Source organism: Arthrobacter jiangjiafuii (assembly GCF_018622995.1).
Lineage (GTDB): Bacteria > Actinomycetota > Actinomycetes > Actinomycetales > Micrococcaceae > Arthrobacter_B > Arthrobacter_B jiangjiafuii.
Genome location: NZ_CP076022.1, coordinates 1,531,172 through 1,642,941, shown reverse-complemented (window position 1 = coordinate 1,642,941; position 111,770 = coordinate 1,531,172). Strand labels below are relative to the sequence as shown.

112 protein-coding genes, 8 tRNA genes, 1 pseudogene and 2 riboswitches (1 of these 123 cut by a window edge) are annotated in these 111,770 nt (G+C 65.6%); of the genes and pseudogenes, 59 read left to right on the top strand and 62 right to left on the bottom strand.

Annotated features, from left to right (window positions below):
* Positions 1 to 46 precede the first annotated feature (46 nt).
* Entirely contained in the window at positions 47 to 961 is a 915-nt protein-coding gene (locus tag KKR91_RS07730; protein WP_210228390.1) for an eCIS core domain-containing protein, read from the bottom strand.
* 203 nt (positions 962 to 1,164) lie between these two features.
* Entirely contained in the window at positions 1,165 to 2,064 is a 900-nt protein-coding gene (locus KKR91_RS07725; RefSeq protein WP_210228388.1) for a hypothetical protein, read from the bottom strand.
* 469 nt (positions 2,065 to 2,533) lie between these two features.
* On the opposite strand from KKR91_RS07725, the gene KKR91_RS07720 reads away from it, so the two are divergent.
* Complete coding sequence (locus tag KKR91_RS07720; protein WP_210228386.1) at positions 2,534 to 3,115, top strand: recombinase family protein; 582 nt, start codon at positions 2,534 to 2,536, stop codon at positions 3,113 to 3,115.
* A 168-nt stretch (positions 3,116 to 3,283) separates the two neighbouring features.
* On the opposite strand, the gene KKR91_RS07715 is transcribed toward KKR91_RS07720, so the two are convergent.
* Positions 3,284 to 5,056, bottom strand: coding sequence for a glycerol-3-phosphate dehydrogenase/oxidase (locus tag KKR91_RS07715; protein ID WP_210228384.1), 1,773 nt, complete (start codon positions 5,054 to 5,056; stop codon positions 3,284 to 3,286).
* A gap of 209 nt (positions 5,057 to 5,265) precedes the next feature.
* Between KKR91_RS07715 and KKR91_RS07710 the strand changes: the two genes are divergently transcribed.
* Positions 5,266 to 6,174: a sugar-binding transcriptional regulator gene (locus KKR91_RS07710; protein WP_210229682.1), complete on the top strand. Its 909-nt coding sequence runs from the start codon at positions 5,266 to 5,268 to the stop codon at positions 6,172 to 6,174.
* Between the two features lie 6 nt (positions 6,175 to 6,180).
* Here the strand turns inward: KKR91_RS07710 and KKR91_RS07705 are convergent, their stop codons facing one another.
* From KKR91_RS07705 to KKR91_RS07695, 3 genes are all read right to left on the bottom strand, one after another.
* Positions 6,181 to 7,017, bottom strand: coding sequence for an SDR family NAD(P)-dependent oxidoreductase (locus KKR91_RS07705; RefSeq protein ID WP_210228382.1), 837 nt, complete (start codon positions 7,015 to 7,017; stop codon positions 6,181 to 6,183).
* A 116-nt stretch (positions 7,018 to 7,133) separates the two neighbouring features.
* Positions 7,134 to 8,099 carry a bile acid:sodium symporter family protein gene (locus KKR91_RS07700; protein WP_210228380.1) on the bottom strand — a complete coding sequence of 322 codons (966 nt, stop codon included), beginning with the start codon at positions 8,097 to 8,099 and terminating at the stop codon, positions 7,134 to 7,136.
* Between the two features lie 299 nt (positions 8,100 to 8,398).
* Positions 8,399 to 10,663, bottom strand: coding sequence for an ABC transporter permease (locus tag KKR91_RS07695; protein WP_210228378.1), 2,265 nt, complete (start codon positions 10,661 to 10,663; stop codon positions 8,399 to 8,401).
* A 155-nt stretch (positions 10,664 to 10,818) separates the two neighbouring features.
* Here KKR91_RS07695 and KKR91_RS07690 point away from each other — a divergent pair, with 155 nt between their 5' ends.
* Positions 10,819 to 11,481 (top strand): TetR/AcrR family transcriptional regulator, encoded by a 663-nt coding sequence (locus tag KKR91_RS07690; RefSeq protein ID WP_210228376.1) that lies wholly within the window; start codon positions 10,819 to 10,821, stop codon positions 11,479 to 11,481.
* Between the two features lie 45 nt (positions 11,482 to 11,526).
* Here KKR91_RS07690 and KKR91_RS07685 read toward each other — a convergent pair whose 3' ends face one another.
* The gene (locus KKR91_RS07685; protein ID WP_210228374.1) at positions 11,527 to 12,978 is read right to left on the bottom strand and encodes an ABC transporter permease; all 1,452 of its coding nucleotides are present in this window, start codon (positions 12,976 to 12,978) and stop codon (positions 11,527 to 11,529) included.
* A 257-nt stretch (positions 12,979 to 13,235) separates the two neighbouring features.
* Here KKR91_RS07685 and KKR91_RS07680 point away from each other — a divergent pair, with 257 nt between their 5' ends.
* Positions 13,236 to 13,667, top strand: coding sequence for a TipAS antibiotic-recognition domain-containing protein (locus KKR91_RS07680; RefSeq protein WP_210228373.1), 432 nt, complete (start codon positions 13,236 to 13,238; stop codon positions 13,665 to 13,667).
* An 82-nt stretch (positions 13,668 to 13,749) separates the two neighbouring features.
* On the opposite strand, the gene KKR91_RS07675 is transcribed toward KKR91_RS07680, so the two are convergent.
* Positions 13,750 to 14,229, bottom strand: coding sequence for an NUDIX hydrolase (locus KKR91_RS07675; RefSeq protein ID WP_210228371.1), 480 nt, complete (start codon positions 14,227 to 14,229; stop codon positions 13,750 to 13,752).
* Between the two features lie 19 nt (positions 14,230 to 14,248).
* Positions 14,249 to 14,704, bottom strand: a complete 456-nt coding sequence (locus KKR91_RS07670; RefSeq protein ID WP_237687537.1) for an NUDIX hydrolase — start codon at positions 14,702 to 14,704, stop codon at positions 14,249 to 14,251.
* Between the two features lie 153 nt (positions 14,705 to 14,857).
* On the opposite strand from KKR91_RS07670, the gene KKR91_RS07665 reads away from it, so the two are divergent.
* The 3 genes from KKR91_RS07665 (at position 14,858) to KKR91_RS07655 (ending at position 18,391) form a co-directional block, all read left to right on the top strand.
* A complete protein-coding gene (locus tag KKR91_RS07665) occupies positions 14,858 to 15,793 on the top strand; it encodes a 5'-3' exonuclease (RefSeq protein ID WP_210228366.1) in 936 nt (311 codons plus the stop codon).
* 146 nt (positions 15,794 to 15,939) lie between these two features.
* The gene (locus tag KKR91_RS07660) at positions 15,940 to 16,758 is read left to right on the top strand and encodes a hypothetical protein (RefSeq protein ID WP_210228364.1); all 819 of its coding nucleotides are present in this window, start codon (positions 15,940 to 15,942) and stop codon (positions 16,756 to 16,758) included.
* Between the two features lie 424 nt (positions 16,759 to 17,182).
* Positions 17,183 to 18,391 carry an IS481 family transposase gene (locus KKR91_RS07655; RefSeq protein WP_420481427.1) on the top strand — a complete coding sequence of 403 codons (1,209 nt, stop codon included), beginning with the start codon at positions 17,183 to 17,185 and terminating at the stop codon, positions 18,389 to 18,391.
* A 25-nt stretch (positions 18,392 to 18,416) separates the two neighbouring features.
* Here the strand turns inward: KKR91_RS07655 and KKR91_RS07650 are convergent.
* A tRNA-Leu gene (locus tag KKR91_RS07650) sits at positions 18,417 to 18,498 on the bottom strand.
* Positions 18,499 to 18,625: 127 nt separating this feature from the next.
* Between KKR91_RS07650 and KKR91_RS07645 the strand changes: the two genes are divergently transcribed.
* Entirely contained in the window at positions 18,626 to 19,231 is a 606-nt protein-coding gene (locus KKR91_RS07645) for an ANTAR domain-containing response regulator (protein ID WP_210231090.1), read from the top strand.
* 247 nt (positions 19,232 to 19,478) lie between these two features.
* Positions 19,479 to 20,372 (top strand): helix-turn-helix transcriptional regulator, encoded by an 894-nt coding sequence (locus KKR91_RS07640; protein ID WP_210231089.1) that lies wholly within the window; start codon positions 19,479 to 19,481, stop codon positions 20,370 to 20,372.
* 35 nt (positions 20,373 to 20,407) lie between these two features.
* On the opposite strand, the gene KKR91_RS07635 is transcribed toward KKR91_RS07640, so the two are convergent.
* The 3 genes from KKR91_RS07635 to KKR91_RS07625 all read right to left on the bottom strand — a co-directional run bounded on the left by KKR91_RS07635 (position 20,408) and on the right by KKR91_RS07625 (position 24,025).
* The gene (locus tag KKR91_RS07635; RefSeq protein ID WP_210231088.1) at positions 20,408 to 20,797 is read right to left on the bottom strand and encodes an SHOCT domain-containing protein; all 390 of its coding nucleotides are present in this window, start codon (positions 20,795 to 20,797) and stop codon (positions 20,408 to 20,410) included.
* Positions 20,798 to 21,216: 419 nt separating this feature from the next.
* Positions 21,217 to 22,728, bottom strand: coding sequence for a pyruvate kinase (gene pyk / locus KKR91_RS07630; protein ID WP_210231087.1), 1,512 nt, complete (start codon positions 22,726 to 22,728; stop codon positions 21,217 to 21,219).
* 91 nt (positions 22,729 to 22,819) lie between these two features.
* On the bottom strand, positions 22,820 to 24,025 hold the full coding sequence (locus tag KKR91_RS07625) for an NADH:flavin oxidoreductase (RefSeq protein ID WP_210231086.1): 1,206 nt from the start codon (positions 24,023 to 24,025) through the stop codon (positions 22,820 to 22,822).
* Between the two features lie 116 nt (positions 24,026 to 24,141).
* On the opposite strand from KKR91_RS07625, the gene KKR91_RS07620 reads away from it, so the two are divergent.
* Positions 24,142 to 24,771: a TetR family transcriptional regulator gene (locus KKR91_RS07620; protein ID WP_210231085.1), complete on the top strand. Its 630-nt coding sequence runs from the start codon at positions 24,142 to 24,144 to the stop codon at positions 24,769 to 24,771.
* 42 nt (positions 24,772 to 24,813) lie between these two features.
* Here the strand turns inward: KKR91_RS07620 and KKR91_RS07615 are convergent, their stop codons facing one another.
* From KKR91_RS07615 to hisI, 10 genes are all read right to left on the bottom strand, one after another.
* Positions 24,814 to 26,271: a glutamate synthase subunit beta gene (locus KKR91_RS07615; protein WP_210231084.1), complete on the bottom strand. Its 1,458-nt coding sequence runs from the start codon at positions 26,269 to 26,271 to the stop codon at positions 24,814 to 24,816.
* The gene (gene gltB / locus KKR91_RS07610) at positions 26,264 to 30,853 is read right to left on the bottom strand and encodes a glutamate synthase large subunit (RefSeq protein WP_210231083.1); all 4,590 of its coding nucleotides are present in this window, start codon (positions 30,851 to 30,853) and stop codon (positions 26,264 to 26,266) included. Before gltB ends, KKR91_RS07615 begins: the two co-directional genes overlap by 8 nt.
* Before the next feature lie 188 nt (positions 30,854 to 31,041).
* Positions 31,042 to 32,082 carry a prolipoprotein diacylglyceryl transferase gene (gene lgt, locus KKR91_RS07605; protein ID WP_210231082.1) on the bottom strand — a complete coding sequence of 347 codons (1,041 nt, stop codon included), beginning with the start codon at positions 32,080 to 32,082 and terminating at the stop codon, positions 31,042 to 31,044.
* Entirely contained in the window at positions 32,082 to 32,891 is an 810-nt protein-coding gene (gene trpA / locus KKR91_RS07600) for a tryptophan synthase subunit alpha (RefSeq protein WP_237687536.1), read from the bottom strand. The genes lgt and trpA overlap by 1 nt, the downstream gene beginning before the upstream one ends.
* Positions 32,888 to 34,327 (bottom strand): tryptophan synthase subunit beta, encoded by a 1,440-nt coding sequence (trpB, locus tag KKR91_RS07595; RefSeq protein ID WP_237687535.1) that lies wholly within the window; start codon positions 34,325 to 34,327, stop codon positions 32,888 to 32,890. The genes trpA and trpB overlap by 4 nt, the downstream gene beginning before the upstream one ends.
* A gap of 66 nt (positions 34,328 to 34,393) precedes the next feature.
* Positions 34,394 to 35,227, bottom strand: a complete 834-nt coding sequence (trpC, locus tag KKR91_RS07590) for an indole-3-glycerol phosphate synthase TrpC (protein WP_210231081.1) — start codon at positions 35,225 to 35,227, stop codon at positions 34,394 to 34,396.
* Entirely contained in the window at positions 35,228 to 35,521 is a 294-nt protein-coding gene (locus tag KKR91_RS07585) for an HGxxPAAW family protein (protein WP_210231080.1), read from the bottom strand.
* A gap of 115 nt (positions 35,522 to 35,636) precedes the next feature.
* Positions 35,637 to 36,323 carry a Trp biosynthesis-associated membrane protein gene (locus KKR91_RS07580; RefSeq protein WP_237687534.1) on the bottom strand — a complete coding sequence of 229 codons (687 nt, stop codon included), beginning with the start codon at positions 36,321 to 36,323 and terminating at the stop codon, positions 35,637 to 35,639.
* Positions 36,320 to 37,912: an anthranilate synthase component I gene (locus KKR91_RS07575; RefSeq protein ID WP_210231079.1), complete on the bottom strand. Its 1,593-nt coding sequence runs from the start codon at positions 37,910 to 37,912 to the stop codon at positions 36,320 to 36,322. The genes KKR91_RS07580 and KKR91_RS07575 overlap by 4 nt, the downstream gene beginning before the upstream one ends.
* A gap of 72 nt (positions 37,913 to 37,984) precedes the next feature.
* Positions 37,985 to 38,380 carry a phosphoribosyl-AMP cyclohydrolase gene (gene hisI / locus KKR91_RS07570; RefSeq protein ID WP_210231078.1) on the bottom strand — a complete coding sequence of 132 codons (396 nt, stop codon included), beginning with the start codon at positions 38,378 to 38,380 and terminating at the stop codon, positions 37,985 to 37,987.
* An 89-nt stretch (positions 38,381 to 38,469) separates the two neighbouring features.
* Here hisI and KKR91_RS07565 point away from each other — a divergent pair, with 89 nt between their 5' ends.
* A complete protein-coding gene (locus KKR91_RS07565) occupies positions 38,470 to 39,114 on the top strand; it encodes a TIGR03085 family metal-binding protein (protein WP_210231077.1) in 645 nt (214 codons plus the stop codon).
* 134 nt (positions 39,115 to 39,248) lie between these two features.
* On the opposite strand, the gene KKR91_RS07560 is transcribed toward KKR91_RS07565, so the two are convergent.
* Positions 39,249 to 40,271: a DUF808 domain-containing protein gene (locus KKR91_RS07560; protein ID WP_210231076.1), complete on the bottom strand. Its 1,023-nt coding sequence runs from the start codon at positions 40,269 to 40,271 to the stop codon at positions 39,249 to 39,251.
* 289 nt (positions 40,272 to 40,560) lie between these two features.
* Between KKR91_RS07560 and KKR91_RS07555 the strand changes: the two genes are divergently transcribed.
* Entirely contained in the window at positions 40,561 to 40,833 is a 273-nt protein-coding gene (locus KKR91_RS07555) for a hypothetical protein (protein ID WP_210231075.1), read from the top strand.
* Between the two features lie 284 nt (positions 40,834 to 41,117).
* Here KKR91_RS07555 and KKR91_RS07550 read toward each other — a convergent pair whose 3' ends face one another.
* From KKR91_RS07550 to KKR91_RS17185, 3 genes are all read right to left on the bottom strand, one after another.
* A complete protein-coding gene (locus tag KKR91_RS07550; RefSeq protein WP_210231074.1) occupies positions 41,118 to 41,555 on the bottom strand; it encodes a hypothetical protein in 438 nt (145 codons plus the stop codon).
* Positions 41,556 to 41,729: 174 nt separating this feature from the next.
* Positions 41,730 to 42,167, bottom strand: coding sequence for a hypothetical protein (locus KKR91_RS07545; RefSeq protein ID WP_210231073.1), 438 nt, complete (start codon positions 42,165 to 42,167; stop codon positions 41,730 to 41,732).
* Entirely contained in the window at positions 42,155 to 42,895 is a 741-nt protein-coding gene (locus tag KKR91_RS17185; protein ID WP_420481426.1) for a hypothetical protein, read from the bottom strand. The genes KKR91_RS07545 and KKR91_RS17185 overlap by 13 nt, the downstream gene beginning before the upstream one ends.
* A gap of 585 nt (positions 42,896 to 43,480) precedes the next feature.
* Between KKR91_RS17185 and KKR91_RS07535 the strand changes: the two genes are divergently transcribed.
* The 3 genes from KKR91_RS07535 (at position 43,481) to KKR91_RS07525 (ending at position 46,878) form a co-directional block, all read left to right on the top strand.
* Positions 43,481 to 44,995, top strand: a complete 1,515-nt coding sequence (locus KKR91_RS07535) for an APC family permease (RefSeq protein ID WP_210231072.1) — start codon at positions 43,481 to 43,483, stop codon at positions 44,993 to 44,995.
* A gap of 43 nt (positions 44,996 to 45,038) precedes the next feature.
* Positions 45,039 to 46,262, top strand: coding sequence for a saccharopine dehydrogenase family protein (locus tag KKR91_RS07530; protein WP_210231071.1), 1,224 nt, complete (start codon positions 45,039 to 45,041; stop codon positions 46,260 to 46,262).
* A gap of 73 nt (positions 46,263 to 46,335) precedes the next feature.
* Positions 46,336 to 46,878, top strand: coding sequence for a TetR/AcrR family transcriptional regulator (locus KKR91_RS07525; RefSeq protein ID WP_210231070.1), 543 nt, complete (start codon positions 46,336 to 46,338; stop codon positions 46,876 to 46,878).
* A gap of 89 nt (positions 46,879 to 46,967) precedes the next feature.
* Here KKR91_RS07525 and KKR91_RS07520 read toward each other — a convergent pair whose 3' ends face one another.
* Positions 46,968 to 48,008 carry an NAD(P)-dependent alcohol dehydrogenase gene (locus KKR91_RS07520; protein WP_210231069.1) on the bottom strand — a complete coding sequence of 347 codons (1,041 nt, stop codon included), beginning with the start codon at positions 48,006 to 48,008 and terminating at the stop codon, positions 46,968 to 46,970.
* A gap of 163 nt (positions 48,009 to 48,171) precedes the next feature.
* Positions 48,172 to 48,711 carry a zinc-binding dehydrogenase gene (locus KKR91_RS07515; protein ID WP_237687602.1) on the bottom strand — a complete coding sequence of 180 codons (540 nt, stop codon included), beginning with the start codon at positions 48,709 to 48,711 and terminating at the stop codon, positions 48,172 to 48,174.
* A gap of 78 nt (positions 48,712 to 48,789) precedes the next feature.
* On the opposite strand from KKR91_RS07515, the gene KKR91_RS07510 reads away from it, so the two are divergent.
* From KKR91_RS07510 to KKR91_RS07500, 3 genes are all read left to right on the top strand, one after another.
* Positions 48,790 to 49,524, top strand: coding sequence for a GntR family transcriptional regulator (locus KKR91_RS07510; RefSeq protein ID WP_337925356.1), 735 nt, complete (start codon positions 48,790 to 48,792; stop codon positions 49,522 to 49,524).
* 115 nt (positions 49,525 to 49,639) lie between these two features.
* Complete coding sequence (locus KKR91_RS07505; protein ID WP_237687533.1) at positions 49,640 to 50,890, top strand: MFS transporter; 1,251 nt, start codon at positions 49,640 to 49,642, stop codon at positions 50,888 to 50,890.
* A 107-nt stretch (positions 50,891 to 50,997) separates the two neighbouring features.
* Entirely contained in the window at positions 50,998 to 52,767 is a 1,770-nt protein-coding gene (locus KKR91_RS07500; protein ID WP_210231066.1) for an FAD-dependent monooxygenase, read from the top strand.
* Positions 52,768 to 52,821: 54 nt separating this feature from the next.
* Here KKR91_RS07500 and hisF read toward each other — a convergent pair whose 3' ends face one another.
* The 5 genes from hisF to KKR91_RS07475 form a co-directional block, all read right to left on the bottom strand.
* Positions 52,822 to 53,592, bottom strand: coding sequence for an imidazole glycerol phosphate synthase subunit HisF (gene hisF, locus KKR91_RS07495; RefSeq protein ID WP_210231065.1), 771 nt, complete (start codon positions 53,590 to 53,592; stop codon positions 52,822 to 52,824).
* An 11-nt stretch (positions 53,593 to 53,603) separates the two neighbouring features.
* Entirely contained in the window at positions 53,604 to 54,446 is an 843-nt protein-coding gene (hisG, locus tag KKR91_RS07490) for an ATP phosphoribosyltransferase (protein ID WP_210231064.1), read from the bottom strand.
* A 78-nt stretch (positions 54,447 to 54,524) separates the two neighbouring features.
* Positions 54,525 to 54,788, bottom strand: coding sequence for a phosphoribosyl-ATP diphosphatase (locus KKR91_RS07485; RefSeq protein ID WP_210231063.1), 264 nt, complete (start codon positions 54,786 to 54,788; stop codon positions 54,525 to 54,527).
* A gap of 499 nt (positions 54,789 to 55,287) precedes the next feature.
* Positions 55,288 to 56,073 (bottom strand): Ltp family lipoprotein, encoded by a 786-nt coding sequence (locus tag KKR91_RS07480; RefSeq protein ID WP_210231062.1) that lies wholly within the window; start codon positions 56,071 to 56,073, stop codon positions 55,288 to 55,290.
* A gap of 277 nt (positions 56,074 to 56,350) precedes the next feature.
* Positions 56,351 to 57,076 carry a hemerythrin domain-containing protein gene (locus KKR91_RS07475; RefSeq protein WP_210231061.1) on the bottom strand — a complete coding sequence of 242 codons (726 nt, stop codon included), beginning with the start codon at positions 57,074 to 57,076 and terminating at the stop codon, positions 56,351 to 56,353.
* A 477-nt stretch (positions 57,077 to 57,553) separates the two neighbouring features.
* Here KKR91_RS07475 and KKR91_RS07470 point away from each other — a divergent pair, with 477 nt between their 5' ends.
* Positions 57,554 to 57,829: a hypothetical protein gene (locus KKR91_RS07470; protein ID WP_210231060.1), complete on the top strand. Its 276-nt coding sequence runs from the start codon at positions 57,554 to 57,556 to the stop codon at positions 57,827 to 57,829.
* A 113-nt stretch (positions 57,830 to 57,942) separates the two neighbouring features.
* Here KKR91_RS07470 and KKR91_RS07465 read toward each other — a convergent pair whose 3' ends face one another.
* Positions 57,943 to 58,350, bottom strand: coding sequence for a hypothetical protein (locus tag KKR91_RS07465; protein ID WP_210231059.1), 408 nt, complete (start codon positions 58,348 to 58,350; stop codon positions 57,943 to 57,945).
* A 214-nt stretch (positions 58,351 to 58,564) separates the two neighbouring features.
* Between KKR91_RS07465 and KKR91_RS17000 the strand changes: the two are divergent.
* Positions 58,565 to 58,642, top strand: a pseudogene (locus KKR91_RS17000) (VOC family protein); the annotation flags it as partial.
* A 136-nt stretch (positions 58,643 to 58,778) separates the two neighbouring features.
* Here the strand turns inward: KKR91_RS17000 and KKR91_RS07460 are convergent.
* Positions 58,779 to 59,084: an EthD domain-containing protein gene (locus KKR91_RS07460; protein WP_210231058.1), complete on the bottom strand. Its 306-nt coding sequence runs from the start codon at positions 59,082 to 59,084 to the stop codon at positions 58,779 to 58,781.
* Between the two features lie 217 nt (positions 59,085 to 59,301).
* On the opposite strand from KKR91_RS07460, the gene KKR91_RS07455 reads away from it, so the two are divergent.
* Positions 59,302 to 59,604, top strand: coding sequence for an antibiotic biosynthesis monooxygenase family protein (locus KKR91_RS07455; protein ID WP_210231057.1), 303 nt, complete (start codon positions 59,302 to 59,304; stop codon positions 59,602 to 59,604).
* Positions 59,605 to 59,643: 39 nt separating this feature from the next.
* On the opposite strand, the gene KKR91_RS07450 is transcribed toward KKR91_RS07455, so the two are convergent.
* The 3 genes from KKR91_RS07450 to KKR91_RS07440 form a co-directional block, all read right to left on the bottom strand.
* Positions 59,644 to 60,381 carry an SDR family NAD(P)-dependent oxidoreductase gene (locus tag KKR91_RS07450; protein ID WP_210231056.1) on the bottom strand — a complete coding sequence of 246 codons (738 nt, stop codon included), beginning with the start codon at positions 60,379 to 60,381 and terminating at the stop codon, positions 59,644 to 59,646.
* Positions 60,382 to 60,405: 24 nt separating this feature from the next.
* Complete coding sequence (locus KKR91_RS07445) at positions 60,406 to 61,158, bottom strand: SDR family oxidoreductase (protein WP_210231055.1); 753 nt, start codon at positions 61,156 to 61,158, stop codon at positions 60,406 to 60,408.
* Between the two features lie 92 nt (positions 61,159 to 61,250).
* Complete coding sequence (locus KKR91_RS07440) at positions 61,251 to 61,697, bottom strand: GNAT family N-acetyltransferase (RefSeq protein WP_237687532.1); 447 nt, start codon at positions 61,695 to 61,697, stop codon at positions 61,251 to 61,253.
* Positions 61,698 to 61,864: 167 nt separating this feature from the next.
* On the opposite strand from KKR91_RS07440, the gene KKR91_RS07435 reads away from it, so the two are divergent.
* Entirely contained in the window at positions 61,865 to 62,668 is an 804-nt protein-coding gene (locus KKR91_RS07435) for an alpha/beta fold hydrolase (RefSeq protein ID WP_210231053.1), read from the top strand.
* Positions 62,669 to 62,679: 11 nt separating this feature from the next.
* On the opposite strand, the gene KKR91_RS07430 is transcribed toward KKR91_RS07435, so the two are convergent.
* On the bottom strand, positions 62,680 to 63,480 hold the full coding sequence (locus KKR91_RS07430) for a CPBP family intramembrane glutamic endopeptidase (RefSeq protein ID WP_210231052.1): 801 nt from the start codon (positions 63,478 to 63,480) through the stop codon (positions 62,680 to 62,682).
* A gap of 180 nt (positions 63,481 to 63,660) precedes the next feature.
* Here KKR91_RS07430 and cpt point away from each other — a divergent pair, with 180 nt between their 5' ends.
* From cpt to KKR91_RS07400, 6 genes are all read left to right on the top strand, one after another.
* Entirely contained in the window at positions 63,661 to 64,215 is a 555-nt protein-coding gene (gene cpt, locus KKR91_RS07425) for a chloramphenicol phosphotransferase CPT (RefSeq protein ID WP_210231051.1), read from the top strand.
* 70 nt (positions 64,216 to 64,285) lie between these two features.
* The gene (locus KKR91_RS07420) at positions 64,286 to 65,662 is read left to right on the top strand and encodes an MFS transporter (protein ID WP_210231050.1); all 1,377 of its coding nucleotides are present in this window, start codon (positions 64,286 to 64,288) and stop codon (positions 65,660 to 65,662) included.
* A 117-nt stretch (positions 65,663 to 65,779) separates the two neighbouring features.
* Entirely contained in the window at positions 65,780 to 66,103 is a 324-nt protein-coding gene (locus KKR91_RS07415) for an ArsR/SmtB family transcription factor (protein ID WP_210231049.1), read from the top strand.
* Positions 66,100 to 66,690, top strand: coding sequence for an SRPBCC domain-containing protein (locus KKR91_RS07410; RefSeq protein WP_210231048.1), 591 nt, complete (start codon positions 66,100 to 66,102; stop codon positions 66,688 to 66,690). The genes KKR91_RS07415 and KKR91_RS07410 overlap by 4 nt, the downstream gene beginning before the upstream one ends.
* On the top strand, positions 66,677 to 68,143 hold the full coding sequence (locus KKR91_RS07405; RefSeq protein WP_210231047.1) for an MFS transporter: 1,467 nt from the start codon (positions 66,677 to 66,679) through the stop codon (positions 68,141 to 68,143). The genes KKR91_RS07410 and KKR91_RS07405 overlap by 14 nt, the downstream gene beginning before the upstream one ends.
* Entirely contained in the window at positions 68,140 to 68,679 is a 540-nt protein-coding gene (locus KKR91_RS07400; RefSeq protein WP_210231046.1) for a dihydrofolate reductase family protein, read from the top strand. Before KKR91_RS07405 ends, KKR91_RS07400 begins: the two co-directional genes overlap by 4 nt.
* Positions 68,680 to 68,704: 25 nt before the next feature.
* Here KKR91_RS07400 and KKR91_RS07395 read toward each other — a convergent pair whose 3' ends face one another.
* From KKR91_RS07395 to KKR91_RS07385, 3 genes are read right to left on the bottom strand one after another with little or no spacing between them, the layout of a single operon-like run.
* A complete protein-coding gene (locus KKR91_RS07395; protein WP_210231045.1) occupies positions 68,705 to 69,364 on the bottom strand; it encodes a methionine ABC transporter permease in 660 nt (219 codons plus the stop codon).
* A 1-nt stretch (position 69,365) separates the two neighbouring features.
* On the bottom strand, positions 69,366 to 70,394 hold the full coding sequence (locus KKR91_RS07390) for a methionine ABC transporter ATP-binding protein (protein WP_210231044.1): 1,029 nt from the start codon (positions 70,392 to 70,394) through the stop codon (positions 69,366 to 69,368).
* Positions 70,395 to 70,406: 12 nt separating this feature from the next.
* The gene (locus KKR91_RS07385; RefSeq protein WP_210231043.1) at positions 70,407 to 71,291 is read right to left on the bottom strand and encodes a MetQ/NlpA family ABC transporter substrate-binding protein; all 885 of its coding nucleotides are present in this window, start codon (positions 71,289 to 71,291) and stop codon (positions 70,407 to 70,409) included.
* 54 nt (positions 71,292 to 71,345) lie between these two features.
* A riboswitch (SAM riboswitch) is annotated at positions 71,346 to 71,461 on the bottom strand.
* Positions 71,462 to 71,663: 202 nt separating this feature from the next.
* Between KKR91_RS07385 and KKR91_RS07380 the strand changes: the two genes are divergently transcribed.
* Entirely contained in the window at positions 71,664 to 72,086 is a 423-nt protein-coding gene (locus KKR91_RS07380) for a RidA family protein (RefSeq protein ID WP_237687531.1), read from the top strand.
* A gap of 8 nt (positions 72,087 to 72,094) precedes the next feature.
* Here the strand turns inward: KKR91_RS07380 and KKR91_RS07375 are convergent, their stop codons facing one another.
* Positions 72,095 to 72,523, bottom strand: a complete 429-nt coding sequence (locus KKR91_RS07375) for a DUF1801 domain-containing protein (RefSeq protein ID WP_210231041.1) — start codon at positions 72,521 to 72,523, stop codon at positions 72,095 to 72,097.
* 23 nt (positions 72,524 to 72,546) lie between these two features.
* Positions 72,547 to 73,527 (bottom strand): LysR family transcriptional regulator, encoded by a 981-nt coding sequence (locus KKR91_RS07370; protein ID WP_210231040.1) that lies wholly within the window; start codon positions 73,525 to 73,527, stop codon positions 72,547 to 72,549.
* A gap of 145 nt (positions 73,528 to 73,672) precedes the next feature.
* Between KKR91_RS07370 and KKR91_RS07365 the strand changes: the two genes are divergently transcribed.
* The 8 genes from KKR91_RS07365 (at position 73,673) to KKR91_RS07330 (ending at position 82,881) form a co-directional block, all read left to right on the top strand.
* On the top strand, positions 73,673 to 74,548 hold the full coding sequence (locus KKR91_RS07365) for an FAD binding domain-containing protein (protein WP_210231039.1): 876 nt from the start codon (positions 73,673 to 73,675) through the stop codon (positions 74,546 to 74,548).
* 17 nt (positions 74,549 to 74,565) lie between these two features.
* A complete protein-coding gene (locus KKR91_RS07360; protein WP_210231038.1) occupies positions 74,566 to 75,159 on the top strand; it encodes a (2Fe-2S)-binding protein in 594 nt (197 codons plus the stop codon).
* The gene (locus tag KKR91_RS07355; RefSeq protein ID WP_210231037.1) at positions 75,156 to 77,549 is read left to right on the top strand and encodes an aerobic carbon-monoxide dehydrogenase large subunit; all 2,394 of its coding nucleotides are present in this window, start codon (positions 75,156 to 75,158) and stop codon (positions 77,547 to 77,549) included. Before KKR91_RS07360 ends, KKR91_RS07355 begins: the two co-directional genes overlap by 4 nt.
* 86 nt (positions 77,550 to 77,635) lie before the next feature.
* Positions 77,636 to 78,583: an XdhC family protein gene (locus KKR91_RS07350; protein ID WP_210231036.1), complete on the top strand. Its 948-nt coding sequence runs from the start codon at positions 77,636 to 77,638 to the stop codon at positions 78,581 to 78,583.
* Positions 78,567 to 79,502: an AAA family ATPase gene (locus tag KKR91_RS07345; protein ID WP_210231035.1), complete on the top strand. Its 936-nt coding sequence runs from the start codon at positions 78,567 to 78,569 to the stop codon at positions 79,500 to 79,502. The genes KKR91_RS07350 and KKR91_RS07345 overlap by 17 nt, the downstream gene beginning before the upstream one ends.
* 5 nt (positions 79,503 to 79,507) lie before the next feature.
* A complete protein-coding gene (locus tag KKR91_RS07340) occupies positions 79,508 to 80,821 on the top strand; it encodes a vWA domain-containing protein (protein WP_210231034.1) in 1,314 nt (437 codons plus the stop codon).
* Positions 80,821 to 81,687 carry an SRPBCC family protein gene (locus KKR91_RS07335; protein WP_210231033.1) on the top strand — a complete coding sequence of 289 codons (867 nt, stop codon included), beginning with the start codon at positions 80,821 to 80,823 and terminating at the stop codon, positions 81,685 to 81,687. Before KKR91_RS07340 ends, KKR91_RS07335 begins: the two co-directional genes overlap by 1 nt.
* A 15-nt stretch (positions 81,688 to 81,702) precedes the next feature.
* Positions 81,703 to 82,881 carry an XdhC family protein gene (locus KKR91_RS07330; protein WP_210231032.1) on the top strand — a complete coding sequence of 393 codons (1,179 nt, stop codon included), beginning with the start codon at positions 81,703 to 81,705 and terminating at the stop codon, positions 82,879 to 82,881.
* A gap of 35 nt (positions 82,882 to 82,916) precedes the next feature.
* Here KKR91_RS07330 and KKR91_RS07325 read toward each other — a convergent pair whose 3' ends face one another.
* From KKR91_RS07325 to KKR91_RS07260, 14 genes are all read right to left on the bottom strand, one after another.
* A complete protein-coding gene (locus KKR91_RS07325) occupies positions 82,917 to 83,315 on the bottom strand; it encodes a hypothetical protein (protein ID WP_210231031.1) in 399 nt (132 codons plus the stop codon).
* Positions 83,312 to 83,911 carry a DUF6434 domain-containing protein gene (locus KKR91_RS07320; RefSeq protein WP_210231030.1) on the bottom strand — a complete coding sequence of 200 codons (600 nt, stop codon included), beginning with the start codon at positions 83,909 to 83,911 and terminating at the stop codon, positions 83,312 to 83,314. The genes KKR91_RS07325 and KKR91_RS07320 overlap by 4 nt, the downstream gene beginning before the upstream one ends.
* Positions 83,912 to 84,581: 670 nt before the next feature.
* Positions 84,582 to 85,109 carry a hypothetical protein gene (locus tag KKR91_RS07315; RefSeq protein WP_210231028.1) on the bottom strand — a complete coding sequence of 176 codons (528 nt, stop codon included), beginning with the start codon at positions 85,107 to 85,109 and terminating at the stop codon, positions 84,582 to 84,584.
* Between the two features lie 495 nt (positions 85,110 to 85,604).
* Positions 85,605 to 86,087, bottom strand: a complete 483-nt coding sequence (ribH, locus tag KKR91_RS07310; protein ID WP_210231027.1) for a 6,7-dimethyl-8-ribityllumazine synthase — start codon at positions 86,085 to 86,087, stop codon at positions 85,605 to 85,607.
* A gap of 32 nt (positions 86,088 to 86,119) precedes the next feature.
* Entirely contained in the window at positions 86,120 to 87,451 is a 1,332-nt protein-coding gene (gene ribB, locus KKR91_RS07305) for a 3,4-dihydroxy-2-butanone-4-phosphate synthase (protein WP_210231026.1), read from the bottom strand.
* Positions 87,448 to 88,119, bottom strand: a complete 672-nt coding sequence (locus tag KKR91_RS07300; RefSeq protein WP_210231025.1) for a riboflavin synthase — start codon at positions 88,117 to 88,119, stop codon at positions 87,448 to 87,450. The genes ribB and KKR91_RS07300 overlap by 4 nt, the downstream gene beginning before the upstream one ends.
* A gap of 28 nt (positions 88,120 to 88,147) precedes the next feature.
* On the bottom strand, positions 88,148 to 89,317 hold the full coding sequence (gene ribD / locus KKR91_RS07295) for a bifunctional diaminohydroxyphosphoribosylaminopyrimidine deaminase/5-amino-6-(5-phosphoribosylamino)uracil reductase RibD (RefSeq protein ID WP_210231024.1): 1,170 nt from the start codon (positions 89,315 to 89,317) through the stop codon (positions 88,148 to 88,150).
* A gap of 2 nt (positions 89,318 to 89,319) precedes the next feature.
* Positions 89,320 to 90,003, bottom strand: a complete 684-nt coding sequence (gene pnuC / locus KKR91_RS07290) for a nicotinamide riboside transporter PnuC (RefSeq protein ID WP_210231023.1) — start codon at positions 90,001 to 90,003, stop codon at positions 89,320 to 89,322.
* A gap of 109 nt (positions 90,004 to 90,112) precedes the next feature.
* Positions 90,113 to 90,259, bottom strand: a riboswitch (FMN riboswitch).
* 65 nt (positions 90,260 to 90,324) lie between these two features.
* The gene (gene rpe / locus KKR91_RS07285; RefSeq protein ID WP_210231022.1) at positions 90,325 to 90,990 is read right to left on the bottom strand and encodes a ribulose-phosphate 3-epimerase; all 666 of its coding nucleotides are present in this window, start codon (positions 90,988 to 90,990) and stop codon (positions 90,325 to 90,327) included.
* Between the two features lie 26 nt (positions 90,991 to 91,016).
* Complete coding sequence (locus KKR91_RS07280; RefSeq protein WP_210231021.1) at positions 91,017 to 92,534, bottom strand: RsmB/NOP family class I SAM-dependent RNA methyltransferase; 1,518 nt, start codon at positions 92,532 to 92,534, stop codon at positions 91,017 to 91,019.
* Complete coding sequence (fmt, locus tag KKR91_RS07275; protein ID WP_210231020.1) at positions 92,531 to 93,460, bottom strand: methionyl-tRNA formyltransferase; 930 nt, start codon at positions 93,458 to 93,460, stop codon at positions 92,531 to 92,533. Before fmt ends, KKR91_RS07280 begins: the two co-directional genes overlap by 4 nt.
* Before the next feature lie 12 nt (positions 93,461 to 93,472).
* Positions 93,473 to 94,063, bottom strand: coding sequence for a peptide deformylase (gene def / locus KKR91_RS07270; protein ID WP_210231019.1), 591 nt, complete (start codon positions 94,061 to 94,063; stop codon positions 93,473 to 93,475).
* 269 nt (positions 94,064 to 94,332) lie between these two features.
* Positions 94,333 to 95,214, bottom strand: a complete 882-nt coding sequence (locus KKR91_RS07265; protein ID WP_210231018.1) for a PD-(D/E)XK nuclease family protein — start codon at positions 95,212 to 95,214, stop codon at positions 94,333 to 94,335.
* Between the two features lie 131 nt (positions 95,215 to 95,345).
* Positions 95,346 to 95,417, bottom strand: a tRNA-Val gene (locus KKR91_RS07260).
* A gap of 556 nt (positions 95,418 to 95,973) precedes the next feature.
* On the opposite strand from KKR91_RS07260, the gene KKR91_RS07255 reads away from it, so the two are divergent.
* From KKR91_RS07255 to KKR91_RS07220, 8 genes are all read left to right on the top strand, one after another.
* Positions 95,974 to 96,047: transfer RNA gene (locus tag KKR91_RS07255), tRNA-Gly, on the top strand.
* 61 nt (positions 96,048 to 96,108) lie between these two features.
* A tRNA-Cys gene (locus KKR91_RS07250) sits at positions 96,109 to 96,182 on the top strand.
* Between the two features lie 23 nt (positions 96,183 to 96,205).
* Positions 96,206 to 96,277: transfer RNA gene (locus KKR91_RS07245), tRNA-Val, on the top strand.
* A 37-nt stretch (positions 96,278 to 96,314) separates the two neighbouring features.
* Positions 96,315 to 96,388 (top strand) — tRNA-Gly (locus KKR91_RS07240).
* 46 nt (positions 96,389 to 96,434) lie between these two features.
* Positions 96,435 to 96,506 (top strand) — tRNA-Val (locus KKR91_RS07235).
* Between the two features lie 25 nt (positions 96,507 to 96,531).
* Positions 96,532 to 96,605 (top strand) — tRNA-Gly (locus KKR91_RS07230).
* Between the two features lie 462 nt (positions 96,606 to 97,067).
* Positions 97,068 to 98,570, top strand: coding sequence for an HNH endonuclease signature motif containing protein (locus KKR91_RS07225; protein ID WP_210231017.1), 1,503 nt, complete (start codon positions 97,068 to 97,070; stop codon positions 98,568 to 98,570).
* Between the two features lie 238 nt (positions 98,571 to 98,808).
* Positions 98,809 to 99,066, top strand: coding sequence for an antitoxin (locus KKR91_RS07220; RefSeq protein WP_210231016.1), 258 nt, complete (start codon positions 98,809 to 98,811; stop codon positions 99,064 to 99,066).
* A 102-nt stretch (positions 99,067 to 99,168) separates the two neighbouring features.
* On the opposite strand, the gene KKR91_RS07215 is transcribed toward KKR91_RS07220, so the two are convergent.
* Entirely contained in the window at positions 99,169 to 99,639 is a 471-nt protein-coding gene (locus KKR91_RS07215; RefSeq protein ID WP_210231015.1) for a hypothetical protein, read from the bottom strand.
* Between the two features lie 73 nt (positions 99,640 to 99,712).
* Positions 99,713 to 100,750, bottom strand: a complete 1,038-nt coding sequence (gene zapE / locus KKR91_RS07210; RefSeq protein ID WP_210231014.1) for a cell division protein ZapE — start codon at positions 100,748 to 100,750, stop codon at positions 99,713 to 99,715.
* A 307-nt stretch (positions 100,751 to 101,057) separates the two neighbouring features.
* Between zapE and KKR91_RS07205 the strand changes: the two genes are divergently transcribed.
* Genes KKR91_RS07205 through ybaK form a run of 3 tightly spaced genes read left to right on the top strand, consistent with a single transcriptional unit; the run spans position 101,058 to position 103,040 of the window.
* Complete coding sequence (locus tag KKR91_RS07205; protein ID WP_210231013.1) at positions 101,058 to 101,963, top strand: sulfurtransferase; 906 nt, start codon at positions 101,058 to 101,060, stop codon at positions 101,961 to 101,963.
* Between the two features lie 54 nt (positions 101,964 to 102,017).
* The gene (locus KKR91_RS07200) at positions 102,018 to 102,485 is read left to right on the top strand and encodes a SufE family protein (protein ID WP_210231012.1); all 468 of its coding nucleotides are present in this window, start codon (positions 102,018 to 102,020) and stop codon (positions 102,483 to 102,485) included.
* A 51-nt stretch (positions 102,486 to 102,536) separates the two neighbouring features.
* Positions 102,537 to 103,040, top strand: a complete 504-nt coding sequence (gene ybaK, locus KKR91_RS07195; RefSeq protein ID WP_210231011.1) for a Cys-tRNA(Pro) deacylase — start codon at positions 102,537 to 102,539, stop codon at positions 103,038 to 103,040.
* Between the two features lie 9 nt (positions 103,041 to 103,049).
* Here the strand turns inward: ybaK and KKR91_RS07190 are convergent, their stop codons facing one another.
* Positions 103,050 to 104,354, bottom strand: coding sequence for an alpha/beta hydrolase family protein (locus tag KKR91_RS07190; RefSeq protein WP_210231010.1), 1,305 nt, complete (start codon positions 104,352 to 104,354; stop codon positions 103,050 to 103,052).
* 124 nt (positions 104,355 to 104,478) lie between these two features.
* Between KKR91_RS07190 and KKR91_RS07185 the strand changes: the two genes are divergently transcribed.
* The 11 genes from KKR91_RS07185 to KKR91_RS07135 form a co-directional block, all read left to right on the top strand.
* A complete protein-coding gene (locus KKR91_RS07185; protein WP_210231009.1) occupies positions 104,479 to 104,970 on the top strand; it encodes a hypothetical protein in 492 nt (163 codons plus the stop codon).
* A 14-nt stretch (positions 104,971 to 104,984) separates the two neighbouring features.
* Positions 104,985 to 105,434, top strand: coding sequence for a peptide-methionine (R)-S-oxide reductase MsrB (msrB, locus tag KKR91_RS07180; RefSeq protein WP_210231008.1), 450 nt, complete (start codon positions 104,985 to 104,987; stop codon positions 105,432 to 105,434).
* 6 nt (positions 105,435 to 105,440) lie between these two features.
* A complete protein-coding gene (locus KKR91_RS07175; RefSeq protein WP_210231007.1) occupies positions 105,441 to 105,986 on the top strand; it encodes a flavin reductase family protein in 546 nt (181 codons plus the stop codon).
* A 300-nt stretch (positions 105,987 to 106,286) separates the two neighbouring features.
* Entirely contained in the window at positions 106,287 to 106,622 is a 336-nt protein-coding gene (locus KKR91_RS07170) for a ferritin family protein (protein ID WP_210231006.1), read from the top strand.
* Between the two features lie 88 nt (positions 106,623 to 106,710).
* Complete coding sequence (locus KKR91_RS07165; RefSeq protein ID WP_210231005.1) at positions 106,711 to 107,211, top strand: hypothetical protein; 501 nt, start codon at positions 106,711 to 106,713, stop codon at positions 107,209 to 107,211.
* Positions 107,208 to 108,188, top strand: coding sequence for a hypothetical protein (locus tag KKR91_RS07160; RefSeq protein WP_210231004.1), 981 nt, complete (start codon positions 107,208 to 107,210; stop codon positions 108,186 to 108,188). Before KKR91_RS07165 ends, KKR91_RS07160 begins: the two co-directional genes overlap by 4 nt.
* A 13-nt stretch (positions 108,189 to 108,201) precedes the next feature.
* Positions 108,202 to 109,527: a V-type ATPase 116kDa subunit family protein gene (locus KKR91_RS07155; protein ID WP_237687601.1), complete on the top strand. Its 1,326-nt coding sequence runs from the start codon at positions 108,202 to 108,204 to the stop codon at positions 109,525 to 109,527.
* Positions 109,524 to 109,985 (top strand): ATP synthase subunit C, encoded by a 462-nt coding sequence (locus KKR91_RS07150; protein ID WP_210231002.1) that lies wholly within the window; start codon positions 109,524 to 109,526, stop codon positions 109,983 to 109,985. The genes KKR91_RS07155 and KKR91_RS07150 overlap by 4 nt, the downstream gene beginning before the upstream one ends.
* Positions 109,982 to 110,299, top strand: a complete 318-nt coding sequence (locus KKR91_RS07145; protein WP_210231001.1) for a hypothetical protein — start codon at positions 109,982 to 109,984, stop codon at positions 110,297 to 110,299. Before KKR91_RS07150 ends, KKR91_RS07145 begins: the two co-directional genes overlap by 4 nt.
* Positions 110,296 to 110,820: a hypothetical protein gene (locus tag KKR91_RS07140; RefSeq protein WP_210231000.1), complete on the top strand. Its 525-nt coding sequence runs from the start codon at positions 110,296 to 110,298 to the stop codon at positions 110,818 to 110,820. The genes KKR91_RS07145 and KKR91_RS07140 overlap by 4 nt, the downstream gene beginning before the upstream one ends.
* Positions 110,808 to 111,770, top strand: the 5' portion of a protein-coding gene (locus KKR91_RS07135; protein WP_210230999.1) for a V-type ATP synthase subunit A. 858 nt of this gene lie beyond the right edge of the window; only the first 963 of its 1,821 coding nucleotides appear in the window; it begins with the start codon at positions 110,808 to 110,810; the stop codon falls past the right edge of the window. The genes KKR91_RS07140 and KKR91_RS07135 overlap by 13 nt, the downstream gene beginning before the upstream one ends.

Here is a 111,770-nt window from a genome sequence, read left to right as displayed (position 1 = left end):
CACTGGTGCAGTCGGACGGCTGAGGCATCATTGATTGAACTTGCTGTTACACCTCGGCGTCCTGAAGCTGAAGGCGGGCGATTCGATGCCGAAAAAGATCATCGCTGCCTGTGCGCATAAATGACTCTGGTTGATCTTGTCCGTTCCCGCTCAATGTCCAACCGAAGCTCTCGAGAAGTGCCTGCTCTAACGACCACGCCTCCTTAATCTTGGTTTCCCATGCGGAAGGTGCAACGGGCTCGGTGCAGACAGGAAGGCTCTCGTACAATTTGATGCGCTGAGCCCATGTCGGTGCAACAAAGTCATCCCAGTTCTGGCGGCCGTACTTTGGAAGCTCTTCGGCGTTGAATGGATTCGGACTATTTCGTAGCGCACCAATCGAGTACGCCAAGGTCGTCACCAGGAGGTCCGCACCTCCTATGATTTGGGCGGTCAAAGCGTCGACGGACTGATCCTTCAAGACTGACTCCGCCAACGTGGCATTCGTGTCGTAAAGAACGTCGTCCCAATAATCAAGGCCAGCCGCAGAAGCGGGGGCAAACCCGAGCTCCGTCAGCTTCCGCTCGATGCGGTATTCCTCCATCCCCTTCACAGCGAGCCCAATGACTTCCCACTGCCATTGCGTGCTTGCAAGGTAGTGGTAGTTCCTGCCGTTCTCTTCCCTGCTATTCATCACCACGTGCCCAGATTCATGCGCTACTAAGCGCTCAAGCCCGCCATGACCCTGTGCGTCTAACACGGATGCGTTGATGATCACGTGATCGCCAACGGTCTTCGCAGCGACTGCTCCACTTCCTCGGTCTGATGAGTATTTCTTCAGCCCAGTGCGAGTGCGAACAGCTTGGTCGAAGTCGGTAGTCGCAACTATCGTGCCTTCTGGATCTCCCATAGCGATTAATCCCGCTTCAATGTCTTTGCGCTGCTGGGGGGTCAGAGTCAGTCCGTCAGCCTGGATAATCATGGATCAATTGTATTCTCGGCGGAGGAGTCCTAGGCCTCTCGTTTCGACTCGAGCATGCTCCGGGGCGTAGCGCCATAACGGACACACTCGGACCATCGTCTGCACTGCCAGCACCACTTAGCAGAAGCTGCTCGTCGCCACGGCCATTCTGGTGAGGATACCGCTGCGATTGCGGGCAAGGCCAAAGCGGTTAGGGTAGTTGGCTAGATGCGCTGGACCAGGCCGGCATTGAATAGTTGTACGAGATTGACGGCTAAGGATACGGCCACCTGCGCCTCATCAAATGAAACATCACCAGGTGCGGAGGGTTGACCACCGTGTCGGTCATGCTGCCCATTCCATAGAAGTCGCATCATGCCGAGGATGACGTCACCCGACTTCGTTTCGTCATTCTCTCGAGCCATTGGTAGCGACCAGGTCCTTTGGTCACGCATTTGGCCAATCAACGTGCCAAGAGTTGCCCTTGAATTTGAAGGAGATACAAGAGGAATAGCAGCATCTTCCACGGACTTGATCGCAAGGGCGTAGGCCTTGCTTGCATCGGGGCTTACTCCATACAGCGCTTCCCACGCCTTTGCTAGCCGGACTCCGGCTTGGCCTGCTCGTATGAATAAGGCGTCAGCATTGTCCTTCACTCCAAGGGGAACGCGCCGAACGAGTCCCGAGCGCTCCCCGCGGGTGCCTACTTCGTAAAGAGACCTGCTCCGTTGCAACAGAGCATCCAGCTGACTCGCGTCTGCGTGCCCGTTGAACGCCAGGAGATAGTCAGCTATCTGCAGGGGCGCAGAATGCTTACGCAAGACTTGCATGGCTAAGAACAACTGGGTGGCGCCAGCATCGGAGCTCATGGAGGGCCGGCGGAGGTTTGGGGTCACGATCCCCAATGTCTGACACATCTCTTCGACAAGTTGTTCATCTAGTACCTGGAACCGACCGCTACCATCTCGGTAGGAGCCGTATACCGTTACGCTCTCCTGGACCCATAACCAGAACGGTGTTGTCATCCAAGCGGGTAAGCCGTCATGCAGCGCATCGTACTCAGCAACCTGCTCCTCAGTGTCCACGCCGAGAGGAAGCCATCGATTGTCAACGGATTCAGTCATAAGTTGATCTTAAACACTGTTTGGAGTTGACCCCTGCATTTAAGGGCACACTCGCCTCGAAATATGTGCCAATGAGACACCTTGGACTCGAACGATGCGTTCGCGCCAATGGAACACAACCAATAATGCTTGATTGAAGAAAAAGCTGTCCCGTAGCACGTCCGTAAGCCGGTCGTCCTATGGGACGGGAGCCGTACGCCTACTTTTCCGAAGCTTGGCCCTCGCATCGTCGGCCAGAATTAGCACTTTGAAGGTACCTAGCCCACGCCGGCACTACCTAGGAACAGCTCGGGCGTAGGCGGACCACCGCCCATCCCCCACGGGCGGGCTATGCAGACGACTTTGGACATTCCGTGCAGTCGACTTCGGAAACTAACAGTTTTGGCAGCGCTTCAAATTCCCGGAATTCGCGTATACCCGGTGCACAAAACCGCCCGGTGACGGTGACCCAAACGCTACAGTGAAGGCCATGAGCGCCTATATGGTCGGCTACGCCCGCGTCTCCACGAATCAGCAGGATCTCACTGCCCAGCGCAATCAGCTCAACACCTTGGGCGTACCCGAGGAGCGGATCTACACCGACCATGGGCTGACCGGCACGAACCGGGACCGGCCCGGCCTGAACCAGGCACTGGCCGCCGTCCGGGACGGAGATACCCTGGTGATCACCAAGCTCGACCGGCTAGCGCGTTCCCTGCCCGATGCCCGGGACATTATCGAAGAACTCACCAAGAAGAACGTGAAACTGAGTATCGGAGGATCCATCCATGACCCCTCCGACCCAGTGGGTCGGCTGTTATTCAACGTCCTGGCCATGGTCGCGGAATTCGAATCCGACCTCATCCGCGCCCGCACCAGGGAAGGCATGCAGGTTGCCAAGGCCAAAGGCAGACTCCGCGGCAAGCAACCAAAACTCTCCAAGAATCAGGAAGCCCATGTGGTCTCCCTCTATCGGGGAGGGCAACACACCACCGCTGAGATTGCTGAACTATTCGGCGTGGCCAGAAGCACGGTCTACAGGATTGTGCAACGAACCCCAACTCTCAACTAGACGCTGGTGCTCCTCCCCCGCCGGATCGTTCAGGTACTGCTGCCCCACCTCCAGATACTGCCCAACGTGGGCGCGTTCACCACGCGCCCGGCAGCGGACTAGGACGGGAACGGCAAAGGGGCCGGCCGGAGCAGATGCTCCGGCCGGCCCCTTTTGGGGTGCTGCCGCTTAGACCGAAGCGGCGATCTTCATGCCGTGCATGTTCACCAGCAGGTCGCGTGCGGACTCGACCTGGCGGCGCGTTTCGGCGTCGTCCCAGCCCAGCTGCGGAGCCAGCAGGCCGGCCATTTCGTTGAGCATGTCCTCGGTGACCAGGCCGCGGAATGCCAGCGAGGTGCGGCGGATCAGGACGTCGGCCAGACGCGTGATCTGCTCGTTTTCCACCATGTAGGTCAGTTCGCGGGTGCTCAGCTCAGCGGTGGAGGCCAGCGGCTGGTCCCCGCCCTGGGCCAGGAACGCCAGCACGTCGGTGGCCCGGGTGCCGTAGCGGGTCAGCAGCACGCGGACGCGGTCGCGGTCGGCAACCTCGTTGGCGGTGCGGTTCACCCAGAGGCGTTCCTCGGCCTCGGTGCGCGGGAAGTCCTTGCCGCCGCCGATGGCGAGGTCCGCCGTCGTCGTCTTGCGCGGCATGCCCAGCGCGGTCATCGCCTCGGAGGCGAGGGTCTCGGAGAGTGCACGGAAGGTGGTCCACTTGCCGCCGACCAGGGACAGCGTGGTGACGTTCTTGCCGCCGCGGTTGTCGGAGCGCTTTTCGATCCGGTAGTCACGGGACACGAAGCCGGGCTGCGTGTCATCGTGCTTGGGCAGCGGGCGGACGCCGGAGAACGTGTAGACGATGTGGTCGCGGCGCACGTCGATGCTCGGGAACACGTGGGCAACGAGTTCGAAGAAGTACTCGATCTCCTCGTCGGTGCAGACCGATGCCTCGCGGATGTCGGCGTCGATGTCAGTGGTGCCCACCAGGACGCGGTCACCCATCGGGTAGATCAGGACGATGCGGCCGTCGGTGTGCTCAAAGAACATTTCGCGGCCGGCGCAGGCCTCAAGCAGTTCCGGGTGGTCCAGGACGATGTGCGAGCCCTTGGTGCCACCCATGAAGGACGTGCGCTTGCCGAAGGAGTCGTTGGTCTCGTCGACCCAGGCGCCGGTGGCGTTGATGACGACGTCGGCCTCGAAGAGGAACTCTTCGCCGGTCAGTTCGTCGCGCAGCATCGTGCCGGCGTCAGTGGTGCCGACGGCGGAGACGTAGTTGCTGGCGCGGTTCTGCGGGTTGGCCTCGAGGCCGTCGCGCAGGACGTCCAGGGTGAGGCGCTCCGGGTTGTGCACGGATGCATCGAAGTACGTGGCGGTGTACTTGACGTCCGGACGCAGCTTCGGCAGTTCCTGCAGGGACTTCTTCTTGCCGACAAAGTTGTGCCTCGGGGCGACGCGGCCGCCGCGGGAGAAGAAGTCATACATCATCAGGCCGGCCTTGATCAGGACGGCGCCGCGCTCGGTGTGCTTGCCCTGCTTGTGCGTCAGGAAGCGCAGCGGTGCGGCAGTGATGCCCGAGAACGTGCTCGTGATGGGGATGGTGGTCTGCAGCGGCTTTACGTAGTGCGGGGCCAGGCGGAGCAGCGCATTGCGCTCGACGACGGACTCGTGCACGAGGCGGAACTCGCCGTTTTCCAGGTAGCGGATACCACCGTGGATCATGTGCGAGGAGGCGCCCGAGGCACCCTGGCAGTAATCCCCGCGCTCGACGAGGACAACGTCCACGCCCTGCAGCGACAGGTCACGGAAAGTACCTACACCGTTGATGCCGCCGCCAACGATCAGCACTGAGGCCCGGGGGCGGTCCTTCAGCTGCTGGACCACCGGGCGGGCGGCGGTTGTTCCCTCTGCGGGGTTCACGGAATTGTCCACGACTATCTCCAAACGCTTCTGTGGCGGCTTTGCCATATCACTCAATGTTCGGAGCCGCCGGCCCTGCGGATCGACCCGATGCACAAACGTGCACCCTGACATAATGGTTTCATGACCAACCCAGCCCTTTCGATGGACCTGTTGTGAACATTGGTGTCAGTTCCCGGACGGGGACGCAGGCCGGCGGGGCTCCGGCGGCAGCGGAACGGGAAGCCCGCAACCGGGATGCGCTGCGGGCGGCGCAGATGTACTACCTGCAGAACCTGACCATGGAGGCGATTGCCCGCGAGCTGCGGATTTCACGCTCCACCGTCTCCCGCCTGCTGTCCTACGCCCGCAGCACCGGACTCGTGGAGATCAGGATCAAGAGTGCTGCGGACCGGGCGCCGGCCCTGGAGAAGGAAATCAGTGCGCGGTTCGGCATCCATGCCAAGGTGGTTCCGGTTGCCGAGGGGGTCTCCCCCGCACAGACCCTGCAGCGGGTTGCCGTGCAGGCAGCCCACCTCATCGGCCCGCTGATCGACTCCGACGCGATAGTGGGGGTTGCCTGGGGTTCAACGCTGACCGCGGTCAGCCAGCACCTGTCGGTGAAGAACACCCACGACAGCACGATCGTGCAGATGAACGGGGCCGGGAACTTCCGGACCTCGGGCATCACCTATGCCAGTGAGATCCTCCAGCGCTTCGGAAATGCCTACGGCGCCCGCGTGGTGCAGTTCCCGGTGCCGGCCTTCTTCGACCACACCGAAACCAAGGAGGCGATGTGGCGCGAACGGCCGGTCAAGCGGGTGCTGGATCTGCAGGCCCGGATGAACACCGCCATCTTCGGCGTCGGCTCCATGGAGGCCGGCGTCCCCAGCCACGTCTACAACGGCGCCTACCTCGATGAAGAGGACCTCGAGGATCTGATGGCCGAGAAAGTGGTGGGCGACGTCGCCACCATGTTCTACCGGGCCGACGGGACCTGGGACGGCATCAGGCTTAACGACCGCAGCACCGGCCCGGACCTTGAGGTGCTGCGCCAGGTGCCCCGGCGGATCTGCGTGGCGTCCGGGGAGGCCAAGACCGCCAGCCTGCTTGGCGCGCTGCGGGCCGGCCTGGTGACGGACCTGATCCTGGATGAGAACTCGGCCCGGGGGCTGGCGGCGAAATAGTGCCCATCAGGCCGAGCCGGGGCTCCCCTCCAGCATCTTCACTGACCGGTTCCACAATCCCAGCGCCAGCGGCCCATCTGCTGCCTGGCGGTTGGTGCGGCCCACCCGGCGGCCCTGAAAGTACCTGCCGGTGGGATAGTCCGTTCCGGGCGTGCCCTCAGCCAGGTAGACCAGCGTCCGGGCCCCCTTTTCCGGAGTCCGGGCCAGGCGGCGCACCGGCGAGCGGTACAAGGCCCGAATGAAGGCACTCTGGGTGCTCAGGAAAGCCGACCCCACCAGCCCGGGATGGAACGCCGTCGCCGTTGCACCGTGCGAGCGGTAGCGCCGGTCAAACTCTCCGGTGAAGAGGATCTGCTCGAGTTTGCTGGTTGCGTAGGCCCGGAACGGCTTGTAGTCCCGGTACTGTTCCAGGTCCTCCAGGTCCACGTGGCCGAACCGGTTCGCTGAACTGGAGGTGCTGATGACAGTGCCTCGGGAGGCCAGGAGCCGGTCGGTGAGCAGACGGGTCAGCAGGAACGGCGCCAGATAGTTCACCTGGAACGTTTTTTCGTGCCCGTCACCGGTCATCTGCCGCTCCATTCCGAACATCGCGCCGGCATTGTTGGCTAGCACGTCGATGCGCGGATAACGCTGCAGGATTTCCGAGGCCAGGTTGCGGACGCTGTTAAGGTCGGCGAAATCGGCCAGGATGTACTCCCCGCCGGTGTCTTCCGCGACCGCTGCGGTTTTTTCCGGTGAACGGCCCACCACGACCACGCGGTGGCCGTCATCCGATAGCTGCCGCGCGGCGGCAGCGCCGATTCCGGCGGACGCTCCGGTGATCACGATGGTCTTCGAAGCCACGGTTTCCCCGCCTTTCGCTCACCCGTTGGCCCGCCTCCAGATGGACGCTTCCACTAGAGGAAGCACGGGCGCCTCAGGCTACCCGGGAAGCTGCGCCGGGGAACAGCCCCCGCCGGTTAGGCGGTGGGACGCCGCCGCCAGTAGGCCGCCATCAGGGCACCGGAGACGTTATGCCACACGGAGAAGACCGCCGCCGGAAGCGCGGCCTCGGGGGTGAAGTACTCCCGGGCCAGGCCTGCGGCCAGGCCGGAGTTCTGCATCCCCACCTCAACGGCCATGGTGCGCCGTGAGGGAATGGGCTGCCGGAAGGCCTTGGCGACGCCGTAGCCCAGCCCCAGGCCCAACCCGTTGTGCAGGACCACGGCCAGCAGGATCAGCCAGCCGGCGGTGAAGATGGCGGCCGAGCTGCCCGACACCACGGCAACGACCACAAAGGTGATGGCAATAACGGAGATCCACGGCAGCACCGGCAGTACCCGGTCCACCAGCTTGCGGATCAGGTACCGGATCACCAGGCCCAGCACCACGGGAATCAGCACAATCTGGACAATGGACATCGCCATGGAACCGGCGTCGACCTCCATGTACCTGCCGGCGAGCCACAGCGCCAGCAGCGGAGTGAAGATCGGTGCCAGCAGCGTGGACACCGAGGTCATGGCCACGGACAGGGCCACGTTGCCCTTGGCCAGGTAGGTCACGACGTTCGAAGCAGTGCCGCCCGGGGCGCAGCCCACCAGGATCACGCCGGCAGCGAGCTCCGGGCTGAGCTGCAGCGCCCAGGCCACAGCCACGCCCAGCAGCGGCATGATCACGTACTGCGCCACCACACCCAACAGCACCGGCAGCGGCTGGCGAACCACTAGGGCAAAGTCCGGCAGCGTCAGGGTCAGGCCCATGCCGAACATGATCACCATCAGCGCCGGATTGACGAAGGCGGACAGCCCGGTGAACGGCTGCGGGAAAAACAGCGCGACTGCTCCCCCGGCCAGGATGAGCAGTGGAAAAACGGTCACCGCAATGCGGGCACTGCGGTCTTCGGCGGTCAGGCTGCGCGGGGGCGAGCTGGGAAGTGAGTTCGACATGACCATATGCTGGCAGTCCAGACTGTGATTGGCGACTTATGACGCCGTGCGGCGGGGCGGGCACGGGAACCAGTCTTGGGGCAATCCTGCGCCCATGTTGCGGAAAAACAGCAGGTGACCCGGGCAAAATGTATGCATGCGGGGACAGCTGTGCCCGCATGCCTTTGGTCCGGTGCCGGGATTCCCGGAGCCGGCCCGAGGAGGGAGCCGATGGCCTGAGACCACCGAGGCTTCCTGTGACACCCCCCAACGAAGAAGGGCCCCGGCAATTGCCGCGGCCCTTCTCCGTTTGGGTCCTACTAGACGGAAGCTGCGTGCTTTCCGGCCGGCGCAGCGCTCTCGGTAGCGGCCTCGGTCCCGGCCTCGGCCGAAGCACCGGACGGCGCAGCAGTCTCGGTTGAAGCGTCATAGGCGCCGGAGATTTCTCCCGCCGGTTCCCCGGCCGGGTGCGGTTCGGTGCGCACCGGCTTGAACCGGTCGATGATCATCACCGTAACCAGGGACACGGCTCCCCAGATGCCCAGCGTCCGCATGTGGGTCCAGACGGTGTCGCCGTCGAAGTACAGAATCGACCGGATGGACTCCACGGCAGCCGGCATCGGCAGGATCTCATGCAGGAAGCGGAAAATCTCCGGTTCCATGTAGATCGACATGGCCGCGCCGGAGGCCGGCACGCCCAGGAACATCAGGATGCCGATGACCGGCAGGATGGCCAGCATGCCGATCAGCCGGTCGAAGACGGCGGTGAACATGGCCACGCAGAATACGGCCACGGTACCTGCTGCCAGGAGCGGCCAGAAGTGGCCGTCGATGGCGCCGACAAAGACATCGGCAATTACCCAGAGGAACGCGGAGATGCCCACGGCCCAGGCCAGGACAATCGGCACCAGCTTGCGCAGCGGCCGGCTGGCCGGGGCGGCTGTGGAGCCAACCACAATGATCATGAAGCCCGCCATGATCCAGCCCATGGCCAGGTACATGGTGGCCATGCCCATTGAATCGGAATCCTTCAGCGGAGCCAGGTTCTCGGTGGCCAGTTCCACCTGCTGGCCTGCCGCAACCTGGCCGAAGACGGACAGCACCACCTGCTGCGCGCTCATGCCTCCGGCTTCGTTAGTCAGCAGGGTGGAGGTGGGGTTCCCGGCGGACGGCAACACAAACGCTGCCACGACCGTGCGGTCCCGGACCTGCCCGCGTGCCTCGTCTGCCGAGTCCACGGCCCGCAGGTCAAAGAGCCCGGACATCTGTTCGTCCAGGCCGGACACTGCCTGCTCCGCCTGCTCTGCGGTGGCGCCGACGACGGCGACGGGCATGTCGCGCGGTTCGGGCTGGTGCATGGCACCGAGCATGAGCGAGAGCATCATGACCACCATGGTCAGCGGGAAGAAGGCCAGGGTCACGTAGCGCCAGGTACGGCTCTTCGGGCGCGGGCCGCCATGCAGCGAGGCCACGTTGATGGCAGGCGGGGCGGCGTTGGGCTTGCGGCGGCGCTTGCGGGCGTCGATGCCGAGTGTGAGAAGCAGCGCGGCGACGGCGCCGATGACCAGGACCAGCAGGTGGCTCCCGGCTCCGTTGCCATCAAAGTAGAGCACGGAACGCAGCGACTCGCCCGTGGCGGCCGCCGGCAGGAAGCCGTGCAGGTAGGGGTAGATCCACGGCATCGTATGCACCGACATGCTCATGTTGGATGCGGGAACACCCAGGACCATCAGGAACAGCATGCCCACCAGCACGGCCATGGGGCCCAGGATCCGGGTGAGGAACAGCTGGACGCTGCCGACGGCGAACACGGCGAGGGCGCAGATGCCCAGGACGGCGGCGGTGTGGCCCTCGACGATCCCCATGATGGGCCCGACGACGGTCCAGACCAGTGCGGCGATCAGCGCCGACCAGCCCGCCAGCAGCGGAACGAAGCGGCGGAACCTCAGCAGTTCCGGCGAGTTCGACAGGATCAGGCTCAGCGGCATGTAGCCGGCCAGCATCAGGGCCGTCGTCATGAACATGGCACCGAGGCCGGCCATGTCGCTGTCCGGCAGCGGCGCGAGGTCTTCGGTGGTCAGGGCCAGGCCCTGCGCGAGGACCTGCGGAGCCAACAGCGCGGTGACGCTGCTGGACTGGGAGGCACCTGCGGCACTGGCCGTGTAGACGGTGGCGCTGCCGGCGGACAGGGAAACGGCACCGGATGCTTCCCGGTCCAGAATCAGCTGCCGGGCTTCCTGCTCGGATTCCACGACCCGCACATCGACGGCATCCGGGTTTCCGGACTCCAGTCCGTCGGTGAACTGCTGCACCTGCGCGGTCGAGCCGGTGACGGCTATGGGCATGTCATGCGGGGTGGGGGCGTGCATGGCCGCAAGGTAGCCGCCGACCAGCATGGACACCATCATCAGCGGCATCAGGAACATCGCGACATAGCGCCCGATTTTTTCCGCCTTGGCCCGCTTCAGGGCTGCTGCTTCACGGTCAGGTGCGCCGGGGACGGCGGCGCTCGCCGCAGTTTCGCCTGGCGCTGTTGGAGCCTCGCCCGGCGGATAGTCGGTGGACGTGGGGGACGTGGGGCTCAAGGTCGTGCTCCTGTGCTGTGGATCGATGGGTGATGCGAGAGGCATGAACGCGACGGTCCAATGCGCGGCCGGTGAGACCAGCTCGTTAAAATTACGCCATGTGGCGTAAAATGGGTTAATCGACGCAACACAGCGGGGAAATGAGGGGAGGGTCCATGGGCCAGCACGGTGATCATGCGCGGGAAGTCCTACTGGATGCCGCCGAAGAGCTTTTTGCCACCAACGGCATCGACGCGGTCTCGAACCGGCGCATCGCGGAGCGGGCCGGCACAGCCAACCACTCCGCCGTCGCGTACCACTTCGGTGGACGCGACGAACTGCTCCATGCCCTCATTGGACGGCACGCTGCTGATACCGCCCTCCGCCGGGAGGCCTTGGTTTCCAACCTCGCCGACGACGCCGGGGTGCATGACCTGCTGGCCTGCCTGATTCTGCCGTGGGTCGAGCACCTGGCCTCCCTGCCGCTGCCCAGCTGGCGGGCACGGTTCGTCAACCAGATGCGGACGGTTCCCTCGATGCACGAGGTCCTCTCCCGCTCCGCCGTCGCCAATCCGCTCATCGAGACCCTGGTCGGGCGCATCGAAGCCGAGCTCGGCACCATCTCCCGGACGGCGCTCTACGGCCGGTCCTGGATCCTGGGCAGCATGGTCCTCGGAGTGTGCGCCGAGTATGAAGCGAGAGTCCAAGATGGCACCGAGCCGGCCAATTGGACCGGCGTCGGCTATTTCCTGATCGATTCCTGCGCCGGCATGCTCTCCGCCCCGGTCACCCATCCCGGCGATTTCATCTCCCGGCCCGCCCCGCTCTACCTGCCCTAGCTCACGCGGCGGCCGTTGCCATGGCGGCTCCACTGCTCCACCGGTTCAATGCCCAGCTCCGCCAGGTATTCCGCCCGCGTCCCGCCGCCCCAGCGCCCGGTCATAGATCACCGAGAAGATCATCGCCACGGCCACGGCGATCAGGATCAGGACCAGCATCCCGATGATGCCGCTCTGCACTCCGGCGCTGGCATCGGCATCGAAATAGAGGACCGCCCTGTTCGCCATGGTCATTTGGTAGAGCGGTTCGCCGGGGGCGATGAACCGGAAGAAGCCCGGCAGCGCCTCCAGCGGCACCACGCCGCTCGCGGCGGGCAGCCCCATGAACACCACATAGATCAGCGACAGGATCATTCCGGCGCTGCCCAGGACGGTGATCAGGGCAAAGGTCACGGCGGAAACCGTGACGATGGACAACCACGTGGTCAGGAAATACCAGCCGCCGTGCGGAATGGGCATGCCGACGGCGGCGGCCACCCACATCATGAGCCCGGCGGTGGGCAGGGCGGCCAGGACCACGATGCCCCATTTGATGAAATAGGTGCTCCACCGGGGCGGGTGCACCGGGCGGCCAAGGACAAACCGGGGGCCCAGTTCCACCGGCGCCACGCCTAGCCGTGAGTCCACCAGGAAGTGAATCGCCACCGAGCCGGCGACCCCGACGATCATCAACAGCACCGAATAGAAGAAGGCCCCCATGCCCAGGGCGCTGCCCTGCGGCGGTTCCTGATACGCGGTGGTGGTCACCTGGATCGGTTCCCGCAGCAGGTCCGCAGCGGTGCCGTCGATCTTCGGCTCCGCTTGTTGGGCCAGCTGGGGCGGCAGGGTGGTACCCAGACGGCGAAGCTCCGCCTGCAGCTGTGCCTGCGCCTGGGTCTGCGCTGTCTGCGCCGACTCGGTGAGCTGCTCCCCCAGGCTGGTGTTGGCCCGGTCCAGGGCGGTATCGACTGCGGAGGTCGCCAGGCTGCTGGCCAGCGGCCCGGCCAGCGGTGCGGTGTATGCAGTGATGGACGGCCGGGTGACGTCCTGCTGTGTGAGGGCGCCGCTCACCAGGCCCAGGGCGTCGGAGGAGAAGGATTCCGGGATGACGACGGCGGCGTGGATCTGCCCGTGGCGCATCTGGTCCTGCGCCTCGTCCCAGGACAGCACCCGCAGGTCGATCTCATCGTTCGCTGAGAATCCCTGCTGCATCTGGTCGCTGATGGTGGCGCCGAGGTTCTGCTGGCTGCCGTCGGGGGCCTGGGCGCCGCGGTCGGAGTTGACCACGGCGATCGGAAAATGGTTCAGGTTTCCGCCCGGATTGCCGAGTCCGCCAATGTACAGCGCGGATCCGGCTCCGCCGAGCAGCAGGAGCACCAGCAGCGGCAGCAGCCACATCCGGGGGGAACGGTAGGGGTGGGTTCTGCGGGTGTGGCGGGGTCCAGGATCGGCGGGGCCGGTGGGGCCGGTGGAGTTAGTGGAGTCAGTGGGATTGGTTTCAGCGGCATGGGCGGGCATTGGGCGTTACCTCCAGGGCCGGAATCGTCGCGCAGTGCGGTGTTTCGAGCCTAGTCGCGGGCCGGTCCGGCCGATACGGTCCGTCCCGGAATCTGGCGTTACGCACCCGGTGCCGGCAGGAGTTGACTTTGACGCAGCGTCAACTTCTAGGCTGGTGGTGTTGTGGAGCGCTCCTGCGGGAGGAACAGGACCGGTTACAGGCGCGGATCGGAGCGGTGCGCGCCACTCTGGAGGCTTTGGAAGGAGGGAAAGAAATCATGGCAGAACAAATGTTCAACGGTTTTGACCACACCCAATACCGGGAGGAGGTGGAACAGCGCTGGGGCCGGGAGGCCTACGCAGAATCGGACCAGTGGTGGCGCTCGCTGGATGAGGCGCAGAAGCGCGGATTCCAGGCCGAGCATGCCGCACTGCAGGATGCCTGGGATGCCGCGCAGCGGAGCGGGCTGCCCGCAGACAGTGCGGAGGCCCAGGAAATTGCCCGGCGTCATGCCGGCTGGATCACCGCCGGCTCGCGGCAGGCGCAGCCGGATCCGCAGATGCTGACCGGCCTGGCCGAGATGTACGTGGCCGATGACCGGTTTGCGGCCAACTACACCCGCGAGTTCGCGTCGGGGGCGCAGTACGTCCGGGATGCGTTGTGCACCTATGCGCGGTCCCTTGGCAGCTCGGACCAGCCGACAGGCTGATCCGGTGTGCCGGGCCCGGCCGGCCAGGGCCGGAACCCGCTGGAGGACGACGGCGGCAGGCGCCTTGCACGGCTTCAGGCAGCTAACTCTTGGGTTCCAGCACACGCAGCAGTGCGTCCAGGACCTGCACCTGGCCTTTGACCAGCTTGGTCCGGGCCACCGCCACGGGGAACCAGCCGGCGTCGTCGATCTCGGGGTACTCCCGTACCTTCCCGGAGCCCGGCGGCCATTCCAGGGAAAAGGTGTTGCTGTTGATCTGCTCCGGGGCGAAGCCGGACTCGGCTGCGAACACGATGATGGTCTTCTTTGATGACTGCCGGAAGCTGCCCAGCAGGAGGTAGTCCGCAGCCGGTGCCGGGGTACCCATCTCCTCGGCAAACTCGCGTTTGGCTGCGGCCAGCGGCTCCTCGCCGGAGAGGTACTCCCCTTTCGGCACGGACCAGGCATGCTCGTCCTTTCGGGCCCAGAACGGTCCGCCCATGTGCCCGATCCATACCTCGAGGCCGGCGGTCCCGGTAGCGGAGGTCTTCCGGTAGAGCAGGATTCCTGCACTGGAAATCATGCGTGCTCCTTCGTGCCGTCTAGGAAAAGCCGTGCGTGAGAATGGGCGGGACGCCGCCGGCCAGGAGTTCAAAGACCGACAGTTCGTGCGGCACCATCGGGGTGGGCAGGGAGTCCAGACGGAACCAGCGCAGCTCAGCGGCCTTTCCCGGTTCCATGATCCGCGGCTCGCCCTCCCACTCGGTGCAGGCAAAGAAGAAGTCGACCCGCTCATTGACCGGCAGGAACTCCCCCTGCCGGCGGTGCATGGCGGTCACCGGAACGACGGCGTCAGGGGCAACAGTGACGCCAAGTTCCTCCTTCGCTTCGCGCAGTGCCGCCTCGAGGGCGGACTCGCCCGCCTCCACATGGCCGGCAGCCGCCGTCGCCCAATGCTCGTCCATGTAGCCGGTCCCCCGCCGCAGCTGAAGCAGGACCTGTCCGCCGCGGCGGAAGATGAGGTAGCTGGCCGGGACTAGGGAAAATCGATCACTCAACGGGGCTCCAGCCTTCCACGGTTCACGGACGGTCCCCATCCTAGGGGACGCCCGCAGCCGGCTCCGGCCCGGTCCCGGGCCGGTACGCCTGCCCGGTCGCCACGCCAACGGGGCGTCCTCCCGCTGCCGGTTTATTCATGCAAGGATCGGCCTATGCCCCACCTGATGCTGCTCGACACCGCGTCCCTGTACTTCCGCGCCTTCTACGGCGTGCCCGACACCATCCGCCGCCCGGATGGCACTCCGGTCAACGCCGTCCGCGGCCTGCTGGACATGATTGCGCGGCTGACCGCCGATTATGAGGCGACGCATCTGGTGGCGTGCTGGGATGATGACTGGCGGCCGCAGTGGCGGGTGGACCTGCTGCCGACCTACAAGACGCACCGGGTGGCCGAGGTGGTGGTGGCCGGTCCCGACGTCGAAGTGGTGCCCGATCCGCTGGAAGCGCAGATCCCGATGATCCTCCGGACGCTGGAGCTGGCCGGCATCGCCGTCGTCGGCGCTCCGGAACACGAGGCCGACGACGTGATCGGCACCTACGCCAGCCACGCCGACCTGCCCGTGGACGTGGTGACGGGCGACCGGGACCTGTTCCAGCTGATCGACGACGACCGCGAGGTGCGCGTGATCTACACCGCGCGCGGGATGAAGAACCTCGATGTGCTGACCGAGGCGTCGATCGTCGAGAAGTACCGCGTGCTGCCCCAGCAGTATGCGGACTATGCGACCCTGCGCGGCGACGCGTCCGACGGCCTGCCCGGGGTCTCCGGCATTGGCGAGAAGACCGCGGCGTCGCTGCTCGGCGAATACGGCAGCCTCGAGTCCCTGCTCGCTGCGGCCTCGGATCCGGAGAGTCCGCTCTCGTCGCCGGTGCGGTCCAAGCTGGCCGCCGCAGCCGACTATCTGGAGGTGGCACCGACCGTGGTCCAGGTGGTCCGCGATCTGGACCTGCCCGGCCTCGGGCAGGTCGGGGCGGAGCTGCACCCGGTCACCGGTGATGCGCGTGCCGAATTGGAGGGGCTGGGCAAGGAGTGGAACCTGGGAGGCTCCGTGACGCGGCTGCTGGAGGCCTTTGACCGGCTGGGCTGAGGGGCCTGCTGTGATGCCTTGAGGACGAGTAATTTTCAAGCAGTCTTGTCGACTTGCTTCGCGCTACCATCGACCATGGATCGAAATGGTCACAGTCCTGTGTCGCCGCGTCCGGCCAGGCACCGATGCCTCAGCCGGAGCATGTGATGGCGTCGGCCGACCAATCGTCCGCCGGGCGGGGCACTACAGTCCTGTCACTCATTGCAACTGGGATCTCCATCGTTGCACTTGTGCTTTCAGGGCTCGACTGGGCCTATCCATTTTTTGGCCTGACGACGCCGGGGGATAAAAAGGCAAATGAATCTGCTGCTTCGAGCTACTTCCATGCAGCATATTCTGACTCTTCAGCACCTGAGGGAACCCCTGACTCGGGAGTGAGTAAGGCACTTACGCATGCGTCACCCGGATCTCCGGCGGAGCAATTCATACTCATCCTTCAAGGCATGTGGAGCGCGTACCCGGCAAGGGAAGTCGAATATTCCGACGACTCCTACAACATTGACGCTAATTCTGAACGTGTAAATCTTTGTGCAACAGACAATTCCTCAAACTGTCTCACCTATGCCAACTTCAACTTTGACGAATATCATAGGCTGATCGATTTTACGGTTAATGGCATCCCAGTCTCCCAGATTGTGACACCCGCTTCGAATGAGGATCAACTAGTGGGTCCCCTAAAAGTAAAATTTCTGGGAGGACATAAGTTGGCTTATGCAGACAGCTACAGATTTTCTGTAGAAGTCACCAACAACAGTGATGCAGATTTATCGATTAAGCCAGCGGCCACCTATGTGGGCAACCAGGATGATAAGCAAGATGTCAATATGGTCGGTCATACCCAACTACTCGTGGGACAGTCCACGCGTTTATACGTTGCCGCGAACGGCCAAAAGGGAGGCCAGCTGAAGATTAGTATTGAGAAGAGCGGCTCGGATCCCGCTATCCATACTATTCGAATCCCCTAGGCAATAGCCCACCTACCCGGGCGCAGAAGGCAGAAGAACCACTGTCAGCTTGAGCGGCCGCAGCGTTTGGAAGGTGGGGCTTCACCTCCCGCAAAACCGATCCGATTCTTCAGCCGTCCGCTGGGGTGTACATCTGCAGCCTGGGCGGGGCGGCAGCGGGTCCGAACCCAACTGCCTGGACCGCGCACGACTATCAACCAAAACACACAAGAATAGACCCCGGTCCGACGACTGGGTGTTACGTATGTCGCGGCTCAAGCGAACGTCATCCGCGGACACTGCCTCTGCTCGTCATACAAGGTGCCCGAAGTTGGTATCTGGGACTCGCGACATAGTTCACACATGAGTCGGGACATCGTTTACAGATGACACTTCACCGATGAGTTGCGACATGCTTCATACCGGCCCCGGTCCAGAATCGGCCGTGTCAAAGCAGAAGGTCATCGTCCTGTCCGTCACCGAGCAGGGCCTCAGCATCTCCGAGGCCGCCCGCCGCTACGGCGTGAGCCGCCGCTGGGTCCACGTCCTGATCCGCCGCTACCGGGACGGCGGCACAGCAGCCCTGGCACAGCGCTCCCGCCGCCCGCACAACAACGCACACCGCATCCCGCCCCCGACCGCTGACCGGATCAGGTCCCTGCGCCGGGACCTAACCGCAGCGGGCCTGGACGCCGGTCCCGTCACCATCGCCTGGCACCTCGCCAGGGAAGGCATCACCGCGCCCTCCACCTCAACGATCCGCCGGATCCTGCACGCCGCCGGTCTGATCACCCCAGCACCCAGAAAACGGCCCAAATCCTCACTTCACCGCTTCGAAGCCGCCCAACCGAACGAGACCTGGCAATCCGATTTCACCCACTGGCCGCTGGCCGACGGCACCGATACCGAGATCCTGAACTTCCTCGATGACCACTCCCGCTACCTGCTCGCCTGCACCGCATACCGGCCCGTCACCGGAACCGCCGTCAGCGAGACCTTCCTCAAAACCGCCAACCAGTACGGGCTGCCGGCCTCCACCCTGACCGACAACGGCCTGGTCTATACCTCCCGCTTCGCCGGCGGCAAAGGCGGCCGCAACAGCTTCGAGAACCTCCTGCACGCCCTGAAGATCACCCAGAAGAACGGATCCCCGGGCCACCCGCAAACCCAGGGAAAGATTGAACGCTTCCATCAAACCCTGAAGAAATGGCTCAGCGGCCAGCCGCGGGCAGAGACCCTGCAGGACCTCAACGCCCAGCTCGAAAAGTTCCGCCATATCTATAACCATGAACGTCCGCACCGCGCGCTGGACCGGAAAACACCCGTCCAGGCCTACAACGCCACCGTCAAAGCGGTACCGCTGACAGCCCGGCAGGGAGGTCATTGGCGGGTCCGCGTGGACCGCATCGACATGACCGGGAAGGTCTCACTGCGCTACGCAGGCAGACTGCGACATATCGGGCTGGGACGGGCCTACGCCGGCAAACACATCCTCATGCTCATCCACGAACAGGACATCGTCATCACCGAAACAGCCACCGGAGAGATCCTGCGCGAACTGACCCTGGACCCCTCACGCGATTACCAACCCAGACAAAAGAAAACACCCCGGTCCGAAGACCGGGGTGTTACCTATGTCGCGACTCATCCGTGAACGATGTCTCGACTCATCACAAAAGTGCCCGAAGTGGGACTCGAACCCACACACCTCTCGATACTGCATTTTGAGTGCAGCGCGTCTGCCAATTCCGCCATTCGGGCCTGCCCTGCGGTGTGAATCACAAGTTCACAATCCGTGTTGGGCGCGAATCTACTCTACATGCGGATAGGCTATTTCTGTGAACTGTCAGTTCGCACACGGCAGTCCAACCGCATCTGAGGAGCACCTGTGTCTGAGTCAACTGAGTCCGCCCCGTCCAACGCACCGGCGCGGCGCGTCATCGTCGCCGAGGATGAGACGCTCATCCGTCTCGACATCGTGGAAATCCTCACCGGAGAGGGATACGACGTCGTCGGCGAGGCGGACAACGGCGAGAAGGCCGTTGCCCTGGCCATCGAGCTGAAGCCCGACCTCGTCCTGATGGACGTCAAGATGCCCGTCATGGACGGCATCACCGCAGCCGAGCAGATCGTCAAGGCACGGATTGCGCCCGTGGTCCTGCTGACCGCCTTCAGCCAGAAGGAACTGGTGGAGCGCGCCCGCGAAGCCGGCGCCATGGCCTACGTGGTCAAGCCCTTCACACCCGCCGACCTGATCCCGGCCATCGAAATTGCACTGTCCCGCCACGAGGAAATCAAGGCCCTCGAAGAAGAGGTCAGCGACCTCAAGGAGCAGTTCGCCACCCGCAAGCTGGTGGAGCGCGCCAAATCCCTGCTGACCACGAAGATGGGCCTCACCGAGCCCGAGGCCTTCCGCTGGATCCAGAAGACCTCCATGGACCGCCGCCTGAGCATGCGCGAAGTCGCCGAGACCATCATCAACCAGGTCAACTAGGCTCTTCGCCCGGAGCGCTGCAGCTCCGGAAGCACAACGCAAGATACCGCAAAGGCCCTGCCCGACGACGTCGGCCGGGGCCTTTGCGCGTTATACGGAAGCGGCGCGGGGTTGGGTCCGAAACGTGACCGGGCCGGCCTGCCGCCTGCAGATTTCCCGGTTTTGAAAGCCCGGGACCCGCCCCGGCTTATGCGGCGCCGGACGCGACGCCTATATTTAGGGCACCTCTTGCAGGAGAAAATGAACTATGTGCGTCTCCCCCGCCGGCCTGCTTCATCCGCCGCCACTCATGGGCCGCGAACTATCCCGGCCACGGCTGGTACCTGCCACCGGCACCGGAACCACCGAGGTATGGTCCGCTGCAGGCACGGGCAAAACAACGCTCCTGGCCATGTGGGCATCCGAGCTGGCGTCCGCTGGCGAAACCACTGCTTGGATCAGCCTTCCCGCGGTCGGCGGACCCGCCCCCTTGCTCGCCGCACTAACCCGGATCCTGCCGGGTCCTGACGGCCGGCGGCTGACGGTACTCATCGACGACATCCACTGCCTGGACACCGCCGCAGACGGCGGCCGGTGGCTGGCCGCCCTGATTGCTTCCCGGCCGTGGAATGTCCGTTTTGTCCTCGCCGGACGCCATCCGCCCCAACTCCCCTACAACGACGGCGCCCGGTCCCGGCCCGCTCCCCCGGCAGCGGATTCACCGTCCGGCGGCGCGACGCTCACGTACGGCACGCAGGAACTGGCCTTCACGACGGCGGAAACAGCCGCTTTTCTGGGCGCCCGCGGCATTCATCTCATCCAGCAGGACCTGGACATCGTCCAGGCTCTCACCGGAGGCTGGGCTGCTGCCCTCACGCTGCTGCCGGGGATGTATCTGGGGTACGATTCCCACCGGCCAACCCCTGCCAACCGGGACCGGGACTACGGTTCGCCACCCGGCAGCCTGTTCGAGCTGCTCACGCCCAAAGAGCAGGAAATCCTGCATGAGCTGCCGCAGTACCAAACCGTGCAGAGCATCGCCGCGAGGCAACAGCTCAGCCCCAATACCGTGAAGACCCATATCAGGTCGCTCTACCAGAAACTCGGCGTTACCAGCCGAGCTGCGGCTGTCTCCAAGGCCATCGATAATGGCCTTTTGTAGGGACGCACGGTGCCCCGCCGTCCTGCGGTGAACCTTTAGGCGGGAACCACCCTGCGCTTGATCGTTTCGAATTCGTCCGGAGTGATGGCTCCCTGGTCCAGGAGATTCTTGGCCTTGGAAATTTCGTCGCTGGGGCTTCCCCCGGCAACCCGGCGAATGTATGCCTCGGTGGATTCCCTGCTCGCCTCGGCGCTTTCCTGCGCCCGCTCATTCATTCCCTTGCCGCGGGCAATGAGATACACGAGGACGGTAAGGACGGGAAAGAACAGCAGGAAGATCAGCCAGACAGCCTTCCCCCAGCCGCTCATCCCGCGGTCCCGGAAGAGGTCGCTGATCACCGCGAACAATGCCATCAGGTAGGCAAAGAAAACCGTGGCGGCAAATACCCACCAGATAATGCTCCAAAAGTCGTCCCAGAATTCCATGGAGGCCTCCTGCTTTCATCGGTTGGCGCGGCGCTCAAACGAGCATCTCCTGCCAGGCCACAGCCTCCCCCAGCGCCGGCACATGACAGACGGAATTCCACGCAGCTACCACTCAATTATGAATTCCGGCTGGTCCCGGGCACCTCACCCTCAAAGGGTGAGATGGGACGCCGGCGGCGCCGGCCGCCTCCCAGACCCCTCCGGTCCAGGCGGTTTTGGGGTGGGAAGTTAGGTTCCTTAAGATCGGGGCCCGAGTCTCCCCTGGGTTTGAAATCAGGGTTATATCCAGAAAGTTTGATATGAGTGGATGGAAACGGATAACAAAAAGGGAAAAAGCTGCCCGGCCGGATGATCCGGCCGGGCAGCTTCATGTCGCGAGGACTGTGGTGCGCAGGTTCAGCGCACCGGAAAAACCCGGTTTAGATGGGTTTGGCCTTGCCCTTGTTGGCGCTCTTGATCGGCCACGGGCCAACCTTCTCCTTGACCCGCATCTGCCCCTCAAGGCGCTGGCCGGCGTCGGCGATATCCCCCACCTTGTGGACCTTGATGGAGTTGGTGGATCCGGCCTGTCCGGGAGGCGAACCGGCGGCGATGACCACCAGGTCGTCCAGCTCCACGAGGTCGTTCTCGAACAGGGTGCGGTCCACCTGGGCGGTCATCTGGTCGGTGTTCTCCGCGAACTCGACCAGCATCGGCTGGATTCCCCAGAAGAGGCTCATGTAGCGGTAGGTCTGCTCCACCGGGGTGAAGGCCAGGACCGGCTTCTTCGGGCGCAGGCGGGAAAGCCGGCGGGCGGAGTCGCCGGACTGGGTGAAGGTACAGACGAACTTCGCATCCAGCTGGTCGGCAATTTCCACGGCTGCACGGGTAATGGCGCCGCCGCGGGTGCGCGGCTTGGAGCCCAGGGCCGGCACGCGGTTCAGGCCGTGCTCTTCGGTGGACTCGATGATCCGGGCCATGGTGGTCACGGTTTCGATCGGGTACTTACCCACTGAGGTTTCGCCCGAGAGCATCACGGCGTCGGCACCATCAAGGACGGCGTTGGCGCAGTCGGAAGCCTCGGCGCGGGTGGGGCGCGGGCTTTCGATCATGGATTCCAGGACCTGGGTGGCCACGATGACCGGCTTCGCCCAGCGGCGGGCCAGCTCAATGGCGTTCTTCTGGACCAGGGGGACGTCTTCCAGCGGCAGTTCGACGCCGAGATCGCCGCGGGCAACCATGATCGCGTCAAACGCGTCGATGATTTCCTCGATGGCTGCAACGGCCTGCGGCTTCTCGATCTTGGCGATGACCGGCACGCGGCGGCCTTCCTCGTCCATGATCTCGTGGACGCGGCGGACGTCGACGGCATTGCGGACGAAGGACAGGGCAACCATGTCCACGCCGGTGCGGATCGCCCAGCGGAGGTCGGCCTCGTCTTTGTCGCTCATGGCGGGAACGCTCACGGCAACGCCCGGGAGGTTCAGGCCCTTGTTGTTGGACACGGCGCCGGGAACCGTTACTTCCGTGACAACCTTGACGTCGTCCACGGCGGTGCAGCGAACGGCAACCTTTCCGTCGTCAATGAGCAGGGTGTCCCCCACGTTGACGTCGTTCGGCAGGCCGGTGTGCGTGGTGGAGACAATGTCCTTGGTGCCGGGCACGTCCTCAATGGTGATCGTGAAGACGTCACCCTTGTTCAGGAAATGCGGACCGTCCATGAAACGGCCCAGGCGGATCTTGGGGCCCTGCAGGTCGGCGAAGATGCCGACGGGCTTGCCAAGTTCCTCGGAAGCACGGCGCACGTTGTCGTAGACCGACTTGTGCACATCGTGATCGCCGTGGCTCATGTTCATGCGGGCCACGTCCACGCCTGCGCGCAGAACCGCGAGGGTGTTTTCATAGCTGTTGATTGCGGGGCCAAAAGTGGCCACAATTTTTGCGCGTCTCATATACTCCAGCCTAGTCGCCCTGCCTCGATTGCGCATGGAGACGGGCCGCAGCATCCGACTATGAAGGAGACTACGGCCCGTGTTTTTTCTCTCACACGGCTTCTGCCAGCACACAGTGGGTCTGGCCGTAGACGGTGAACATGCACTTGTTGCAGTGGATACAGAGCCCGGGCTTGGTCGAGTCTTCAGCCAGCCGGTTGATCAGGTCCGGCTCGCGCAGCAGCGCCCGGCCCATGGCGGCGAACTCGAATCCCTCTGCCATGGCGGTCTCCAAATGGGCCATGTTGTTGATCCCGCCCAGCAGGATCAACTTGGCATTGCGCACGACAGGCCGGAATTGCCGGGCGGCCTCAAGCATGTACAGGTCGTAGTACGGGTACTCCCCCAGGATCTTTTTGCCGAGGACCTTCACTCCGGTCTTGAATGGTTCCTTCATGACCGCTGCCATTCCGTCCACCGGAACGTCACCGCGGAAGAGGAACATCTGCTTCTTCACGGAAGAACCCATGGTCAGCTCTATGGCGTCCAGCACGTTGTCCGAGTCCAGCAACTGCGCCGACTGCAGCGATTCGTCGAGCCAGATACTGCCCTTGATGCCGTCATCCATGCTCATCTTCGCCATCACGGCGACCCTGTCCCCGACAGCATTCTTCACCGCCCCGGCGATCTCCCGGGCAAACCGGGTGCGGTTCTCAATACTGCCTCCATACTCGTCCCTGCGCTTGTTCATCCAAGGGCTCATGAATGAGCTGGGCAGGTACAGATGCCCGAAGTGGAGCTCGACGGCATCGAACCCGGCGTCGGCGGCGATGATCGCTGCGTCACGGAACTGGTCGACGACGTCGCGCATCTGACTCCGGCTGATCTCCTTGCAGAGCTGGAACGAGGTGGGGTTGACGAAGGTACTCGGCGAGAGTGCGGCGACGCCGGTGACGGCACGGCTGGCTACGACGCCGGCGTGGCCCAGCTGGGCCGAAATGGCTGCACCCTCAGCATGCACCGCATCCGTGAGGCGCAGCAGTCCCGGAACGGCCTCGGCGGACATGATGATCTGCCCCGGCGCGCTTCGGCCTTCCTGGCCGACGGCGCAGTACGCGACGGTGGTCATACCCACCCCGCCCCGGGCAAAGCCAACATGGAAATCGATCAGGTCCTGGGTAACAAGCCCGTCGGGCGACCGGCCTTCGGACGTTGCTGCCTTGATGATGCGGTTGCGCAGCTGGACGGGTCCGATGCTTGCCGGCGACAGCGGCGAGGGAACGGGCGGACGGGTACCAAGAGTGATATCAACAGGCATGCGAAGACTCCTTGTAGGCTGGGAAGCCGGATCCCGCAGACAGCCTCATTGCCACTGCGGGGTAAAAGTGACACCCAGTTTCAGAAACTCTAGCTCTCCGATCGTCAGGATCAACCGTGCCCAAGACCGTGTCGTGCCCTAGCCGTCCGCCCGCGGGGCTGCGGGAACGCAAGAAGGCACAGGTTCAGGCGCTTCTGGTGGACACGGCCCAACGGCTATTCGCGGAACAGGGCTTTGCCGCAGTGACCGTGGATCAGATCGTGGACGCGGCCGGTGTTTCGCGCAGCACCTTCTTCCGCTACTTCGACACCAAGGATGCCGCCCTCTTCCACAACTCGCGGCTGGCGTTGGACGGGATGCTGGACGATTTCCACGCCCGCTGCACAGACGGCGGGCCCTGGGACGCACTGCGCCGGGCGCTGCTGCAGGCCGCGGCGGATTTCGAGTCCCGGCGGACATATTTCCGGATGCTGCACCACCTCATGTCCGAGGACCGCGGCCTGCGGGCCAGCTCCGCCGAACACGCCGATTCCATGCTGGCCGAAGTCACCGCCCACTATCTCTCGCACACGGGAGACACAGACCCGCTGACGGCACGGGTGCAGGTGGCGGTCACCTGGGCGGCCTCAGCCGTCGCCATGGATCTTTGGATGGGCGATGACACGGCCGGTCTGCAGGCGCTGACAGCCCGGGCCCTCGAAGCCCTCGATGAGGGGAACCGGGGCCGGGAAACCGGGCACTGCTGACCGGGGCGGGGGCGCCTGGTCACAACACCTGCAGGCCTGCCCCTACAGCGGCGTAATCGCCCGGTCGCTCGGCGCCACCGGAGCGGGCAGGCGGGTGGAGCCCATCAGCCACTGGTCCACGGCCGCCGCGCAGGCCCGCCCCTCGGCGATCGCCCACACGATCAGGGACTGCCCGCGGCCGGCATCCCCGGCGGCAAAGACACCGGGGGTTTTTGTCATGTAGTAGCCGTCACGGACCACGTTGGTGCGCTCGTCGAACTCGGCCTGTACCTGCTCGGCCAGCCCGGCCGGTTCCGGGCCGGTGAAGCCCAGGGCCAGGAAGACCAGGTCCGCCGGCAGCACGCGTTCGGTGCCTGCCTTGGGCACGCGCCGGCCGTCCACGAACTCGGTCTCGGCGATCTTCACCCCGGTCAGCTTCCCGTTCTCCCCCACGAACTCCACGGTGGACGCGAGGTAGGTCCGCTCCCCGCCTTCCTCGTGTGCGCTGGCGGTTTCGAACAGCGTCGGGTACATCGGCCACGGCTGGTGCGCGGCGCGCTCGGCCGGCGGCTGCTTGCCGATCGCCAGCGTGGTCACCGACGCGGCCTGCTGGCGGTGGGCGGTGCCCAGGCAGTCGGCGCCGGTGTCGCCGCCGCCGAGGATGATCACGTGCTTGCCCTCGGCGTTGATCTGCCGCTTGACCTGCTCGCCGGCCACGACGCGGTTGGCCTGCACCAGGTATTCCATGGCGAAATGCACGCCATCCAGCTCGCGGCCGGGGATCGGCAGGTCGCGCGGAACGGTGGAGCCGGTGGCGACGACGACGGCGTCATACCGGCGCCGCAGCTGCTCCCAGCTGATGTCCCGGCCCACTTCGACACCGGTGCGGAACCGGGTGCCCTCGGCGCGCATCTGGTCCAGCCGGCGGTCCACCTGCAGCTTTTCCATCTTGAAGTCGGGGATGCCGTAGCGGAGCAGCCCGCCGATCTTGTCGTCACGCTCATAGACCGCCACGGTGTGTCCGGCGCGGGTGAGCTGCTGGGCGACGGCCAGGCCGGCCGGTCCGGAGCCGACGACGGCGATCGTCTTGTCCGTGAGCCGCTCGGGGGCGTGCGGGGTCACCCAGTTCTCGTCGAAGGCCTGGTCGATGATCGAAACCTCAACCTGCTTGATGGTCACCGCGGGCTGGTTGATGCCCAGCACGCAGGAGGCTTCGCAGGGAGCCGGGCACAGCCGTCCGGTGAACTCCGGGAAGTTGTTGGTGGCGTGCAGCCGTTCAATGGCCTCGCGGCCCTTGTGCCGGTACATCAGGTCATTCCATTCCGGAATCAGGTTCCCCAGCGGGCAGCCCTGGTGGCAGAACGGAATGCCGCAGTCCATGCAGCGTCCGGCCTGTTCCTTCAGGACACCCTTTTCCTGGGCCTCGTAGACCTCTTTCCAGTCCATGATGCGCACGGGTACGGGCCGGCGCGGCTGGGTCTGGCGTTCGCGTACTTTCAAGAATCCGCGTGGGTCAGCCACCGGTTACCTCCAAGATTCGGGTCCAGGCTTCGGCGCCGTCGGGGTCAAGACCCGCTTCGGCGGCGGAAGCGCGGGCATCCAGCACCGCTGCGTAGTCACGCGGCAGCACTTTGGTCATGCGGCGGGCAGTTGCGTCGAAATCCTCCAGCAGGGCGGCGGCCAGCGCGGATTCGGTCTCTTCGACGTGCTGCACCAGCAGGCCGCGGACAATGTCGGCGTCCTCGGCGTCCAGCGGTTCCAGGCGCAGTTCGCCCTTCTCCAGCGCGTCCTTGTTCATCCGCTCTGGCTTGAGGTCCAGCAGGTAGGCGGTGCCGCCGGACATGCCGGCGCCGAAGTTGCGGCCGGTGGGGCCCAGGATCAGTGCCTGTCCCCCGGTCATGTACTCGCAGCCGTGGTCGCCGATGCCTTCGACGACGGCGGTGGCCCCGGAGTTGCGGACCAGGAAGCGTTCGCCCACCTGGCCGCGCAGGAACATCTCGCCGCTGGTGGCGCCGTAACCGATCACGTTGCCGGCAATGACGTTCCGCGCGGCGTCGAACACGTTGGCGCGGTCCGGGCGGACCGTGATCCGGCCGCCGGACAGGCCCTTGCCCACGTAGTCGTTGGAGTCCCCGAGCAGGCGCAGCGTGATGCCGGCCGGCAGGAACGCGCCGAGGGACTGTCCGGCCTGGCCGGTGAGGGTCACGTCGATGGTGTCGGTGGCCAGGGTGTCGACGCCGAACGTCTTGGTCACGGTGTGCCCCAGCATGGTGCCCACCGAGCGGTCGGTGTTCACCACGTCCAGGGTGATGCGCACCGGGTTCCGGTTGGACAGCGCGTCGGCGCTCATTTCGATCAGCTTGTTATCGAAGTGCGAGTCCAGGTCGTGGTTCTGCGGCACCATGTTGCGCATTGGTGCGCCTGCCTCGACGACGTCGGGCCCGCGCAGGATCGGTTCCAGGTCCAGGCCGTCGGCCTTCCAATGCTCGATCGCCGCCTTGGTGTCCAGCAGTTCGGTGTGGCCGATGGCCTCTTCCAGGCTCCGGAACCCGAGTTCGGCCAGGATTTCGCGGATCTCCTCGGCAATGAACTCGAAGAAGTTCACCACGAACTCGGGCTTGCCGGAGAACCGGGCCCGCAGTTCGGGGTTCTGCGTCGCCACGCCGACCGGACAGGTGTCCAGGTGGCAGACGCGCATCATGATGCAGCCCGAAACCACCAGCGGAGCGGTGGCGAAACCGAACTCCTCGCCGCCAAGCAGCGCGGCGATCACGACGTCGCGCCCGGTCTTGAGCTGCCCGTCCACCTGCACCACCACGCGGTCGCGCAGGCCGTTGAGCATCAGTGTCTGCTGGGTTTCGGCCAGGCCGAGTTCCCACGGGGCGCCGGCGTGCTTGAGCGAGTTCAGCGGCGAGGCGCCGGTGCCGCCGTCGTGCCCGGAAACGAGCACGACGTCGGCCTTGGCCTTGGTCACGCCGGCGGCCACGGTGCCGATTCCGGCCTCGGAGACCAGCTTGACGTGGACCCGGGCGCTGGGATTCGAGCGCTTCAGGTCGTAGATCAGCTGGGCGAGGTCCTCGATGGAGTAGATGTCGTGGTGCGGCGGCGGGGAAATGAGTCCGACGCCGGGCGTGGAGTGCCGGGTGCGGGCCACCCACGGGTAAACCTTCTGCGCCATCAGCTGGCCGCCCTCGCCGGGCTTGGCGCCCTGGGCCATCTTGATCTGGATGTCGTCGGCGTTGGTCAGGTACAGACTGGTGACACCGAAGCGCCCGGAGGCGACCTGCTTGATCGCCGAACGGCGTTCGGGATCGAGCAGCCGCTCCACATCCTCGCCGCCCTCGCCGGTATTGGACTTGGCGCCCAGCCGGTTCATGGCGATGGCCAGGGTCTCGTGCGCCTCCTGCGAGATGGAGCCGTAGCTCATCGCGCCGGTGGAGAAGCGCTTGACGATGCTGGAGACCGGCTCCACCTCGTCGATCGGCACCGGGGTGCGGCCGGCGGTGTTGAATTCGAGCAGGCCGCGCAGGGTCATCAGCGACTTGGACTGGTCATCCACGCCGTTGGTGTAGGCCTTGAACACGTCGTAGCGGCGTTCGCGGGTGGCGTGCTGCAGCCGGAACACGGTTTCGGGGTTGAACAGGTGCGGCGGGCCTTCGCGGCGCCACTGGTATTCGCCGCCGTTTTCCAGCGGCCGGTGCGGATCCTCGATTTCGTCGTCGGGGTAGGCACTGGCGTGCCGGGCGGCGGCTTCGGCGGCAATGACATCCAGGCCGACGCCGCCGAGCTGGGACTGGGTGCCGTGGAAGAACTCGTCCACCAGCTCCTGGCCCAGGCCCAGGGCTTCGAAGGTCTGGGCGCCGCAGTAGGAGGCCACGGTGGAGATGCCCATCTTGGACATGATCTTCAGGACGCCCTTGCCCAGGCCCTTGATCAGGTTGGCCACGGCCTCTTCACGGCTGACGCCGGTGATGTCGCCGTTGCGGACCAGTTCCTCGCAGCTCTCCATCGCCAGGTACGGGTTCACGGCGGAGGCGCCGTAACCCATCAGCACGGCGACGTGGTGCACCTCGCGGACGTCGCCGGCTTCGACCAGCAGCGAGATCTTGGTGCGGTTGGCGCTCTTGAGCAGGTGGTGGTGCACGGCGGAGAGCAGCAGCAGCGACGGGATCGGCGCCCACTGCGCAGTGGAGTCGCGGTCCGAGAGCACGATGTACTCGACCCCGCGGTTCACGGCGCCGGAGACCTTCTCGCAGATTTCCGCGATCCGGGCGCGCAGTTCCGCCTCGCCGCCCTGCGGCCGGTACAGGCCGCGGACCTTCAGCGAGACCTTCTCGCCGTCGGCGTTGGTCAGCTTGCTGATCTTGGCGAGCTGGTCGTTGTTGATCACCGGGAAGTTCAGGGCGATCTGGTGGTTGCGCACCTGGCCGGTGGCCAGCAGGTTCCCCACCGGACCGATGGAGGCGCGCATGGAGGTGACCAGTTCCTCGCGGATGGAATCCAGCGGCGGGTTGGTGACCTGCGCGAAGGACTGCACAAAGTAGTCAAAGAGCAGCCGCGGGCGCTGGGACAGCACGGCAATCGGGGTGTCCGAGCCCATGGCGCCCAGGGGTTCGGCGCCGGTGCGGGCCATCGGGCCGAGCAGGATGCGCAGTTCCTCCTGCGTGTAGCCGAAGGTCCGCTGGCGCCGGTTGATGGAGGCCTTGGTGTGCAGCACGTGTTCGCGCTCGGGCAGTTCCTCCAGGGAGACCTGGTTTTCCTTCACCCAGTCCGCCCACGGATTCGCGGCGGCCATTTCGGCCTTGATTTCGGCGTCTTCGATGAGGCGGCCGGCCTCGGTGTCGACCAGGAACATCTTGCCCGGGGAGACGCGGCCCTTGCGGACCACCTTCGCGGGGTCGATGTCCACCACGCCCACCTCGGAGGCGAGCACCACCAGGCCGTCTTCCATCACCCAGTAGCGGGCCGGGCGCAGGCCGTTGCGGTCCAGGACCGCTCCGACCTGGGTGCCGTCGGTGAAGGACACCGCGGCGGGTCCGTCCCACGGCTCCATCAGCATGGAGTGGTACTGGTAGAAGGCGCGGCGGGCCGGATCCATGGTGGCGTGGTTTTCCCAGGCCTCGGGGATCATCATCATGATGGCGTGGGTGATCGGCCGGCCCGAGAGCATCAGCAGCTCGGCGACCTCGTCGAAGGATGCCGAGTCGGACGCGCCAGGGGTGCAGATCGGGTACAGCTCTTCCGGGGTCTCCCCCAGCAGCGGGTTCTTCAGCTGGGACTGCCGTGCGCGCATCCAGTTGCGGTTGCCCTTGACCGTGTTGATCTCGCCGTTGTGGGCGATGGCGCGGAACGGCTGGGCCAGCGGCCAGGACGGGAAGGTGTTGGTGGAGAAGCGGGAGTGCACAATGCCCAGCCGGGTCTTGAACCGCGGGTCGGACAGGTCCGGATAGAACGGCTCCAGCTGCGCGGTGGTGAGCATGCCCTTGTAGACCATGGTCTTGGAGGACAGCGAGGGGAAGTACACGCCGAACTTGTTCTGGGAGCGCTTCCGCACGCGGAAGGCGCGGGCGTCCAGGTCGGAGGCGTCGCCGTCGGCCGGTGCCAGGAAGACCTGGACGAAGTACGGCATGCAGGCCCGGGACATGGCGCCGACCAGGTCGGCGACGATCGGCACCTCGCGCCAGCCCAGGACGGTCAGGCCCTCGGATTCGGCGATGGCCTCCACGCCGGCGCGGGCGGTGTCCTGTTCCCGGCCCTCGGTGGGCAGGAAGGCGGTGCCGACGGCGTATGTGCCGGGGGCGGGCAGTTCGAAGCCGGTGACGGCCCGGAAGAATTCGTCGGGGACCTGGGTGAGCAGGCCGGCGCCGTCGCCGGTGCCTTCATCGGCGCCCACGGCCCCGCGGTGTTCAAGGTTGCGCAGTGCGGTCAGGGCAGCGTCGACAATGTCGTGGCCCGGTTCTCCGCGCAGTGTGGCGATGACGGCAAGGCCGCAGGCGTCTTTTTCGTTCTCGGCACGGTACAGCCCGGAGTCCGGCGGAAACGCGGCAAAGCGGGTGAACGGCGAAACGGCGGAATCTCCGCCGGGCGGAAACAGTTCAGTCATGAGAGAGTCCTTCCCCCTGATCGAGCGGTGGGAGGGGACGGCGCTGGCCCCACGGCGGACGAGAGGAACGTTCCGCGGTGTACTTCAGTACTTCACGAAGAGGGGCGCCGGGTTGTCCCCGTGCCGGCTCTTCGGGCTGCCACATCTACGTGGCATGAGCACCCGCCGGGAGGGTAACCCGGCCGGTGCTACTTGGCAGTACCCGGAGTACCGGGCTTGCGAGGATTGACGTCCTCGTTTTTTGTCTCTGCGAGATTAGCACGCGGCTGTGACGCAGATGATACCGGAGCCGAATTCTGCTCATCTGTTTCGTTCCTGTGATCTTCGGGCGTCGGTCCGGTTTCAGCCTCAGGTTCCCGGCCGGGCAGGTAAAGGGACGTGTTTGTATCCTTCTTGGCCCGGATTGTCAGGAATATGAACATGCCGATGGAGATGACAAAGAGCAGGACACTGGTCCAGACATTGAGCCGTTGTGTGACGCCGAAGAGCGTAACCATTTCGGCGTCGTCGATGCGCAGGATTTCGATCCAGAGCCGGCCAAGGGTGTAGAAAGCGGCGTAGATCCAGAACAGCCGCCCACCGCGCAGCTTGAACCGCTTGTCCAGGGCCAGCAGCAGGACTACCCCGGCCAGGCACCACAGCGACTCGTAGAGGAAGGTGGGGTGGAAGAGCGTGCCCGGTGCGGTTCCGTCCGGGAAGTTGGCGTTGTTGGCGTCGATTTCCAGGCCCCACGGCACGTCGGTGGGGGCGCCAAAGAGCTCCTGGTTGAACCAGTTGCCCCAGCGGCCCACAGCCTGCGCCAGCAGCAGCCCCGGGACTCCGACGTCGGCGTAGGTGGAAAGCTTGATGCCCGCGCGCCGGCAGCCGATCCAGGCGCCCACGGCACCGAGGGCCACCGCACCCCAGATACCCAGCCCGCCGCGCCAGATCTGGGGAATGAGCGACAGGTCGCCGTTGGCGCCGAAGTATGCGTCCGGTGAGGAGATCACGTGGTAGAGCCGGCCGCCGATGATGCCGAACGGAATGGCCCAGATGGAGATGTCCCAGACCGCCTCTTCGGGCAGTCCGCGGCGCTTCCAGCGCACGGAGGTCATCCACAGGGCCAGGATGATGCCGGCCAGGATGCACAGCGCGTAGGCGTGGATGGTGAGCGGTCCCAGCGAGATGCTGCTGAAGTCCGCGGGCGGGCTGGGGATGCTGGCCGGGGCCGTCACGGACATCAGGTTCATTAGTTGCTCTTCCGGGTTCCGGTGCTGAGTTCTCGGGTTAGGTCGGCCACTGCGCGAACGCCGCCGTCGCGCAGTGCGGCCACCAGTGCGGTGCCCACGATCACGCCGTCGGCGTACGCGCCGATCTCCTGGACATGCCCGGAGTTGGAGACACCCAGGCCGACGCAGACGCGCTGGGCACCGGCGGCGCGGGCGGCGGAGACCACGTCCTTGGCGGCGGTGCTCACGGAACTGCGCGCCCCGGTGACGCCCATGATGGACACCGCGTAGACGAAGCCGCGGCTGGCCGCGACGGTGCTCTTCATGCGCTCCTCGGTGGAGGACGGTGCCACCAGGAAGACCCGGTCCAGGCCGTACTTGTCCGAGGCAGCCATCCATTCGGAGGCCTCGTCGGGGATGAGGTCCGGAGTGATCAGGCCCGCTCCCCCGGCTTCGGCCAGGCGGCGGGAGAATTCATCGACGCCCATGCGCACCACGGGGTTCCAATAGGTCATCACCAGCACTGCGGCGTCGGTGGCGGCGGTAATGCCGGCGACGACGTCGAACACCTCGGCCACGCGGAAGCCGTTGGCCAGGGCCTCGGTGGTGGCGGCCTGGATGACGTGGCCGTCCATCACCGGGTCCGAGTAGGGGATACCGATTTCAATGAGGTCGGCGCCGTTCTCTGCCAGGGCGATGCCGGCGTCGATGGTTTCCTGGACCGAGGGGAATCCCGCGGGCAGGTAACCGATCAGCGCGGCGCGGCCGTCTGCGGCGGCCCGGTCAATGGCTGCGGCGGACTTGCTGGCGCTCTGGATAGCCGTGCTCACAGCTGCTCCCCTTCTTTGGCGATTTCTGCTTCTGCGGACTTTTCATCCAGCAGGTTGAACCATTCCGCGGCGGTGGCTACGTCCTTGTCGCCGCGGCCGGAGAGGTTCACCAGCACGATCTTCTGCGAGGCGTCCTGGTTCCCGTCGGTGCCGGCCTCGGCGGCAAGCCGCTGGCCCACCTTGATGGCGCCGGCCAGCGCGTGCGCCGACTCGATCGCCGGGATGATGCCCTCGGTGCGGCAAAGCAGGCGGAAGGCGTCCATGGCTTCGGTGTCGGTGATGGGTTCGTAGGAGACCCGGCCGATGTCGGAGAGGTAGGAGTGCTCCGGGCCAACGCCCGGGTAGTCCAGGCCGGCGGAAATCGAGTGCGATTCGACCGTCTGGCCGTCTTCGTCCTGCATCAGGTAGGACCGGGCGCCGTGCAGCACGCCGGGCCGCCCGAGGGTGATGGTGGCGGCGTGGCGGCCGGTTTCGACGCCGTCGCCCCCGGCCTCGAAGCCGTAGATCTTCACCTCGGGGTCGTCGAGGAAGCCGTGGAAGATGCCGATGGCGTTGGAGCCGCCGCCAATGCAGGCGCAGACGGCGTCGGGCAGCCGTCCTGCCTGTTCCAGCATCTGGGCGCGGGCCTCTTCGCCGATGACTTCGTGGAAGAAGCGGACCATGGCCGGGAACGGGTGCGCGCCGGCGGCGGTGCCGAGCAGGTAGTGGGTGTTGTCCACGTTGGCGACCCAGTCCCGCAGCGCCTCGTTGATCGCGTCCTTGAGGGTCTGCGAGCCGTGCGTCACGGGAATCACCGTGGCGCCGAGCAGTTCCATCCGGGCGACGTTGAGGGCCTGCCGGCGGCAGTCTTCGGCGCCCATGTAGACCACGCATTCCAGGCCGAGCAGGGCGGCGGCGGTGGCACTGGCCACGCCGTGCTGGCCGGCACCGGTTTCAGCGATGATCCGGGTCTTGCCCATCCGCTTGGCCAGCAGGGCCTGGCCCAGGACGTTATTGATCTTGTGCGAACCGGTGTGGTTCAGGTCTTCGCGCTTGAGGAAGATCCGCACCCCGCCGGCATGCTCGGAGAAGCGTTTGGCCTCGGTGAGCAGGGACGGACGGCCGGAGTAGTTCTTGTTCAGCTCAGCGATCTGGGCGCGGAACTTGGGGTCGGCCTTGGCCTTCTCGAAGGTGTCTTCCAGCTCGTCGAGGGCAGCAATCAGGGATTCGGGCATCCATCGGCCGCCGTATTCACCGAAATAGGGACCGGGGGCGTGGCGCAGCGAGCCGTGGGTGTTCAGGAACGCGTCTGCCACCTCCTCGGTAACCGTGCCGGCGGCGGCACGCCGGGCGGCCTCCGCGGGAGCGGTATCGGTGGGGCTGGCTGCGGCGTGGCGGTCGGCAGTGGTCTTGCCTGCGGACTGTGCTGCGCCTGTCTGTTCCGGATTCCCGGTCATGGAGCTGGTTCCTGTCCTGCTGTGGTCCGGGCGGCGGGGCCCGGACAAGGAATTGTTGCGGTTCTCTCAGCCTTTGCCGTGGACGCGCCGGGCGGCCAGCGCCTGGGCACCGGTGCGGGTGAACTCGGCGATGGTGGCAGCGGGATCGTTGTGCCGCACCAGTGCCTCGCCGACGAGGACGGCATTGGCACCCTCGGAGGCGTAGTGCCCGACGTCGGCCGCGTCGCGGACACCTGATTCGGCCACGACAACCGCGCTGGCGGGGATGCTGGATGCCAGCGACGCGAAGACCGAACGGTCAACGTCGAGGGTTTTCAGGTTCCGCACGTTGACGCCGATGATTTTGGCGCCCACGGCCACGGCACGGTCGATTTCCTCGGCCGTGTGTGTTTCCACGAGGGCGTTCATGCCCAGTTCGTGGGTGAGGTCTAGGAAATCCTGCAGCCGGGTGTCGTCCAGGGCTGCCACGATCAGCAGCACCAGGTCGGCTCCGTGTGCGCGGGCTTCCCAGATCTGGTATTCGTCCACGGTGAAGTCCTTGCGCAGCAAGGGGATGTCCACTGCGGCACGGACGGCGTCGAAGTCTGCCAGCGAGCCGCCGAAGCGGCGCTCTTCGGTGAGCACGCTGATCACAGCTGCTCCGCCGTTTTCGTAGCTGGACGCCAGCGACGCCGGATCCGTGATCTCGGCAAGGGCACCCTTGGAGGGGCTGCTGCGCTTGACCTCGGCGATGACGCGCAGAGTGTCCTCCCGGGCGTCACCGCCGCCGAGCGCGGCAAAGGCATCCAGGGCAGGAGCGGCCGCGCGGGCACGCTGGCGCATCTGCTCCAGCGGTACCGTGCGCCGGCGTGCCTCGAGATCCTCTGCCACGCCGGCGACGATGTCGTCCAGAACGCTCATTTAGTGACCGTTGTTGGAGAGCTTCGAGCCGCCTACGCCGTAGCCGGCCTTCCGCAGGATGAAGCCGACCAGCAGGCCAGCGGCCATGACGCCCAGGCCGATGCAGAACCAGAGCACGCTGGCTACGATGTAGCCCCAGCTGGAGATGCCGGCGCCCACGATCATGATCAGGACGCAGGTCCAGGCGGCGGGGGTGTTGCCGTGGCCGATGGTTTCATCGTGGATGCTGGCGTGGACCTCGGCCTGGTTCTCCGGCTTGGTGTCAACGTTGGTTTCAGTGGCGTTTGAGCCCATGGTAATTCTCCTCTAAACGAATCTGTTTCCATTCTGCCATTGACTGGCGGAAACTCTTTCACATGTTGCACTTCAGTGCGCCGGGCATCGGGGCTTCGGACGCTTGAAGCAGGTGTCAGCGGTACGTGGTGGGGTCATCCCCGCGCGTGAGCCGGTCCCAGCTGTCAATGTCGTCAACCGGAGCCTCACCCTCGTCAGCGGCTGATGAACCCGGCGCCGGCGCCGTCGTCGCGCCCTCCCCCGCCGGCGGACCGGCGGGGGCACTCCCGTCGGCAGTGGTTCCGGCGTCCGCCGGCGCGGGAGCCGGGGCGTAGCGGCGGGAGGACGTCCAGCTGCGGCTGGCCAGCGCCATCCAGATCCCGCCCAGGGCGATCAGGATGCCGGCAGCCAGGGCGAGCCACGGCATGACGGTCAGGGTCACCACGGTGTCGGTGGAGCCGCTGACCCCGATGGCCTGGCCGATGGCGCCGGCAGCGCCCTGCAGCGGATCACTGATGACGGTGTAGCTGGCCGCGACAACGCCTACGCCGGCCACCAGCAGGATGACGCTGACGATCCAGCGGGCAATCGGGCCGGCAATGGACGCTGCCAGTGCGGCGGTGATGGCGACAACGGCAAAGGCGGTGACCGCGGTGGCGGCATCGGAACCGGAGACGGCCAGGTCCGGGGTCTGGACGGCCGTGGCGGGCAGCTGGACGTTCAGCCAGGTGCGCGTGGTGGAGGCAAAGGCCGCGATGCCGAAGAGCACCGCTGCCATGATGACGATTCCCTTGCGCTGCCACCTCTTGGTGGGTGTGCTCACTGCAGTACTTCCTGCTCTGGGTTTGGGTTGTGGAGTGTGGGGTTCTCGCCGGAGACGGCTTCCAGGCTCTTGGCGATCAGTGCCGCGCGCAGCGGGGCCGCCGCCTTGTTGACCGTTTCCTGCGCTTCGGCTTCCAGATCGGAGTCGGCGACGATTCCGCCGCCTGCCTGCACAAAGGCCTTGCCGTCGCGCAGCAGCGCGGAGCGGATGGCGATGGCCATGTCCATGTCCCCGGCGAAGTCGAGGTAGCCGATCACGCCGCCGTAGATGCCGCGCCGGTGCGGTTCCAGTTCGTCCAGCAGGCGCAGGGCGCGGGGCTTGGGCGCACCGGAGAGGGTGCCGGCCGGGAAGGTGGCGGCGAGGACGTCGTAGGCGCTGTGCTGCGGGGAGAGTTCGCCGACGACGGTGGAGACCAGGTGCATGATGTGGCTGAAGCGCTCCACTTCCATGAACTGGGTGACGTCCACGCTGCCGGGCACGCAGACCTTGGACAGGTCGTTGCGGGCCAGGTCCACCAGCATCAGGTGTTCGGCGCGTTCCTTCTCATCCGCCAGCAGTTCCTCGGCCAGGGCGCGGTCCGCCTCCTGCGTCTTTCCGCGGGGCCGGGAGCCGGCGATCGGATGGGTGATGGCTTCGCTGCCGGTGACCGTGACCAGGGCTTCGGGTGAGGAGCCCACGACGGCGAACGGGTTCCCGCGTGAGTCCTCGAAATTGAACAGGTACATGTACGGGCTCGGGTTGGTGTTGCGCAGCACCCGGTAGACGTCCAGCGGCGAGGCTTCGCATTCCATTTCGAAGCGCCGGGAAATGACCACCTGGAACACTTCCCCGTCCACGATGGCCTCCTTGCCGCGCTGCACGGCCTTCGTGTATTCGGGCTTGGGCCAGGATTCCTTGACCCCGTCGGTCAGCGTGGTGAGGTCCACGGTCCCGCCGGCGAGTACCGACACCGGCTGCGGGGTGGGCTCGGCCAGCCGCTGCAGCATGGATTCAACGCGGGCGACGGCGTCGTGCCAGGCCTCATCGACCCGTTCATTGGAGCCGTCGAAGTTGATGGCGTTGGCCACCAGCATCACGGTGCCGTTGGAGTTGTCATGGATAGCCATGTCCGAGACCAGGTTCATGGCCAGTTCCGGCAGGTCCAGGTCATCGGCGGGCGGGTTGGGCAGTTTCTCCCAGCGGCGCACGGTGTCCCAGCCGACAAAGCCGACCAGGCCGGAGGTGAACGGCGGCATTCCCTCGAGGCGTTCGGTCTGCAGCAGCTCAATGGTGCGGGCCATGGCCTGCACCGGATTCCCCTCCAGCGGCACCCCGGCCGGCGGCTCGCCGAGCCAGTGGGTTTCGCCGTCGTGCGTGGTGAGGGTGGCGCGGGAGGACGCGCCGATGAAGGAGTAGCGCGACCAGACACCGCCCGCGGCTGCGGATTCCATCAGGAACGTACCGGGGGCGCCGGCTGTGAGCTTGCGGTAGATCCCGATCGGGGTGTGGGCGTCGGCGAGCACGCTCAGCTGCACCGGCACCACGCGGTGCTCGGCGGCCAGGGCCCGGAATTCCTCCAGGCCGGGGCGGATTACTCCAAGATCCTGCATGTCTATGGGCTTCTTTCCGGGTCGGCGCTGGGGTCGGGCAGGGGTTTTACGAAAGGCTCACGGCGCCTTGGGTCAGGACGCCTGCTGCGTCAGGACCGGCAGGTCACGGCCGTCAAAGCAGGTGTGGGTTCCGGTGTGGCAGGCAGCGCCCACCTGGTCCACGCGGACCAGCAGGGCATCGCCGTCGCAGTCCAGGGCCACAGACTTGACCCACTGGACATGGCCGGAGGTATCCCCCTTGCGCCAGTATTCCTGCCGGGAGCGGGACCAGAAGGTCACCCGGCCGGTGGTCAGCGTGCGGTGCAGTGCTTCGTCGTCCATCCAGCCGAGCATCAGCACCTCGCCGGTGTCATGCTGCTGTACGACGGCGGCCACCAAGCCGGCGTCGTCGCGTTTCAGGGCGGCGCTGATCGCCGGGTCCAGGCCCGGTGCCTGCGGGAATTCGGAGGGTGAGTTTAGGGAAGACATCGTATCGATTCTAGTGGCTCGGACTGCGGCGCACCCCATGGGCCTGTCACCCGCGCAGATCGGCGCTTAACGTGCTAGTTTCAGCAGTGATGCGATTTGTACAACCCTCCCGTGAAGTCCTGGCCGAAACGTTGCTTGCGGCCGGTCCTCAAGCGCCTACTTTGTGCGAAGGCTGGCAGACCAAAGACCTGGCCGCCCACCTGTATCTCCGGGAGCACAAGCCCGCCGCTGCCCTGGGCTTTTTCCTGAAGCCCTTCGCGGCCAAGACGGACAAGGCCATGGAGGAGACGGCGCAGAAGGCGTCCACCACCGAGGGCTACGCCAAGCTGGTCAGCGCTTTCCGCTCCGGGCCGCCGCGTCTGTCCCCCATGAGCATCAAGGCCGTGGACAACAGCGCCAATCTCACCGAGTACTTCATCCACACCGAAGACGTGCGCCGCGCCGGAGACCGCTGGGCTCCCCGCGCCCTGGATGCGGATTATTCCGACGCACTGTGGGCAGACTTGATCAAGCGTGCCGCCCTGCTGTACCGAGGCGTGGATCTGGGCATTGTCCTGGTCCGGCCGGACGGTCCCCGCCATGTCGCCAAGCGCGCTCCGGTTTCTGTGGCCATCATCGGCGAGCCGGGTGAGCTGCTGATGCACGCCCACGGCCGTACCAAGCAGGCCCTGGTCATGTTCGAGGGCCAGCCCGACGCCGTCGCGCTTCTGGAAAGCGCCGATATCGGGCTCTAGCCAGCCACCGCGAAGGGCGCCCCCACTGGACAGTGGAGCGCCACATCCCCCGTCACCGTTGGATGAGAAGACCCCGCTTCCCTTGAAAACGAAGGGAAGCGGGGTCTTTTGGTTCATAGGGAGGGGGCCCGGCGTTAGCCGGCGGGATCGGTGTCCGGTTTCTGCGGACGCTCTCCGGCGGACGCCGCCCCGGCGTCACCGGTTTCGTGCCGGTCCTTCTTCTTACCGAACGGCAGGACCTTCATCAGCGGGTGCAGGATCGCCATGACCACCAGGCCCCAGGCAAGTCCGACGACGGCCGAGCAGAGCGTGTTGACGAGCCAGCCGAGGAAACCGCCCACAACCGCAATACCGGCTACCGGATGTTCAAGGGCGTGGACCAGGTCGTACGGTGCGTGCCAGCCGAGGTCGGAGGCACCGACGAGCATGATGTGCCCGCCCACCCACAGCATGGCGACGGTTCCGACCAAGGTGATGGCTGCCAGCACGGCGGGCATGCCCTTCACCAGGAGTCCGCCGAGGCGCTGAGAACCTGCCGATTCTTTCTTGGCCAGATGCAGGCCGATGTCGTCCATTTTGACGATCAGCCCCACCGCCCCGTACACGAGGATGGTGATCGCAATGGCCACGACCACGAGGATGACCGCCCGGACCCAGATGGACGCATCGCCCACTTCGTTCATGGAGATGACCATGATCTCGCAGGACAGGATGAAGTCGGTGGTGATGGCTCCCTTGACCACCTTGGACTCGGCGTCGGGCCCCCGCTCTACCGCCGGTGCCTCCTTGTCCTCGTGGTGGCCGAAGAACTTGTGCCAGACCTTCTCCGCACCCTCGTAGCAGAGGTACGTGCCGCCGAGCATAAGAATGAAGGGGATTACGACGGGGATGAAGGCGCTGATCAGCAGCAGTGCCGGCAGGATGATCAGCAGCTTGTTCCGGAGCGAGCCCCAGAAGATGCGCTTGATCATGGGCAATTCGCGCGACGGGTCAGCTCCTGACACGTACTGCGGGGTCACCGCGGCATCATCAATGACGACGCCGGCGGCCTTCGCTCCTGCTTTCGCGGCTCCGGCAGCGATGTCGTCAACGGAGGCTGCGGCTATGCGTGCCAGGGCAGCGACGTCGTCCAGCAGGGCAACAAGCCCGCCGCTCACAGAACGCCTCCGCGCTGGGGTGGGACGGGGAGGTGTTCATAGTGGACGCCCTCGAGGCGTGAAACTGGCATGTCGAAATTATATAGGCCTGCTGTGCCCCCTCGCCGCAGTTCATCCATGGCCGGCAGGCCTCGTCACAGGCCTGCATCCTTAGCCACGCCTGGGTGAGCTCGCGCATCTGCCGTCCCCCGGCGTGGTTCATCCACTCAGTAATGGACGCCGCGGGACTCGGACGTACCGCCAATCTCCACACTATGGCTCATCTTGTTAGTCACTGCCGATCTTCAATGTGAAGGGAACACTTGCGAATCCCTACAGCATTGGCGAAGAAATGGTCGACGGCGACTGGGCCATGACCATCGACAGCATCGATCTGGACGCCAACGCAGAGATAGCAGCTACGGACAGCATTATTTCGAAGGTTGCCCCGGATCCCGGCAATACCTGGGTGATCCTTACGGTGACGTGGACATACAACGGCGATGAACCGGCAGAGGGTGGAACCAGTTTCAAGGTCGTAAACAAAAACTGGAACGACGCCTTCGATACCGACAACAGGTAACTCACGACATTCAACGACGTTTCGACGCTTAAGCCGGATGAGTCCAAGGCAGGACCCGCCGAGCCCGGTTTCTCGGTCACCGCTGAGGCGATCCTGCAGATGCCGGTTGAACATGCGAACAACTCGAGCATGATCGTTGCGCAGTTCAACCAGGAAGATCCCAATGAGTTCCTGGTGAAGATCGGCTAACTGGACTGCAGACTTCGCGCTTCGAGATCCTCTATGCCCCGGAGCGGTGAAGACGGGGACACGGACTGCAGCGACAAAGCCACTCATGCGGACCGTCAGCTGGGGAGGGCTCCGCCTTCCGCCAGGATCGCTTCCGCAAAAATGCACTGCCCGTAAATACAACCCAGAATAATTATCGGCCCGACGATGAACAGACCGGTTCGCTCCCATCTACGCATGTGATTCGCCGTAGGGCGCCGCGTTCCCTTCCAGGACAGGAAGAGAACTATTACCATTACCGCCATGGCAACAGGCATCGGAATACCCCGCCCGCTGTGACTGTACCTTCCCTGATAAGGCATCCGGGTGTCGAGAGGAACACTCTGGAATACGTAAACCGCAATCACCAGGCATATCAAGAAACCGACCAGATAAAGGGTGCCCATAATTTTCGCCGCTCGCTTGCCCAGCAGCAGATCCTGCTCGGTTAGTCGAGCCGGCGCGCCTTTAACATCGGTACCGGCTTTTCCGCCGTCATCATTTACTTTGCCCACAGCAAGAATCCGTTCTGCTCGGCTATTTGTTCGCCATTCTCAAGAATAGCCTCCCCAAGATGGTCGATGAGTAAGAGCAACGCCCCGGCCTATTGTCCGGGGCGTTGCTCTTACTCATGGCTCCGGTGAAGACGGGGACACGGACTGCAGCGACAAAGCCACTCATGCGGACCGTCAGCTGGGGCGGGCTCCGCCTTCCACCAGGATCGCTTCCGCAAAAAGACACTGCCCGTAAATACAACCCAGAATAATTATCGGCCCGACGATGAACAGGCCGATTCGCTCCCATCTACGCATGTGATTCGCCGTAGGCCCTCGCGTTCCCTTCCAAGACAGGAAGAGAACTATTACCATTACCGCCATGGCAGCAGGCATCGGAATACCCCGCCCGCTGTGACTGTACCTTCCCTGATAAGGCATCCGGGTGTCGAGCGGAACACTCTGGAATACGTAAACCGCAATCACCAAGCATATCAAGAAACCGACCAGATAAAGGGCGCCCATAATTTTCGCCGCTCGCTTGCCCAGCAGCAGATCCTGCTCGGTTAGTCGAGCCGGCGCGCCTTTAACATCGGTACCGGCTTCTCCGCCGTCATCATTTACTTCGCCCACGGCAACAGTCCGTTCTGCTCGGCTATTTGTTCGCCATTCTCAAGAATAGCCTCCCCATGATGGTCCATGAACGCAGACCCGCCCGGGGCAGAGAAGTGCGACCCAACGGCACTGGTGCCGCCAGTGAAGAGGAGTTCCAACGCATCCTGCTTTTCACCGGATGCCTCATTTCCAACATAGGAACCAACCATGGACGTCCCAGCAGCCACGATATGTTCCGTGCCCTGAGCGAAAGCGCCGGAGGACGGCAGCATCTGACGCGCCGGTACGCTTAGGCCCGCGCTGGTCCCACCTTCAACAAACGCGCCAAGGTAGCCCCGAAGATTGTGCTCGTCGGTGGTCAGGCCGTGCGTCGCCGTATTGGCCAAGGCGTCAACCGTACTGTCCGAGACGATATCCGTCACGATCTGGCGCCCTGGTAGTTGTGTCACGTAGTTCCCGACTGCAGGGTGGATGTGGGATGCTGCCTGGCTCAGTCTGGCGCCGGCTTGTGCAGCCACATTGGACACGGCAGCGCGCGACCCGACATTTCCCACTGCCTTGGAGACCAGGACACTTGCCTTGCCAGCCACCGGTCCCGCGATCAGCGCGCTGACCGTGTTGATGATCAGGTCGAAGGTGCTGGCCGGCTTCGTGAATGTCTCGGCGTCGCTGGAGGCGTAGTAATGCTCGGCACCAAAGCGCAGGCCGCCGTCCTGCTTGTTCAGCGATTGGGACAGCACGGACACTTCGGCGCCAGCTTCCCGCAGTCCGCGGTCTGGATGATCACCCGGTCGCGCTGAGAAGAACCACGAGCACTTCCGGATGATCTTTCCGCTACCGCTACCGCATCCGTCACAGTGCAGTCGAGTCTCATTTGGTGGCTCTTGTCGTAGGTCCCAACGATCGACGGGCCGACCAACATCATCGACAACGGCAGGAGGAAGGCGGGAATCCTGGTCCACAGTCACACCCGGTCTTTCCGCAATTGCTCCGGCGACTTCCGAAATGGATTCGCCGTTGTCTTTTCCGGTGGTGAAACGCCTGCCCCCTTCGCTTGGCCTTTTCTGCCGCTTGTTTTCTCCCCGTCGCTCAACTGATGGCTGCTATTCGGCTTCCACCGTGCCTGACGGGACTTTGGAACGGGGCGTCGGCTGGCACCTGCGCTGCAGGGGGCCGCATCTGTGTTGACACTCCCTTCTCCTCCCCCGCGCCCCGTCACATTCGCCCGCCAATCGGTGTGATTTGACTCACCTTCCCTGCCTTGTCATGATGAGTCCCGACCAACCAGTTGGTCGGTGCACCACCACAATGGATTTAGACATGGGGGATCAATGGGAAGTTCCACGCAAAGCCGGCCAGCCACTTCGCTGGAACACAGCGGCAAAGGGCTGGCCTCGGGGAAGCTGGGGTTGTTCCCCTCGACCGTGATCGGTCTGGCCTCCACCGCGCCGCTCTATTCACTGGCTGCCACGCTGGGGTTCATCGTGATGGCCGCCGGCGCCCAAGCGCCGGCAGCACTGATTGCCGCGTTCATCCCGATGTGCCTGACGGCCTTCGCCTACCGCGAGCTGAACACGGCGATCCCGGACAGCGGCACCGCGTTCACCTGGGCTGCAAAGGCCTTCGGCCCGCGTACCGGCTGGATGGCCGGCTGGGGTGTCATGGTGGCCGGGGTGATCGTGATGGCCAGCCAGACAGAGGTGGCTTCCAAATACCTCCTGCTCCTCATCGGAGACGGCTCGATTGCCGAGAACAAGTTTCTGGTTACGGCTTTTGGCGCCGTCATTATTGTGGCAATGACCTGGGTCTCTTACCGCAACGTCGAAACCGGCGCCTGGGCACAGTACCTGCTGATGGCCCTGCAGTATGCGGCGATCATCGCCTTTTGCATTGGTCTGTACTTCGCCATCGGGGCGGCTCCGGTCCTGGGCCTGCAGTTCTCCTGGGACTGGTTCAATCCCTTCGCATCGGATAATCCAGCCGGATTCATGCAGGCCGTACTGATTGCCATCTTCATCTACTGGGGATGGGACACCTGCCTTGCCCTGGCCGAAGAAACAAAGAACCCGCGCACCACACCGGGATTCGCTGCGCTGCTGTCCACCGTCATGCTGCTGGTGACCTACATCGGCATCACCGTGCTGGCCATGATGTTTGCCGGAGTGGGGACCGAAGGCAAGGGGCTGGCCAACCCGGACGGCGCCGAGGACGTGTTCTTCGCACTGCGCATTGACGCCCTCGGGTCCTGGGGCTGGCTGCTGGTCTTCGCCGTCGCGGTTTCGGCCCTGGCCACATGCCAGACGACGATTCTGCCCACGGCCCGCGGCACCTTGGCCATGGGTGTCTACGGGGCATTGCCCAAACGCTTTTCCACCATCAGCGCCCTCTACAAAACGCCCAGCTATTCCACGTTGTTCACCGGAGCCGCGTCCCTGGTGTTCTACGTGGGAATGACGATCATCTCCGGAGACATCCTGGCCGACACCATCGAAAGCACCTCGCTGGCGGTGGCCATGTACTACGCGATCACGTCCTTCGCCTGCATCTGGTACTTCCGCTCCAGCCTGTTCTCCTCGGCACGGAACATCCTGATGCGCTTCGCGCTGCCGCTGATCGGCGGACTCATGATGACCGGAGTGTTCCTGTACTCCGCAGTCAGCATGCTCGATCCGGAATACGGCACCACCACCGTCCTGGGAACCAGCGGCACCTTCGTGATGGGCGTCGGCTCCCTCGCAGCAGGCTTCCTCGTCATGGCCCTGTGGTCACGTCGGCCCGCTGCCCGCGACTACTTCGAGGGCCGCTCACTCAATGAGGCCACCCCAGTGCTGGTCCCCGAACACTAGACAGACCCCCCTCAGCACCACCATCTATTGAAAGCGAATCATCATGCATATCCTCATTCTCGGCGCCGGCGGCGTCGGTTCCGCTGCCGCCCGCATCGCCTCCCGCCGTCCGTTCTTCGACCGGATGACCATCGCGGATTACGATCCGGCCCGCCCGGAAACACTGATCCGGGCCATCGGGGACGCCCGCTACACTGCAGCGCAGGTTGACGCCTCCAACGAGGACAGCGTGGTTGAACTCATCCGCGCCAGCGGAGCAACCCACGTGCTCAACGCCGTGGATCCGCGCTTCGTCATGCCGATCTTCAACGCCTGCAAGACTGCCGGCGTCACCTACCTGGACATGGCCATGAGCCTCTCCGTCCGCCACGCCGAAGAGCCCTTCACCAAGACCAACATCAAGCTCGGCGACGATCAGTTCGCCGTGGCCGATCAGTGGGAGCAGGACGGGCAGCTGGCCCTGGTGGGCATGGGCGTTGAGCCGGGTCTTTCCGATGTTCTGGCCCGCTACGCCGCCGACGAGCTGTTCAGCGAAATCGAGGAGCTCAGCGTCCGCGACGGGGCCAACCTGACGGTGGAGGGCTACGAGTTTGCCCCTTCCTTCTCGATCTGGACCACCATCGAGGAATGCCTGAATCCCCCGGTGCTCTTCGATAAGGACAAGGGCGGCTGGTTTGCCGCCGAGCCGTTCTCGGACCCGATTACCTTCGAGTTCCCCGAAGGCATTGGCGAAGTCGAGTGCGTGAACGTGGAGCATGAGGAAGTCACCCTGATGCCCCGCTGGATCGACGCCAAGCGGGTGGACTTCAAGTACGGCCTGGGCAACGAGTTCATCGAGGTGCTCCGGACCCTGCACAAGCTGGGACTGGACTCGACCGAGCCCGTGACGGTGCGCGGCCAGCAGGTTTCCCCGCGCGACGTCGTCGCCGCCTGCCTGCCTGATCCCGCCACCCTGGGGCCGCTCATGAAGGGCAAGACGTGTGCCGGCGTCCTGGTGACCGGTACCCGCAAGGACGGGACGAAGGGATCGTTGTACCTGTACCACGTCGTCGACAATGAGGAGACGATGAAGCGCGACGATTCGCAGGCCGTGGTGTGGCAGACCGCCATCAACCCGGTTGTCGCTCTGGAACTGCTGGCCAACGGCACCTGGAAGGGTGCCGGCGTACTGGGTCCGGAGGCCTTCGATGCCAAGCCTTTCCTTGAACTCCTGGCCGCCGAGGAGCCCGCCGGATACGGTTCCGCGTGGGGTATCGTCGAGAAGTAAACCCTGAGCGCGCGGCGCACGTCATCCGATACGGATGGGTGCGCCGCCGCTTTCTTTCCCGGAGAACCAGTTAATGACCACAGGTACCAAGCAGGACAAGATCATCGACGCCTATGTGGAGTTGCTTTCCGAGCACGGAACCGCTGAAGCCACCATCGACGCAACCGCCCGGCTCAGCGGACTGTCGAAGGCAGGGCTGCTGCACCATTTTCCGTCGCGGCAAGCCTTGGACGATGGACTGGTCAGCCGCCTGCGCACCCTCATCGCTGAGGATGTGGCTGCCATGGCACACGACCCCAAACAGGCAGTGCACTACTACCTGGCGTCGTCACTGGACGACTCATCGTCCCTGGAACGCATGGTTGTGGCTGCCACCCGCCTGGCCCAGCGCGGGCATGAAGAAGCCGCCCAGGCGCTGAGGTCCGGCCGGGACCAGTGGTACGCCGTCCTGCTGGAGGCCCTGGGCGATCCGGCGCTGGCAAAACTCGCCCTGCTCGCCGGTGACGGCCTGAGCTACCACCAGGACATCACCCGTGGTGAACGCGACGGATTCGTCACGGCCAACACCCTGGACGAATTGGTCCCCCTATTGCAGAACCGTCAAACCGCCAGCTGAACGGCCACGGGAAAAGGGCGCCCCACCGGATCGGTGGGGCGCCCTTTGTCTGTTATAGCCAGACCAACAGAGCCGGAGCCGGAGCCGGACTAGATCGTCGCGGCGTCGATGACGAAGCGGTAGCGGACGTCGGACTTCAGCACCCGTTCGTAGGCGGTGTTGATTTCCGCGGCATCGATCAGCTCGACCTCGGGGGCGATGTTGTGCTCGGCGCAGAAGTCCAGCATCTCCTGGGTCTCGGCGATGCTGCCGATCCCCGACGACGCGAACGAGCGGCGGTTGCCCATGAGCGCGAAGACCGAGACCGGCAGCGGCTTGGGCGGGGCGCCGACGTTGACGATCGTTCCGTCCAGGCGGAGCAGGGACAGGTACTGCTGCATGTCCACCGGCGCGCTGACTGTGTTGATGATCAGGTCGAAGGTGTTCGCGAGCTTCTTGAACGTTTCGGCGTCGCTGGTGGCGTAGTAGTGCTCGGCACCAAAGCGCAGGCCGTCGTCCTGCTTGTTCAGCGACTGGGACAGCACGGTAACTTCGGCGCCCATCGCGGCGGCGATCTTGACGCCCATGTGGCCGAGTCCGCCCATGCCGACGACGGCGACCTTCTTGCCCGGTCCCGCGTTCCAGTGGGCCAGGGGCGAGTAGGTGGTGATGCCGGCGCAGAGCAGCGGGGCTGCGGCTTCATACGGGATGCTCTCGGGCACGCTCAGCACGAAGTCCTCGACGACGACGATGGCCGTCGAGTAACCGCCCTGCGTGATGGAGCCGTCGCGGTCCACGGCGGTGTAGGTGCCGGTATTGCCGTTGAGGCAGTAGTTCTCCATGCCGGCGAGGCAGTTCTCGCACTCGCGGCAGGAGTTGACCATGCACCCCACGCCCACCCGGTCGCCGACCTTGTGGCGGGTCACCTCGGCGCCGACCTCGGCTACGGTGCCGACGATTTCGTGGCCGACCACCTGCGGATAGGCGATGGGTCCCCACTCGCCGCGGACGGTGTGGATGTCCGAGTGGCAGACCCCGGCGTAGGCAATGTCGATGAGGACATCGTGCGGGCCGACGTCGCGGCGTTCGATCGTGGTGGGAACCAGCGGGTCGGTGGCTGAGGTGGCGGCGTAAGCGCGAGCGGTGGTCATACTTCTCCAAGCTGTGGGGGAACAGTGCCGAAAAAGGGCACTTAAAGCACAAGCCCGCTCCGGGGTGATTTATTTCCCTCCACCCTGACAACCCTCGGAGGGTGTACAGATAAAGGGCTTGTCCCGGCGTCACAGCAGCGTTAGTACGTGAGCGGGACAGCGGTCAGGCTCGGATGCGGATGACGTGTTTGCCCCGGACACCACCTGCCTCAAGGGCTCGGTGCGCATCGGCGATCTTCTCAATCGGATGGACTTCCTGGATGACGGGCATCATTGCGCCGGCCTCGACGGCATTCGTAAGGTCCGCAATCAACCCTCGCGGCGGCTTGCCCCCGAAGCTTCTGATCCGTTTCCGTCCGTAGATAGCTGAAAAGGCGATCGCCGCAATGCTCCTCACGGAAGAGAAAGCGATTGTGACCATTCGCCCGTGCTCTGATAGGTGCTGACGGTACTGCAGCAGGTCGGAGCCGACGGTGTCGATGATCGCGTCGAAACTTCCGAGGTCCTCAACGCGCGTCAGCCTTCGGTCGAGCACGGTATCTGCCCCAAGATCACGCACCGGCTGCATGTTCGACTTACTGGCAAGAGCGGTGACGTGCGCACCCAGTGAGTGAGCGTACTGGACGGCAGCACTTCCGACTCCGCCGGCTGCACCCCTGACCAGGACGCGGCTCCCCGCCGTGACCCTGCCTTGGCCTCTCACCGCAGTGATAGCGGTGACGCCCACCGCCGGCAGGGCCGCCGCCTCTCAGGGCTCCCCGGCGAAGGCAAATGATTATCGATGAACTTTCGATTCACGTGGCAGCGGTACTGTTTTCCCATGGTCACCCAACCTCGCTCCGCAACATTGACTGCCCATGTTCACGAACAACTCCGCGCCGAGATCCTTGGCAATGTGTTTGCGCCAGGCAGTCCCCTGCGCCTTGCGGTGTTGTCCAAGCGGTATGGAACCAGCATGTCAGTCATCAGGGAAGCCCTGGTCCGCCTCACTGAACAGCATTTGGTAGTACTTCTGCCCAATCAGGGGTTCCGGGTAACGGAAATCTCACGGGAAGACCTGATTGACGTCACCGAGCTGCGCATCATGCTGGAGGGTCTGGCCCTGCGTCGGTCCATCGAAAACGGCGACATGGATTGGGAGGCCAGGGTCGTCTCCTCGCACCACGTGCTGGAGCGGGCCGAGCTCCACCGCGAGGGCGAGCCCGGCACCACGGCTGAATGGAGTGCAGCCCATGCAGCCTTCCATGACGCGTTGGGCACAGCCAGCGGCAGTCAGCGACTGATCGGCATGGTGCGGGGACTTCGGGACAGCTCTGAACTCTACCGCCAGCTTTCGGGGGTAGGTGTGGCAGAAGCCAAGCGTGACGTTCCCGCCGAGCACCGGGAACTGATGGAGCTGGCCTGCGACAGACGCGCCGACGAGGCAGTTGCGGCCTTAGGGCGCCACCTCCAATGCACCACAGACTTGCTGCTCCAGGCGGCCTTGGCAGAAGACGGCGGTGGCCGCTACAACTGATTCGAGGATAATCCGGATATTTTCGATAATTGCTTGCATTGACGACAAAAGTGGTTGATGCTGGCTGGACCACGGACGCGCTAGAGACGTGCGTCACAGTCCAAAGGGGATATTCATGACCGGCTCTTCTTCCTCGGGAGCACATGCTGCTTCGGCAACTGACCCCGGCGTCTCCACATCCGGTGCCCTGCGGGGCCTCGGCACCACTATGCAGGGGATACTCCTGCTGTTGGGCAGCTGTATGCCGGTCCTGGGCGCGGTTCTCCTGTCACCCGTGCTGCCAACCATGGCCGCACACTTCGCGGACACACCCGGTGTCGCCATCCTGGTTCCGATGGTCCTGACCGTTCCGGCCCTGTTCGTCGCGTTGGTTTCGCCGGTCGCCGGCGCTGTCGCAGACAAGGTGGGGCGCAAAAACCTGCTGCTCTGGGCAATGGTCGCCTACGCTGTCTTCGGCATGGCACCCTTCTTCATGGATTCGCTGGTCCAGATTGTCGTCACACGGGCCTTCGTAGGCGTCTGCGAGGCCTTCATCATGACCTGCTGCACCACACTGATCGGTGACTACTTCCACGAAACCCGCCGCAACAAGTACCTGTCCCTTCAGACCGTCTTCACCACCGTCAGCGCGGTGGCGTTCTTGACGATCGGCGGCCTTCTCGGTGCCGGCGGCTGGCGCAACACCTTCTGGATGTACGGCGTCGCCGTAGTGCTGGCTGCCATCATGCTGCCTGTCCTCTGGGAACCGGTCAAAAACCCTACGCGCAATCTGCGCCAGGCCGTCCCGTGGCGTCAGCTCAGCAAACCGGCCGTGGTCACGTTGTTCGGCGGGATCGCCTTCTACACTCTGGTCGTCCACCTCTCCTACATCCTGACTGATCTCGGCCTCTCTGATGTAGCCAGAATCGGGATGATGTCAGCTTTGGCCTCGCTGGCTACTGCAGTTGGGGCCTTCTCCTTCCGCCTGGTCGGTGGCTTCGGTCCGTACCGGCTTCTGCCTATTGCCTTCGGTTTGACGTCCGTCGGGTTTGTGGTGATTTGGGGTGCCTCCTCGATTCCGGTAGCAATGGCAGGAGCCGTTTTCGCCAGCGCGGGCACCGGTCTGCTGTTGCCATCGCTGATCACTTGGGCTCTTGGTGTTCTGCCGCAGGAGGTGCGCGGGACGGGCACAGGGATCTGGACCAGTTCTTTGTGGATCGGCCAGTTCATCTGCCCCTTCGTCGTGGCGGCCCTCGGCGCAGCAGCGGGTGGCCTCGCAGCCGGCATCGGCATTCTGGGACTTCTGGCGGCCGTAATGGCGGCGGTCAGCTTCTTTACAGCGGGCAGGCCGGTCAAGGCGAACAGCGTCACCCAAGCCACGGCCTGAGATCGAATCAGCCACAGTCAACCGCTTGTACGCCGCCAGGTAAAGACTTCCATCCTCAATGACGAGAGACCCGGCCGGCAGAAACGTCCGGCGCCCAGGAGGCAACCATGAACCACCTCGATATTCCCGTACTGATTGTTGGAGCAGGGGGTGCCGGACTGACGGCTTCGATGCTGTTCTCGGATCTTGGGATCGAGTCCCTCGCCATCAGCAGCACGGCATCCATTTCCGTGCTGCCAAAGGCCCACGTGCTCCAGCAGCGTTCCATGGAGGTTTACCGAAAGCTCGGTGTCGCTGATGATATTTACGCCCAGGGCACTCCGGCGGAAAACATGGCCGCCACCGGCTGGTACGCCGGCCTCGTCGGCAAGGACCCCATCTACGGCAAGGAGATTGCCCGCCAGGAATCCTGGGGCGCAGGCTATCAGGATCCGGACTACGTCGCGGCAAGCCCGTGCCGACAGACCAATTTGCCGCAGATCAGATTGGAACCCATCCTTCTGAAACATGCCCGGGAAAAGTCACCCGAAGGTGTGCTCTTCAACCATGAGCTGATCTCTTTCGAGCAGGACGACGATGGCGTCACTTCCACCGTGCTCAACAAGGAGACCGGTGAAACATTCACCGTTCGCAGTGCTTACCTGCTGGGCTGCGACGGCGGCCGGACCGTCGGCAACGCTCTCGGCATCGATATGCAGGGGGAACGGAACATCCTCTACAGCGTCTCAGTTCACTTTTCCGCAGATCTCAGCCAGCATGTCAGTGACCCCGGCGTGCTGATCCGTTGGATGTGGCCTGCGCATACCGGCCTGCTCACGCTGCTGATACCCATGGGCCCGGAGAAGTGGGGTCCGGAGTCGGAGGAGTGGGTCTTCCACGAGAACTACGCCGCGGATGACAGGCGCATCTTCGACGACGGGGCCATGGTTGCCGACATGAAGATGGCGCTGGGGCTGCCTGACCTTGAGCCGGAAGTCCACAAGATTACCCGGTGGTCCTTCGAGGCACTGGTCGCGGAGCGGTTCCAGGAGAACCGGGCGTTCCTGCTGGGCGACGCAGCCCATCGGCACGGTCCGACGGGTGGACTGGGCCTCAATACTGCCATTCAGGACGCCTACAACATCTGCTGGAAGATTGCAGCCGTGCTGCGCCGACAAGCCTCTCCGGAGCTGCTGGCCACTTATGAACAGGAACGTCGGCCTGTCGCCGTCACCAACGTCCGGCGTTCCACTGAGAACGCCTTGAACCACATGGCCATCGGCCAGGCGCTCGGCGTCTCACCCACGCAGTCCGAAGAGGAAAACCTCACCGCCCTGAAACGAATCTGGAGCGACGACCCGGCCGAGGAGGACTTCCGTGCCAAACTTCGGTTCGCCATTGCCGCACAGTCCATGGAGTTCCGGGAACACAACATCGAATTCGGCTACCGCTATGAATCGCAGGCCGTCGTTGCGGACGGGAGCCCCGAGCCACAGCCGGTAGAAGAGATCCGGATCTATGAACCCTCAGCCAGGCCGGGTTCGCCCCTGCCGCACGCGTGGCTCGAGGACCACCGTGGAAATCGGATTGCCATCCAAGACATCGGAGGCGTCGGACAGTATGTGCTGGTCGCCGGGGAAGCCGGCGCCGGATGGGTGAACGCTGTCCGATCCGCCGCCGCTGAAGAAGGCATCGATGTGCTTGCGATCACAGTCGGTCACACCTCGGGCGACTATCTGGACCCCCGATGCGCGTGGACACGCTACCGCGGCCACGGTCCTGCCGGTGCTGTCCTGATCAGGCCCGACAAATTCGTCGCCTGGCGTGCAAACAGCTCCGTGGGTAATCCCACCTTGCAGGCTCGGGATGCTCTCCTCCGCATCATGCACAAGCGCTGACCTCACGGCCGCGAACCTCGTTGTCCGGCGTTGATGCGTTACCGCCGGGGAGCGTTAGCGCACCGGATACCCGGCAGCACGAATGGCGGCCTTGACCTGGTGAATCGCGTCATCGGGCCCGAAGTGGAACACCGACGCAGCCAGGACGGCGTCGGCCCCGGCTGCCACGGCCGGCGGGAAGTGCTCGGGCGCACCGGCACCGCCGGAGGCGATCAGCGGCACGGTCACTGCGGCACGGACGGCCTTGATCATCTCCAGGTCGAAGCCCTCGCGGGTGCCGTCGGCGTCGATGGAGTTCAGCAGGATCTCCCCCACGCCGCGGTCCGCCGCCTCGCGGGCCCAGGCGACGGCGTCGATCCCGGTCCCCCGGCGGCCGCCGTGCGTGGTGATCTCAAAGCCCGACGGCGTGGCGCCGTCGTGCGTGCGCCGTGCGTCCACGGAGAGCACCAGCACCTGGGAGCCGAAGTGGCGGGTGATCTCGTCTATGACGTCCGGGCGGGCGACGGCGGCCGAGTTGATCGAAGCCTTGTCCGCGCCGGAGCGCAGCAGCCGGTCGACGTCGGCGATGCCGCGCACTCCCCCGCCGACGGTCAGCGGAATGAAGACTTCCTCGGCGGTGCGGGAGACGACGTCGAACACGTTGTCCCGCTCGCCCGAGGAGGCCGTCACGTCCAGGAAGGTCAGCTCGTCGGCGCCGGCGCGGTCATAGCGGTGCGCCAGCTCCACGGGGTCTCCGGCGTCGCGCAGGCCCTCGAAGTTGATGCCCTTGACCACGCGGCCGGCGTCGACGTCCAGGCAGGGAATGACGCGGATGGCAACACTCATGGTGATTTCCCCTAGATCCGGCAGGCGTGGATGGTGCTCACGAGGATGGCGCGGGCGCCGAGTTCATAGAGTTCGTCCATGATCCGGTTCGTGTCCGACTTCTTGATCATGGAGCGCACAGCCACCCAGCCGCTGTCCTGCAGGGGCGAGACGGTGGGCGATTCCAGGCCCGGCGTCAGCGCTGCGGCCTGGTCCACGAGCTCGCGGCGCACGTCGTAATCCATCATCACGTACTGGTGCGCCACTTGGACGCCGCGCAGGCGGCGGATCAGGACGTCGACGCCGGCGGGGCTTTCGCCGCGGCGGCCGATCAGGATGGCTTCGGACTTCAGGATGGGTTCGCCGAAGATTTCCATGCCGGCGGCGCGCAGCGTGGTTCCGGTTTCGACGACGTCGGCGATCGCGTCGGCGACGCCGAGGCGCACCGAGGATTCCACGGCGCCGTCGAGCCGGACCACTGATGCGTTGATGCCGCGGTCGGCCAGGTAGTTGCGGAGCAGGCCGTCGTAGCTGGTGGCCAGGCGCTTGCCTTCGAGCTGTTCGACGGCGGTGAAGTCGCCGGCCGGTCCGGCGAAGCGGAAGGTGGACTTGGCGAAGCCCAGGTTCATCAGCTCTTCGGCATCCACCTCGGCGTCGAGGAACAGGTCGCGGCCGGTGATGCCGACGTCGAGCGTACCGGCGCCGACGTAGACGGCGATGTCGCGCGGGCGGAGGAAGAAGAATTCAATGTCGTTGTCCGGATCCACCAGGACCAGTTCGCGGCTGTCGCGGCGCTGGCGGTAGCCCGCTTCGGAGAGCATGGCGGAGGCGGATTCGGAGAGGGATCCCTTATTGGGGACGGCTACACGGAGCATGGGAGGCATCTTTCGCTGGAAGTCACTGTTGGTGGGGTGAGGTTTGCCGGCGGGGCCACGCACTGGTTCAGCGCGTGGCTAGAGATGCTTGTAGACGTCCTGGAGCGTCATGCCTTTGGCGAGCATGAGTACCTGCAGGTGGTAGAGCAGCTGGGAGATTTCTTCGGCGCATTCGGCCTCGGATTCGTATTCGGCGGCCATCCAGACTTCGGCGGCTTCTTCGACAATCTTCTTGCCGATGCCGTGAACGCCCGATTCCAGTTCAGCTACCGTGCGGGAACCGGCGGGGCGGTTCTGCGCTTTCTCGCTCAGCTCTGCAAAGAGGTCTTCGAAGGTTTTCACAGGTCAAGGCTACGCTGTGACGCCGGTTGCGGCGGAATCGGGGGTCGGGGTGTGACGGGCCTACGAAGCCTTTACTACCACTCAGGAGACTCCGTGCTCGCCGTAGTATGAGAAAAAGTCTCGGCATGCCCAGCCCTCTTCGGTTACCGGAACTGACGTTGATCGCCCACAGCCGATGCTCAAGGACCCGCCCCAAATGACGCGGGCATACCCTCCTCCCGTTCAGGCCGAGCAAGGGACACTCCAGCGAATCTCGGGTGGGTAGGCATGGTTGAGAAAGCACCGGCATTGCTGGTGAGCCTTCTGAAGGGCAGCCTGCAAACTGTCGAAACGTACATCAGTCTTAATTGACGGAAAAACATTTAGCTCGTCATGTAACTTCTGACTACTGGCTTCACTCGATAGCGTGCGTAGATCATCCAGAGATAAGGATAGCCCCGACTCACCTTCTCTTTAGTCCTTATCTGCTTCTGGCTATTTCCGTGTGTTCGGCCTGCGACTACTTCAGGTTCGCGATGGCGTAGTCTGCCTCCTCCGGGGTGAACTGCTCGCCGTATTCGCTGACGAGCTGGTCGTAGATTTCCTCGTTGGTCTTGTTCCAGCCGTCCTTGTAGCTCTGGGCGTTCTGGAGCGCGTGCTGCTTGTAGTCCACGTCCAGATTGTCGATGACGTACTGAGCCGCTTCCGGGGAGTAGCCAGCGAAGCCCAGCTTGTCGTAGATTTCGGCCTTGCTCATGGCGAGCGAGATGTAGGCCGAAGAATGAGCCATGGCATCCTGGAACTCCTGCGGAGCGGACGGGTCAATCACGATGCCCTCCGGCATGAGCGGCATCTCAGTCACCTCGGGAACAGGAGTCAGCACGCCTACTCCTGAGGTGGATTCAGGTACCGCTACGGGAGACGCTTCAGGCGACATGTACCAATCCGACTGGCCTGGGACCGGGGGCTGAGGTCCAAGGCGGGAGGCAATCGAGTTCATCGTCATCGGAATCACGATGATGGAGAGGATGAAGCTGACGGCCCAGAGTGCCAGGGTAGTGATCAGCGCCGTCTTCTTGTTCTCCTTGTAGCCCGCGAGGGGCCGACCCTGTTTGTCCTTCTGGTTGCCGGTCAGGGTGATGATCAGATCGACCAGCGTCCAAATACCGAAGCCACCGAAGGTTAGGAGCTTGAGGATACCCGTTCCCACCTTGCCGAGGTAGAAGCGGTCAATACCAAGCCCGCCCAGGAAGAGCGAGAGTATCCAAGTCAGGACAAACGACTTGGGTGAAATTGCATTGCTCATAGAGCGATTTCCCTTTTATGTGATGGAGGTCACTTCAATACCGAAGATGAGGCTAGTTTACTGGGGCACGGAGGATTCTTATGTAGCCTCCGTGCCGGACCGCCTGGCTATTCCTGTTCGTAGAGTGTCTGCCACTCTTTTTCTTACGACAAAGTGGGCTCACAAACGTGCATCAGGGACCGGAGCGTGGGCGCGGCACTGGTGTCAGCGACCTGCGGAGCTTGTTCCCAGGCGGATGGCGGATACAAGGGAAACCACTCAGACGCTAACGAACAGACTAAAGTGTCACCGGGATTTTTCGCCCGGGAAAAAGTGTCGAATACTGTCGCCGATACATTCTGCGCCCGACGAGGCGGTAGGCAAGACGGACCGGCGCGGGGATCTCCTTGAAGAAGGCCTTTTGGTCATCCAGAGGATTCGTAGCCATCATCATCCCGAGGTAGCCCACCAAGAACTTCTTGTCGAACTGTTCAATCCCGTGCTGGCCGACCGCGTCCATTTCCTTTTCGCTCAGCACTCGGTCCACAACAGGCATCACCTCAGTGACTTCGCGGCGCAGGTGCACTTTAAGCAGAGCGGACAGGTCCTCATAGAGGTCAGCGAGTTCCTCGCTGTCCTCCGCACCCGCCGTCTCCATCCAGCGTTGACGGACCGGTTCGATGCGATCAAGCCGCTCCCCCACCTGCCGGTGGTGCTCCAGCATCTGGGTTACGTGCAGTGCACACCCCGGTGCCCGACCAGCCAGTTGGGGATACATGAGCAGATCCTCGCCCTCGTGGTGGATGTGAAGCACTCCGTCGAAGTTTCCCAGGACTTCCCCAACGTATGCGGCGCGAGCGGTATCGCCGGTATCGGTGGACCGCACCAGGCCGGGTGCCTCGTCGTAGGCCCAAAGGAAAAAGCGGTGAACGCGCCGCATACCTGCCGATCCGGTACACAGGATGGGCCCCGGCGGCAATGGAGCCGCTGTCTCGCCCGGCTGGGCCGTAAAAAAGTCAGCCATTGGATTTGCCCCTTACAGAATTTATGTAAGACCGAGGCCATCCCCGCAAAACATCTTAAAGTCGTTCCTGAAACAGCTCAATACCTAAAGCCAGCGGAGTTACGGTGAGCTTCAGCCTGCAGGCCGGCTCCTTGGGTTCCCCTCGAGGGACCCCTGGCCACTGGGCTATGGGGGAACAAACCTTTCGGCCCCGGGGCCTGATGCTGAAGGCCCTCACCAGCTGATCCCAGAGCACCGACGCCGCAGCAGAACCTCAGCTGCGGGCGCCCATATAGACCGCGCGCAGCGCGCGGGCACCGTCCCCCCGGACCCTACTTGAGCGCGAAGCTTCCACTCTGTTCCACGACATAAAGGCCGGTTGTGCCGGTCCCTCCCTGTGCGGCTATGGAACGCGAAGTTACCTTCACCTCGAATGTGCCATCCCCGTTGTCGAAAACCGTATACACCAAGTCAGCGCTGTTCTGGTGGTAGTTGGCGATGATTCTCTCCGCATCCTCCGCGGTCAGCGGCGCGGGCGCGGGCTGGGCGGGCGCGGGCTGGATCGGTGCGGGCGGCAGGGGAGCCGCGGTTGTACTCGCGGGAGCGGCAGAGGTTCGCGACGGCGTGGGGCTTGCCGATGACGTGCTCCGGCCGGCACTGGGGCTGGGGGCGCTGCTGGGGGCAGAGCTTGACGTCTCCGGCTCGCTGCCGCAGCCGGCGAGGAACACGGCAGACAGTGCCAGGGCCATTGCGGTGCCTCCGGCAGTGGTGTGACTCCAATTGTCGTATGACAGCATTGTTCCCCCGTTTATGGACGTTGTTTTGTATTGCTTCAACTAACAGCCCGTCAGTGCCGTGACGATGACCGGTCCATCATTTCGCGGTGATCAGCTATCTGCCACCTTATTCCCGCCGACCTCGTGGATAGTCGGGACAATCCTGGTCCCGGTGCTGTCGGTGCTGATCGTGATGGTCATTTGCCGGCCGTTTGAATCAACAGCTGGGATCGCGGACGGATTCAGGCGCGGCTTGAAACCATCCTTCAGGACCAATGTGGCTGGGCGCAGCACCATGATCGAGTGTTCCATGCGCAGGGTATTTGCAATCTCGTGGCTGGCCGCGAATACCTTCCTCGTAATCGATATCGCCACCCAGCCCAGGTTGGCTAATCCGGCGATCAGGACCGCAATTGCGAGGATGGACACGACGTCGCTCAGCTGTCCTTCGCCCCCGCCCATGGCCCTGGTTATTGTCCTGCCGATCAGCAGCACGGCGAACATGGGGAATATAGCCAAGGCCAGTGCTGACCATATGCCGGGCACCTTTGGGACGAGGTTTTCGCCAGGCTTTACAGCGGGGCTCTTTTTGGTTTTTGGGCACTTCATAACCTTTCAAAGGACGCTCTTCCCGAGGCAGGACCGAACATACGCTAGCAGTAAGTTCCGTGGAGGAAATTCAGCAGGGTCAGCGACATCTGCCTCCCGTTCGACGGTGGCGTAGCTTCGACGCATGCCCATCAAACTCGAGAACGTCGGGATCGCCGTTGACGACCTCGAAGCATCCATTGCCTTATTCACCGATCTTGGGCCAAGCACGAGTGCCATCCGCTGCGCGGCGTGGCGACCTACAGTGGGTCTCTAACCCCAGGCGGCAACTCGCTGCCCGGGAGGCCGCCGCTGCGAAGAACGAAGGCAACAGCCTCTAGTCGCCGGGCTCCGCTTCGCTACCCCTCTTCCACCGCCGAGAACAGCGCCTTGAAGGTGGTCCCGGTTTCCTTGAGCTGACCGATCAGTTCCGCGAACGGAGGCACTGTCACTGCAGCCGAGGCATCCTCATAGCTGTCAAAGTACAGATCCAGTGTCCGGTGGGCCGGTGTCGGCGAGCCGTCCTCCTTCGGCCAGACCTTTCCGCCCTCGAACCTCCGCAGCTTGGGAAGCTGTTTGGCACTGTCCGCGATGCCCTTGTAGGCGGTCTCGAATGCGTCCGGGTTGGCAGGATTGTCGATGACGAACGTGATCTTGGTGGGCATGGAATCATCCTTTTCAAAGGGGCCGGCTGTCGGAGTGTTAGTAGTCTCCGGGTGCCGGGACCGCTTGTCCAGCGTCCTCATTCAAGTCCCTTCACGCCCCCGGAGCCACGACGATGCGGGGCGCTTGGAAAGGACCTGCGGTAGTTGCCGACAAGGTGTCGGTATAATTGCAACGCCGGGCAGCCTTGTCCGGTGCGAAATTGTTGAAAGGTCGGAAATGTACGTAGTGGTCAACACCCTGGAAGTCGGACCCGAGACGGCCGAGGCCTTCGAAAAGGCGTTTATCGACAGCATGGCCAATCTGGAAGGCGTTCCGGGATTGGGCCGCAGCACGCTGATGCGCCCAGAGGGCAAGAGCAACACATATCTGTCCACCATGGAATTCGATTCCAAGGAGGACTTCTTTGCCTGGCTGAAGTCTGATTCCTTCAAGGCCTCGCACTCCGATGACCAGGCACCGGGCATGCAGGCGCCCAACGCAGTTGCTTCCTACACCGTCATCAAGGACACCGCAGAGTAGCCGCCGATCGGACCGACGTGCCGGCGTCTGGCTCACGGGCTAGCCGCCGGCCAGCGCGACGCCGGTGTAGGCGGCGAGGGAGGCCAGCAGCTCATCCTGGAACGAAGCGTCCTCCACCGCGGGGTGCGGGGGTCGGGACTGCTGGTGAAACCAGTACCGCCCACTCACCAAGGCGGCCGGGTCATCCGTCGTTGCAAGCCAGACCTGGGTAAGGTCGGCCAGGCTCAGGTCATCGGGCGCCGACCGCCCGCCCATTCGAGTAGGCACCCAGCCGGGATCGACGGCGTGAGCCAGCACATCCGGCCATAACCTCGCCACCGCAGCCATGAGAGTGGTGACAAACAGCTTCGAATCGGAATAGGAGTCCGTTGCCCGGTTCCCGCGCCAGTCAATGCCGGCGAGACCTGGACGCCCGCTGCGGTGCAGGCCGCTGCTGAGGTAGATCAGGCGGTCCGGGCGTTCCATTTGCGCAGTAAGCACGTACGGTGCCACCACATTCACCGGCAGCACCATTGCCCTGTCCATGGTTCCGGCGTTGTGGATCACGGCATCGAACCGGCCCAGCGCGTTCGCCTGCGCCACCAGTTCGCGGACCTCGGGCAGCCGGCCCAGATCCCCGACCACTCCCCCGGCGCCTCGCTCAATCAGATCCCGAACCGCGCTCAGCCGAGCCGGCGTGCGGGCATGGACAACGACGTCGTGCCCCTGGTCCAGGAGCCTTGCCGCCGTCGCCCGCCCGATACCATCAGTGGATCCGGTGACCAGAATGCGTGCCACGCTGACCTCCCGCGCTTCCCCTGGTCACCACGGCTGGTTGGCCGGACCGATGGTGAACTCGTTGACAGTGGTGTCTGGCGGCAGATCCAGTGCATAGGCGACGACGTCGGCCACCCGGTCGGGCGCGATCCCGTACCGCTCATAGAGCGACTGCGCCCCTTTGGCGGTGCGCTGGTCGCTGATGGTCTGCAGCAGTTCCGTGTTGATCGCGGCGGGATAGATCGTGGCGGTGCGGATGTTCGTCCCCTCGGACGCGGATTCCATCCGCAGGACCTCCATGAAGTCGCGCAGGAACCACTTGGTGCCGCCGTAGACCGCGCCGCCCGGATACGCCTTCAGCCCCGCGACCGAGGAGGTCGCGATGGCATGACCGGACTTCTGCTCAATGAAGGTCGGCAGCACGGCAGCGATTCCATTGAGTACCCCGGTCACGTTCACCTCCACCATCCGGTGCCATTCGTCGGTCTTCAGTGCCGACAGGGGGCTGTTGGGCATGAGCCCGGCGTTGAGGAAGACTGCGTCCAGCCCGCCGAACGTGTCCAGAGCCAACTGCACTATCGCGTCGTTCTCGGCCTGGACGGTGACATCGAGGCTCTGGCTGACTGCCTCTCCGTCGGCCGCTTTGATCTGCGCGACGATCCGGTCCAGCTTGTCCTGGCGGCGCGCACCGAGAACCACCTTGGCGCCTCTGCGGGCGAGCAGCTTTGCTGTGGCCTCGCCAATCCCCGATGAGGCTCCGGTGATGACAACGACTTTCCCCGAGATAAAACTGGTCATGGTTTTCTCGTTTCCCTGAGGTCCGGGTTCCTTTTCACCAGTCTCCCGATCAGCACCCCATTACGGGAGGGGTCGGGCCCGCCATCCCGTATTCATCGGCCTTCCCAGTGAGGCTCGCCCTTCCAGCTGCGGCTGTGCCGGCGTTCGACGACGGGCGGATCGAACCGGGCGTCTTCCATGGTGCCGCCGTCGTCCAGCCAGCCCCGCTTGGTGTAGAAGCTGATTGCGCGGTCGTTGCCGGCTTCCACCCACAGAAATCCTGCCTGATACCCCAGCAAGACCAGCGTTTCTTCGGCAGCGGCGAAGAGCACGGTTCCGATTCCCTGGGCCCACCAATCAGGATGCAGGTTGATCGCGTTCAGCTGCCCGACCGAAGGATCAGAGGTGTTATCGCCCGGGCCCACAATGGCGAAACCGACAAGCTCGTCATCGACCTGGGCCACCAGATGGACGGTCCCGTTCCGGGGATTGAGAATGTTCCGGCGCCACCCATCGGAATGTCGCCCAACGTCCAGTCCGTCGAGGTAGTCGTCGCTCATCACTCCCCTGTACGCAGCCCTCCAAGCGGCAATATGAATAACCGCCAGCCGGGGCGCGTCGCTTTCCACAGGGGGACGGATGGAGAGATTCGCCGGTGCCATAGGCAGGAATGTACCGGAGAGGATTAGTTCGGGTTCAGACGGCCGTACCCGGCGTACCCTGAAATATGGACTCCGAAGTCCGGAAACTGAAGCTCCGCACCGGGATCACGGTGCCCTGTCTCGTCGAAGGCGATCCCGACGCCGCACCGTTGTTGCTGTTGCACGCCTGGGGTGAATCCCGCGGGAGCTTTGACCGCTTGCTTCCCGGCCTGGCCGGCTTCAGGATTTACGCCCCCGACCTCCGCGGACAGGGCGACGCCGATAAGCCGCAGGACGGATACTCGCTGGCAGAGCAGGCCGACGACGCCGCGGCCATCCTGGAGGCGCTGGGGTTGGACCGTGCCGCCGTCCTCGGCTCCTCGAGCGGCGGCTACGTGGCCCAGCAGCTTGCCGTCGAGCACCCCGAGGTGGTGGCGGCGCTCGTGTTGGTGGGCGCTCCCCTGAGCCTGCAGGGCAGGCCCCCGTTCGCCGACGATGTCGACCGGCTGAGCGATCCCGTCAGCGGGGATTGGGTGCGGGATTCGTTCTCCTGGTACCCGCTGGTGCAGGAGGTACCGCAGTGGTTCATCGAGGACCGGGTGCGCGACGGCGTCAAGATGCCGGCGCATGCGTGGAAGCGCATCCTGCGGGGCTTGTACCGGGCCGTGCCGCCGACCGAAGCCGGGACCATCGACGCTCCCACCCTGATCCTTTGGGGCGCGCAGGACGGGCTGCTGCCGCGCGGCGACCAGGACACGCTGGCGGACCGCATCACGGGTTCCGCGTTGACGGTCTACCCCGACGCGGCGCACCTGGTTCTGTGGGAATGCCCGGACCGGGTGGCAGCGGATGCGACGTCGTTCCTTGGATCTCTTCCCGGGCTCTCCTGAAGAGGACGGCGTCAGGATTCGACGACGCCGGCGAGGATCAGGATGGGGAACACCAGAGCCGGGGAACTGGTCATGAGGTTCACCAGCAGGTGCGCGATGGTGACCGGCAGGAGACGGCGCTGGGCCCGGACAATGAGCGCTGACCCCAGGCCCCAGACAGTGAAGGCAGCAACGTAGACGATCATCGCCTCGGTGGTGGGAGCGAAGAAGGCGTGCTGGGCTCCGAATGCGAGCGAACAGACCAGCATCGCCGGCCACGGAGACCACCACGAGGTCAGCCGGGACTGGGCGTATCCGCGGTAGACGGCCTCCTCGGCGGGGGCATTCAGCGGCGCGAAGGTCAGGACCGCCACGATGCCCAAAACCAGCGCCCACACCGGCGAGGCGACGGCGGCGGCGTCGGGGTCGTAAAACACGGTCTGGAACGCTTCGAACATGCCTGCGCCGTAGAGCAGCCACATGGCCCCCATGACGGCCAGCACAAACGGCACATACAGGACCGCGATCCACAGCAGGCCCCACCCGGTGTCCCGCAGAACCGAGCGGCCAGGAGCAAAGAGGGCGCGCAGGCTCTGCCCCTCGCTCCGCAGCAGGCGCGCGACCAGAAGCAGCGAAATGACGTTCACCGGCAGGAGGCTGAGTGAGGCCAGCATCGGCGTGGGCGGAAAGGCGGCAGTACCGTCCATGGCCCGGACCACGAGCCATGCTGCCGCCGTTGCGGCCGCCACCAGCCCCAGGCGGATCAGCAGGAGCAGGCTCCCCCGCCGGCCTGCCCGCGCCGCGTCGACGGCGATTGGCTCTGCACTAACCATGACCACAGGATAGCGACCACGTGCTTGCCGGGACCCGCTCCTGCGCTGGCACGCTCCCGACGGCTTATAGACTCCGGTGACGGCGGCGTGCCGTCACAATGCTGTGCAGTCAGAATGCAGGGCCGTCAGAATGCAGGGCCGTCAAAGAGCTCAGCACCGGCCGCAAGAGGAGACAAGTTAGTGGCGATTCAAGTGATCGTGGTGAACGGCGGTTCCAGTTCCGGGAAATCCGGACTCGTACGCTGCCTGCAGGCCATCCTCCCGGAGCCGTGGCTGAGTGTCGGAGTGGACACGTTTGTCGACGCGCTCCCGCCGGCACTGTCCGGCTCTGGAGACGGCATCGCCTTCGGCGCCGACGGCGAAGTGAACCTCGGGGACGAATATGTCCGCCTCGAAGAGGCCTGGCGGTCCGGCGTGGCTGCCATGGCCCGCACGGGCGCCTTGGTCATCATCGATGACGCCTTCCTCAGCGGAGGCGAATCCCAGGCACGGCTCCGAAGGAACCTCGACGGGCTTGAAGTGCTCTGGGTGGGAGTCCGGTGCGATGGCCGGATCGCCGCCGGCAGGGAAATTGCCCGGGGCGACCGCACCGTCGGCATGGCCATCCTCCAAGCCGATGCCGTGCATGTGGGGGTCGATTACGACATCGAGGTGGACACCACGGACATGGGATCGATCCAGTGCGCCACCCTCGTCGCCGCCCATCTGGCAGGCCTGGGACTGCAGCCACGCTGACCGCGGGTATCGAAACCGCCGCCCCGATGCCAGCATGTAGGCACAAGCCCGGCAGGGAGGAACCCCCGCGATGGCAGGAACCGGCAGCAGCACGGCAGGCCGCAGCCGACTGCTGGTAGTGGCCATCCTGGCCTCCTTCATCGCATTCCTCGACGGCTCCATCGTCACCGTGGCCCTGCCCGCCCTAAGCGCCGAGCTCGGGGGCGGGCTGCCCACCCAGCAATGGGCGGTGAACGCGTACCTGCTCACCCTTGGCGCGCTGATCCTGCTCGCCGGCTCCCTGTCGGATTCCTACGGCCGGCTGAAAATCCTCCGCATCGGCCTGATCGGCTTCGGAGCCGCATCCGTCGCCTGCGCCCTGGCCTGGGACCCCGGCATCCTCATCCTCGCCCGCGCGGTTCAGGGCATGACGGCGGCGCTGCTGGTGCCCGGTTCGCTGGCCCTGATCACGACGGCGTACCAGGAGCCGGAGCGCTCCCGCGCCATCGGCCGGTGGACCGCGTGGACCGGCACCGCCGCGATCATTGGCCCGCTGCTGGGTGGAATCCTGGTGGACTCGGTCAGCTGGCGGCTGATCTTCGCCGTGAACGTGGTCCCGGTGACGGCCACCCTTTTCCTGATGGCCCGACTGCAGGACAGCGCCGTCCGCCGGCGCACCGCACTGGATATCCCCGGCGCCCTGCTGGCCGTGGCCGGGCTCGGCGGGCCGGTCTACGCACTGATCGAACAGGAACGGCTGGGCTGGGGACATCCCGCCGTCGTCGTGCCCCTGGTCGTTGGAACCGCGGCACTGGCGCTCTTTGTCCTGCGCGAGGCGCACACGCCGGCACCGATGATGCCGTTGTCCCTGTTCCGGGCACGGAATTTCCGGTACGGGAACCTGGTGACTGCTGCGGCCTACGGCGCCATCTCGCTGGGCTCGTTCGGTGTCACCGTTTTCATCCAGGAGGCCGGCGGCTTCTCCGCCACCGAGGCCGGATTCGCCGCGCTCCCCTTGCCCGTGGCCATGCTGGCGCTCTCCACACAGTTCGGAAAACTAGCCGGCATCTACGGTCCGCGGCTGTTCATGACCGTGGGTCCGCTCATCTGCGGCGCCGGTTTCCTGCTCATGCTCACCGTGCACCCGCCGTTGGATTTCCTCACCCAGCTGCTCCCTGGCCTACTGCTCTTCAGCCTCGGGCTGGCGGTGATGGTGGCCCCGCTGACCGCCGCGGTGCTCGGGGCGCTCAACGGGAACGACGCCGGGATCGGGTCCGCGGTCAACAACGCCGTCGCGCGGGTCGCCGGACTGGTGGCCATCGCGCTGGCTGGAACAATCTCCGGCGGCGCGCTGGATTTCCCCGGATTCCAACGGACGGCGGCCGCCGCGGCTGCGCTGTTCGGCCTGGCCGGCCTGGTCGCCGTCGTCGGAATCCGGACGCCTCAGGCTCCGGCAGCGGAAAAGTAGCGGGCACGCAGCACTGGTTCCCAGTCTTTGTGGCTGCTGTGCAGTACAACGTCGGCGACCGAGCCACCATAGGTGACCCTATTGACACGTGACAAAACAGGCACCTATGGTGGTCGCATGATCGATGAGGACGAACTGGTATTCAAAGCTCTGGCCGACTCGACGAGGCGGCTGCTGCTGGATCGGTTGTTTGTCCGCGACGGGCAGAGTCTTGCGGAACTGATGAGCGGCATTGAACTCACCCGGTTCGGCGTGATGCGGCATCTCGGTGTCCTTGAGGAGGCCGGACTCATCACGACCAAAAAATCCGGACGGTGGAAGCTGCACTACCTGAATCCTGTGCCCATCCGCCTTATCCACGACCGCTGGATCGACAAGTACACGGCCGGGCGCGTGGGGGCGCTGTCCGAGCTGAAAGAGGCATTGGAGGGCGAACCATGACTGACGACACTCCTGTTGTGCCGCGGTTACGCGACGAAGAGCTGACCGCATCAGGCCGCCATCGGACGACGCAGATCTACAGGATCGAGATCGCCGCCGCACCCGAGCGCATCTGGGCAGCCATCACCGAGCCCGGCTGGACGGAACGGTATGGCTATGGCGGCCGTGCCGTGGTCGAGCCGCGGGTGGGAGGCCGCTACCTCGTCGAGAAACCGCCGCACCTGCGCATGGTCGCCGGAGACGGCACAATTCCCGCGCCGGACATCATCATCGAAGGTGTCGTGACTGCCTACGACCCGCCCACTTTGCTGGCGACGGAAATGCGCTTTCTGGTGGATCCGGACTCGGCGCAGGAACCTGCCACCGAGGTGCGGTACGAGATCGAGCGCCTCGCGGATGGCCGTTCCCGCTTGACCGTCACGCACGATCTCCGTGGCGCTCCGCATATGGCCGCTGTGGTCAGCGGGGACTTCGAGTCCCTCGGTGCCGGCGGAGGCCATCCCTATATGCTGCGCGATTTGAAGAGCCTTCTCGAAACCGGGCGGACCCTTCGGGAAACCGGTGGTGGCCGCCATGGCAACCTCTGAACAGCGGTCCACCCCGAAGGCCGCCGCGACACCGGCCGATCCCCGCCGGTGGAAGGCCCTGGCAGTACTGGCTGCCATGCAGTTCCTGCTCGTCCTCGACCTGACCGTGGTGAACATCGCCCTCCCCCGCATCGGCGCCGACCTCAACCTGGGCCCAACACACCTGGTCTGGGTCGTCGACGCATATGCGCTGACCGCGGGCGGGCTGCTGCTCCTGGGCGGGCGGATCGCCGATCTCGCCGGCCGGCGGCGGATGTTCTTCACCGGTGTCGTCGTCTTCGCCGCGGGCTCCCTTGTGGCCGGTTTGGCCCCGGCTGGCTGGGTCCTGGTTAGCGGGCGGGTGATCCAAGGCATGGGTGATGCGATCGCCGCCCCCGCCGCCCTGGCCCTCATCGTCGTGCTTTTCCCCGAGACAACGGAACGCGCCAAGGCCTTCGGCATCTGGGGCGCACTCGCCGGGATCGGCGGCGTGACCGGAACCGTCATCTCGGGTGTGCTCACGGACGTGCTGAACTGGCGTTACGTCTTCCTCATCGCCCTTCCCGTGGTTCTCGTGGTTCTCGTCCTGGGACCCCGCCTGCTGAGCGAGAGCCGGATGACGCGGGCCACGCGGCCCGAGTTCACCGGAGTGCTCGCCGGAACCATCGGACTGGCCGGCGTCATCTACGCCCTGCTGCAGGCAGCCGAAGCAGGCTGGAGCGCCCCGGCGGTCGTGGTTCCGCTCGTTGCCGGCGTCCTGCTGCTGGTGTTGATGTTCCTCATCGAGTCCCGCAGCCGCCGCCCGCTGATCCCGCCGGCCTTTTTCGCCAACCGGACCCGGCTCACCGCCAACGCCGTGACACTGGTCAATGCGGCCGCCTTCGGATCCTTCCTGTTCATCCTGAGCCTGTATGTGCAGGGCACGCTTCACTACACGCCCTTGGTCGCGGGGCTCGCCTACCTTCCAATCGGCATCGCGATCGGTGCGGGGCTAGCCCTCGGTTCGGCCATGATCCCCCGCCTGGGCCTGCGGGCGGTCCTGACGGCGGGCTGCGCCGTCACCGCCGTGGGCCTGGGACTGACCGCCGTGCTCCTGGCACCGGATGCCGGCTACTTCCCGCAGGTGCTCCCCAGCATGGCGGCTGTCGGTCTCGGCCAGGGCATCCTCATGCCCACCATGACGACGGCGGCGCTGTCCGGCGTCAGCGGGCAGGACGCCGGTCTTGGCTCGGGCATTCAAGCCACGATGACGCATGCCGGCGCGGCCCTCGGCCTCGCCATCCTCGTCAGTATTGCCGTACGGACTGCCTCCGCTGCGGGAGCCGCGGGCACTTCCCCGGATGAAGCAGAACTTGCGGGATTCGGTGTGGCCCTGGTGATCGCCTCCGTTAGCATGGCCGTGGCGGGCGCCGCCGCCGCTGCCCTGGTCCACAACTCCGCGGCGCAGCCTACACCGGAGGGTGAAGCGTCATGAGCCCGAGAAAAGTAGTCGTGTGTGAGTTGCTGTCCCTTGACGGTGTCGCCGAAAACCCGCAGCCCTTCTTCACGGAATGGGACGACGCCGTGGACGCCGCCAACGCCGATTGGATCGCAGCTCAGGACGCCGTGATCCTGGGCCGACGCAGCTACGAGGAATGGGCCGGGTTCTGGCCGGGCAGCGAAATTGAGCCTTTCGCCTCCTTCATCAACACCGTTCCGAAGTACGTGGCGACGTCCACCCCGCTCGGCTCCGGCTGGGCCAACGCACGTGCCATCGACGGAGAGCTGGTCGACTTCGTGCGCGATCTGAAGGACCTCCCCGGGGGCGACATCGGCGTGCACGCCAGCATCTCGGTCGCGCAGGCACTGCTGGCCGCGGGCGTGGCCGACGAGCTCCGGCTCGTGGTGGCGCCGACCGTCGCGGGCACGGGGCGAAGGCTCCTGGACGGGTTGCCGCCGGTCCCCCTCACCCCGCTCCACAATGTGATCTCACCGAACGGCTACCTCATTCTCGACTACCGCATCGGGTAGCCCCGCACGCAACCACCTCCTGGGCCTAGCGCCGCAGCGCCTTCCGGGCCGCCTGGTTTCCAAGGAACTGCACCAGTTGGACCAGCACGATAATGACGGCGACGGCGGCCCAGGTCACCACCGGGTTGAACTGCCGGTAGCCGTACTGGATCGCGAAGTTGCCCAGCCCGCCGCCGCCCACGTAGCCGGCCACCGCCGACATGTCCACCAGAGCCACGAAGATGTACGTGTAGCCCAGGATCAGCGGGCCCAGCGCCTCCGGGATCAGGATCGTGGCGATGATCCGCCGTCGTCCGGCCCCCACCGACCGGGCAGCCTCGATGACACCGGGCTGGACGGTCAGCAGGTTCTGCTCCACGATCCGGCTGATGCCAAAGGCAGCGGCCAGCGACAGGGTGAAGATGATGGCGTTGTTGCCGATTCCGCTGCCGGTGACCGACCGGGCCAGCGGCTGCGCCGCGGCCAGGAAGATGATGAACGGAATCGGCCGGAAAATGTTCACCAGCACGTTCACGGTGCCGAACACCGCCCGGTTCGCCAGTAACGCGCCCTTGCGCGTGGTGTAGAGGGCCAGCCCGATCAGCAGCCCGCCCAGCCCGCCGAAGAGCAGGCTCAGGCCCACGATGTACAGGGTTTCGGCGACGGCGGCCCACAGCTGCGGGGTCAGGGGTATCAGGTCGTCCATCTCAGAAACGCTCCGCAACTTTGAGTCCGTGCCCGACGGCGGCGAGGGCGCCGTCGATCGCGGCGTCCTCCCCGGTCAGGGCGAGGGTTAGGTGGCCGAATGCGCGGCCCGAGATGTCGTTGATGCCGCCGTAGACCAGTTCAAAGCCGATTCCGGCACGGGCCAGTTCCAGGAACACCTCCGACTGGGAGGAATCGCCGTCACGGAAGGAGAGTGTGACGATCCGCCCGGGATGCCGCCGGCGCAGGGAATCCAGCTCATCCGGTGACGGGACGCCACGGACCACGGTGGAGACGAATTTCCGTGAGGAGGCCTGGCGCGGGTTCGAGAAGACCTCGAACACCTCACCCTGTTCCACGATCCGGCCGCCGTCCATCACCGCCACCCGGGTGGCCAGATTCTTGATGACGTCCATCTCGTGCGTGATCACCACTATGGTGATCCCCAGTTCCCGGTTCACCCGGCGCAGCAGGGCCAGCACCTCATGGGTGGTTTCCGGATCCAGGGCTGATGTGGCTTCGTCCGCGAGCAGGATCTTCGGCGACGCGGCCAGCGCCCGGGCGATGCCGACGCGCTGCTTTTGCCCGCCGGAGAGCTGCTCGGGATAGCTGCCGGCCTTGTCCGCGAGCCCGACAAAGTCCAGCAGCTCCTCCACCCGGGCGGCGATCTCGGCAGTGCTCCGGCCGGCCACGCGCAGGGGGTACGCAATGTTGTTGCGGACCGTTTTGGAGTTGAAGAGATTGAACTGCTGGAAGATCATGCCGATGTCCAGGCGCAGGGTGCGAAGTTTCCGCTCCGGCACCCCGGAGACCTGCCGCCCGTCCACGGTGATGTCTCCGGAGGTACTGGATTCCAGCGCGTTGATCAGCCGGACGAGGGTGCTCTTGCCGGCGCCGGAATAGCCGATGATGCCGAAGATCTCCCCCGCCTCGATCTCCAGGTTGATGTCCCGCAGGGCGGTCACGGCGGGTTCGCCCTTGCGGGCCGGCGGATAGGTTTTAGACACGTTCTGCAGCGAGATGAGTGCCATGGCGGTTTCCTCCTAGCCCAGCGCTTCGATGTCCTTCTGGACCTTCGCCAGCGAGGTCTTCAGGTCCTGGACCGGAACCTTGAGGAACTCTGCCGTGTTTCCGGAGGCCTCCTGCACACCGTCCTCAACGGACTGTGTGTCCTGGTAGATCTCCACCAGCTTCACGTACGTCTCGTTGGTTTCCTCCCCGGCCCGTGCGGCGAAGATATTCACGTATGGGATGGCCGCCGGATCGGAGGGGTCGTCCTGGGCGATCGCGTCGGCGGCCTTCAGTCCGGCGTCTTCCACGAAGTCGTTGTTGACGATGGCGGCCGCGACGTCGGGCAGCGACGTCGGCGTGAGCGAGGCTTCCAGCGTGGTCACCTTGACCTTGGATTTGCCTTCGTCAATGTCCTCCAGCGTGGAGAACGGGCTGCCGCCGCCGTCCAGGGTGAGAAGGCCGGCGGACTGCAGCACCAGCAGGCCGCGGGCGAGGTTGCTCTCGTCGTTCGGCACGGCCACCGTGGCGCCCTCGGGAATGTCCTCCACGGAGTCGTACTGAGTGGAATACAGGCCCAGCGGATAGATCGCGGTGGAGCCGACCGGGGTCAGATCCTCTCCGCTGGAGACGTTGTAGCGGGCGAGATAGACGATGTGCTGGAACTGGTTCAGGTCCAGTTCACCTTCAGTCAGCGCCGGATTGGGCTGGGTGTACTCGGCGAAGTCCAGGATTTCGACGTCGATCCCCTCTGCCTTCGCTGCCTCGGTATAGGTGGCCCAGTACGGGTCGCTGGCGCCGACGACGCCGATCTTCACCGTGCCTTCGCCATCGTCTCCGGCGGCCGAGCTGCAGGCAGCCATCGACAGGGCGAGGAGCGGAACTGCGGTGATGCTGAGGATTCTCCTGCGGGTGTTCATGATGATGGTGTTCTCCTGTGACAGGACGCAGCGCAGCCTTCCGGGCAGCGTCTGGCGCCGTACTTGCCGCCAGGAGGTGTCCTGCCGGCCCAATCTTCACCTGGAGCACCCCGCTGCGGCGAGAGGGTTGCTGTCCAGCCGGCCAGGGCCGATGGCTGGAACTCTTGATTGCTGGTATCAGGCTAGGCGGGCCGGGGCAGGGCGCAAAAAACGACGTTCCGTGACGTAAGAGAGCGTCGGAGCGGGTCACATGCCGAAATGTTGCGTCACGGTGGCGGTAGGGACGCTGTTGCGCGTGTGGGAGGATCGGCTCGCTTGTCTTCTTGCAGTTCCCACCCGTCCGCGCATCCTCGTCCCCTGCGAAAGGCCCCCGTGCAGCATGAAACCAGTCCGTCAGCCGTGACCCTGATCCGTGCCGCGCAGCTCTCCGACACCGCGGAGTATGCGTACGCCGCAACGGCACCCGCGGGCAGCCGGCTGATCTTTCTCGCCGGATCCTGTCCGCTGGAAGCAGACGGCTCGACGGCGGCTGTGGGCGACTACGCCGGCCAGGCCGCGCAGTGCATGGCAAACCTCGCGGCGGCGCTGGCCGCTGCGGGCGCTTCACTGACGGATGTCATCAGCACCCGGGTGCTGGTGGCCACCACGTCCCAGGCGGACCTGGTCGCGGCGTGGGAGGTGGTGCGGGATGCCTTCGGCGACCACGATGCGCCGAGCACGCTGTTGGGTGTGACAGTTCTGGGCTACGACCACCAACTTGTCGAAATTGAAGCCGTTGCCGCCGTGCGTGAGTAGGCCGTAGCTCAGGAACCCGGATCAGCGGCGCGCTGCCCGAAGGTTCCCGCGGTTACGCGCTGATAGGACTCGGTGATGATGTCTTCAAGTACCCCGAGGTCAATTTTGCTCAGGTCTTTCAGGTAAAGACAGCCTGCGCCGGTGGTGTGGGCGCCGAGCCGGGCGAGTTGGGCGGTGTAGGCGCCCACGCCGTCGGGCAGGTACACCGTGGTCGCTGCCTTGCGCGGCGAGAAGCCTGCCGCGACGGCATCGCCCTCCCTGCCGCTGGCGTACTTGTAGTGGTAGCTGCCGAAACCAACGATGGTCGGCCCCCACATGGCGGGCTGCTCTCCGGTGATCCGGCTCATCAGGTCGACGAGGGTGTGTGCATCGCGCTTCCGCGGCGGCGAGGTCACGCCGTCGATGAAGTCGCTGACGCTGGCGGCGGTCGGTTCCATGCTGTGCCTCCTGGATTCGCGCTTTAACCTTTGCCTGACACCCGGCTGCTCCACAGCGCCACATGGACCTGCGTCCCGCGGCGCACCAGCCCGCGCGGCCCGCCCGCCGCCATCATCGCCTCGGTGGCCTCGGCGCTGCCGGCAAAGCGCAGCAGCGCATCCGCCGCCGCCGGGACCCGGCCGGGAAGCAGCGTGCTGGCCCACCACATGCCGGACACCGGAGTGCCCGGAAACCCCAGCTGGACCAGGCCTCCGGAGGCCAGATCGTGCCGGATCACGTGCGCGACGGCGAGCATCAGCCCTTCGCCGGCGCGCACCGCCGCCAGCGCTGCGGCTTCGCTGTCCAGCTGCACCAGCTCCGGAACCGCGGGCAGGTTCGCGAACCAGCGCTGTTCCTCCAACGGACCGCCCGCGGAGGGTCCGGAAAACCAGCGCTGCGTCAGTGCCTTCCCCGGCACCCGGGGCGGCGGCAGCGCGGCCAGCGGATGGTTGGCGGCCGCCACCAGGATCCGGCGGTAGCGCAGGAAGGGCAGCGCGTGCAGCGGGGTACTGCTGCGGGCCGGCCGGATACCGAGCGCAATGTCGTAGGCCCGCTCGCCCAGCAGGGCACCGGCGTCGTCGGCCGCATCCACCACCACCCGGGCCGCAGGGCCGGGATGGCGGCGTGCATAGGCCTCCAGCAGCCTACCGGCCGCATGCTCGGCAAACGCCGGGGTTGCCAGGATCCGCAGCTCCGCGCCGTCCTGCGCGGCACGGGCCACCTCGCGCCGGGACTGCTCGGCCAGCCCGACGATCTCCTGCGCATACCCGGCGAGGGCCCGCCCGCCTGGAGTCAGCGCGATGCCGGAACCGGACCGGACCACCAGCGCATCCCCCAGGTCGGTGCGCAGCGCCGCTAATGCCGCAGAAACAGCCGGCTCGCTGATGCCCAGTTCCTGTGCCGCGGCGCGGAGGGACCCGAGACGGGCCACCAGCGCGAATGTCCGCAGCTGGCTCAGTGTCATCGGCACAGGTCATAACCTTTCGCTTAGGAGGATATTGACACCCCCTCGAGCGGGGAGCAACCTTGCGAAACAGCGCTGCTCACGGTGCCTACGGCACTGCCCTGGGGGAACAGCGGGCACAGCAACGGATATCAAAGGGGATATCGTGCAGATACCGGCTCCATTTGACTACGCGCGTGCCGCCGATGTGGCGGACGCAATCGCCCTGCTTGACCGCTACGGACCCGAATCCCGGCTGGTCGCGGGCGGCCACAGCCTCCTGCCCATGATGAAACTGCGCCTGGCCCGGCCCGAGTGGCTGATCGACATCAACGACCTGTTCGAACTGGACTTCATCGTCCGGGAACCGGACCGGCTGCGCGTGGGCGCCCTGACCCGGCACACCACGCTGCTGGAATCTTCCGAAACCGGGCGGCTGTTCCCGATCATCGCCGAGGCCGAACGGTTCATCGCGGACCCGGTGGTCCGCAACCGCGGCACCATCGGCGGTTCGCTCTGCCAAGCCGATCCTGCCGAGGACCTCTCCACCGTCTGCACGGTCCTGCGGGCAGAGGTGCTGCTGCGCGGACCCGGCGGCGAGCGCCGGCTGAGCATGGATGAGTTCCACCGCGGCGCCTACGAAACCGCTGCCGCTCCCAACGAAGTGCTCTGCGAAGTCAGCTTCCCGATCGTCCCCGGACAGGGCAGCTCCTACGAAAAGGTGGAGCGTCGCGTCGGTGACTGGGCCATCACCGCCGCCGGAGCCGCCGTCGCCCTCTTACCGGACGGCACCATCTCCGCCGCCTCGATCGGGCTGACCGCGGTAGGGCTGGACGGCACCGCCACGGCAGCGGAAGAAGTGCTGCTGGGCGAACCCCCCACCCCCGCCGTCATCGATGAAGCCGCCCGCCTGGCCGCGGCCGCCTGCAACCCGGTTGCGGACACCCGCGGGCCGATCGATTACAAGCGCCACCTCGCCGAAGAACTCACCCGCCGCGTGCTCACCCGTTCCTGTGACCGCGCCGTCCCCCAGGAGCGCTGACCACTGTGGAAATCCGAATGAACATCAATGACACGGACGTCACCGGCGAGGCCGAACCCCGGGTGCTGCTGGTGCACTACCTCCGGGAAAACCTCGGCATGACCGGCACCCACTGGGGCTGCGACACCACCAACTGCGGTGCCTGCGTGGTGCTGATGGACGGTGAGCCGGTGAAGTCCTGCACGGTGCTGGCCGCCATGGCCGACGGACACTCCATCCGCACCGTCGAGGGCCTGGAGACCAACGGCCGGCTGGACCCGGTGCAGCAGGGCTTCATGGCCGAACACGGACTGCAGTGCGGCTTCTGCACCCCCGGGATGATGCTGACCGCCCGCGCGCTGCTGGATAAGAACCCGGCGCCCGACGACGGCGAGATCCGCGAGGCCATCTCCGGGCAGATCTGCCGCTGCACCGGGTACACCACGATTGTCCGCTCCATTCAGTGGGCGGCCGAGCATCCGGAGCCGGACGGGTTTGGGGTGGAAAGCGGGTACGACGGCGAATTCGCCAACGATGTGGACATCCGGGACATTCCGGAGACCGCCGCGAACGTCACCGCTGCCGGCGACGGAGCTGACGGCGTGACCAGCGAGGAGGACACCAAGCCATGACACTGACTCCGGAACGGGAAGCCAACCACGCCGCCGACAGCCCGGACCGTCCGATCGGTTTCGGGCGGATCCAGCGCAAGGAGGACCCGCGGTTTGTCCGCGGCCGCGGGAACTATGTGGACGACATCGTGCTGCCGGGCATGCTGCACGGCGCGATTCTCCGCTCCCCCCTGGCCCATGCCCGGCTGGTCTCCATCGACACCTCCGAGGCGCTGGCCCATCCGAAGGTGGTGGCGGTCATTACCGGCAAGGACCTGGAAGCCCTGAACCTGGCCTGGGCCCCCACGCTCTCGGCCGATGTGCAGGCGGTGCTGGCCACCGACAAGGTCCGCTTCCAGGGCCAGGAGGTCGCCTTCGTGGTCGCGGAAGACCGCTACGCCGCGCGCGACGCACTGGAACTGATCGAGGTGGAGTACGAGGCGTTGCCCCCGGTGATCGACGCCCGCCGCGCCCTGGATCCGGACGCCGCCGTCATCCGGGACGAGCTGCCGGGCCGCACCGACAACCACATCTTCGACTGGGAGGCCGGGGACGCGGCCGAGACGGACGCCGTGTTCGCGCGGGCCGACGTCGTCGTCGACCAGGAGATCATTTACCCGCGCGTGCATCCGGCGCCGATGGAAACCTGCGGCGCGGTCGCTGACTTTGAACCGGTGGAGGGCAAGCTCACCCTCTACGAGACCTCCCAGGCCCCGCATGCCCACCGCACCCTGTTCGCCATGGTCGCCGGCATCCCCGAGCACAAAATCCGGGTGGTCTCCCCCGACATCGGCGGCGGTTTCGGCAACAAGGTCGGGATCTATCCCGGCTACATCCTGGCCGTGGTGGGCTCGATCGTGACCGGCCGGCCGGTGAAGTGGGTGGAGGACCGCTCCGAGAACCTGATGTCCACCTCCTTCGCCCGGGACTACATCATGCAGGGGCAGATCGCCGCCACCGCCGACGGCAGGATCCTGGGCCTGCGCACCAACGTGCTGGCCGACCACGGCGCCTTCAACGCCACCGCCCAGCCCACCAAGTATCCGGCCGGTTTCTTCCACATCTTCACCGGCAGCTACGACCTGGAAGCCGCCCACTGCAAGGTCACCGGTGTCTACACCAACAAGGCCCCCGGCGGCGTGGCCTACGCCTGCTCCTTCCGCGTCACCGAAGCGGTGTACCTGGTGGAACGGCTGGTGGACATGCTGGCGCAGCGGCTGGACATGGATCCGGCGGAGCTGCGGCTGAAGAACTTCATCCAGCCCGAGCAGTTCCCGTACAAGAACAAGACCGGCTGGGAATACGACTCCGGCAACTATGAACCGGCGCTCCGCAAGGCCCTGGACATGGTTGGCTACGACGAACTGCGCGTCGAACAGGCGGAGAAGCGGGCCCGCGGGGAGCTGATGGGCATCGGGATCTCGTTCTTCACCGAAACCGTGGGTGCCGGTCCGCGCAAGCATATGGACATTGTGGGCCTTGGCATGGCCGACGGCGCAGAGCTGCGGATCCATCCCACCGGCAAGGCCGTGGTGCGGATCTCCGTGCAGAGCCAGGGGCAGGGCCACGAGACCACCTTCGCGCAGATCGTTGCCGAGGAGCTGGGCATTCCGCCGGAGGACATCGACGTGGTGCACGGCGACACCGACCAGACCCCGTTCGGGCTGGGCACCTACGGCAGCCGCTCCACCCCGGTCAGCGGCGGCGCGGTGGCGCTGGTCTCCCGCAAGATCCGCGACAAGGCCCGGCTCATCGCCGCGGCCATGCTGGAGACCCGTCCCGAGGACCTGGAATGGGAGAAGGGACGCTGGTTCGTCAAGGGCGATCCCTCGGCCGCCAAGACCATGGCCGAGATCGCCATGGGTGCGCACGGCACTATCACCCTGCCCGACGGCGTGGACGGGAACCTCGATGCCGAAGTCACCTACGACCCGCCGAACCTGACCTTCCCGTTCGGGGCATACATCTGCGTGGTGGACATTGATCCGGGCACTGCCCGGGTGAAGGTCCGCCGGTTCGTGGCCGTGGACGACTGCGGCACCCGGATCAACCCGATGATCATCGAGGGCCAGCTGCACGGCGGGCTGGCCGACGGCGTGGGCATGGCGCTGATGGAGATCATCGAGTTCGACGACGAGGGCAACTGCCTGGGCGGGTCGCTGATGGATTACCTCATCCCCACCGCTATGGAGGTGCCCACCTGGGAAAGCGGCCACACCGTCACCCCGTCCCCGCATCATCCGATCGGCGCCAAGGGTGTGGGTGAATCCGCCACGGTCGGCTCGCCGCCGGCCATCGTCAACGCCGTGGTGGATGCCCTGGCCCCGTTCAACGTGGCGCACATGGACATGCCCTGCACCCCGGCCCGGGTCTGGGCCGCGATGCAGGGCCGGGCGACGCCGCCGATCTAAGCCGGTCCTTCGCCGTCCCGTCCTTTCGCCTCCCGTCCTATTCCGCCCAGCCCCACCCCATCCCGTCGACCCGAAGGAAACCAAGGATGAACGATCTGCCCGCAGACCTCGCCCAGCGGGCGCTGGCGCACGAGGCACGGAACGAACCCTATGTGCGGGCCACGGTGGTCCGAGCTGAGCGCCCGGCCAGTGCCCGGGCCGGGGACACCGCGCTGCTGGACGCCGACGGCACCCTGCACGGGTTCGTGGGCGGCCACTGCGTGCAGGGCTCCGTGCGTGACTACGGCCTGCAGACCCTGGCCAGCGGCGAACCGCTGCTGCTGCGGGTGCTGCCCGGCGCACCGTCCCGCACCGCCGGCGAGGGTGCGGTGGAAGTATCCAACCCCTGCCTGAGTGGAGGAGCCATCGAAATTTTCCTGCAGCCGCAGCTGCCCGCACCCCACCTGCTCGTTTTCGGCGACACTCCGGTGGCCCGCGCACTGCGCGCGTTGGGCGCCTGCCTGGACCTTGATGTCGAGCTGGCGGACGGCAGCGCCGCTTCACCGGCCGCCGGGGATGCCGCCGTCATCGTTGCCTCCCACGGCGAGGACGAGGAACCCGCACTCGCCGCCGCGCTTGCTGCCGGTGTCCCGTACATCGCCCTCGTTGCCAGCGCCAAGCGGGCGGCAGCGGTACTCGCGTCGCTGGACGTCGACGACGACGCGCGGCAGCGCATCCACAGTCCCGCCGGCCTGCCGCTGGGCGCCCGCACCCCGGCCGAAACGGCACTGTCCATCCTGGCCGAATTCACCGCGCTCCGGGCTCAGGCCCGGGACGAGGGCACAGAGAGCACAGAGAGCACAGACCACGCGGAACCCGCCGACCAAGCACTGGCCGGCAGCACGCAGGCGGTGGACCCGGTCTGCGGCATGCACGTCACCGTCGCCGCGGGCACGCTGCAGGCCACGGCGGGAGGGGTCGTGACGTACTTCTGCTCTCCCAGCTGCCGTCTGGCCTTTGTTGCTGAGCCGGACCGCTATGCAGCCCTCTCCTGAGACAGCGGCCGCCGGGACGGATTCACGCCCGGGTGCTCCGGCTGACCTCTTTCCGGATGCGGGGTCGCTCGCGGATGCCCTGGACGGGATCGACTATCTGGCGGACCCGGGCCTGGCCACCGCGCTGTTCCTGGCGGTCCGGCTCCCCCAGCCGATCCTGCTCGAGGGCGAGCCCGGCGTCGGCAAGACCGAGGCCGCCAAGGCCCTGGCCACCCTGCTGGACACCCCGCTCTACCGGCTGCAGTGCTACGAGGGCATCGACGCCGCCGAGGCCCTGTACGAATGGAACTATCCCCGCCAGCTGCTGGGGATCCGGGTCGCCGAGGCAGGCGGCACCACGGTGCAGGAATCGGATCTGTATAACGCCGGTTACCTGCTCCGGCGGCCGCTGCTGCAGGCTCTCGAGCATCCCGGCCCACGGCCGGCGGTGCTGTTGCTGGACGAGATCGACCGGGCGGACGCCGAATTCGAGGCCTTCACCTTCGAACTGCTCGCCGAGGCAGCTGTGACCATCCCGGAGCTGGGAACCGTGAGGGCCGCCTTTCCGCCCATCGTGGTCCTGACCTCGAACCGCACCCGGGACCTGCACGACGCACTGACCCGCCGCTGCCTCTACCACTGGATTGACTACCCCGCCCCGGAACGGGTCGCCGAGATCATCCGCCGCCGCGTCCCGGCTGCCCGCGGCCCGCTGGCGCTGGAAGCCGCCGATGCCCTGGGCCGGCTGCGGAGCCTTGATCTGGCCAAACCTCCGGGAATCTCCGAGGCCATCGACTGGGTGTCAGCCCTGGCACTGCTGGATGTGGAACATCTGAGTGCGGCGGCCGTGGACAGCACCTGGGGAACAGTGCTGAAGAACCGCGATGACCTGGACCTCGCCGTCGCGCGTGGCTCCGGCTGGCTGGCTGGCGGACCGTGACCGTCATGAGGGAACAACGCGATGCGGCAACGCCGCTGACTTCGGCAGGACAGAGGGGGCTGCCGGGGCCGGGAATCCCCCGCTTCGAGACGGCCGCCTTTGCCGCCGGGCTGGGCACCGCACTGCGCCGCGCCGGAATTGGCGGGTCCCCGGACCGGTCCGCCCGGCTGGCGCAGGCCCTGGCGCTGGTGCCCCCGGCCGGCCGCAGCGACCTGTATTGGACCGCGCGGGTGGTAATGCTCCGCGACGCCACGCAGATTCCCGTGTTCGACGCCGTGTTCGCGGCCCTGTTCGACGGGCTGCTCGATCCCGCGGACAGCCGCGGTGACCCCAATGCAGCGCCCGCCGTCGGCTCCGAACCCCGGCCGCGTCCGGCTAGTGAGCGAGCCCGCCGGGTGCAGCCGCCCGACAGCCCGGAGGCTGATGCCCCCCAGCCGCCGGTTCCGGCCACCCCCGGCGGTGACGGCGCCGCCGGAGAGCCGGTGCGGGACGCGGTGCTGATGGTCAGCTCCGACCAGGAGCACCTGCATTCAAAGAACTTCGCCGAGCTCAGTGACGCCGAGATCGCGCGGATGCAACGGCTTGCCGGGTCGATCGCGCTCTCCACCCCCAGGCGCCGGACCCGGCGGACGCGTCCCTCCGGGCACGGCGGGCGGCTGGACCCGCGGCGCAGCGCCCGGGCAGCACGGCGGACCGGCGGCATTCCGGTGACGCTCGTGCGGGCCGAACGGACAACCGCGCAGCGGCGGCTGGTCCTGCTCTGCGACGTCTCCGGTTCCATGAGTGCCTTCACCCGCGTGTATCTGTCGCTGCTGCACGGCGCCGTCAGCAGTTCCCGGGCCGAGGCCTTTGTTTTCTCCACCGATTTGACCCGGCTGACCCGGCAGCTCTCCGTGCAGCATCCCGATACCGCCCTGGCCCAGGCCGCGGCAGGCACCGACGACTGGGACAGCGGAACCCGGCTCGCCACCGGACTGCGCCTGTTCCTGGACCGGTACGGGCGGCGCGGAATGGCGCGCGGCGCCGTCGTCATCATTTTTTCGGACGGCTGGACCCAGGATGACCCTGTGCAGGTGGACCGCGAAATGGCCAGGCTGCAGCGCCTGGCGCACCGGATTATCTGGGTGAATCCCCGCCTAGCCGCCCCGGGCTTTGAACCGCTGGCCGGCGGGATGGCCGCAGCCCTCCCCTATTGTTCAGCGTTTGTCAGCGGCCACAGTTATGCGGCGCTCACCGAACTGGCCGACGCCTTGACCGGGCCCGAACCCGCTGGGCCGCCGCAGTTGAAGAACCCACCGTCGACGAACAGGATCAGCTAATGGATATTGACAGCACGTTCACCGTTGCAGCGCCCATCGACGATGTCTGGGAGACGGTGATGGACGTCGAATCCGTCACCGGGTGCATTCCCGGCGCGGAGGTCCTGAACAAGCTCAACGATGACGCCTACCAGATCGGGATGAAGGTCAAGCTCGGTCCGGTCTCGCTCCAGTACCGCGGCCAGCTCAACGTGCTCGAACGGGATGCGGCGTCGCACCGGGCCGTGCTGCAGGGCACGGCGAAGGAGACCCGCGGCCAGGGCACGGCGCAGGCAACCGTGGTCCTTCAGCTCGAAGAGGCCGGTGACGGAACGCAGGGCCTGGTCAGCGCCGACGTCGCGCTCTCCGGCAAAGCCGCCGCGATGGGCAAGGGCGTCATCGGCAGCGTCACCGAGCAGCTGATGGGGGTCTTCGCCGCGAACCTGCAGGACCTGATCAACGACTCCCACGCCGGACAGGACACCGCCGATTTTCCGGCGCATCTGGCCGCCGTACCCGAACCAACCCCGGGAGCCGCCCAGACTCCCACGCCCGGCGGCCCGCACACCGGCGGCTACGACGACGCCGCGGCGCCGGCCAGCGGTCCTGCCCCTGCCGGACCGGCGCCATCACCGGAGGAGCCCCCGCGGCCGATCCCGTTGGCACCGCGGATGGCGCGGCCTGTTCCTGCCAGCAGGAGCTCCCGCGATGGCGGACCGGCCGGCCTGCGCCCGGGCCAGGGGTCAGACGGGCTGGACGGATTGGCCCTGGCCCGCGGCATGGTGGGAGAACAGCTGCGCCATCCCGCCGTCCAGCTCTGGCTCTATACGGCAGTGGCCGTCGTCGCCTATCAGTTGGGCCGCAGAGCCGCCCGGTACGGCAGCTAGGACGGAGGTACCGGCGTGCGTGATCTGCTCGATGCCCTCCTGCCCGAGTGGGAGGCCGGACGCACTGCTGCGCTGGCGACGGTGGTCCGGACGTTCGACTCGGCGCCGCGGCCGCCCGGTGCGGGGATGGTGGTAACCGGTGCCGACACGGTTACCGGATCGGTCTCCGGCGGCTGTGTTGAGGGTGCGGTGTATGAGCTGGGCAGCGGGTGCATCGGGGACGGGATTCCGGTGCTGGCCCGGTACGGGGTAAGCGACGACGACGCCTTCGCCGTCGGGCTGACCTGCGGTGGAACCATCGATGTGTTCGTGGAGCCGGTGTCCCGCTCCACGTTTCCGCAGCTTCCCGCCGTTGCAGCGGCCATCCGCGCCGGCCGGCCGGTCGGGGTGGCCACCGTGATTGAACATCCGGATCCGGCCCGGCTCGGAAGGCACCTGGTGCTGTCACCGGAGGGAACAACCGGCAGCCTCGGCAGCGACCGCGCGGACGAGGCCGTGGCCGATGATGCCCTGGGGCTGCTGGCGGCCGGCCGCAATGGCGTTTTAACCTACGGACCCGAAGGCGAACGCCTCGACGCCGGCATGAGCGTGTTCTTCGCGGCGTTTGCTCCCGCTCCGCGGCTGCTGGTCTTCGGCGCCATTGATTTCGCCTCCGCCCTGGCCCGTCTGGGCGCCTTCCTCGGCTATCGGGTGACGGTCTGCGACGCCCGGTCCGTGTTCGCCACGGCGGCACGGTTTCCCGATGCCGAGGAGGTGATTGTCGCGTGGCCGCATGACTACTATGCCGGCCAGATCCGGGACGGGTTGATCGATGCCCGCACCGTGGTGTGCGTGCTGACCCATGATCCGAAGTTCGATGTTCCGCTGCTCGAGGCGGTGCTTGATGGTCCCGCGGTGGCCTACATCGGCGCAATGGGGTCGCGCCGCACCCATGAGGACCGGATGCAGCGGCTGCTGGAGAGCGGGGTTGGCTCCGAGCAGCTGGCTCTCATCCACAGTCCGGTGGGCCTGGATCTGGGGGCGCGGACGCCGGAGGAAACCGCTGTGTCGATTGCCGCGGAGTTTATTTCCGAAGCCTGGGGCGGATCCAATATTCCGCTGCGGCTGCTCGACGAGCGGATCCACCACGATGAGATGCCTTCGCTCGGTGACGCTCCATCGCCCACTCACGCTGCACGGGAAAGCTCACGCTAGGTTCTGATCCCACCGGGACCCGGCGCCGCCACAAATTACACGTATTCCCCGGGAGCCGCCCCCATGGTGAACGCAAACACGGCGACGGTCATCAGTACGACTATGCAAAACGCCGCGAAGGGCATCCACATTCTCCATCTGGGAAGGTTGTAGCGGTAAGCCATTGTCAGTGCGAAAGCGAATGCCGCGCAGAACAGGAAAAGGAACCCAAAAACCATAAGACTGATCATCAGATCGCCCTCGTAGCATCCGGAGCCGTACCCGGTAGCCGGAGTGCAGGCCATTCGGTGCGGGTATGTTCCGAGAGCGGTTCCAAACATTGCAGCGGGCAGAAGGCACAGCACCGCGCCGGCCAGGATCGCAATCGCGCTCCCGATATGTCCACGGGTCGACGGATGAACCTCGTCGGGAATCGCAGTGGAGCCGGTGTTCATTTGTTTCCCCCGAGTCGTTGATCCGTTGGCTGGCTTCGATACAGATGCCACGCCGTCAACATCTGGTCCCTCGTGCCGTTTGGATTTAGGGAGTGCCAGGTTCTCGTGAACCGGTTGTATTCGAACTGGGGATCAATATCCTGCCGGCTTTCGTTGCGGGTTTGATGCCAATGGTCGACGGCGTCCTGCAGGGTTTGGGTGCCGTCTGCACCGGCAAAGAACTTGCGCATCGGCGCATCAAAATGAAAACCGGAACCAATGTGCCGGCTCATCCAGGTGCGGACAACCTGGCTGCACCGCTGGCCGGCGGGAATCACGGTCAAACCTGACAGTGGCTCCGTCAGTTGGGTAAGAGAGGCCTGCCGTGTTGGCCTCGGTTCGGTGAATTCCTGCCCGTCCAGGGCTGCAGCGATCCGCTGGGTGAGCAGGGCTTTGGTGCCCGTTGCCTTCTGCCCGGTGGACCGCGCAAAGTCCGCAAGCTCGTCTTTAAGCCAGTACCAGCGAAGGAATTCGGTGCCTGAGAGCCCGGGGCTCAGGGTCGGGCGGTTGGTCGCGGGCGTATTCACCGGGCAACTGTATCCAAGAAAACCACCCATGCCGTATATGGTCCACGCCCGGTTGCCGGGTCGGAAGGCCGCAGTGTTGTGACACCGCGGCCTCCCTGCCGGCACCGGCAAAGGCCGCCTGCACCTCCGGCCGGGCAAAACGTTCCTGCAGCTGGCTGGACTGAGACAGCTAGCCGCGCCGGGTGTAGTAGCCGTCGGTCCGGTCTGTGCCGCGCTCCAGGCCGTCCACGTCGGTGTAACTGCCCGGGTGGGGCCTGTCCGTGGCACCGGAAACGTAGGCTCCTTCAGACCGGGGGGCCTGGCGGGGCCGGTCATGGCGGTCGGTGTAGCTGCCCCCGCCACAATGCTGTACCGCCTCCGCAACGGACGACTGTTTACCTGTCCTCCGCTGCTCGGCGGGCCGGTTCGCTGAATCGGTCAATGATTCTCTCCTTCATAACGCTTTTTCGGGTGAGAGTCGGGCGGAGTAATGGAGTGCGGATTCCACACAGAAAGACACCGGCCGCAGCCGATGCCTCGCTCCTCAAGTATCCCAATCGCTCGAAAATGGTGTCAATTGAGGACTTGTCCGTGTGATAAACGGAACACCGCGTCAGGATGCGCGGAAGTCTTTGGCGATCTGTGAGATCGGGGCTTCGTGCTTCCGTGCAACAGCGACTGCATCGCGGCGTAACCCTGTGGCGAAAGACTGCGGCGGCCTTTAGAAATCCCCACCTGGGTAGATGCCCTCGGGCAAGGTGAAGCACGCAGATCCTGACGCGATACGGATTTCGTTTGGGGAGTCTCCTTCGGAGACGAGGTGGCTCTCCCCTGGAGCGGGCGGGTCGATCTGGATCCGATAGTTTTCATTTATATCCCTATCGACGGATACTTCGGTTCCGTTCGCCCGGTAGTGGGCTTCGATGGTTTTCACGATGGGCTCTATCTCGGTTCCTTCGGCGACCGTGACCGTCGTTGAAGCAGCCCAGTGGTGCTGGGTCTTGTTGCAGGACAGAAGCGTGCCCGTCTGCTGTTGATCGATTGAGAGAACAGCATCCTTCGGGATCAGTGCGGCGATCTCCCGTTCCATGGCCTGGGTGTGGGCTTTGGCTTCCTGCCAGGTGAGTTCAGCGTTCATCGGTTCCTTCTGTGTTTGAGCAGCCGTTGGCGCAGGTGGCTCGGTCGGATCTGCGTTTGGGTTTCCGGCACAACCGGCGAGCCCTAGCAGACCCACCAGCAACAACGTCATGGCACCGCTCCGCGCCCTCATCGAGTCACTATTCCGGGCATGTTTGCAAGCGCTTTCATGTTGTCCTCACTGGTGGAGGCGAAGAAGCTGTGGTTGTTCATGAGAATCTTCCCCTCTTCGCATCTCGACATGCGCCGATCAGACGATCGGCTACCCCTTTATTGAAATTCATCAAAGCTCCCCCAGATAAATAAACAGGCGCGCGCGCACCAACACGAAACCCTACCCAATACACCCGCTGGATTCTGGATCGTAACGATCACGAGGTGGAATCAGGCAAGGAGAAAGGCCCTGTTTCCCTTCTTGCAAAGCGATACAGGGCCTTTCTCATTTTTCATTCGTGGTGACGGTGGAATTTTGAACCCATTGCCGGCGACAACTGATCAAACCTGATCACATCTTGTCACCCACACTTGTTAGGCGCAGTCCCACCGGCTTAACCCATTGGTCCGCCGTGGTGTCGCGGAGGATAGCCCAGCTGGAGGTAGGCGCGGATTAGGCCCCGGCACCCCGCAGCGCTGCCACGGTATTCACGGCAGCGGCCACCGCTTCATAGCCCTTGTCCTCGGAGGATCCGGGCAGGCCGGCCCGGTCCAGGCCCTGCTGCTCGGTGTCGCAGGTGAGCACACCGAAACCGATCGGCGTGCCGGTGCGGACGCTGACATCGGTCAGGCCGGTGGTGGCCGCCGAGCAGACGTAGTCGAAATGCGGGGTGCCGCCGCGGATGACGACGCCCAGTGCCACCACGGCGTCATAGTGCGGTGCCAGCCGGGCGGCAGCAACGGGCAGTTCGAAACTGCCGGGAACCCGGATCAGCTTCGGGGACAGGCCGGCATCCTCAACAGCACGCAGGGCACCGTTGATCAGCCCGTCCATGATCTCGGTGTGCCAGCTGGCAGCAACAATGGCCACGCTGATGTCCAGGCCCGCGGCCTTAATGCTGCTGACGTCGTTATCCGGTGCGCCGTGTCCGCTCATGGGTTCTGCTCCTTGGTGTTGGTGGGTGGTAGTCAGCCCTGCTGGACCGGCTGGGTCCGCAGCAGGGTCAGGTGGTGGTCCATGCGGTCCCGCTTGGTCTGCAGGTAGCGCTCGTTCTCAGCGCGGATCGGCACCTCCGAGGGCACCATCGCCTCCACGGTGACGCCGTACTGCTGCAGCTTCTCCCGCTTGGCCGGATTGTTGCTCAGCAGCCTGATCCGGTTCAGCCCCAGCCGGTGCAGGATCTCGGCAGCGGCCTGGTAGTCGCGGGCATCCACGGGAAGGCCGAGCTGTTCGTTGGCTTCCACCGTGTCCGCGCCGGCCTCCTGCAGGGCGTACGCCCGCAGTTTGTTCGCCAGGCCGATCCCGCGTCCCTCGTGCCCGCGCAGGTAAATGACGGTGCCGCCATGCAGGCTGATCAGCTCCAGCGCCTGCTCCAGCTGCTCCCCGCAGTCGCAGCGGTAGGAGCCAAAGACGTCACCGGTCAGGCACTCCGAATGAAGCCGCACCAGCGGAGCCCCGGATCCTGCGTCAGCCCCTGCGCTATCCGGCTGGAGCCCGGTTCCAGCAGCAGAGACAGTCATATGCTCGGCACCGGTCCGGGGGTCTGTCCAGGCGCGGGCGGTGAAGTCCCCGAAGGCGGTGGGCAGCTGGACCTCAGGGCCGGGAACGACACCGGCGCGCTCGGTTGCGTCCAGCTCGTCCAGGTACAGGGCCAGGTCCTCGATGGACACCAGCGGCACGCCGTGGGCATCGGCAAACCCGCGCAGCGCGGGCAGCCGCATCATGGACCCCTCGTCGTGGACCAGTTCAGCGATGACTCCCACCGGAGTGCAGCCGGCCAGCCGGGCCAGCTCCACGGCTGCCTCGGTGTGCCCGCGGCGGCCGCGGACGCCGTCGTCGTGCGCCCGAAGCGGGAAGACGTGGCCCGGCCGGGTGAGTTCGGAGGCCACCGCGGCGGGATCCGCAAGCACGCGGGCGGTCACCGCGCGGTCCGCGGCGCTGATGCCGGTACTGACGCCTGCGGCCGCGTCGCAGGAGACCGTGTACGCGGTGCCCTTGGCATCCTCATTCACTGCGGTCATGGGCGGCAGGTTCAGCCGGTCCGCATACTCGGACGGCAGCGGCACGCAGATGACGCCCGAGCTGTAGCGGACGGTCCACCCCATGAGTTCCGGGGTGGCGTGCTGCGCGGCGAAGATGATGTCGCCTTCGTTTTCGCGGTCTTCATCGTCGACGACGACGACGGGCCGGCCCGCGGCGATCGCTTCAACGGCCGCCGTGATGGAGTCCAGGCGGATGGCGATGGTGGGGTCCGCAGTGTCCCGCCAGGCGTCCTGCCGGGGCTCTTCTGCCGGGCTCATTCGGCACCGTCTTCCACGGCAGCCGCGTGCGCCGGCTTCCGCGGGTCGGTGAATGCAAGCAGGCGCTCGGCGTACTTGGCCAGCACATCCACCTCCAGATTCACGGGCGCGCCGGGCGCCAGGGCGCCCAGTCCGGTTTCGGCCAGCGTGGTCGGAATCAGGCCGACCTCAAACCACTGCTCCCCTTCACCGGCGTCGCTCACCGCGGTCACGGTGAGCGAGACGCCGTCGACGGCGATGGAGCCCTTTTCCGCAACATACCGGGCCAGCCGCTGCGGCACCGCGAAACGCAGCCGGTCCCAGTCGCCGAGGTTTTCGCGCTCCAGGAGCCGGCCTACGCCGTCGACGTGCCCCTGGACAACGTGGCCGTCCAGCCGCCCGCCGGCCGGCACGCACCGTTCCAGGTTCACGCGCGTGCCCGGACGCAGCCCGCCGGTGGTGGTGCGCTCCAGCGTCTCCCCCATCACGTCCACGGCGATCCGGTCACCGTCAACCGCGGTGGCCGTCAGGCACACCCCGTTCACGGCAATGGACCCGCCCAGCTCCAGCCCGGCACCCGTTTCCGGGGCGCTGATGATCAGTTCGGCGGAACCGCCAGCCTTGCCGGTTCCGGCCTTTGGGTTCAGGGATACAACGCTGCCCTGTTCAGCCACAATTCCGGTAAACACGCTTGTTTCCTCACGTTTGTTCAGTTCGTCAGTGTTCTGTGCGGGGTGGGTTCAGTTCGTCGGTGTTCATGCGTGGTGGGCCAGATCCGAGGTGATGCTCTGCAGGCGTGGCGCCGGTTTCCGGAACCGGTTCCAGCCGCAGCCGCAGATCCTGTCCCACCAGCCGTGCGGGACCGCCGTCAGTTACGTCCCAGCGCCAGCGTGAAGCATCGGCTAGGGTCTGCACGCCGAGGTCGCCGACTGCAGATGTGCCCGCACCCAGCAGCACCGGCGCCACATAGGCCACCAGTTCATCGGCCAGTCCGGCGCGCAGGAAAGCGCTGGCGACTTGCGCACCGCCCTCCACCATCAGATGCCGCACCCCGCGGCCGTACAGATCGCGGCAGATCACTTCAGGGTCGTGCGAGTCCAACTGCAGGAAACGCCCGTCGGTGCCGCGGATCGCAGCATTGTCCGGTACTGGCCGGTGCCCGACGACAACGCGCAGCGGCTGCCGCCGGGCGGCGCCACCGAGCTCGTCGCGGGCGGTCAGCTGCGGATCGTCGGCCAGCACGGTTCCGGTGCCGACGACGACGGCGTCAGCCCGGGAGCGGATCCCGTGGCCGTCGGTGCGGGCGGCGCTGCCGGTGATCCACTGGCTGGTGCCGTCCTCGGCGGCGGTCCGGCCGTCGAGGGTCTGCGCCGTCTTGACCGTGACGAAAGGCCGCCGCCCGGCCATGGCCAGGGCCCAACGGTGGTTCAGTTCCGCGGACTCGGCCGCCAGCAGGCCGCCCTCGGCATCAACCCCGGCCGCTGCCAGTGCGGCTGCTCCCCCGGCGGCTTCAGCGTTGGAGTCAGCGGCTGCATAAACCACGCGGGAGATCCCGGCGGCCAGGATCGCCTGCGAGCAGGGTCCCGTCCGCCCGGTGTGGTTGCACGGCTCCAGGGTCACCACCATGGTGGCTCCGGAGACGTCCGTTCCTGCCGCAGCTGCTGCTGCCAGGGCGTCGGCCTCGGCATGCGGGGTGCCGGCGCCGCGGTGATAGCCGTGGGCCAGGACCTGCCCTGCGGGGTCCAGGATCACGGCGCCGACAAGCGGGTTTGCGCCCCGCACCCCGCGGCGGGCCAGCTCCAGTGCCATGCCCATCGCCTCGGCCTCGGAGACAGGTCCCGGGCCCCAGCCGGCAAGTGCGCCGCTGTCGGATGTCGCCCCGCCCATGGTCAGCGCACCCGAGGGTCCGGCATCACGACGTCGACCCGGGGCTTTTCATCGTTCTTGGCCTTCCACCAGACGAAGAAGCCAATCAGGGTGAAGATGCCGTAGAAGAGGTACATAAACGCCGTGGCGTAGTAGCCGGTGCTGAAGAGCAGCGGCACTCCCACGATGTCCACCGCCACCCAGATCAGCCAGAACTCGACCCAGCCCTTGGCCATGCCGTAGGTGGCCAGCAGGGAGCCCACGAAGGTCCAGGCATCGGCCCAGACCGGTTCGTAGGAGCCAAGGCGGGCGAAGACCGGGGTCAGTGCCACGGTGCCGATCAGCAGAACGGCCACCAGGCCAATCCGCTCCCTGCCCGAGGCCCACTGCGGCGTGACGGCCTCACCGCCGTCGTGCTGGCTTTGCTTCCAGCGCCGCCAGCCGTACACCGCGACGATGATGAACATGATCTGCCGTCCGGCCTGGCCCAGCAGGGTCGCTGAATCAGCGGACCCGAACAGGGAGCCGAGGAACACGGTCAGAAGGAGGAGGTTGCCGATGATCCCCACCGGCCAGGCCCAGATTTTGCGGCGCATGCCGCCAAAGGCACTGAGGAGCCCGAATATATTGCCTACGACCTCTCGGACCAGCAGGGATGACGATCCCACCGGTACCTGAGCGTCAAAGAGCCACCGCAAAAAATCCATGTCGTTCCTATCCCTTAGCGGCGGCTCCGGGGGTTACGACAGTACGATGCATCAACGGCCTTGGCGTCCGCGCGTGCGGGGACGAAAAAGCCGTCGGTTCAACAAACTGCACGTGCTTCTCCCATCCAGACTTTAACTGTCGGTACTGGAGTTTCACCAGTTCAACCGCACCGCTTTTCCCGAGGGTTCGGGAGCTGCAGTGCGGGTCGCGGACTATAACCGCCGGTTCGGAATTACACCGACCCCGGAGCACGATTGATATTTCATTCTTGCACAGCCGCACCGGCTGCACATTATTACTGAAGCTTCAAGTAATAATGGTCACTTAGAGACGGCTTCCGCTGCCTCCCGGAGCTTGCGGATGGCCTCATTGGGGTCTCCGCTGCCGTAGACGGCCGATCCGGCCACGAACACGTTTGCGCCGGCTTCGGCTGCACGCTCGATGGTGTCCGCGGAGATGCCGCCGTCCACCTGCAGTGCCAGCGGCAGGCCGGAACCACGGATGGCCTCGGCCGCGCGGCGGATCTTCGGCAGCGTGATGTCCAGGAACTTCTGCCCGCCGAAGCCGGGCTCCACCGTCATGATCAGCAGCATGTCCAGTTCGGAGAGCATGTCCAGGTACGGCTCCACGGGTGTGGCAGGGCGCAATGCCATACCGGCCTTGGCACCGCGGTCGCGGATGTCCCGGGCCAGCTTCACCGGCGCCGCGGCGGCCTCCACGTGGAAGGTCACCGAGGCCAGGCCCAGTTCCGCGTAGGCCGGAGCCCAGCGGTCGGCGTCGGAAATCATCAGGTGTGCGTCCAGCGGCAGCGCACTGACCTCCTGGATCCGCTGCACCACCGGCAGTCCCAGGGTCAGGTTCGGCACAAAGTGGTTGTCCATGACGTCCACGTGGACGGCGTCGGCGGTGCTGATCCGCTCCAGCTCGGCCTGCAGGTTGACGAAGTCGGCCGAGAGGATGCTCGGGTTGATGCAGCACTTGCTCATGGTTCTCCTTGTGGACGGACTGAAAATCAGGGCTTGCGGCGGATCAGGGCCAGGAACATGGCGTCGGTCTGGTGGATGTGCGGCCACAGCTGCGCGGTCGACTCGTGGCCGGCACCCAGGTTTCCGGTGAGGCTGACGGCGTCCAGTGCGGCGCCTGAATCCAGCAGCTCCAGGTCGTTGCGCCGGCGCATCACATCGGCGACGACGGCGGTGGTCTCCGCCGGGTGCGGCGAGCAGGTCACGTACGCGACGACGCCGCCGGCCTTCACGGCATCCACGGCGGCGGTGAGCAGTTCACGCTGCAGCGCGCCGAGATCCCCGACGTCGGTGGGCTTGCGCCGCCAGCGTGATTCCGGGCGCCGGCGCAGGGCACCGAGTCCGGTGCAGGGGGCGTCCACGAGGATGCGGTCGAAGGTTTCCGGGTACTGTTCGGCGATGCTGCGGCCGTCCCCGGTGCGCACGTCCCAAACCTCGCCCGGAACGGCTTCCAGAGCCTGGCGGACCAGCTTCGCGCGGTGCGCCGCCGGCTCGTTGGCCAGCAGGATGGCGCCCTTTTCGTTGGCCAGGGCGGCCAGCAGTGCTGCCTTGCCGCCGGGACCGGCGCACAGGTCCAGCCACTGCTCGCCGTCGCGGCTGCCGTCCGCGGTGCGGTCTCCGATGTCGACGGCGGCCAGGGCGCGGGCCACCAGCTGCGAGCCGGCGTCCTGCACGCGGGTGGTGCCGGCACGGACGGAATCCAGGCGGCCGACGTCGCCGGCGGAGAAGAGTGCCGAATCCACCACGAGCTCGCCGTCGATGGCTCCGGCCTCGCGGGCTTCATCAAGGTTTCCCAGCCCGGGAAGGGCCACGAGGTTTACCACCGGGGCGGCGTTGTCCGCCTTGAGCAGGTCGGTGATTTCCTCGACACTGCGGCCGTGGGCCACCAGGGACTGCCGCAGGGCGCGGACGATCCACTCCGGGTGGCTGTGCTCAATGGCGGCACGGCGCGTGGGATCACTCTCGTCGCGGACCAGTTCCTCGATCCAGGCCTCCAGGTCCAGGGCGGTCACCTTGCGCAGCACGGCGTTGATCAGGGCAGAGGGTCCGGCGCCGATGACGGCGCGGGCCAGGCCCACGGTCTGGTCCAGGGCTGCATGGGCCGGAACGCGCATGGCCAGCAGCTGGTGCACACCGATGCGCAGGGCGTCCAGGACGGCCGGGTCGAGCTTGTCCAGCGGGCGGTCCACGCACTTGGCCAGGATGGCGTCGTAGGTGCCCTGTCCGCGCAGCGCGCCGTAGGCCAGTTCGGTGGCGAATCCGGCGTCGCGCTTGTCCAAGTGGTGCTTGCGGATGCTCTTGGGCAGCACCAGGTTGGCGTACGCGTCATCCTCGGAGACGGCGCGGAGCACTTCGAAGGCCACCAGCCGGGCCGGGTCCGCGGCGCGGGTGCGCTGGCCGGGGGCCTGCGCGGTACGGCTGCGGACGGCGGGACGGCTGCGTTCGTGTCCCTTCTCGTTGCGCTGCCTGTTCTGCGAATTCTGCGGGGTGCTGTTCTGGGGGGTCATTCGAAGACCACGTCCTCACGGTTGGCCAGGCCGCGGGCCCAGTCGGCCCCCGGCATCATTTTCTTGCCGGCGGGCTGTACCTGCTCCAGTTCCAGGCCGGCGGAACCGGTGCCCACGACGGCGGCTGCCTGCGTGCCGCCGGTGAAGCGGACCTGGCCCGGGGCCAGGTCGGTGATGTCCGGGCGCAGGGCCGCGGAGCCGATCTTGAAGCGGGCGCCGTCCCAAGTGGTCCAGGCTCCCGGTTCGGGGGTCACGCCGTTGATGCGGCGCCGGATGGCCAGCGCCGGCTGGGTCCAGGTCACGCGCGCGTCGTCGATGGTCAGTTTGGGAGCGAGCGTTACCTCGCCGGCCTGCGGAACGGCCTGCGCAGTGCCGGCATCAATCGCCGACAGGGTCTGCGCCAGCAGCACGGCGCCGCTGTGCGAGAGCCGTTCCAGCAGCGCACCGCTGGTGTCCTCGGGATGCAGGGTCTCGGTCAGCTGCCCGTACACCGGTCCGGTGTCCAGGCCCTTTTCGAGCAGGAAGGTGGAGGCTCCGGTGACGTCATCGCCGTTGATCACGGCGTGCTGCACCGGTGCCGCGCCACGCCAGGCGGGAAGCAGCGAAAAGTGCAGGTTGATCCAGCCGTGGGCGGGAATGGTCAGGGCCCGCTCGGGGATCAGCCCGCCGTACGCGACGATCGCGGCCACATCGGGGTTGGCGGCCTGGATGGCGGCGACGGCGTCGTCGTCAATCTTCGCCGCGCGGATCACGGGCAGGCCCAGTTCCTCGGCGCGGGCGGCAACGGGCGACGGCGTGAGCGTGCGCTTGCGGCCCAGCGGCGCGTCGGGGCGGGTCAGGACGGCGACGACGTCGAAGCCGGCTGCCAGCAGGGCGTCCAGGGACGGGACGGCAACGGACGGGGTGCCGGCGAAAAGTACGCGCATGGCCACGGGCCGTTAGGCCTGTCCGCCGAAGGAGGATCCGGCGCCGAAGGACCCGCCGCCGAAGCTGGAGCCCACTGTCTGGGCGCGCTCCGCCGTCGTGCGTCCGGCGATGGTTTCGTAGTCGGCCTGGCGGATGGCACGCAGGGCTTTTTTGCGGTTCTCGCCCTCCAGCCGGTCGATGTAGAGCACGCCGTCCAGGTGGTCGGTTTCGTGCTGGAAGCAACGGGCCAGCATTCCTTCGCCCTCAATGGTTACCGGGTTGCCGAACTTGTCGACGCCCGTGACCTTGGTCCAGCGGTAGCGCGGCACCGGATAGCCCAGTCCGGGGATGGACAGGCAGCCTTCGACCTGGTCCTCCTGGCGGTCTTCGCTCAGCTCCAGGACCGGGTTGACGACGTGTCCGGACTGTCCGTCGATCCGGTAGGTGAAGACGCGGAGGCTGACGCCTACCTGCGGTGCGGCCAGGCCAGCACCTTCAACGTCCTCCATCGTCTCTTCCATGTCGGCGACGAGCTTGGCCAGTTCCGGCCCGAATTCCGTGACTTCCTCAGCAGGGGTCCTCAGGACGGGGTCGCCGATAATCCGGATGTTCAGGATTGCCATCTAGGGTTCGTTCCTTACTCGTAACTGCTGACTGACTGTCGTGAAGAGTGAAGTGGGGCTCTGCGCCTGTGGTGCTGTGCTGCTTTGGTGCTGTGGTGAACTGGTGCCGGCGCAGGTGTTGACCGCCTGGCCGCAACAGGCGCACCACAGATAAGCCCGGTACCCAGTCTAGTTGGGCCGGACCGAATGCAACGCCCTGGCCGTGGCCACAGGTGCGTGCAGGCTTCTGCCTGCAGGGTTTTGCTGGCAGGTTTGGGGGGTTAGCGGGCCTAGGAGACGGAGGCCTGCGGTGCCCGCACCGCATGGGAGCCGACGGCGGGCGGTGCGATGGGCAGCAGCGCTCGTCCGGCAGCGGCGACGTCGTAAGAGGTCTGCCAAAGCCGGCGCAGGGCACAGAACTTGAACCAGTGCTGCGGAAGGACGGCGGGGTTGGCGCGCATGGGCCGGACTTCGGTCTGGCCGACGGCGACGCCGAGCAGCAGCGGATCCTCCCCATAGGCCCAGGGCTCCCACACACCGTTTCCGGCGTCCACGAGCGACTCCTTGGCCTTCATTCCGGCGACCAGCTGCATGACGACCTTGTCATCCAGGGGCTTGACCTGCCCGTCGCGGTCGGTGTTCTTGGTCTTGTAGTCGATCAGGCAGAGCCGGCCGTTGATGCGCGCCACCAGGTCCAGGGTTCCGGCGTAGCCCACTTCGTCGTTCCAGACGGTGATCTCCGGCGCGAGGGGCTCTACCTGGTACAGGTCCCACCACTCGTCGAAGCGGTCGGCAAACTGATGTTCGCCATGTTCCTGCAGGGCGGTGCGGGCTGCTTCAAGCTGATGGGGAAGGTCCAATGCACGCAGGGAGACCTGCTCGCAGTAGTGGTGGACCCGGGTTCCGCGTTCTGCGGCCTGGTCCCGATACCGTTCCGAGGCACGCGAGGCTTCCTTGACGATGCTGCGCATAGCCCCCGGATTTCCCAGGCTGGCTGCAAGTTTGGGATCTTTCGCCACGGCTGTGGCCGCCATGTGGCTGTGCCAGCCGTCCAGTGAGGTTGAACCCTGCGCAATAACCGTGGTGATGGAGGGTACCGAGGGAGGCGTGGAGAGGGATCGGGAGTACATCCGCCCGAATTCCGTTGCATGTGCCAGAGCTGGATCAGTCATATCTTCAGTCTGTCATCCGGCACCGACGTTTTCCGATTCCGGTGTCTGTGCGGGGTGTTTACGCTCCTGCGGCGCCTATGCGCTCGTGCAGGGGTTCTTACTCGTGCAGGGTTCTGCAGGGTACTAAGGGGTGGGCGATACTGGGTTCGAACCAGTGACCTCTTCGGTGTGAACGAAGCGCGCTACCACTGCGCCAATCGCCCCCTTGCCGCTGTTGTTTTCACAACTGCAACGTCTAAAGATGCTAGCCCAGATCGCGGCCGACTCCAAACCGCGTCCGGCGACACCCGTCGATGTCTGTCATAGGGCCGACCCGGGAAGTTTCGCCGCCGGTCCATCGCCATCATCATGGCCGCCACCTTTTCTTGCTTTACTTGCCGGCACTGGGCTTTCAATGCTACTTGGGCTACTTGGGCTTACCTCAGGTTGCCCTTGCTTGGCTGGGAGTCCCCATTGGCCGGCGCGGCCTGCCTGCCTGCCACCTACTGGTGCGGCACCCGCTTTCGCCGCGCACCCAGCCCCACCCGTCGTCGTCGTGCCCGTGGAAGGTGGAACGCCGCAGTTTCCCCTGTTCCTGGCTCAACCCCCGGCTGACCTGCGTCGACAAAGCAGCCCGCCGAGGGAGGACCAATCGGCGCCAAAAATGCGCCGATTGGACGAACCTCGAAACGTCCAGTAGAGTTTTTCTTCGTTGGAAAGCGGGAGTTCGCCGCGAAAAGCGAAAGCGATTCGAGTCGATCACACGAACTTCTTCAGCATGCGGACGTAGCTCAGCTGGCTAGAGCACCACCTTGCCAAGGTGGATGTCGCGGGTTCGAATCCCGTCGTCCGCTCGCAAGTCACTGTAAAACCGGTTGATGTTGACCGGCCGGCCTATGCTTATGCAGTGGTCACGGTGGGGTGGCCGAGAGGCGAGGCAGCGGCCTGCAAAGCCGTATACGCGGGTTCGAATCCCGTCCCCACCTCCACGGCTGACTTGCAAGCCCTTTGGGCGCGATTGGCGCAGCGGTAGCGCGCTTCCCTGACACGGAAGAGGTCACTGGTTCGATCCCAGTATCGCGCACTACAGTTTCGGCGTTTTGGCGCACAACTGTGTTTTTGCGGACGTAGCTCAGCTGGCTAGAGCACCACCTTGCCAAGGTGGATGTCGCGGGTTCGAATCCCGTCGTCCGCTCTCTTGACTGCATCGAAGACTCCCCTGGGAGCATTTGATGCATCAAGCGCGATTGGCGCAGCGGTAGCGCGCTTCCCTGACACGGAAGAGGTCACTGGTTCGATCCCAGTATCGCGCACGGACAGTTTCGACTGTCTTGTTTTGCGGACGTAGCTCAGCTGGCTAGAGCACCACCTTGCCAAGGTGGATGTCGCGGGTTCGAATCCCGTCGTCCGCTCGCACTGTTGCTCTTCGGAGTGACGCCGGAAGGAGCAGGCCATTTGGTCTGCTCCTTCTGCGTTTAACGCTCGTTTTATTTTGGCGTTTTGTTCTGGGTGTTTGGAATCTTTACCCCGTGCCCGCCAGTATTCGGCGCGCTGGCGGAGGACAAACCGGGCCAGCAGGGCTATGAAGACTCCGGTCAGGACTACTTGCAGGCCGAGGATGAGCCAGCTCCACGGCCAGGTACGGCAGGAGGATATACACCCGCGAAACGGTCACTGTGATGAACATCGCCGCCAGTATGAGCCGGCGTTGTTTCCGGTTCCGTTCTTTAATTTCCTGCCCGGGGAAGTCCTACTCAGCCTCTCCTCCCCAAACCACTCCTCCACAGGTGTCCTACTGTTCCGCGGGCCGGTTGCTTTTCCACATAATCGAACAAAGATTCGAACCTTCCTGGCATTCCTGAAAGCTTGATCCTATGGACGATGAACGGGAAGCACAGGAGGCACGGCACTCCGGGACGGGCACGGTGGAGCTCGACGGCGTCGTGGCAGTGGTCCGGGAACTCACCACCCGCCTGCACCGCGGGCTGCCCGGCCGGGACCCGGCAGAACTGGTATCGCTGGCCTCGAGCATCGAAGACCTCTCCCGGCTGGTTGACCATCTTCAGGTCGTAACCGCCGCGGCCATGGATAGAGGACGGATCGCCGCCGAAGTATCCGATTCCTGGACGACGCCGGAGGGAGACATCCAGCAGGAATACAAGAACACCGCCGACTATCTAAGGCACCGGCTGCGCATCAGCCGCCGGGAAGCCTGGCGAAGGATACGGCTTGGGTCAACCCTCTCCCCCGCCACCAGCCTGACCGGCCAGCAGATCGAGCCCGAACTGGGCGTGCTGGCTGACAGCGCAGCACGGGGACTGCTCTCCGGGCAGGCTGCACAGACAGTCAGCATGGCGATGAAGCGCGTGCAGGGGTGCGGCACTGCGGAGGAGCGGGCAGCCATGGAGTCAGCGCTAACCGAGGTAGCCGTCAGCCAGGATCTGGATGCCCTCAACGTTGTGGCCAGCGCCTGGATCAATCACGTTGATCCGGATGGGACGGCACCGTCTGAACAGCAGAAGGCCGAACTCCAGGGACTGTTTGTCCGCCGGAAATACCGCGGCCTGCACCGGCTGGACATTTTTGCCACGGAAGACCAATTCGAAACCCTCATGACCGCCCTGACTCCGGAGGCAAGCCCACGCACAGGGCAATGCGCCGGCAGCGTCGCAACAGCTACTGGTGACGCCGCCGCTGCCGCTGGAGGGACCTGCGTGGACCTCGAAGGTAAGGAACGTGCGGTCCCGCCAGATCCCAGGAGCCATGCGCAGAAGTGCTTGGATGGATTGGTTGCGTCCTGCCGGATCGCCCTTGCATCAGGCCAGCTCCCTGCCCACGGGGGATCCAAACCCCAGGTTCTCGCCATCATCCCGTACGAGCAGCTCAGTGAGCGGGTCGCGCGGACGGCTGGCGCATCCAGCGGAAGATCTCAAGGGAGCGCAATGCTCACCTTTGCCGGACCCACCCCGGCCCGCCAGATCCGGCGCCTGGCCTGCGAAGCGGACATCCTTCCCGTAGTCCTGAGTGGAGATGGCCGCATCCTCGATGTTGGCACTGCAGCCCGCTACTTCCCGCCGCACCTTCGGAAAGCCCTCATCGCCAGGGACGGCGGGTGCGCCTTCCCCGGATGCACGGCTCCTGCTCCATGGTGCGAAGCCCACCACATCGAGTATTACTCCCGCGGCGGGACTACCGGCACAGACAATGGCGTGATGCTGTGCGGATTCCACCACCATTTGATTCATGGTGAGAAGTGGCGCATCACCATTCGGAAAGGAGTCCCCTGGTTTGTTCCGCCCACCTATGTTGATCCGTTTCAGACACCATTGCGCAATACGTTCTTTCATCCGTTTCGTCGGCCGCTGCTGTCTGGTTGAATCGGTCTCCACATTCTCCGGACTGAATCAGTCCACTTTCCGCGCTGGAGGTGTCCACGTTATCCGGACTGCAGGGCTCCCCCGGCCTCCCCGGCCGCCCCGGCCTCCCCGGATTCCCATGGCTCCCAGGCCTCCGGGCAGACAAGCCCAAAGCGGAAGTCCTTGGTCAGACTTATCAGTTGACTTACGATTGATGGGAACGGGAAACGTTTGGTTTCCCCTGCGAAAGGAGGTGTCCGTGTCTGTATTTGACGGGCTCAAGGGCAAGGCCGGCGAGCTGAAGGACAAGGCTACTGAGCTTGTGGGCGGAAACGCCGACAAGATCAAGGGCGGTATCGATCACGCAGGAAAGTTCGTCGACCAGAAAACCGGCGGCAAGTACTCCGACAAGATCGGTAACTTCCAGACCAAGGCCTCGGAAGCGGTAGACAAGGTCGACCGCAAGGAAGGTCCCGGCACAGGAACCGAACCCGGACAGACTCCTCCGGCCGTATAGCTTCAGAGCACGACGAAGGCCCTGGTTCCGCTCACAAGGCGGAGCCAGGGCCCTTCGTCATTTAAAGTGCCTTCGTGCGCCTAAAGTGCCCTCGTGGGCCGCTCAGGAAACAGGGATGGTGTATTCCCAGGGCTCGTTGACGTACTTGATCTCCACTGTCGTAGGGCGCTCCGTCACGCCGGCAGGCAGAGGAACGGTATGCGTGGTGGGAGCAATATCGGCAGTGCACGGACCCTCGGCAGAAGCATCGAGAGCAATGGCGATGGTGCCCGCGGAGGTCGCCTCCACGCCGGCCACCACAGGCGGGCAACTGGAACTGCCATAGGTGACCAGGCTCAGGTTTCCTTTGCCGTCGAGGCTGGCAGCAGGCTTCGGGTCCAGATCGACCTCACCTATGAAGGTAGCCTCACCGGAAGGAACCAGCGGCTCAGGGCCGGGCTGCGCGGGACCCACCAACCCAGGCCCGGGAGAATCAGGATCCGCCCCGGGGCCGACTGCCGCGCAACCGGCCAGGACCAGCACCGCGAGTAACGTGGCCGGAAGTACCCTCGCGGAGGCTGGTCGGATGCTCATAGACCCATTCGGGCCTACGGCCAAGCGTTGGACCTACGGCTGAGCGGTAGATCTACGGCAATGCAAACAGCGGTTAGGCTGCTTCGCCCGTCTGGCCTTCGCGCGCCAGGGCGGTCAGTCGCGAAACGGCGCGGAAGTACTTCTTCATGTACCCGCCGTTCATCATTTCCTCCGTGAAGAGCTGATCAAACGGAACACCGCTGGCGAGGATCGGAACATCCTTGTCGTACAGCCGGTCGGCCAGCACCACAAAGCGCAGGGCAACGGACTGCTCAGTGATGGTTCCAACGTTGTGCCACGCCACGGCATCGACACCCTCGATCAGCTGGCGGTAGCGGCTCGGGTGCACGGTGGAGAGGTGGTTGATCAGCGTGCTGAAATCATCGTCCGCAACAACCTTGCCGCTGAATTCGGCCGCCACACGGTCAGCGAGCTCATCCTCGGCTACGGGGTCGGGAGACTGCGGAAGCCCGCGGTGCCGGTAATCCTCGCCGTCGATCCGCACAACGTCGAACTGGTCAGCCAGGACCTGGATCTCCCGCTGGAAGTCGACGGCGGCAAACCGGCCTTCACCGAGGGAACCGGGCAGGGTGTTGGACGTGGCAGCAAGCTTGACGCCGGCATCGGCCAGTTCCCGCATCAGGCGGGACATCAGGACAGTGTCTCCGGGATCGTCGAGCTCGAACTCGTCAATGCAGACCAGCTTGTACGTGCTGAGCGCATCAACGGTCTTGCGGAAGGACAGCGCACCGACGAGGTTCGTGTACTCGACAAAGGTGCCGAAGGCCTTGGGGCCCTCCACCGCATGCCAGAGGGATGCCAGCAGGTGGGTCTTTCCGACACCGAAACCACCATCCAGATAGAACCCCGCCTTGGAGTCGGGCTTCCTGGCGCCGAAGAGCTTGCGCAGACCGGTCGGTTCGGGCACGTCGACGGCGGCAGCAAAGTTTTCCATCGAGGAAACCGCATGCGCCTGCGAGGGCTGCGACGGATCCGGACGGTAGCTGTCAAAGGACACGCTGCCGAAGCGGGGCGAAGGGTAGAACCCCTTCAATAGTTCATCCGTCGAGACCCGGGGAGTCCGCTCTGCAAGGTGCTCCACTTGTGCCACTGTGCGCAATCCGTCCATCCAAGGTAATAGGTGTCAAAGTCAAGGTGCCAAAAGGATCCCACACGGTGGTGCGGCCAGTGGTACCAGATCAGCCGCCGGCAAATGCCGCCGTTGCAACGATACGCCAACAGCCGCCCGGCGGCTGGATTCGCGAAGCCCGGTTTCCACGTTTCCCAGCCGTGCCTGGCGCTCCAAGCAGTGTTTCGGAAGTTTTCGCACCCGCTCATCGTTAGGCTAGAGGTAAGCCCGTGCCGCCGCTTGTGCGTCCGGCAGCAGCAGCTCCGCTTTTTAGAAAGAGACCCCGTACATGTCGCTTGCCCCTGACACCGCATCCAAGTTCGCCGAATATGCCCACCCCGAACGGCTCGTGTCCACCACGTGGCTGGCCGAGAACCTGGGAACGGACGGGCTCGTGGTCCTGGAATCCAACGAGGACATCCTGCTCTACGAAACGGGCCACATCCCGGGTGCACGGAAGATCGACTGGCATACCGACCTGAACGACGCCGATACGCGGGATTTCGTGGACGGTGAGGCTTTCGCCGCGCTCATGTCCCGCAAGGGCATTTCCCGCGACTCGACGGTGGTCATCTACGGCGACAAGAGCAACTGGTGGGCCGCCTATGCGCTCTGGGTGTTCACGCTGTTCGGCCACGAAGACGTGCGCCTGCTCGACGGCGGGCGGGACAAGTGGATCGCTGAAGGCCGCGAGACGACCACGGACAAGCCCGACGTCACCGCCACCGACTATCCCGTCGTCGAACGCAATGACGAGCCGATCCGCGCCTACCTGCCCGACGTCCTCGCGCACCTGGGCAAGGGCCCGCTGATCGATGTCCGCTCCCCCGCCGAATACACCGGCGACCGCACGCACATGCCCGATTACATGGACGAGGGTGCCATGAAGGGCGGGCACATTCCCACCGCGGCATCGGTGCCGTGGGGCAAGGCAGCCGCTGAAGACGGCACCTTCCGCACCCGGCCCGAGCTCGAGGCGCTGTACCAGGACCAGGCAGGGCTTAAGGCAGGGGACGACGTCGTTGCCTACTGTCGGATCGGCGAACGTTCCAGCCATACTTGGTTTGTACTGAAGCACCTGCTGGGTTTTGATTCCGTGCGCAACTACGACGGTTCCTGGACCGAATGGGGCAACGCCGTCCGCGTTCCGATCGTCAAGGGCGAGGCGCCCGGGGAAGCCCCCGCAGCCCGCTAGAGAGCTACACAAACCAGCCAGATCACCAGCACCACAGCGGAAGAGCCACACCATATGACCACCCCTGCATCCACCACCATCCCGGCGCAGCTGGCCGAAATCATCGAGGACTTCCAGGCCCTCGAGGAAGTCGAGCGGCTTGAACTGCTGCTGGAGTTTTCGCGCACCCTGCCGGATCTGCCGGAGCGGCTGGCCGAGCATCCGGAGCAGCTGGAACAGGTCGTCGAGTGCCAGTCACCGCTGTTCCTGACGATCGAGGTGGACGACTCCCCCGAACGCCGGGTGCAGCTGTTCTTCTCGGCACCGCGGGAGGCACCGACCACACGCGGATTCGCCAGCGTGCTCCACGAGGGACTGAACGGCCTTCCGGCCGCGGAGATCCTGGCGGTACCGGCAGATGTGCCGGACCGGCTCGGACTTACCCGGGCCATCACGCCGCTGCGGATGCGCGGAATGTCGGCCATGCTTGGCCGCATCAAGCGCCGGCTCGAGCAGGATGCCCTGAGCAACCACGTGAGCTAACCAGTCTTCACAGCTACCGGACGCCCAGGCGGCCGGGGAACAGGAGTAACCATGGGCGGGCGGAGCAGGACAGCGGGAAGCGCGACGCCGGCCACGCGCGCCCTGGACGCAGAGAAGATCCCGTACGAGACGCTCAGTTACACACACGACCATGACGCGCCCTCGTACGGTCTGGAGGCAGCCGACAAGCTCGGCCTGCCTCCGGAGTGCGTCTATAAAACTCTCATGGTCGATCTGGGCGGACGGCTGGGGGTTGCCATGGTTCCCGTTGCCTACAACCTGGACCTGAAGAAATTCGCGGCGCTGATGGGTGCCCGGAAAGCTTCCATGGCACATCGTGCGGAAGCGGAACGCCGCACCGGCTATGTGGTGGGCGGCATCTCGCCGCTCGGGCAGCGCCATCCCAGCCCCGCAGGCATTGATGCGGCAGCCGAGCTGCTGGACACCATCTATGTCTCCGGCGGCCGGCGGGGATTCCAGATTGGGCTGTCGCCATTCGACCTGATCCGGATGACGCACGCACTGACCGCGCCGATCTCCGTGCTGAAGAGCTAGGACAGGCCCTTAACCCTCGGCGGGATCCGACCGGCGTTCGGCCGGGTGCCGGGTGCGGCCCAGAATGTTGTTGAGCCAGACCAGCACGGTGCCCTCCCAGCGTTCCGGGTCCACGTTGTATTCCTTGGTGTGCCCGGCCTTGGAGAACCGCTCAAACGTCACCACGCCGGGGTTCTTCTCCGCGAGTTCGGCGGACGGACCAGAAGGCACGAACTCATCGGCATCGCTGTGCAGGATCAGGGTCGGGATCCGGATTTCCTCGGCCCGGGAGACCCAGTCCATGCTCTTGAGGTCCAGGGGCGAGGCCAGTCCGGTGAGCGCCCGGCCCGCCGGATTGGAAATCAGCCACTGTCCCAGCCGGCCGGACTGCACCGGAATACGGTTCAGGCGGGCGTGATGGCTGAGCACCTCGATCCAGTTGATCACCGGCCCGTCGAGCACCAGCGCCCGGATGTGCCGGCGCAGCGGCGAACGGTCCGCGGCCTGCAGGCTGACGGCGCCGCCCATCGACCAGCCAAACAGCACCACGTCCTCGGCACCATGGTTCAGGGCATAGCGGATGGCGGCTTCGACGTCGTGCCATTCCGTCAGCCCCAGGCCGTACCGGCCGTCGGATGTATAGGGGGCTTCGCCGTCGTTCCGGTAGGAGATCACCAGGCTGGTCAGCCCGGCCTGCTGCGCGGTGCGGAGGGCACGCAGGCACTCGGTCCGCTGTGCGCCGCGGCCGTGGACCATGATCGCCCAGGTCTTCGCGTCGGGATCGGCGCGGACCAGCCACGCCGGAGCCAGACCGCCGTCGACGGGGACGTTCACCTGTTCCTCGGCGAGGCCGACGGCGGACGGTGAGGGGTAGATGGACCCGCTCCACCAGCCGCGCAGGGCCTTGGCAAGGTCGCCGCTGTACACCTCTTCAACGTCGCGCTGCACGGTGCCTTCACGCGGCACGTAGGAGCGGATGGCACCGATCCGGGCGTGGCCGCGGCCGCCGTCGAAGTAGAGGCTGTAGGTGCCGTCCACGGTCGTATCGTCGTTGGCCGGCAGAATGACCTGTTTGCCGTGTTCGGAATCAATGACTGCAAGAATCTCGAGGTTCGCGTCCCTGGTCCGGCGCGGGGTGACCACCTGGCGGGCAAAATAGACGCCCAGGCCCGACGTCGCGGCAAAAAGCGCCGCAGTGGCGGCAGCTCCCATTCCGGCTCCGAAGGCCGTCCATTTGATCCAGGGGGCGGACAGGCCGGGGGCCGGTGCCGGATCGGCGGCATCCAGGAACGAGGGTACGGGGACGGACAGTCGCGCGGGGATGGAGATAGGCATACTTCCATTCTTACCGACGAATGGAGGTGCTTCCGCCAACCGTGCCGTCGGGGCCGGCATCGTCTGCGCCACACCGAAGCGCCGCGCATCCGCTGCCCTGAGGCCGACGGGCTAGGCTGGCCGCATGACTGCAACAATCGTGGTGCTGACCGAAGAGTCCCTGAACGACGTCGATATCTCCAACCTGCGGTATCTGGTGCAGGACAACCCCGCCCGGTTCGAGGTGCTGGTGCCCTCGGACCCCGGCCGGAACCTGCTGGTGGACGTACTGGATAACCTGAGCCTGCTGGAATTCTCCGCTGCCTTCCGCGACCTCACCGGCGGCAAGCCTACGAAGGACCAGGAAACGAAGGAAGCAACACAGGAACTCGCCGAGTCCCTGCAGCTGCTGAAGGCTTCGGGGCTCGAGGCAACCGGCTCGGTCACCGGCGAGGACCCGGTCCAGGCAGTCGTGGCTGCGGCGAAAGCCTCTGACGCGCAGCAGGTAGTGGTCATCACCACCCCGCACGCCGTGGCGGACACCTTCCGAACCGACTGGGCCAATGAGGCGCAGGACCGCCTCGGCGTGCCGGTGCTGCACCTGTACTCCGGCTCGGGATTTATTGGCGACTCTTAAGCGTTGACGCGGATATGACTGAAGAGACAACCGGAACCGTGCCGGTACAAAAGACCGATGAACAATGGCGCGAGGAACTGAGCCCGGAGGAATACCAGGTTCTCCGCAAGGCCGGAACCGAACGGCCCTACACCGGAGAATACTGGGACACCAAGACCGCCGGGGTGTACCAGTGCCGGGCCTGCGGCAGCGAGCTGTTCACGTCGGGTGAGAAGTTCGATTCCCACTGTGGGTGGCCCTCCTTCTTCGCGCCGCTGGCCGAGGGCAGGGTGCGCTACCTGCACGACCGCAGCATGGGCATGGACCGCATTGAGGTCCGCTGCGCCAACTGCGACTCGCACATGGGGCACCTGTTCGAGGGCGAGGGTTTTGACACCCCCACCGATCAGCGGTTCTGCATCAACTCCATCTCCGTCAAGCTGGTACCCGCTGACGCCGCCGGCAACAACACCGCCGACGAGTAAAAGCCGGTGGAACACGGCGTTTTCCCCGGCGAACCGGTTTCCCCCGCAGAGCTGACCGACGAGGCCATCGACAGCTACCGGCTGCTCAGCGCCGACATCGCCAGCGGGGTGGCCGTGGTGTCCACACGGCTCCGCGGACGGGACTACGCCGCGACAGTCAGTGGGTTCCTGTCGGTTTCCTACGATCCGCCGACCCTGCTGGTGAGCCTCTACGCCGAATCGCGGATCGCCGAGGCCGTGGTGGAGAGCGGCAGCTGGGCGCTGAGCCTGCTCTCCGCCAGCCAGCGCGGCACGGCCAACTGGCTGGCCAGTCCCGGATCGCCGCTCGAAGGGCTCCTCAACCAGGTCAGCTATGGCCGCGGTCCTGCCACCGGCGCTGCCATCATCGAAGGATGCATCGCCTGGTTCGAGGTCCGCACCACGCAGGTCACGACGGCGGCCACCCATCAGCTGGTGGTCGGAGAAGTTGTTGCCATGGGCCGGCGGGCAGCGCCCGACGACGAAGCAGACCCGCTGGTGCACTTCGCCTCGGCCTACGGCCGGCTCGCGTAACTCTCCCGTAACCGGCCAAGAAGGCGGGCCCGGTTTATTCACCGGGCCCGCCTTGTTTGTCCGCAGCGCTGCCTGTCCTGCACCGCCGGCCTATTTTGTCCTGACGCGCCGGTTCACTCGCCCCGCGGCACCTTATTCGCCCGCCCCGCCCGCGCGCCGGACCCGGACCGTTGTGCCCCTGCAGGCCCGAACGTAACCTCGAAGACGGGGATGAAACGGGCGAGCAGCGCTTCTGCACCGCCTCTTCCACGGGTCCCGGACAAGGGGCCGGGACAACGCTGGCCGCATGAGGAGATCTGCATGGGCACCGACCAATATCATGAGCCGCCTTCCGAACTTCCTGCCCATATCCGGACCTTCGCCCGGATGTGCGCCAGCCTGAGCGAAGAGGCCGAGGCCATCGGCTGGTACGTCCAGCGCATGGCCGTGGAGCCTGATGCCGAATCCCGCGCCATCATGAACGACTCATTGGGCGAAGAGTTTAAGCATTTCAGCATGGAACTGGAATTCCTGCTGCGCAGGACGCCGGTGTGGCGGGAAATCGCGCAGGGAATCCTCTTCACCGACGGTGACATCGTGCAACACGGCGAGCAATCCGAGGCCCAAGCGACGGGAGACGACCACGGCGCGGGCTGAAGCTGGCTATCGCAGGGCTAGCTATCGAAAAACCGGCAGTGACCACGCCAGACGCTGACCACGACTGCTTTCCTCAGGAGGTGCTTCTATGGCACGCAACAGTTTGCTGGACAGGTTTCGGCCGGTGGGAGCGCCGGGACCTGCAGGGCCAGCCGGGGTTCCGGCCACCGACGATCAGGGTCCGGCGGCGGAACTCGTTCCGGTGTTCGAAGCACTGGATCCGACGATCCGGCAGGCTCAGGAGCTGACCAAGGACGCGTCCACGAGGGCTGCAGAGACCGTGGCACAGGCCAGGACCCAGGCTGCAGCGATGGTGGAACAGGCCCGGATGGACAGCGGGGCCGTCCGTGCGCAGGCAATTGCGGAAGTTTCGCAGGAAGCCCGCACCGCGGACGAAGAGATGCTCCGCGCGGCGGATGACGAGGCAGCTGAGCTGAAGCGCCGCGGTGAATCCAGGATTCCCCAACTGGCTGCGGTGATCGTGGCCGACCTGGTACAGGATCTGCTCGGAAACGCGCCGGCTCCGTCCGGGGATGCAGCTCCGCCTGGGAATACAGGCGAACCAGATGCAGGCGAAGGCGAAACATGAGATCCGATTGGGTGGCCGCCTCGGTCCGAGCCCGCTCCATGGCCCAGCGCCGGGTGGGAGCCGGCACATGCCGTGAACTGGCCGCTGCAGCGGGGCTGCAGGCCGTGCTCCCCCGGCTTGCCGATTCGGTATATGGGGACGAACTGAGCGGGGTCCGCACGCTCGCGCAGGCGCAGCGGGCCACGCGCAGGACGGTCCTCTGGCAGCTTCGGGTCCTCGCCGGCTGGCTGCCCGCCGGCGGCACCCGGCTGATCCGTGCGGCGGCTGCGGTGTTCGAGGCGGACAACATCCTGGCCCTGGACCGGGCGCTCCATCGGAATCAGCCAGCCGGCGGGAGTCCGGACTTTGACCTCGGCGGCCTGGCCACGGCGTGGCCGCGGCTGCGGACCGCCGCCACCGCTGAAGAACTGCGGGCGGCGCTGGCCACGTCTCCCTGGGGCGATCCGGGACCGGATACCTCTGCCGCGGACGTACTGACCGTTGTCTGGCTGCGCCGGCTGGCTTCCGAAGCGGCGGCAGTGCGTCCATGGGCGGCAACGGCCGGGGTGCTGATCTGCGCCCGGCTGCTCCTGGTGGAACGTACCGAACCGGGCGAGCGGCTGGTCTCGCTGCTGCGGCCCCTGATCGGAACCGGCTGGACCGGCAGCGACGGGCTTCAGGCGCTGCGCAGCTCGCTTCCCCCTGCCTCTGCCCAGGTCCTGGAGGGTGTCGAGTCGACCTCGGATCTGTGGCGGGCTGAAGCCGGGTTTGCCGGCAGGGTGGAAGCCGACGGCTTTAGCCTGCTCCGTGCCGGGCTGCCCGGCCCGGACGTGGTGCTTGGCGCGATGGCGGTGTTGGCGGCGGATGCCTGGCGGGTGCGGGCGGCATTGGCTGCTGCAACGCTGAACACTGCAGGCGGCACCACAGCAACCGGCGCTTCAGGAACCAGCCTTTCCGCACCCACCGGAACCAGCGAGGTACTCGATGCCGTGGCGTGAGACCTTGAGTCCAATGCGGATGGAGCGGGTGGCCCTGGTGGCCCCGCTGGAATCCCGGCGCGAGATGCTCACCGAGGTGGCCCGAAGCGCCGCCGTCGAGCTCGACCTGCCCTACGAGCCCGGTACCGGACCGGAGGAAATCGACCGGGCGGCAGATGCCGCCGTCGTGCATGGTTCCGTCGCAGCCCTCGTGGGCTGGTCACCAACCCAGAAGCTGTCCTCGCTGCAGGAAGCGCTGGAACCCCACGGCGCGTCCGCCGTCCCGCTCAAGCGGCCGCGTGGCGTCCAGCCGCCCACGCTGCTGACCGGTGATGAGCCGGCCCGGAAGCAGACCCCGGTGCTCTCCCGTCTGCTCGTGGACACCTACACCACCGTTCCCTACGCCGATCTGGATCCGGCGCGGATCGCGGGGGTGGCCTATGTGGTCATGTTCGGCATGATGTTCGGCGACGCCGGGCAGGGTGCCCTGCTGGTGGTCGCGGGGCTGCTGCTCCGGTTCCTGCCGCGGCTGCAGCGGTTCCGCCGGACCTGGCTGTTCATTACCGGCGCCGGGGTTGCCGCAGTGTTCTTCGGGTTCCTCTACGGCGAGTTTTTCGGGCCCACCGGGGTGCTTCCGGTGCTGTGGTTGGACCCGCTGGAGGAACCGATTCCGCTGCTGGTCGCCGCACTGGTGCTGGGCGCCGTACTGCTGGCCGGATCCTATGTGCTGGGCACCATCAACCGGGTCCGCGAAGGCGGCTGGGGGTACGCCCTGTATGCCAGGTCCGGGCTGGCCGGAGCACTGCTGTTCGCGGCAATCGGCCTGGTGGCCTGGGGACTGCTGGCTGCAGAACCGGTGATCCTCGTGGTTGCCGCAGTGGTGGCACTGCTGGCGCTGGTCCTGATGTTCATCGGGCTGTTCGCCGAGTCCGGCGGCGGCGCCACCGGCGGCCTGCAGGCCAGCGTCGAACTGGTGGACAGCGTGGTGCAGCTGGGCTCCAACCTGGTCTCCTTCACCCGGCTCGCTGCCTTCGGCCTCACCCACGCCGCACTGATGATGGTCGTCTGGCAGGCCACCACGGCGTTATGGGCTCCGGATTGGCGGGCCGTAGCCGCCGTCGTCGTCTTCATCATCGGCAATGCCCTGACCTTTGCGCTGGAAGGCCTGGTCGCCGGAATCCAGGCCCTGCGGCTGGAGTACTACGAGCTGTTTTCCCGGATTTTCCAAGACGAAGGACGACGGTTCCGGCCGTGGAATCCGGACACCGGCACCTCAACACCGGAGACCGGAACCGGAACCGGCACCGGCACCGGAACCGGAACACCATCCCTCAGCCCCGCTGAAAGGCACCTCCCATGAATCCCTGGCTTACCGGCCTTCCGCTGGTGCTCCTCCTCGCGGTCCTACTCACTCTGGGTGCAGTGGCCCTGCTCCGGCACAACAGACGCACCGGCATCAAGGCCCTGCTGGGCCTGAACGCGGCGCTGATGGCCGGCGCCCTGGCACTGTTTGCCGTGGCACTGAACGCTGCTCCCGCAACGGCCGGAGCGGGCGACGGCGGCGCTGCGGCCACCGCTGTCGCCGCGGCTACCGAGGGCAGCGACAGCAGCGGCGCAGCCCTGATCGGAGCGGCCATTGCCGTGGCCGGTTCGTCCATCGGTGCGGCCATCGCAGTGGCCTACACCGGATCGGCGGCGCTGGCAGCCATGAGCGAGCGGCCGGAGATCTTTGGCCGGGCCATGGTCGTGGTGGGCCTCGCCGAGGGCATCGCGATCTACGGGCTGATCATCTCGATCATCCTCATCGGCCAGGCATGAGCAGCGCGGACGTGAACGAGGCGGAGACGGGCTCGGGACCAGGCGGCGGAACCGGCGGCGCGGGCACCGACCGCGGCACCGGAAGCAACGGCACCGGAACCGTCGCGGCGCTTGGCGAGCCCGCCCTGCTCCAGGGCTACCGCCTCGCCGGTGCGGTCCTCTTTCCGGCCAGCTCAGAGACGGAAATCCGCGCCGCATGGTCCACCCTCCCCGACACCGTTGCCGCGGTCGTGCTGACGCCGGCCGCCGCCGAAGTCCTCGCCGGAGATCTCGCAGACCCGTCCGCTCCGCTGACCGTGGTGCTCCCCCGATGAGCCGGCTGCCCTCCGGATCCGACACCGCCCTCGAGCCGGTGCGCTACGCCTTGCGCCGCGGCGCGGAGACGGACGCCCGGGGCACGGCCGAGGGCGCCAGGCAGCAGGCCGAACAGATCCTGGCTGCGGCCCGGGACGAGGCGGAGCAGATCCGCCGGACCGCCGAGCAGCAGGGCCGCGAAGCAGCGCGGGCGGAAGCTGCCGGAAGGTCGGCACGCATCCGCCGCGAGGGTCGGCGCACCGTGCTGGCCCAGCAGGAAGCCCTTCGGACCGAGCTGAACCGGCAGGTCCTGGAGCAGGCACGCGGGCTGCGCAGCGATCCGCGCTATCCGCAGATGCTCCGCCGGCTCACCGACCGGGCAGACCGGATCCTGGGCCCGATGGCCTCCGTGACGGAGAGCTACAAGGGCGGCATCACCGGGACCGCCGGATCACGGCATCTGGATCTCTCGCTTCCGGCCCTGGCCGAACAGGCGCTGGAACGGCATTCCGGGGAGGTGCAGCGGCTATGGGCACAGTAGCTGACAGCACATCCGGCCCGGCCAAAACCGGCACCATCACCCGGGTCAGCGGACCGCTGGTGGAAATCACCGGCCTGCCCGGACTCTCCATGCTGGAAGTGGTGGCCGTGGGACCGGACCGGATCTCCGCGCAGGCGGTGTCCATCAACGGCGCGGATGCCACCTTGCAGGCCTACGAGTACACCGGCGGGCTGAAGGCCGGCGACCGGGTCCAGCGCACCGGGCACCAGCTCTCCGGCCTGCTCGGTCCCGGGCTGCTGGGCACGGTGTTCGACGGCCTGCTCCGCCCGCTGTCCTCTGCGCCGCTGTGGCTGACCCAGGACCGGCAGTCATCAGCGGAGGATCCGGCGGTGCTGGAAACCGCATGGAATTTCACGCCGTCGGTCTCAGTGGGCGACACCGTTCAGCCGGGGCAGGTGCTCGGGACCGTGCCGGAAGCGGGCACCATCGAGTTCCGGGTCCTGGTGCCGCCGAACATCAGCGGGGAGGTGCAGTGGCTCGCCGATGGCCCCGTCCGTCCCCTCGATCCGGTGGCCCATGTGGGCGGAACCGATGTGCCGCTGGCGCAGCAGTGGCCGGTCCACCGTCCGCGGCCGTTCGGCGAGCGCCTGACCGACGTCGTTCCCCTGCAGACCGGTCAACGGGTGCTGGATCTGCTCTTCCCCGTTCCCCGCGGCGCGGCAGCCGCGGTGCCCGGCGGCTTCGGCACCGGCAAGACGCTGACCCTGCAGCAGATCGCCAAATGGTCCGACGCGGACGTGATCGTCTATGTCGGCTGCGGCGAGCGCGGCAATGAGATGGCCGACGTGCTGGACGGGCTCAGCGGCCTCGACGACCCCCGGACCGGCGGCAAGCTACTGGACCGCACCGTGATCATCGCCAATACCTCCAACATGCCCATGATGGCCCGGGAGGCGTCCATCGCCACCGGTGTCACCGTGGCGGAGTTC

Bases quoted from the DNA above. Each gene is read 5' to 3' on its own strand.
- KKR91_RS07730 (WP_210228390.1), bottom strand. From the start codon at position 961: ATGATTATCCAGGCTGACGGACTGACTCTGACCCCCCAGCAGCGCAAA.
- KKR91_RS07725 (WP_210228388.1), bottom strand. From the start codon at position 2,064: ATGACTGAATCCGTTGACAATCGATGGCTTCCTCTCGGCGTGGACACT.
- KKR91_RS07720 (WP_210228386.1), top strand. From the start codon at position 2,534: ATGAGCGCCTATATGGTCGGCTACGCCCGCGTCTCCACGAATCAGCAG.
- KKR91_RS07715 (WP_210228384.1), bottom strand. From the start codon at position 5,056: ATGGCAAAGCCGCCACAGAAGCGTTTGGAGATAGTCGTGGACAATTCC.
- KKR91_RS07710 (WP_210229682.1), top strand. From the start codon at position 5,266: ATGTACTACCTGCAGAACCTGACCATGGAGGCGATTGCCCGCGAGCTG.
- KKR91_RS07700 (WP_210228380.1), bottom strand. From the start codon at position 8,099: ATGTCGAACTCACTTCCCAGCTCGCCCCCGCGCAGCCTGACCGCCGAA.
- KKR91_RS07690 (WP_210228376.1), top strand. From the start codon at position 10,819: ATGGGCCAGCACGGTGATCATGCGCGGGAAGTCCTACTGGATGCCGCC.
- KKR91_RS07685 (WP_210228374.1), bottom strand. From the start codon at position 12,978: ATGCCCGCCCATGCCGCTGAAACCAATCCCACTGACTCCACTAACTCC.
- KKR91_RS07680 (WP_210228373.1), top strand. From the start codon at position 13,236: ATGGCAGAACAAATGTTCAACGGTTTTGACCACACCCAATACCGGGAG.
- KKR91_RS07675 (WP_210228371.1), bottom strand. From the start codon at position 14,229: ATGATTTCCAGTGCAGGAATCCTGCTCTACCGGAAGACCTCCGCTACC.
- KKR91_RS07665 (WP_210228366.1), top strand. From the start codon at position 14,858: ATGCCCCACCTGATGCTGCTCGACACCGCGTCCCTGTACTTCCGCGCC.
- KKR91_RS07660 (WP_210228364.1), top strand. From the start codon at position 15,940: ATGGCGTCGGCCGACCAATCGTCCGCCGGGCGGGGCACTACAGTCCTG.
- KKR91_RS07640 (WP_210231089.1), top strand. From the start codon at position 19,479: ATGTGCGTCTCCCCCGCCGGCCTGCTTCATCCGCCGCCACTCATGGGC.
- KKR91_RS07635 (WP_210231088.1), bottom strand. From the start codon at position 20,797: ATGGAATTCTGGGACGACTTTTGGAGCATTATCTGGTGGGTATTTGCC.
- pyk (WP_210231087.1), bottom strand. From the start codon at position 22,728: ATGAGACGCGCAAAAATTGTGGCCACTTTTGGCCCCGCAATCAACAGC.
- KKR91_RS07625 (WP_210231086.1), bottom strand. From the start codon at position 24,025: ATGCCTGTTGATATCACTCTTGGTACCCGTCCGCCCGTTCCCTCGCCG.
- gltB (WP_210231083.1), bottom strand. From the start codon at position 30,853: ATGACTGAACTGTTTCCGCCCGGCGGAGATTCCGCCGTTTCGCCGTTC.
- lgt (WP_210231082.1), bottom strand. From the start codon at position 32,082: ATGAACCTGATGTCCGTGACGGCCCCGGCCAGCATCCCCAGCCCGCCC.
- trpB (WP_237687535.1), bottom strand. From the start codon at position 34,327: ATGACCGGGAATCCGGAACAGACAGGCGCAGCACAGTCCGCAGGCAAG.
- trpC (WP_210231081.1), bottom strand. From the start codon at position 35,227: ATGAGCGTTCTGGACGACATCGTCGCCGGCGTGGCAGAGGATCTCGAG.
- KKR91_RS07585 (WP_210231080.1), bottom strand. From the start codon at position 35,521: ATGGGCTCAAACGCCACTGAAACCAACGTTGACACCAAGCCGGAGAAC.
- KKR91_RS07575 (WP_210231079.1), bottom strand. From the start codon at position 37,912: ATGCAGGATCTTGGAGTAATCCGCCCCGGCCTGGAGGAATTCCGGGCC.
- hisI (WP_210231078.1), bottom strand. From the start codon at position 38,380: ATGTCTTCCCTAAACTCACCCTCCGAATTCCCGCAGGCACCGGGCCTG.
- KKR91_RS07565 (WP_210231077.1), top strand. From the start codon at position 38,470: ATGCGATTTGTACAACCCTCCCGTGAAGTCCTGGCCGAAACGTTGCTT.
- KKR91_RS07535 (WP_210231072.1), top strand. From the start codon at position 43,481: ATGGGAAGTTCCACGCAAAGCCGGCCAGCCACTTCGCTGGAACACAGC.
- KKR91_RS07530 (WP_210231071.1), top strand. From the start codon at position 45,039: ATGCATATCCTCATTCTCGGCGCCGGCGGCGTCGGTTCCGCTGCCGCC.
- KKR91_RS07525 (WP_210231070.1), top strand. From the start codon at position 46,336: ATGACCACAGGTACCAAGCAGGACAAGATCATCGACGCCTATGTGGAG.
- KKR91_RS07520 (WP_210231069.1), bottom strand. From the start codon at position 48,008: ATGACCACCGCTCGCGCTTACGCCGCCACCTCAGCCACCGACCCGCTG.
- KKR91_RS07510 (WP_337925356.1), top strand. From the start codon at position 48,790: ATGAACTTTCGATTCACGTGGCAGCGGTACTGTTTTCCCATGGTCACC.
- KKR91_RS07505 (WP_237687533.1), top strand. From the start codon at position 49,640: ATGACCGGCTCTTCTTCCTCGGGAGCACATGCTGCTTCGGCAACTGAC.
- KKR91_RS07500 (WP_210231066.1), top strand. From the start codon at position 50,998: ATGAACCACCTCGATATTCCCGTACTGATTGTTGGAGCAGGGGGTGCC.
- hisF (WP_210231065.1), bottom strand. From the start codon at position 53,592: ATGAGTGTTGCCATCCGCGTCATTCCCTGCCTGGACGTCGACGCCGGC.
- hisG (WP_210231064.1), bottom strand. From the start codon at position 54,446: ATGCTCCGTGTAGCCGTCCCCAATAAGGGATCCCTCTCCGAATCCGCC.
- KKR91_RS07480 (WP_210231062.1), bottom strand. From the start codon at position 56,073: ATGAGCAATGCAATTTCACCCAAGTCGTTTGTCCTGACTTGGATACTC.
- KKR91_RS07475 (WP_210231061.1), bottom strand. From the start codon at position 57,076: ATGGCTGACTTTTTTACGGCCCAGCCGGGCGAGACAGCGGCTCCATTG.
- KKR91_RS07470 (WP_210231060.1), top strand. From the start codon at position 57,554: ATGATTCTCTCCGCATCCTCCGCGGTCAGCGGCGCGGGCGCGGGCTGG.
- KKR91_RS07460 (WP_210231058.1), bottom strand. From the start codon at position 59,084: ATGCCCACCAAGATCACGTTCGTCATCGACAATCCTGCCAACCCGGAC.
- KKR91_RS07455 (WP_210231057.1), top strand. From the start codon at position 59,302: ATGTACGTAGTGGTCAACACCCTGGAAGTCGGACCCGAGACGGCCGAG.
- KKR91_RS07445 (WP_210231055.1), bottom strand. From the start codon at position 61,158: ATGACCAGTTTTATCTCGGGGAAAGTCGTTGTCATCACCGGAGCCTCA.
- KKR91_RS07440 (WP_237687532.1), bottom strand. From the start codon at position 61,697: ATGAGCGACGACTACCTCGACGGACTGGACGTTGGGCGACATTCCGAT.
- KKR91_RS07435 (WP_210231053.1), top strand. From the start codon at position 61,865: ATGGACTCCGAAGTCCGGAAACTGAAGCTCCGCACCGGGATCACGGTG.
- KKR91_RS07430 (WP_210231052.1), bottom strand. From the start codon at position 63,480: ATGGTTAGTGCAGAGCCAATCGCCGTCGACGCGGCGCGGGCAGGCCGG.
- KKR91_RS07420 (WP_210231050.1), top strand. From the start codon at position 64,286: ATGGCAGGAACCGGCAGCAGCACGGCAGGCCGCAGCCGACTGCTGGTA.
- KKR91_RS07415 (WP_210231049.1), top strand. From the start codon at position 65,780: ATGATCGATGAGGACGAACTGGTATTCAAAGCTCTGGCCGACTCGACG.
- KKR91_RS07410 (WP_210231048.1), top strand. From the start codon at position 66,100: ATGACTGACGACACTCCTGTTGTGCCGCGGTTACGCGACGAAGAGCTG.
- KKR91_RS07405 (WP_210231047.1), top strand. From the start codon at position 66,677: ATGGCAACCTCTGAACAGCGGTCCACCCCGAAGGCCGCCGCGACACCG.
- KKR91_RS07400 (WP_210231046.1), top strand. From the start codon at position 68,140: ATGAGCCCGAGAAAAGTAGTCGTGTGTGAGTTGCTGTCCCTTGACGGT.
- KKR91_RS07395 (WP_210231045.1), bottom strand. From the start codon at position 69,364: ATGGACGACCTGATACCCCTGACCCCGCAGCTGTGGGCCGCCGTCGCC.
- KKR91_RS07390 (WP_210231044.1), bottom strand. From the start codon at position 70,394: ATGGCACTCATCTCGCTGCAGAACGTGTCTAAAACCTATCCGCCGGCC.
- KKR91_RS07385 (WP_210231043.1), bottom strand. From the start codon at position 71,291: ATGAACACCCGCAGGAGAATCCTCAGCATCACCGCAGTTCCGCTCCTC.
- KKR91_RS07375 (WP_210231041.1), bottom strand. From the start codon at position 72,523: ATGGAACCGACCGCCGCCAGCGTCAGCGACTTCATCGACGGCGTGACC.
- KKR91_RS07370 (WP_210231040.1), bottom strand. From the start codon at position 73,527: ATGACACTGAGCCAGCTGCGGACATTCGCGCTGGTGGCCCGTCTCGGG.
- KKR91_RS07360 (WP_210231038.1), top strand. From the start codon at position 74,566: ATGAACATCAATGACACGGACGTCACCGGCGAGGCCGAACCCCGGGTG.
- KKR91_RS07355 (WP_210231037.1), top strand. From the start codon at position 75,156: ATGACACTGACTCCGGAACGGGAAGCCAACCACGCCGCCGACAGCCCG.
- KKR91_RS07350 (WP_210231036.1), top strand. From the start codon at position 77,636: ATGAACGATCTGCCCGCAGACCTCGCCCAGCGGGCGCTGGCGCACGAG.
- KKR91_RS07345 (WP_210231035.1), top strand. From the start codon at position 78,567: ATGCAGCCCTCTCCTGAGACAGCGGCCGCCGGGACGGATTCACGCCCG.
- KKR91_RS07340 (WP_210231034.1), top strand. From the start codon at position 79,508: ATGAGGGAACAACGCGATGCGGCAACGCCGCTGACTTCGGCAGGACAG.
- KKR91_RS07335 (WP_210231033.1), top strand. From the start codon at position 80,821: ATGGATATTGACAGCACGTTCACCGTTGCAGCGCCCATCGACGATGTC.
- KKR91_RS07325 (WP_210231031.1), bottom strand. From the start codon at position 83,315: ATGAACACCGGCTCCACTGCGATTCCCGACGAGGTTCATCCGTCGACC.
- KKR91_RS07320 (WP_210231030.1), bottom strand. From the start codon at position 83,911: ATGGGTGGTTTTCTTGGATACAGTTGCCCGGTGAATACGCCCGCGACC.
- KKR91_RS07315 (WP_210231028.1), bottom strand. From the start codon at position 85,109: ATGACGTTGTTGCTGGTGGGTCTGCTAGGGCTCGCCGGTTGTGCCGGA.
- ribH (WP_210231027.1), bottom strand. From the start codon at position 86,087: ATGAGCGGACACGGCGCACCGGATAACGACGTCAGCAGCATTAAGGCC.
- ribB (WP_210231026.1), bottom strand. From the start codon at position 87,451: ATGAGCCCGGCAGAAGAGCCCCGGCAGGACGCCTGGCGGGACACTGCG.
- ribD (WP_210231024.1), bottom strand. From the start codon at position 89,317: ATGGGCGGGGCGACATCCGACAGCGGCGCACTTGCCGGCTGGGGCCCG.
- pnuC (WP_210231023.1), bottom strand. From the start codon at position 90,003: ATGGATTTTTTGCGGTGGCTCTTTGACGCTCAGGTACCGGTGGGATCG.
- rpe (WP_210231022.1), bottom strand. From the start codon at position 90,990: ATGAGCAAGTGCTGCATCAACCCGAGCATCCTCTCGGCCGACTTCGTC.
- KKR91_RS07280 (WP_210231021.1), bottom strand. From the start codon at position 92,534: ATGACCCCCCAGAACAGCACCCCGCAGAATTCGCAGAACAGGCAGCGC.
- fmt (WP_210231020.1), bottom strand. From the start codon at position 93,460: ATGCGCGTACTTTTCGCCGGCACCCCGTCCGTTGCCGTCCCGTCCCTG.
- def (WP_210231019.1), bottom strand. From the start codon at position 94,063: ATGGCAATCCTGAACATCCGGATTATCGGCGACCCCGTCCTGAGGACC.
- KKR91_RS07265 (WP_210231018.1), bottom strand. From the start codon at position 95,214: ATGACTGATCCAGCTCTGGCACATGCAACGGAATTCGGGCGGATGTAC.
- KKR91_RS07225 (WP_210231017.1), top strand. From the start codon at position 97,068: ATGGACGATGAACGGGAAGCACAGGAGGCACGGCACTCCGGGACGGGC.
- KKR91_RS07215 (WP_210231015.1), bottom strand. From the start codon at position 99,639: ATGAGCATCCGACCAGCCTCCGCGAGGGTACTTCCGGCCACGTTACTC.
- KKR91_RS07205 (WP_210231013.1), top strand. From the start codon at position 101,058: ATGTCGCTTGCCCCTGACACCGCATCCAAGTTCGCCGAATATGCCCAC.
- KKR91_RS07200 (WP_210231012.1), top strand. From the start codon at position 102,018: ATGACCACCCCTGCATCCACCACCATCCCGGCGCAGCTGGCCGAAATC.
- ybaK (WP_210231011.1), top strand. From the start codon at position 102,537: ATGGGCGGGCGGAGCAGGACAGCGGGAAGCGCGACGCCGGCCACGCGC.
- KKR91_RS07190 (WP_210231010.1), bottom strand. From the start codon at position 104,354: ATGCCTATCTCCATCCCCGCGCGACTGTCCGTCCCCGTACCCTCGTTC.
- KKR91_RS07185 (WP_210231009.1), top strand. From the start codon at position 104,479: ATGACTGCAACAATCGTGGTGCTGACCGAAGAGTCCCTGAACGACGTC.
- msrB (WP_210231008.1), top strand. From the start codon at position 104,985: ATGACTGAAGAGACAACCGGAACCGTGCCGGTACAAAAGACCGATGAA.
- KKR91_RS07170 (WP_210231006.1), top strand. From the start codon at position 106,287: ATGGGCACCGACCAATATCATGAGCCGCCTTCCGAACTTCCTGCCCAT.
- KKR91_RS07165 (WP_210231005.1), top strand. From the start codon at position 106,711: ATGGCACGCAACAGTTTGCTGGACAGGTTTCGGCCGGTGGGAGCGCCG.
- KKR91_RS07160 (WP_210231004.1), top strand. From the start codon at position 107,208: ATGAGATCCGATTGGGTGGCCGCCTCGGTCCGAGCCCGCTCCATGGCC.
- KKR91_RS07155 (WP_237687601.1), top strand. From the start codon at position 108,202: ATGCGGATGGAGCGGGTGGCCCTGGTGGCCCCGCTGGAATCCCGGCGC.
- KKR91_RS07150 (WP_210231002.1), top strand. From the start codon at position 109,524: ATGAATCCCTGGCTTACCGGCCTTCCGCTGGTGCTCCTCCTCGCGGTC.
- KKR91_RS07145 (WP_210231001.1), top strand. From the start codon at position 109,982: ATGAGCAGCGCGGACGTGAACGAGGCGGAGACGGGCTCGGGACCAGGC.
- KKR91_RS07140 (WP_210231000.1), top strand. From the start codon at position 110,296: ATGAGCCGGCTGCCCTCCGGATCCGACACCGCCCTCGAGCCGGTGCGC.